Source organism: Mycolicibacterium sp. XJ1819 (assembly GCF_053483675.1).
Window position 1 is genome coordinate 1 of sequence record NZ_JBEFST010000004.1, and the last position, 115,343, is coordinate 115,343.

Here is a 115,343-nt window from a genome sequence, read left to right on the forward strand (position 1 = left end):
GTTGCACGCTCGCCGGCCCGAGCCTGGTCTCAACCCCGATTCGCCCGCATACAGCGACGCTCGGCAGCCGACCGTTCAACCGTGTGAACGCAACTGCTTTTTTTCCACCTTTCCGACAGATGTACGCGGCAGATCGGTCCGATACTCGATAATGGTCGGTACTTTGAATGGAGCCAACCGCTTTCGGCAGAAGTCGGTCAGCGCTTCCCTTGGCAGTTCGGCACCGGGAGTCAAGACCACGAATGCCTTGACTGCCTCGTCCCGAACGGGATCGGGCACACCGATCACGGCCGCCTCGGTAATCGCGGGGTGCGTCATGAGTACGGACTCGACCTCGGTAGCGGAGACATTTTCACCTGCGCGCTTGATCATGTCCTTCACGCGGTCGACGAAATAGAGATAGCCGTCTTCGTCAAACCTTCCGAGGTCGCCGGTATACAACCAACCGTCCTGAATCGCGTCAGCGGTCGCCGCCTCGTCCTTGTAATACTGCTTCATAAGTGTGTACCCGGGGCGGCCGTGCACCGCGATCTCGCCAACCTCGCCAAGCGCGACCGGTCGTCGATCCTTATCCACGAGACGGATCAGACGATCGGCGACCGGACGTCCGATAGACGGCCACCTTTGGTCGCCGAACACCGGAGTAGCCGAGACGACCGTCATCGCTTCAGTTAGGCCGTAGGCATTCATGAACCGAACGTTGAACCGGCTCTCGAACGCGACTTTCTGGTCGTCATTTATGTTGATGGCGTAGGTCACGCGACGAAGTTCATGGTTGCCGTCGTCCGAACGCTCAGGCTGTGCAAGTAACGTCTGTGCGATGGTCGACCCCATGGTTGCCTGCGTGGCACGATGACGTCGAACTTGGGCCATGAACTTTGATGCACTGAATGCCTGGAGGAAGATTGCGGTTGCGCCGAGGGTGAGCGCCGAAAGCATCGTCACCGATTGGGCATTGACGTGAAAGAAGGGCAGACACGTCAATAGTCGGTCGGACGGCTCCAGGCCCTGGATCATCGACTCTCGCTCGCCGGCGTGCAGGCAATTGGCGTGGGTCAGCACCACTGCCTTCGGCTGGGCCGTCGTGCCTGAGGTAAACAACATCTGGATCGGAGCATCAGGCGACTGGCTGATCTCGGGCGGTTGACCGCCCGAGACCGACACCTCGTCAAACCGGGTGGCTGTAGGCAACGGTTGATTCGCACCAATGACTATGACCGATCTGAGCGCAGGCAATTCGGACCGCAGCTCGTCATAGATCGAGAGGTACTCGGCTTCGGTAATGACTACCTCTGCATCCGAATGAGAGGTTACGTGATGCGTTTCCCGAGCTGAGCTCTGCGCAATGGTCAATACCGAAACCGCCCCGAGGCGCGCGACGGCGAACCAACTCATGAGGAGTTCTGGACAATTGCGCATGCGCAATGCGACCTTCGTGTCGGCCTTGACGCCGATTCTGTCCAGTCCAGCTGCTAGGGCCTCCACCGCGTTGAGCCATTCACCATAGGTGAAACTGCGCACCTGGCCTTCCGCATCCTCGAAAACGAGGAACTCCTTATCGGGATGAGCTGTGGCACGTTCTCGCAGTAGATCATTGATGTTGCGCAAGCCAATCAGGTCAACGGCATCCACACTTACCTCTTTTCGCCTTCGCCCTACTTTTACGATTCCTTTGCCCGTGGCTGCCATCGCTGGCTGTATTCGGTCATGGTTTGAGGACGATCTTTCCGAACTGATCGCTCGATGCCATTCCCTCGAAACCCGCGCGTGCCTCGGCAAGCGGGAGCACGCGATCGATCACCGGTCGGACGCCGCTCGTTTCGATGAACTTGAGTAGCCTTGTCAGTTCGTCACGGGTACCGACCATCGAACCCCGCACATTGAACTGCAGGTTAACTAACCGCGTCAGGTTTGTTCCGACATTGAATCCCGTCGTTCCGCCGGCAACAACAAGTGTTCCGCCGGCGCGTAATGACCGCATGGAGTGCTCCCATGTGGCCTCTCCAACTGTCTCCAGCACCACATCCACCCTCTTGGGCAACCGCGCCCCTGGTTCGAATGCCGCGTCCGCGCCCAACTGGATGGCGCGTGCACGCTTGCTTTCGTACCGCGACGTGGTCCACATCCGCAGTCCGGCCGCTTTTCCCAGTGCGATCGCGGCCGTCGCAACCCCCCCTCCAGCGCCCTGAACGAGCACGGTTTGGCCGGGATGTGCTTGCGCCTTGGTGAACAACATTCGGTAGGCGGTTAGCCATGCGGACGGTAAGGTCGCCGCTTCCTCAAAAGACAGTTGTGAAGGCTTGGGTACAAGATTGCGGCGCGGCACTGCAACACGCTGCGCCAGCGTGCCTTGGTGGAGATCAGACAGTAGCGAACCGTCTGGATCCAGGGTCTCGTCACCCCTCCACCCGTCGCTGGTGATCAACGGGTAGATGAGAACCTCGTTGCCGTGCTCGTCGACCCCGGCCGCGTCGGTACCAAGAACCATCGGAAGCTGGTCTGGCCGCAGTGTTCCGCCACGTAGTGCCCATAAATCATGGTGGTTCAGCGCGGCCGCGCGCACCTCGACGGTGACCCAACCCGGGGACCGCACAGGCTCCGGACGCTCTCCGACTTCCAGACCTGAGAGCGGATTGTCGGCCGAAAGTGCATTCGCGTATACGCTGAGCATGACTAACGCCCTACCGGCTGAGTCATGCGAGAATTGCCCTCCGGCACCGATGCCGCTAGTTGTGGTCGGTTCGCGGCCAAAGTCACTTGTCCTTTCCCCACAGATCCCGATTCCCATAGATCCCGGCCCGACCGTGTCGAACGCGTGAGCTGTGTCATCGGGGAGGTGGCCGGTCGGAACTCTGCGATCACAATGTGCCCGCGTTCGGTCCTGTTGTGACACCGCGCGCCAGCATCATCATATTTCTCCCGACGGTGGTAGTGCTAGTTCCACGCTATACTCTCTGGCCAGTATACCGTACCCTGCTCTGTCATCCAATCCGTGGCCCGTTCGGATCTTGCACAGGTCTCGCCCACGTTCCGAGATTCGGGGGAGGGAAACGAGGCGGGTCGGCAAGGAAGTTCGTTGCCGGCAAATAGGCAGCTAACCAACCCCATGAACGGGTAGGTTGAGGGCTTGGTGAAAGCGCTGGGTAGCATGACAATCAGCCAAGTCCGGCAGGCGGGCATGTGGCCCAGGAGCAGACAACCAACGCCGAGTGTGGGTTCAGTACCCGGGCAGCGAGTCGCACATCGCAACGACGTTGGTTGCCGCGTCCCGTCGGTCGTGGCGCTGTCGGAACGTCGGGTACGCGCCCCGCAGACATCTGCGATTGCCGGACATGCCTTCCAATAACCGCTACTATCCTTGGCAGGATAGTATACTTTGGTCTTCCCCCGACAGCCCTGCGGATCGCAAGTACGGCTGCGGTTCGCGCGGACCCGCACACGCCTCGCGACCGCACATCAGGGAACCTTAAAAAGGAGGCAGTAATGGCTAAACGAGTTCCGGTGCCAACAGATGTCGTGTCGATGAACCTTCTAAACAGAGTGGATTACGAAGACTCGTTCGCCAAGGACACGACGGTGATGCAGAGTGCCGAGGATTGGGCTCGGCTCTGCCTGGAGCAAGAGCCACCGGCTTCCCTTAAGGCTGCGCTGCTAATCTTGGCTCCGTTTCGGGCCCGGACCGACAAGCAGGATGGCGCCACGATTGCCGGCATGCGGGTGATCGACAATTCACCGGAGCACATCGTGCTCGGCTTCGGCGCAAAGAGCTGGACACCTCGAATTGTCTTTTCCGCGCAGCACGGCCAACTTTGGATGTCGACGTTGATCGAATTTGGTGGCACTGCGGGGCGCGTCGGTTGGGGTCTCATCTCACCAATGCATCGAAACACCGCGAAATCCCTCGTCGATCACGCGGTGAAAACTGCTGCGAGGAGGCTCGACGGCCCACGCTGACGCCTGCGGTTTCTCGCTGCATCCGCCGCCCGCCGACCGCCGCCCGCCACGCGAAAGTTCGATTCTCCACTATTGACACGGCGTGCGCGCCATCGGTAGACTGGCCCGACAGTACCCGAGGAGGTTTGTGTCTGGTCACTGCTTCGGTCGGTCGATCGACCTAAGGGTTGTCGTAGGGCAAAGGCCGACAGCGGATCTCAGACACCGGACTGGGGCCGCCTACATCCGTTCGGACGCGGTACGACGCCGGTTGATCTTTCGGGACCCTTCGTGGCAGTGCCTTACACAGGACCCACGGTAGATGACTCAAGGTTACATAGCACGTGGGCTTGAGCGACTCATCCTCTCCCGTACTTGGTAGCACTAGCAATAACGAAGATCGAGAACCGAAAAGTTAAGGAGAGACCGATGCCATCCAATGTCGCATCCGGTTCGGAGGACATCCACGATCGCCTGTTGATCGGCGGTGAATGGGTCGCCCCGTCGAGTGCCGAGAAGATCGACGTCATCTCTCCAACTACGGAGCAGCTGATCGCACGAGTCGCCACCGCCCAGAAAGCTGATGTCGATGCCGCAGTTGCTAAGGCACGCAACGCGTTCGACTCCGGACCTTGGCCTACGCTGACCCCGGCGCAGCGTGCCGAGTATCTGGTCCGCTTGCGTAAGGAAATCGAACACCGCATCGACGCGATGGCTGCAGCATTTACCGCTGACGTTGGCGCGCCGGTATCGATCGCTCTATGGGGCCAACAACTCGCATTACCGATACTCGAGGATGTTGCCAACCTTCATGAGCGCGTGGCGTTTGAAGAGGAGCGCGGCTGGGACGGAACGCGGCGCACAAAAGTAGTGCGCGAGCCGATAGGTGTTGTCGCAGCGATTATTCCGTGGAACGGTCCGGTAGCAGGGGCGGTGAACAAGCTCGCGCCAGCGCTTGCAGCGGGTTGCACCGTGGTCCTCAAGCCGGCCGAAGAGGGACTACTCAGCATCATGATCCTTGCAGAGGCGCTGGCCGCCACGGGTTTTCCACCCGGAGTGGTCAGCGTCCTGCCGGCCTCGCGCGAAGTGGGCGAGTATCTCGTCACGCATCCGGGAGTCGATAAAGTCGCCTTCACCGGAAGTACCGACGCCGGCCGACGCATCGGAGCACTATGTGGCGAACTTATACGGCCAGTAACTCTGGAACTCGGCGGCAAGTCAGCGGCGATCGTTGCCGACGACATTCCGCTCGCGGATGTCATTCCAACGCTGATCCAAGCGGGGTTCGGACACAATGGCCAGGTGTGCGCTGCACTGACTCGCGTCCTCGTTCCTCGTCATCGCCAGGATGAAGTCGTCGGGGCATTCGAGCAGGCACGCGCTCAGTTCACCGTAGGTGATCCCGCCGACCCCGCGACAATGTTCGGGCCGGTCGTATCTGAACGTCAGCGAGACCGAATCGAAGAGTACATCCGACTCGGGCAGGAGGAGGGTGCTCGCCTGGTGTTCGGCGGACAGCGACCTGCCGACATCGAGCGTGGCTGGTTCGTTGAACCGACTTTGTTCGCAGACGTCGACAACAGGATGCGCATTGCGCAGGACGAGATTTTCGGCCCGGTTTTAGTGATGATCCCGTTCGACGACATCGATCATGCCGTCGCGATCGCCAACGACTCTCGATACGGCCTTTCCGGTGCGGTCTTCGCTCGCGACGCAGCATTGGCAGAGCACATTGCGCGCGACATTGATACCGGCCAAGTCGGAGTCAACACCTGGGACTTGTGCAACGTTCAGCCATTCGGCGGTTACAAGCAGTCGGGCATAGGGCGTGAGGGCGGCGTCGAGGGGCTGCTGTCGTTTCTCGAGACCAAGGTGCTGCTATTCGCCTGAGTTCAGCGGCGTCTTCGGCAACGGCAAGTCGCAATGATTGGGTATGACCCGATGGCATTGAGCACTCGCGCACGGTCCATTGACGAAACTATTCCAGCAGCGCGCTAAGCTATTCACCATGCCCACGGAAGCGGATCCACTCGATTCCGCGCCTTCGGAATCTTCCGCCGCCCTACGTCAACGGGTGTTGACCACGGCAGCTGAACTGTTCGCGCGAAAGAGCTTTGCGGCGACAACGACCGAAGAGATCGCTGACTCCGTCGACGAACTTCGTGGAACGGTGTACTACCACCTGAAGAACAAGCAGTCAATCCTCGAAGCCATCCAGCAACGCCTCATGGACGAGTTGCTGAATCGACTCGTCGCGCATCAGGAGGAAGAGGGTAGTGCTACGGATCGACTTGCCCGCATGGTAACGACGCTCACCGACCTTTCGCTGAGCCACCCGAACGAGTTCGCTGCATCCCTGGAAGGTCTCAAGTATCTGTCGGGTAGCGCTCGTAAGAGAGCTGAACACCGGTCGAACGCGGTTTGCTTGGTCCTTGTCGATGCCATCGAGGAATCCCTGGCCGAGACCAACAACGAGCGTATCGACAGTGTCGTTGCAGCCACCGCCATCTTTTACACGCTTGCGACCGTCTACCGCTGGTATCGACCGCACGGTCGCCTCAAGCCCAGCAAGATAAGCAGCGAGATCTCGCGGTTGCTCCTAGGCGGTCTGGTCAACCGATAAGCCGTCAAACACCAAATCGACGATCTGCTCTGCGAGCTCATCCTGCGACCACGCCGCGCCCTCATTACGAACCCAGTAGACCATTCCATTGAGCATCCCAAGGATCGTGAATGCGCCGACCCCGGGATCCTGACCTTTATCGAAATCGCCGCCAGCTTGTCCATCCCGGATGATGCCGCTGACCAAAGCGACCCAGTCGCCACTTATCTCAGTGACGTGAGCCAGTTGCGAATCATCGAGGTGCTTCAATTCCTCCAGGAAAACGAGGTACTGAACCTGGAAGGTGAAAACAAGTTCGGCATATCCGATGATTGTCGCGCGCAGACGGGTAGTCGGCGAACCCTCAAGTGCGGCGAGTTCTTCGAAGCGCTTCCGGCTGACGTCGAGAATCGCCTTGCCGACCTCATACAACAGTCCTTGCTTGCTGCCGAAGTAGCTGTAGAGCGTCCGTTTCGTGACGCCGGCCTGTGCGGCGACTTCATCCGCGGTAGCCACCGGCCACCCCTTGCGGCCGAAAAGATCTGTAGCCGCATCCAGCACGGCCTGGCGCCTCTGTTGCGCGGCTTCGGAACGCATCACAGGCATCCTCTCTAAAGTAGCCCGAACAGTCAAAGACGGTACCTAACGAAATTTGCGCCTGCACCCGACACGCACGCACGAAGCGGTCATCCGATGGTGTCGTTGTCCGCCCTGAGGCTACCCTCGAATGACGAAAGTCGTTGCACTAGTGGCTGCTCTAGCGTTTAGGCCCACGCCTTATGTAATGTCGCCACCAGATCGTCGATGATTCCGGAGGCGCTCGGATTGGCAGCAAGCGTCCAGAAGAATCCGTGCAGCATGCCTTCGAACCGCTTCGTGGTGGTGGGAACCCCGGCTTCCTCCAGTCGGACGCCGAAATGTTCGCCCTCGTCGCACAACGGATCGTATTCGGCAGTTGCAATATACGTATTAGGCAAGCCCGCCACGTCGTTGGCCCGCAGCGGGCAAGCGTAGGGATCGTTATCCAGCGGTTGAGCACCCAAGTAATGGGCCCAGAACCAGATCATGTTGGCCTTTGTCAGAATGTATCCCTCGCCTTTATCCCGATAAGACTGTGTCTCGAAGTTGAAATCGAGGATCGGATATATCAGCAACTGCGCCGACAACGCGGGTCCCCCTCGGTCGCGGGCCGCTAACGCGACCGCGGCCGCTAGGTTGCCACCGGCACTATCTCCCGAAACAGCCAGCCGGCCGGGGTCGCCGCCGAACTCCGCCGCGTGCTCGGCCACCCATGCGGTAGCCGCATAGCAGTCGTCAAAGGCCGCCGGGTAGCGATGTTCCGGTGCGAGCCGGTAATCCACCGAGACCACTATTGCGTTAGCGGCTTTCGCGACTACGCGCAGCACGCGGTCCGGCACGTCCAGATCGGCGAGCACCCATCCACCGCCGTGGTAGTACATCAACACTGGGAGAACCTCGCCGCCGCCCGGAATATAAATTCGGATCGGAATTTCGCCCGCCGGGCCTGGGATCGTGCGGTTGATCACTGAGGCCATTTCGACGCGTTCTCCCTGCAGCGCCATTATTCCTTCGCGTCCAGAACTGCGCGCCGCGGGAACTGTCATTTCCTCGTACGACTTCACCCCGGCCTGATGCAATGCATTGAGCATCTGTACCGCTTCCGGGTGTAGTGCCATGATCTCCTCCAATACGACCAATGCGACCCTTTTTTGCGCCTTCGACGCGAACTGACGACCTAACTAGGTTCGGGGCCTACTGCAGAGCAGCTTCCAAATCAAGTTGCCTTGATTCGTGATAGTGGAAAAGTTTGACCTCACCGCCCACCCGATGCATGCCCATAGTTACCCGCATCTGACCCTCTAACGGTTTAGGCGCGTCCTTCACGTGAAACGCAATCGTGATGGTGCCGAACAGCAGCACGCCCCCGTCGAACTCGCACAACGTGTGTCCGAGATCCTGAACTCCAGTGATCTTCTCCACGTGCTCAGGGGCGGTGTTCCAGTAGTTTTCAATCGCCACCCACGACGTGAACGTCTCGGCCCGCTCTTCGGCTTGGTAGATGAGCGACGGATACGCTTGATCCCAGAGCCTTTTCATCGCCTCGCCGTCCACTCGGCGCCACGCCTCAAGCCAGTTGTTGTACAACGCTATTGCATCGTTCGCGACGGATTCGCTCATCCTGAGCGCCTCGCCACAGCCGATACCTCGAAACGCTGATTTTCCAGAATCAAGCGAGGCAGTGGGATCAATTCCGCGGCAGGGGTGGCTTCAGGCAACACCTCAAGCTTGACCCGGATCACCGTTTCGACGTCGCGGTTGAACGCCTCCTGTCCTTCATCACCGGGATCGGCGACGATGTACAGCACGACGTGTGCCAGATCTCGCTCGGTACAACCGGCCACATCAAGGCAGCGTTTGAGATTCTCAAACGACAGTCGGACCTGATCCTCGAACGACTCCTTGAGGAGCTTCATCTCTTTGCCCGTTGCGTACTGGCCAGAGATCCGGACGGTAAAGCCGTCATCGACAATCCATGCGAATCCCGGGAGCTCGTATAGGAACTCAGGGTTATAAAACTTCAGGCTACTCATCGCTTTCCTTGGTCGAGGTGAGTTCTGTTGTCTCGTGCACCAGGCGGCGCGGTCCTAGATCAGGTACTGCGGCACATCCTGAACGTTCAACTCGGTGCGGTACTGGCTGGGCACGATCGCCGACTTCGCCCTGAAGTGGGGAATGACATACTTGCCGATCATTTCGATATTGCGCATGTTCTGCTCGTGGCCGTACCCGTCGATGCGCATCGCGACCTCATCGAAGCCCAGCGCCTGCAAGCGCTCGATCGTCGCGATGAACTTGTCGGGCTTGCCGAGCAACACTGAGGGGGTCTTGTCCATCACGTATTCAAGATCGTCGCGATGTTCGTACACATCCTCGAGCTGAGCAAAAGCGGAATAACTCTCGGATGCTTTCACCAACGGTGCATACATGTGCATTCCGAGTGAGATAAAGCCCTCAGCAATGTGTCTTGCAGTCCGATAGGCGCGTTCCACGTCCGCGTCGCAGTTCGCGGTGGCGACGGCGTAGCCGAGCGAGTTCGTAACAGGGTAGGGAGCGAATGGCTCCGCGTTCTCGATTGCGCCCTTATAGAGTTGAGCGCACTTCTCGATGTACTCCCAACCGCCCCAGCTGTCGTGAGTCATGACCCCTAGCCCGTTGGCGCCGGCGATCTCACACGATTCCAGGCTGGTACCTATCACCATGACCGGAAACATCTCGTCGCGGTACAGCTTGGGCGTCACGGAACGAGGAGGAATGGTGTAATGCTGTCCCTTGAACTCGAACGGATCTTCAGTCAGCGCGCGAATTGTGGCCTCGGTACCTTCACGCCAGAGACTGCGGGTTTCGTTGGGATCGACACCGAAGACGTCGAGCGTGAAGGGACTGTTCGATCGAGCAGTACACAATTCGACCCGGCCGTCCGAGAGGATGTCGAGCGTCGCTAGCCGCTCAGCCACCCGCACCGGGTGGTTGAAGGGAAGCATCACCACTGACAGAAAGCGGAGCTTTATCCGCCTTGTACGTGCCGCCACCGCCGCAAAGAATGTTTCAGGCGCCGAGATGCTGCTAGTTGTCGGCAGGAAGTGCTGCTCGGAGACGCCCCAGAAATCGAATCCCAGCGAATCCGCAAACGCCGCTTCCTCGAGTTGTTCGTGATAACGGTGATAGTGCGTCATGCCATCGGGAGTGTCGGCCTCACTCAGCGTGCCAAATCTCACGATCGCCTCCCATGCGTCTTGTCAAGCTAATTGTATACTGACACGTCGGTATATGACGTTGCGCGCCAGCGTACAAGACGTTTTGAAAGCTGGTCAAGGGCTGCGACCGAAGGTGTCCGCGGAAACCGCGCCGACGGCGCGGCAATGTGCACTCCGCCGAACGACAGCCGGCGCGTACGCTTCAGGTTCACGATGGCCCGCTAGAGGCCTGAGGTGCATGAGACTCTCGGCGCTGCGCAGGACCGCGCGGTCATCCGGCGGGACTGCCCGGCGCCTCCGGTGACTGCACAGAACCCGCCGAGGAACTTCTCCTAGGAAGTGTGGCAGCCGCTTTCGCATGCACCCCAAGCAGAGTCAAGACCAGATCGATATATCGTTCGATAATCTCGATACGGGATAGATGGCCGCCGGGTGAGTACCATTCCCGAACTCCATTAAGCATGTCCAACACGGCCATCGTCGTGACGGCTACGTCGCGGACGTGGAAGTCGCCTGTGCGGCAACCTTCCTCGATCACCTCCCGTACAGCATCATGGTAGGCATACTGCAGCGCGACCCCGTGAGCCTTCTGCTCGCCGCTCAGCGCGTATCTAATCGGGTTGCCTACGAGCAGTTCGGGACGGCGGCCATCACTCATCTCGATGTGAGTGCGGACTGTCCGCCGGATGCGTTCCGTCGGGCTCAACCCGTCGTCTCGAAGTGTCGGTACGGTCGCCGCAATGAAGTCCGACATGAACCTGGCGACGATGGCGTAGAGCACTTCTTGTTTGTTGGTGAAGTGGTGATACATCGTCGACGACGAAATACCCACCGCCTCCGCGATATCCCGGATTGAAGTCGCACCGTAGCCGCGTTCGTAGAACAGTCGACTGGCATGAATGAGAATCTGATCTCGCAGCACCGGCCCTTCGTCAAGTGAGCGCTTCCTCGCCACCTGTCCGCCTTCCTCACACAGAGTTCGATCCGAGTCTAGGTACGCAACAGAGCCGCCTTTGACAGGCCGCGAAGCCGCTCTGGCGATTGACCGTGACTGTGGGCTTGGTTAATGTCTGGTGTCGATCGATCGTTCGACATAAAGGATCCTGATGGTCAACCCGAACGCCGCATCCTCCTTCGAACCTCTGACCCCGACGATGTATTTGGAGCGCGCGGCGAACGCGCATGGCGACCGAGTCGCGGTAATCGAAGGCGATGACCGGTGGACCTACGCGGAATTACACGAGCGTGCCGGTCGGCTCGCCGGAGCACTCGCCGACCTCGCCTCAGGGCATGCGGTGGCCGTCCTTGCTCCTAATACTCACGTACTGCTCGAAGCGCACTACGGGGTTCCGTGGGGTGGGGTCCCACTTGTGGCGATCAACAACCGCCTGTCAGCTCGTGAGATCGCATACATCCTCGATCACAGCGAAGCGACGGTACTGATCCATGATCCCGCCTTTGACGCTGTTATCGAAGCGGCCTTTGCGCAACTGAGCTCGCCCCCACACCGGATACGTGCAGGCGCCGGTGACGGCGGTGCGTACGACCAACTACTCGCGGCCGCCACACCCGTGTACCACCCGACGACCGATGAGCGGTCGCTGCTGTCCATCAACTACACCTCGGGAACGACCGGGCGCCCCAAAGGAGTGATGTACCACCACCGGGGCGCCTACCTGCAGGCGCTTGCGATGGTGGGCCATACCGGCCTGACTCCGGCGTCCGTGTACCTATGGACGTTGCCTATGTTCCATTGCAACGGGTGGTGCTTCACCTGGGCTGTCACCGCCGCCGCTGCAACGCACGTGTGCTTACCGAAGCCAGACCCGACCGAGGTTTGGCGCCTACTGGATGAGGAACGGGTGACTCACCTCGCGGGGGCTCCGGTCGTGCTGTCGATGATTGCCTACGCGCAACAGGCGAGACCTTTAGACGGGCGGCGCGTGAAAATCGCGACGGGAGGTGCGCCACCGAGTCCAGCCATCCTGCGCCGGATGCAGACTCTCGGATTCGACGTAACCCATCTCTACGGTCTTACTGAGACGTACGGGCCGGCGATGATCTGCGATTGGCGACCCGAGTTCGATGCCTTCGATGCAGATCGACAGGCCCGGCTCAAAGCACGCCAAGGTGTCCCCAACATGATCGCCGCCGCGGCCCGAGTGATCGGCCGGGACGGCACCGATGTGCCAGCCGACGGCCACACCACCGGTGAGATCGCACTTCGCGGCAATAACGTCATGTTGGGCTACTTCAAGGATCCCGAGGCGACCGCCAAGGCAGTGCCTGATGGATGGTTCCGAAGCGGAGATGTCGGTGTGCGCCACCCGGACGGCTACATCGAACTGCGGGACCGCTCCAAAGACGTCATCATCTCCGGCGGAGAGAATATTGCCTCGGTCGAAGTCGAGCAGGTGATCATGGATCACCCCGCCGTCCTCGAGGTCGCGGTGGTCGCCGTTCCAGACCCGAAGTGGGGAGAGGTGCCCGCCGCATTCGTGACCTTGCATGAGGGCGCTGAGGTTACCGAGGAGCAGATCATCGAACACACCCAACGGGTCCTCGCCCGATTCAAGGCTCCCAAATCGGTGACTTTCGGCGAGCTCCCAAAGACTTCGACCGGCAAGATTCAGAAGTTTGTCCTGCGAGAAAAGGCGTGGGCTGGACGACCTCGCCGCATCCAATGACGGTTACATCCATACACGGCATCTGTGAGCCGGAGTTCCGTTCTGTCCACGACAAGCTACAACGAAACATAGTTAGCGGCAAGGAATTAGGCGCACGCCTGACCGTCGTCGTCAATGGGCAAACCGTGGTTGACCTGTGGGGCGGTGCCCGAGATCGTGCCGGCACCCAGCCTTGGCAGGCAAACACTGTGGTCAACCTGTGGTCTATCAGCAAGATGGTGACCAACCTGGCTGCATTACTCCTGGTGGACCGGGGCCTGCTGAATCTCGACGAACCGGTCGCCCGCTACTGGCCCGAATTCGCGGCGGGCGGCAAAGGGGGCGTGCTGGTGCGGCACGTGCTGTCGCATAGCTCGGGGGTCGCGGGCTGGGATCCGCCGTTCTCGCGCCAACAGATGTATGACACCGACTACGCGACCGATCGCCTCGCGAGGCAAAGACCCTGGTGGGCGCCCGGAAGTGCATCTGGCTATCACGCTCAATGCCAGGGTCATCTGATCGGTGAACTGATCCGGCGGATTACTGGATCGCGACTCACTGAATTTGTGCACGCTGAGATCGCCGGCCCTCGGGGCGCTGACTTATGCATCGGAGCCCGCGACATCGATCCCGACCGTATCGCCGAACTCGCTGCGCCTCCGCCTACACGCCTGCATCGGCCTCCGGGGTTCGATCCATACGTGATGATCCGAACGTTCTCCAATCCCCATGTCGACGCCCGTGCAGCCGAAACCGCCGACTGGCGTGGTGCCGAACTAGGCGCCCTGAACGCACACGGCAACTCGCGGTCGGTTGCCAACATCCTCTCGGTACTCGCCGAAGGAGGGGATGGCTTGTTATCGACTCGAACAGTCGACCTGGTTTTCACTCCCCAACATCAAGGGATCGACCGCGTTCTCGGCATACCAATTACTTGGGGACTTGGATACGCCCTTTCGAGCCCGGCGATTTCGTCCCTGCCGCCAGGGAAGCGTTGCTTCTGGGGAGGGTGGGGCGGCTCACTGGCGGTCATAGATCCAACGAATGGAGTGACCGCCGTGTACACAATGAACCGTATGGGACCCGAAGTGATCGGCGGGGAAAGGAGCGAGGAATACATGGCAAGTGTGTTCAACGCCGTTCGGTCCCTTCGATACACGGGACGATCCGTCGCTCGTTGAGAAGGCGCCGCATATCATTTGGGCTAGCTGCCGCCCGTTTCGGCCTCGTACTTGCGGGGTCATGTGCTCGATGGCGCTGATCTGCGTCTGAGCCAGGTCGGCGCGCACCTCGGTGGCGCGCGCCGCGGCGTCCAGCGTCGGCTGCGCCTGGCCCTGGAAGTGCGGGATCACCTCGGCGGCAAACAGTTCGGCCGACCGCTTGGTGGCCGCCGGGTTGGCCCATTCGTGGCCCATCTGCAGCATGCAGCCGAACCCACCGGACTGGTCCCACAGCCGCTGCACCTGCGCACGGGCCTGGTCGGGCGTGCCGATCACGCCCGCGCCCGCGCCGTTGATGATGTCGATGACCTCGTCCATGCGCTCGCCCGGCATCTCCATCTGCGGGAAGGCCGCCACCTTCTGGAAATACCGGTACCAGGACTCCAGACCGAACCGCACGTCGGTCCGGGCCTGCTCCTCGGTCTCGGCGATGTGCATGGGACAGACCAAAGACCAGGTGCGGCGGTCCACCGTGGTGCCGAACGCGGCGGCACGTTCCTCGGCGATGCCCCAGTGGTGGGCCAGCGCGTCGAACCCCTCGACGACCAGTGTCGCGCCGATCGACAACAGTCCGATGCCGTGCTTGCCCGCCAGGCGCGCACCGGTCGGCGAGGCCACCGCGGCCACCGCCAGGGGGATGCCGTCCTCGGCGTAGGGCGCCAATTGCAGTCGCGCGTCGTGCAATTCGTGGGTCGGGGTCTTGGCGGTCACGGTCTCGCCGGCGAGTAGCCGCACGACGATGTCGAGGTTGGTCTCGAGCAGTTCGCGGGTGTCGGTGGGCGTCAACCCGATCATCGCCGAGTCCGTCGGCAGCGACCCGGGCCCCATGCCGCCGATGATGCGCCCGTGGGTGAGGTGGTCGAGCAGCATCAACCGGTCGGCGACCCACAGCGGGTTGTGGTAGGCCAGCGAGATCACGCCGGTGCCGAAGCGGATGCGCCTGGCCCGTTGGGCCGCGGCGGCGATGAACACCTCCGGCGAGCCGATGATCTCGCTGCCCGCCGAGTGGTGTTCGCCGATCCACGCTTCGTCGTAACCGAGCGCATCGAGGTGCTCGACGAATTGCAGGTCACGCTGCAGCGCGAGGGTCGGGTTGGTGCCGGCGCGGTGAAACGGCGCGATGAAGTACCCGAACCGCAGCTTGGCCATGCCTGCAAACTACTGCGTCACGTACACCCCGAAGACCCAAACGACGGTCGCCAGCAGCGCACCGGTCAATTCGACGCCGACCGACAGCGCCACGCCCTTGAGCGCATGTGTGGTGGACGTCCACGCCAGCCGCTGGTCGCGACGGTTGGCCAGTTCGGCGAGGTAGACGCCGACCACGAACCCGATCGGCAGCCCGAGCACGGGGATGACGAAGAAGCCGATGACGCCCAGCACCGCGCCGACCACCAGGGTCGGGGTGCGCACGTCGGCCTCGCGCATCCGCCGCATCGGCCATAGGTACTTCACCAGCGTCGCGGCCCCCAGCAGCAACGTCACCACCGCCAGCGTCACCCACGCCGTCGTGTCGCGTTCCACGAACGCCCACACCGCGATCGCGGCGAACACCAGCAGCGTGCCCGGCAGCAGCGGCACCACGATGCCGACGATGCCGACCGCGATGGCCAACGCGACCAGCACGATCCCGCCGGAACTCATGGGTCGAATGTACGCATCACGGGCGCTGTGCTCGCACCCATTGGATGTTGGCGACCCTGTTGGTGCGCACGCCGGAGAACCCCCGCTGTTCGAACAGGTCGCCGAGGTCGTCCTCGCTGAAGAAGTGTGCGCCGCCGCCGGACAACAGCCGCAGCGGCAACGGCGCCGCGCCGACGGTCGGCACCATCACCGCGATCCGCCGGCCCGGCCGCAACACCCGGAACATCTCCGCGACCGCCGACGACGGCTCCGGGATGAGCTGCAGCACGGCCACCGATGTCACCGCGTCGACGGTCTCGTCGCGAAACGGCAGCCGCTGGGCGTCGGCCCGCAGGAATCCGACGGCCGGACCCGCGTGGGCACGCACCGCCCGGGCCAGCATCGGTGCGGAGATGTCGACTCCCAGGGCCACCCCGCCCGGTCCGGCCGCGCGGGCCAGCGCCGCGGTCACGTTGCCGGGGCCGCTGCCGACGTCGAGCGCGACACCGCCCGCGGGGATGTCGAGCCAGTCCAGCGGCAGCCGCCAGGCGCTGACGAATCGGCGGGCGAAGGCCTGCGCGTTGTCGTAGAACATCGACCCGGGTTTCGAGGCCCACACGGCCTGGATGACGCCGGTGTTGCGCGGCGGCGCGGCGTCGGCCGGTGCCTGGCCGCTGAGCAGGTCGAGGTAGCCCTTGCCGACATCGGGGTGCGTCGGCGGATCGATGAACAGGTCGATGGCCCTTTGCAGCGCGGGCGGCAGGTCGGCTGTGTCGGTCACGACTTCACGCTACTCCGCTGGTTTACGCGCCGAGTTTGTCCGCCAAGTCCAGGAAATCTGTTGCTGTGACGTCAAATTCGCCGTCGTCGACAGGAGGTGGCGGTCGGCGCGGGCCACGCTCGAGCGGTCGTTCGACGTATGCGGTCTTGAGGCCGGCGCTGCGTGCGGCCCGCAGATCGCTGGGATGGGCGGCGACGAGCATCACCTCGTCGGGCCGCAGATCGAGCAGATCGGCGCAGCCGAGATAGGCCTCCCGGTCGGGCTTGTAGTGCCCGAACAGCTCCGCGGAGATCACACAGTCCCACGGCAGGCCTGCCCGCTTGGCCATGTTCGTCAGCAGCGAGACGTTTCCGTTCGACAGCGTGGTGATCAGGAAGCGTTGCTTGAGCCGCGTGAGCCCGGAAACCGCATCCGGCCACGGCTCCAGCCGGTGCCACGCCCGGTTGAGGTGGTCGATGTCGTCGGCGCTCACCGAGGCCAACCCCACCCCCTCGAGCAGTTCGACGAGGTTCATCCGATGCAGGTCGTCGAGTCTGGTCCACGGCAGTTCACCGCGCCGCACCCGCTCCATCGCGGGCACGTAGCCGGCGCGCCAACTGTCGGCGACCGCGGCCCAGTCCCGGTGCGCGTCGTGGGCGCGACCGAACGCCGTGAGTTCGGCGATGATGCTGGAGCGCCAGTCGACGACGGTGCCGAAGACGTCGAACGCCAGCGCTCGAGGTGCGCTCACGGCTCGAGGACGACCTTTCCGAGCACCCCGCCGTCGGCCAGGCTCTGCAATGCGTCGACGCCCTTGGCGAGCGGATAGCGCACCGGCGGGGGCGGGCGCAGCCCCGCCTTGACCAACTCGCCGACGCCGAACTCGAACACCGACTGCGACCCCGGCCTGCGGTTGATGTATTCGCCGTAGCCGACCCCGATCACCGCAACGTTGCGCAGCAACAGTCGATTCACCTTGACCGTCGGGATGCCCGCGCCCGCGGCGAAGCCGATCACCAGCAGCCGCCCTTCGAGCGCCAGCGCGCGGATTGCGTCGTCGAACGCCGCACCGCCGATCGGGTCGACCACCAGATCCGCACCGCGGCCGTCGGTGGCCTCCTGCACGGCCTGCAACCACCCGTCAGTCAGCGGCAGCACCACATCGGCGCCCAGTGACTTGACGAAGTCCATCGCATGGGTGCGGTGCACCATCGCGATCACCTTGGCCCCCAACGCCTTGGCGATCTGGATGCTGGCGACCCCGATCCCGCCTGCGGACCCGAGCACCAGCACCGTCTCCCCCGGCCGCAGCGCACCCCGGCGCGCCAGTGCGAAGTACATCGTCTGGTAATTGCCCAGCAGCGCAACGGCTTCGGCGTCGTCGACGTCGTCGGGGGTGGGCCGCACGTTGTCCGGCGTCACCGCCACCCGTTCGGCCCAGCCGCCCATCATGCTCAGCGCCGTCACCCGCTGGCCGACCTTGAACTCCGACTCGTATGGCGCCCAGTGCACCACCCCGGCCACCTCCATGCCGGGGATGAACGGCGGATCCAGCCGCAGCTGGTACTCGCCGCGAAGCAGCAGCAGATCAGGGAAACTCACCCCCGCCGCGCCGACGTCGACGACGATGGCGTCGTCGCCGCCGACATCGGGCACGTCGGTGTAGACCAGCCCCGCAGGTCCCGTGAGCTCCTGCGCGACAAGCGCTTTCATCGCCGGATCAGCCGAGGCTGAAGGTCGCCTGCTTGGCCGCGGACAGGTCGGTGATCTCGCCCCATTTCGCGGCCACCTCGTCGACGCTGGGCACGTCGGAGAACGTCACGCCCTCGTTCTGGAACAGCGCGGTCCGTTGCACCGTGCCGCCGCCGACGATGAAGATGGCCGCGGTCTCGGGCACCTCCTCGGTGCACAGATACGACACCACCGGCGCGACGTACTCGGGCGTCAGCTTCTCCAGGACTTCCTTGGGCAGGATGTCCTCGGTCATCCGGGTGGCGGCGATCGGGGCGACGGCGTTGGTCTTGATGTTGTACTTCGCGCCCTCCTGCGCCAGCGAGTTGATCAGGCCGACCAGGCCCAGTTTGGCGGCGCTGTAGTTGGACTGGCCGAAGTTGCCGAACAGGCCGCTGGTGGAGGTGGCGACGACCACGCGGCCGAAGTTGTTCTCCCGGAAGTGCGGCCATGCGGCGCGGATGACGTTGTAGCCGCCGTAGAGGTGGACCTTGATCACCGCGTCCCAGTTGGCGAACTCCATCTTGTGGAAGGTGCCGTCGCGCAGGATGCCCGCGTTGCTCACCACGCCGTCGATCTTGCCGAACTCGTCGAGTGCGGTCTTGATGATGTTCTCGGCGCCCTCGGTTTCTGCGACGCTGTCGTAGTTGGCGACCGCTCGGCCCCCGGCGTCGCGGATCTCCTTGACCACCTCGTCGGCCATCGCCGAACCTCCGCCGGTGCCGTCACGCGCACCACCGAGGTCGTTGACCACGACGCTGGCGCCCTCCTTGGCGAGCGTCAACGCGTATTCACGGCCGAGTCCGCCTCCGGCGCCGGTGACGACGACAACGCGATCCTGCACTCCTGGCATGAGCTTCCTTTCTCAGTCCTTATTGCCTTCTTGCGATTTCGGCGTGTGCAGTCGCGCTGACCGCGACCGGCTGCACCGAAATCGCCTAAAACAGCCGTCTGGCGAGCTTCCAAGCCTTCTCTGTATACGGGGGATAGATGAAGGCACCGATGTCGGGTCGGGTGGTCTTGGTCATCACCGTCTTGCGATGGCTGAACTCCTCGAACCCGAATTTGCCGTGATAGGCGCCGGTGCCCGACGGTCCCACCCCGCCGAACGGCAGCTTGTTGGTGGCGAAGTGGAACAGCAGGTGGTTGATCACCATGCCGCCCGCGGGCACCTCCTTGATCACCCGTTCGCGGATGCTCTTGGTCTTGGTGAACAGGTAGGCCGCCAGCGGCTTGGGCCGCGAGTTGACGAACGCGATTGCGTCGTCGAGGGATTGGACGGTGACGATCGGCAGGATCGGCCCGAAGATCTCCTCGGTCATCAGCGGCTCGGCCGGATCGGGGTCGACGACGACGGTGGGCTGGATGCTCATCGACGCCGCGTCCGACTCGCCGCCGATGACGACGTCGCCCTTGGTCGCCGCCAGCGAGGAGGTGAGCCGGTCGAAGTGGCGCTCGTTGACGATCCGCTTACCGCTGGGGTCCTCGGACTCGAAGTGGGTGACCGCGTCCTTGATCTTGTCGACGAGCTCGTCGCGGATCTTGGCGTCGGCCAGCACGTAGTCCGGTGCGATGCAGATCTGCCCGGAGTTGATCAGCTTGGTCCAGGCGATCCGCTTGGCCGCCACGTCGATGTCGGCGTCGGCCGAGACGATCACCGGGCTCTTGCCGCCCAGTTCGAGGGTGACCGGCGTCAGGTGCGAGGCCGCGCCCTCGTAGACCTTGCGGCCGATCTCGGTGCCGCCGGTGAACAGCAGATGGTCGAAGCCCTGGGCGATGAGCTCCTGGCTGACCGACCCGTCACCCTCGATGACCGCGATGGCGTCCCGGTCGAGGTACTTGGGCACCAACTCGGCCATCAGCGCCGAGGACGCCGGGGCCACCTCGGAGGGCTTGAGCACGACGGTGTTGCCCGCGGCGATGGCGCCGATCGCGGGCCCGAGGGTCAGCGCGAACGGGAAGTTCCACGCGCCGATGATCAGCACGGTGCCGTACGGCTCGTACTCGACCCAGCCGCGGCCGGGCAGCTGCGAGAGTTCCAGCAGGCGATAGCGGCGGCGCATCCACTTGCGGACGTTCTTGGCGGCGTACTTGGCCTCGCCGGCGACGCTGGCGATGTCGGCCAGCCACGCCTCGAACGGTTTGCGGCCCAGGTCCTGTTCCAGCGCCGCGGCGATGGCCTGCTCGTTCTCGAACACGAGTCGTTCCATCGCCTGCAGTTGCTGTCTGCGCCATTCCAGCGTCTTGGTGCGGCCGGTGGCGAAGGTGTCGCGCAGCCTGCGCACCACTCCGGGGATGTCGGAGGTGGCCTGTGCGGCGGCAACGGATTCTGTGGTCATGGTGGGTGTCCTTCCTGACCCGGCGAATACCCGATCCTAACCAACCGGTTGGGCCGCGGCATACGTCACGCGAGCGGGGTCAGGCCCGCTGCGCGGTGACGAACGAGGAGAACGCGTCGCCGTCGGCGTCCTCGGCCGACAGCACCCAACGGTCCAGCCGGCGCATCGCGTCGGTGGCGGTGACGGACTCCGCGCGCCACCCGTGCCCACTCAGCCACTGCGCGACATCCGCGCGGTCGGGATCGTCGTACATCAGATCCGCGACGTCGGGCGTCTCCTCCATGCCCAGCTGCGCGGCGACGCGCGCGAACTTCTCCCGCGTCTCGGCCCGCCGCTCGTCGCTTCGCGCGCCGACCGCCTCGGCGGCGATCCGACTTCCGGGCGCGCTCAGGGCCGTGACCTGTTCGAACAACCGGTCCTGCGCGTCGGCCGGTAGATACATCAGCAGGCCTTCGGCCAGCCAGGCGGTCGGCAGGTCGGCATCGAACCCCGCCTCGCGCAGCGCCGCCGGCCAGTCCTGGCGCAGATCGACAGGCACCGCGTGGCGGCGTGCCGACGGCAGCGCGCCGTGCTCGGCCATCCGGGCCGCCTTGTACTCCAGCACCTTGGGCTGGTCGATCTCGAAGACCACGGTGCCCGCCGGCCACGGCAGGCGGTACGCCCGCGCGTCCAGGCCGGAGGCCAGGATCACCACCTGGCGGATCCCCGCCTCGACGGCACCGGCGAAGAACTCGTCGAAGAAGTGGGTGCGCACGGCCTGGTAGTTGCCCATGTGCTCGAAGATCGCGGCGGCCTCGGCGTCGAGTTGGTTGACCTTGGCGACGAATTCCTCGTCGAGGATGAAGTCCCACACCCCGGGCCCGACACCCGCGACCAGGTCCTTGGCATGCGGATCGCGGATCAACGGGTCGGCCTTGGCGGTTTCGGCGGCACGCGCCGCGGCGACCATGACCGCGGTGGAACCGACGCTGGTCGCGATGTCCCAGGTGTCGTCATCGGTGCGCAACGAACTCATGGTCGTCAATGCTACCGATTAACTTAGGGAAGCTATGCGACCCCTGGCGTCAGCGACTCAGGTCTGCAAATTCCACAGCTTGTTGGCCATCAGCAGTTCGAACTTGTCGACCACCGCGGCCAGTTCGTCGTGGTCGCCGACGAACCCCGCGTAGAAGCCCATCCCCCACATCACCGCCACCAGCATCTCGATCAGGGAGTTGACGTCGGTGTCGGTGGTGAGCTCGCCGCGTTCGATCGCGTCGTTGACCGCCCAGGAGATGAACTCCCGCGAACTCACCAGCGAGTCGTTGGCCTCACCGACCAGTTCTGGATGACGCTGCGACTCGAGCACCGAGGTCACGAGAAACGCTGCCGCCGAACGGTCTTCGGAGTCGACCTGCATGGCCGCGGACAGAAATGCGGTGATCCGGTTGAGCAAACTGGTCTCGTTCTGCGCACGGGCCATCCCGGCGCTGACGACCTTCGCGTCGGTCTGTTCGACGACTTCCCGCCACAACACCCGCTTGCTGGCGAAGTAGTGATTGATCGCGGGCCGGGTCAGGTCGGCCCGTATCGCGATCGCCTGAAACGTCGCGGCGTCGTATCCGAGTTCGCTGAAGACCTCGCGCGCCGCCTGTACGATGCGCTCCCGCGTCTCGGCGGCCTTCGCTGCAGGAGGACGTCCCGGGCCCCTACTCGCGGTATGTTGCGGCACAGTCAAATTGTGCCACAGCTCACCGGAGGGTCTGCGGCGTATCGATCGGCGGGCGATTCCCTCAGCAAATTCCTCACGGTGACGGGCGAACACTGAGCGTGCGAAACCGGCGAACGAGCGATTATCGTGCGGTCTCATGGCCAGCGTCACGTCCCGTGACTCGTACTTCGCGACGGGTCTGGAAGTCCTTTCCGACCTGGGTTACGGCGGACTGAAGCTGGCCGAGGTCTGCCACCGGCTCGGCGTCACCACGGGGGCGTTCTACCACTACTTTCCCAACTGGTCGGCCTACACCAAGGAGTTGGTGTCGCACTGGATGCAGGAGCAGACGGTGCGGGTGATCGCGACGGTGCGCGCCGAAGCCGATCCGCGCCGGCGCATCGACAGCCTGATCCAGGTCGGGCTGGGCCTGCCGCACAGCGCCGAGGCCGCGATTCGGGTGTGGAGTTCGCTCGACCCGCACGTGCACTCCATCCAGGCCGCGGTCGACCAGCAACGTTTCGACATCATGTACGAGTCGGCGTTCGAGATCCTGCAGAACAGCCGGCAGGCGCACGTCTTCGCCGCGTGGGCCCTGTTCCAGCTCGTCGGTTTCGAGCAGACGGCCCTGCCGTTGGACGCCGCGGCGCTCGAGTGGGTGTTCGGCCGGATGCGCGCCGCCCTCGATTCCGGTGACTTCGCTTCGGTGCCCGACGACCGTCGGCGCTGACGATGCTCCGGTGGTGGCGCCGCGCGGTATATCGACTCCGGCAGCGCGACCCCGAGTTCGACGCGCTTCGGCGCGCGGGGCGGGCGGCCATCGTGGTGCCGATCGCCGCGGCGATCAGCTTCGCGGTCGCCGACGGTTCCCAGACACCGATGTTCACGATCTTCGGTTCGGTGGCTCTGCTCATCGTCGTCGACTTCCCCGGTAACCGACCCGCGCGCGCACTGGCCTACGTCGGCCTCGGCGTCAACGGGGTGGTCCTGATCACGCTGGGCACCGTGGTCGCGCCCTATCTGTGGGTCAGCGTCGCGGTGATGTTCCTGCTCGGGGTGCTGGTGACGTTCAGCGGTGTGCTCAGCGAGATCATCGCCGCGGGCCAGCGCGCGACCCTGCTGACGTTCGTGCTGCCGGTTTGTACACCGGTCGGGCCGATCTCCGAGCGGCTTCTCGGCTGGGCGATCGCGGTGGCGGTGTGTGTGCCAGCGGCGCTGTTCTTGTTCCCGCCCCGCCACCACGACGAGATCCGCCGCCGCGCGGCCGGCGTGTGCCACCGGTTGGCCGACGCCGTCGAGGGCGCGGCCACCGCCAAGGACGTCACCCGCGCGATGAACGAGCTGTGGGAGACGTTCATCGGCGCGGACTATCGGCCCGTCGGGCTCACCGCGGGCAGCCGGGCGTTGGTGCGGGTGGTCGACGACCTGGGCTGGCTGTCCGACCAGATCACCACCGACACCGCCGAGATGCTCGCCGATATGAAGCCGCCCGTGGTGCGGGTGCTGCGCGACTGCGCCGCGGTGCTGCTGACCTCCGACCCCGTCACTCGGGCCGCCCTTGGCGCCGACCTCAACCTGGCGCTGGCCGAACTGCGCGCCGCCGCTCAGGGGCACTACCGCGAGAATCTCGCCGAGATCCTCGGTGAACCCGACGACGCCGCGGCGGTGTCGGTGGGGCGCCGACTCATGCGCCGCCGCACGTTCTCGGCCACCGTCGGGGTGACCGGCCGCATCATCCGCAACGCCGCGGCCGCCGACGCCCGTCCGGTGTGGGCGCGGGTGCTGGGCCGCGGCCTGCCCGAGACCGGCACCGCCGACTGGGTGATGCCGGAGACGACGGCGGTCGCGGCGATCACCAAGGGGTTCGTCGCCGCCAGGGCGGTGGCGTTCCGTAACAGCGTGCGCACCGGCCTGGGGCTGGCCTCGGCCGTCGCGGTCACCCATCTGTTTCCCGTGGAACACGGCTTCTGGGTGGTGCTGGGCGCGATGTCGGTGTTGCGCAGCAGCGCATTGACCACCGGCACCCGGGTGGTGCGCGCCGTCACCGGCACCGTCATCGGCTTCGGCCTGGGTGTCGTCGTGATCGAACTGGTCGGCGTCGAACCGGTGGTCATGTGGATGCTGCTGCCGGTGGTGGCGTTCGGGTCGGCGTTCGTGCCCGAGGTCGCGTCGTTCATCGCCGGGCAGGCGGCGTTCACGATGATGGTGCTCATCGTGTTCAACCTGATCGCGCCGACGGGCTGGAGCGTGGGCCTGGTCCGTGTCGAAGACGTCATCATCGGCGCGCTGGTCGGCGTCATCGTGTCGCTGTTCCTGTGGCCGCGCGGTGCGCGCACCCGGGTGTTCCGGGCCATCGACGAGAGCTACTCGGTGGGCGCGAAGTTTCTCCTGTCGGCGGTGCTGCGGGTGACCCGGGGCGCCTCCGAGCACGCCAACGACCGGGTGATCGCGCTGAGCCATCAGGCGCTTTCGGCCACCCGCACAGTCGATGATGCTGTGCGACAGTATCTTTCGGAGAGCGGCGGGGCCACCGAGCTTCGTGGGCCGATGGTGCGCGCGGCCAACCGTGCCGTCCGGCTGCGCGCGGTGGCGGAATTGATCGCCGATGTGAACCCCCCGCCGCTGGGCGTCTACCCGGCCAGCCGCTCGGTGCTGGAGGCACACGCCGAGACCGTCTGCTCACGGCTGACAGGGCAGGACAGCGGGCGCGCGCCGGTGCCGATCAGCGACGACTTCGTGGTGGCCCTGCGCGCCGAAGCCACCGACGACGACCTGGCGGTGGCCGCCGCCCTGCCGCTGTTGTCGGTCGCGGCCCACCTGGGTCACCTCGAGTTGCTCTATCCGCGGGCCGAGCCGCGACCGGAAGCGGTCGGGCACGCGAACTGACCGCTTCCAGGACACCGCGGCCCGCCCTCTCCGGCCACCGGAAGCCGACGCCGGCTGGCGACAACCGCGCAGCAGGCACAAGGTGTAACGTCCGCCGACAAGCGCTCTACCTGCGGTGAGTCCGCAACCGCGCGAGATTGCGGACCGAGCCCCTTCCACCGCCCTTTAAGATTGGCTGCGTGCAATCAGCCCATCGACTTGAGGTGAGCGTTTGCGCTATCCGAAGCCCGTCAGAGAGTTTGCTGTGGGTTCATCAGCACATTCTCGAAAGGCTCAGAAACCGGGGAGGTGCACAGCGCGTGCACCGCTTCGGTGCGCTGTTGGCGGCGCTGCTCGTGGCGTTGGTCAGCGCTCCTCCCGCATCGGCGATCGAGCCGCCCACGATCGACCCGGTGGCCGTACCGCCCGACGAAACGGGACCCGACCAGCCGATGGAACAGCGTCGGGTGTGCTCGGCGCCGACGGTCTTCCCGGACTCCAATTTCGCCGACAAGCCGTGGGCCAACGACTATCTGCGGCTCGGTGAGGCGCAGAAGTTCGCGACGGGCGCGGGCGTCACCGTCGCCGTGATCGACACCGGAGTCAACGGGTCGCCGCGGGTGCCCGCCGAACCGGGCGGCGACTTCGTCGACCAGGCGGGCAACGGCATGTCGGACTGCGATTCGCACGGCACGCTCACCGCGTCGATCATCGCCGGACGACCGTCGCCGACCGACGGTTTCGTCGGTGTCGCGCCCGATGCCCGCATTCTGTCGCTGCGCCAGACCTCGGAGGCGTTCCAGCCGGTCGGCGCCCGCAACGACCCCAACGATCCCAACACCACCCAGACCGCGGGGTCGCTGCGCAGCCTCGCGCGCGCGGTGGTGCACGCGGCCAACCTCGGCGCGCAGGTGATCAACATCAGCGAAGCAGCGTGCTACAAGGTGACCCGGCCGATCGACGAATCCGGCCTCGGCGCCGCGATCAATTACGCCGTCAACGCCAAGGGCGCGGTGATCATCGTCGCCGCGGGCAACACCGGACAGGACTGCTCGCAGAATCCGCCGCCGGATCCGGCCATGCCCGCAGACCCGCGCGGCTGGAAACAGGTGCAGACCATCGTCAGCCCCGCGTGGTACTCGCCGCTTGCGCTGACCGTGGGCGGCATCGCCCCGAACGGGCAGCCGAGCAACTTCTCGATGTCGGGGCCGTGGGTGGGGGCCGCGGCGCCCGCCGAGCACATGGTCGCGCTCGGATACGACGGCAACCCGGTGAACGCGCTGCAGGGCCAGGACGGTCCGATCCCGATCAGCGGCACCTCCTTCGCCGCCGCCTACGTCTCGGGTCTGGCAGCGCTGCTCAAACAACGCTTCCCCGATCTCACCGCGGCCCAGGTCATCAACCGGATCACCGCCACCGCACGGCATCCCGGCGGCGGCGTGGACAACTACGTCGGCGCGGGCGTCATCGACCCGGTGGCCGCATTGACGTGGGACGTGCCGGAGGGCCCGGAACGGGTGCCCTACAAGGTCAAGGAGATTCCCCCGCCGGCGTACGTCCCGCCACCGGACCGGGGCCCGATCACCGCCGTCGTCGTCACCGGGGTCGTCCTGGCCGCGGCGCTGGGACTCGGCGCGTTGGCGCGTCGCGCCTTGAGGCGCCGATGACGCGGGTCACTAGCCTGTTCGGGCTACGCTTCACGACGGGTCACGCCGTCTGGGCGGCGGCGTTGATTCCGGCGGCCGTTCTCTTCTTCGCAGCGCTGGATCTGCTGTGGCTGGGCATCACACTGGCGGTGCTGATCGCGCTGGGCGCGGTGGTGACCATCCGGGGGCGACGGCTCGCCGGCTGGGTGGCCGCGGTCTTCGCGCTGCGTCGACGTCACCGCAACGTGCCCGGCCAGCCCTCCGAGCCCGCGGTCGGGGCGACCGTGATGCCCGGCGACCACGTGGCGGTGCGCTGGCAGGATGACTATCTGGTCGCGGCCGTCGAGCTGATCCCGCGGCCGTTCACGCCGACGGTGATCGTCAACGGCGAGGCGTACACCGACGACGTGGTGCACACGCACCTGGTCGAGCAGTTGTTGGCCGCGCACTGTCCGGACCTCGAGGCCGACGTCGTCTCGGCGGGTTACCGCGTGGGCAAGACCGCGCCCGCCAGCCTGGTCGGGCTCTACGAGCAGGTCATCGGGCCGTATCCGGCACCCGCGAACCGGCGAACCTGGATTGTGCTGCGGGCCAACCCTGAACACACCCGCAAGTCCTCACAGCGGCGCGAATCCGGTGTGGCCGGGCTCGCGCGGTATCTGGTCTCCTCAGCGACCCGTATCGCAGATCAGTTGGCCAGCAACGGTATCGATGCCCGTCCCAGCCGCAGCTTCGACGACTACGACCGGGCCACCGAGATCAGCTTCGAACGCGAAACGTGGTCATCGATCAAGGGCCGCAGCACCTTCACGTCGGCCTACAGTGCACCCGGCGGGCCTGACGTGTGGTGGTCAGCACGCGCGGACCACACGATCACCCGGGTGCGGTTGCGGCCCGGCGCGGCCCCGACGTCGACGGTGCTGCTGACGACACTGGCGAATCCGACGACCCCGCGGGGCTTTTCGTGTCTGTTCGGCGGGCAGCGCGCAGCGTTGCACGGGATGAGCCCAGTCAACGATCACCATTACGAACTACCGATCGGCTCGGCCGGCGTGCTCGTCGGTGAGACGGCCGACCGCTACCCGGTCTACATGCCCTTCGACGATGTGGATGTGAGCATCAACCTGGGCGACGCGCGGTTGTTCACCCAGTTCGTCGTCCGGTCAGCGGCGGCGGGTGCGGTGGTCACGTTGCTGCCACAGTTCGGCGAGTTCGCGGGTTTCGTCAACGGTCACATCGGTCAGGTGGCCAAGGTCGCATGGCCGAAGGCCACGACGTTTCTGGGTCCGCATCCGGGTATCGGTCGAGTCGTGTTGCGGGAGAACTTCATCGATACGCCGCGACACGCAAGCCTGCCGATCCGGTTGATCAACCCGCGCGAGGAAAGTCGCTACCAGATGGTGCTGGAGGGCTGACCGATGACGACGGCGGCCGTGCGAGCGGAGGTGTGACCATGTCGAACGAGGTGCGCGTCAACCCAGCATCGCTGAGGGCACAGGCGACGGCCATGACGGCCCAACTCTGGATGACACCGTCAGGGCAGGCGCTTCCACCGGACGCCCTGCCGTTGGCGAAGACGGCCGTCACCAAACTCAACGAAAACGCCCGGGTGCTCATCGAATACCAGAAGTGGGCGCAGGCCGAGAACACGCGCATCGCAGAGATGCTCACCAATGCGGCCGCCGCTTACGAGAAGATCGACACGGAGTACAAGGACAAGCTCGACGATCCCGGCCGTCGGTCGGCGATCAACGCGATCCCACTTCCCGCCCCGGCCACCGAGTTGCCGCCGCTTCCCGACTCCCCTTCTGCATCAACGGGGGTGAGCGCAGCCGGATACAGCGACGTCAAGAAGACCGAGACCGATCTCAGCGCCGGCGACCACGGTAGTTCGCTCGATGCGGTTCAGGCCGAGTGGACGACGGCGCAGGGCTTTGTGGAGAGCCATGCGATGCAGAAGGTCGATGTCGACTGGGAAGGCGAGGCGGCCGACTCCGCGTTCGCCAGGATGAACGCGTTCAGCGAATGGCTTCACCAACTGTCGGCCGCTTGGGGCCGGCTGGTCCACTCCGCGGCCAAGCTCAGGGCTTCGCACCTGACCGCCGCCAACACCCACGTTCCCATCTTCACCAGATACGTTGCGCTGGAAGCGCAATTGCCCACCGCGCAGGGCGCGGCGGTGGAAGCCATCGTCAAGGAACTGCAAGAGCTTCAACGCCTCTCTGACGAGGTGCGCGAGGAGTACGCCAAGAACGCGACCGTCGACACCGTCCAGCTCGAGGACCCGCCCGGCGCGCAGCGCGGCGGAGCGGGCGTCTCCGCAGGCGGTTCCACGGGTGGCGGTGGCGGCGACCGGCCCACCGGTGACCCGGAGGCGGTGGCCCAACGGATGAGCGAGTCGCTGGGACAGGCACCACCGACCACCGCCAAGCCGGCAGGTGGCGCACCCAGCGGAGCAGGGGCGCCGGCCGGTGGCGGTTCCCCGTCGGGCGGCGGATCCCCTGGTGGCGGCGCGCCGACGGGTGTGCCGTCGGGGGTGCCCGGTGGCGAAGCGCCCAAACTCCCCACCGATCCGAGTCTGCGACCCGCGGCCGCCGGACGCGGCGGTGGTGGTTCGGGTGCCGGCGGCGGTGGTGGCGGCAAGGGGGCGATGCCGTTGTCCGCGGCGGTCACTGCCGAGACGGTCGCGCCGGCACCGCCGATACCGGTGGCCACCGGGGCAGCGGGCGCCGGAACCTCACCGACCGGGGCGATGATGGGCGGGGCGATGGGCGGCATGCCGATGCACGGCGCCGGCGCCCAGCAGGGCAAGGAGAAGCGCCGCGATCCGCGGCTGGCGCCCGACGAGGACCTCTACACCGAAGACCGGCCGTGGACCGAGGGAGTCATCGGTAACCGTCGACGCCGGGAAGTGCAGGAGGGCAAGCAGGAGGGCCAAGCCAAGTGACCGAGAACATGCACCCCGAAGTGGCCGCGGTTTTGCAACAGGCGCAGCAACTGCAGTCGATGATGGACGAGCAGCTGCACAAGATGGACACCGAAACCTACACCGCCACCGATGAATCCGAGACGGTCGAGGTCACGCTCAATGGCCACCACCATCTCACCGGTGCGTTCATCGAGGATGGCCTTCTTCGGTTGGGCTCCGAAGCCGTGCAGCAGCGACTCAATGAAGCGCTGCAGAACGCGACGGCCGCGGCGACCGCGGCCGTCGCTGAGGATCGGGCGCGCATCGACGCGGCCGTCGCCGAGATCACCGGAGATTCGACGAGTGCGGACACCTGGTGACGGGGCTGCCACTTCGTTTGCCGACGCGGGCGACCGTCTGGGTTTGGCCGGTGAATTGGGCGATCACTTTTCGCTGCTCCCAGTGGGGTTTTCGCGACACTAGGCCGTGAAGCCGCCGTCGACGTTCCAGGTCGCACCGGTCACGAATCCGGCCTCCGGGCCCGCCAAGAAGCTCACGATCGAGGCAACATCGCTGACATGCCCGTAGCGGCCCAGAGCCACCCCCTTCTTCAAGCTCTCGGAAAACTCCTCGCCGTTGTCGGGATTCGCGTCGGTGTCGATCGGACCGGGCTGCACGTTGTTCACGGTGATACCGCGCGAGCCGAGATCGCGGGCCAGGCCCTGGGTGAACGAGGCCACCGCGCCTTTCGTCATGCCGTACACCGAAAACCCGGGCGACGGCATGGAGTCCGCGTTGATGCTGCCGATGTTGATGATCCGAGAGCCCGCGCCTAGATGCGGCACCGCGGCGCGGGTCGCCCAGAACATTCCACCGATGTTGATCGCCACGAGACGATCGAATTCTTCGCCTGGAAACTCGTCGATCGGCGCCGCATAGGCGACAGCGGCATTGTTCACCAACACGTCCAGGCCCCCGAGTTCGGCGACGGTCCGCTCAACCGCGGCGGTCACCTGCCCTGGATCGGCGGCGTCGGCCTGGATCGCGACGGCCCGGCCGCCGTGTTCGGCGACTTCCGCGACGAGCTTCTCGGCCTGAGTCGCCGACGCCGAGTAGGTGAAGGCCACCTCGGCTCCGTCGGCTGCCAGTCGTCGTACCGTCTCGGCGCCGATTCCGCGCGAACCCCCGGTGAGCAGTGCTCGCCGCCCGGTCAAAGTCGCTGTGCTCATGTCATTGCCTTTCCGACGCCTTCTCAGATGATTTCGAACCGCTGTGTTACCTACTACCCTCACGTCAAGACGCTTGGCGGCCCACATATTCCCGTCGGGTCGCGCAGACGTGGTGGATCTGCGATGGCGGTGGGGCATCGCCGTCCAGGCCCGCAGCGGGGCGTGCCGCGCCGATCTGCATGCCGCGGCCGACAGGGCGCTGGCGGGTTGGCCCGGCGCCGACGTCAGCTCGCGAGCAACCCGTCGATCTGGTTGATCGCCTCGGTGGAGCCCTCTTCGACGCCCATCTCGAGCACCTTCTGCAGGCCCTCGGCCGATTCGTAGGTGCTGACGTAGGTGACCCTGGTGGCGCCCTCACCGATCTGCTCGAAGGTGTAGACACTGTGCGCGACCGGCATGTCGCTCGCCGGGTTGAGATCGTCGTCGGCGAACCCGTCCTCGAAACTGAAGCTGCGCGGCTCATCCACCGCGGTGACCTTCCAATAGCCGCCGTACTTCGCGCCGTCGGGTCCGGTCATGTAGTACGTGACGGTGCCGCCCGGGGTCAGCGAATGCTCGACCACCGTTGCCGGATACGTCGGCGGACCCCAGATCTTTTCCAGCTGACGTGGGTCGGCGTAGATCTGCCAGACCCGCTCGACAGGCGCCGCGAATTCCGCGGTGATCGTCAGGGTGCGGTCGTCGATGTTCTTGTCGATGTTTGTGACAGGCATGGTTATTCCTCGTTGAGTAGGTCGTCGATGCGAGCGATGCGGCCACGCCAGACGTCTTCGAGCTCGGTGAGCATCGAGGCGACTGATCGCACCGCCTCCACCTCGCCGCTCGCCAGCTGCTCGCGCCCCTGGCGGCGCTTGGAGATCAGTCCTGCCTTCTCCAGCACGGCGACGTGCTTTTGTACCGCGGCGAAGCTCATCTCGTAATTCGCCGCGAGCGCGGTGACCGAGTGTTCACCGGCCAGCACCCGACGAAGGATGTCCCGCCGCGTCCGGTCAGCCAGGGCGTGGAAGAACGCGTCCGCCCTGTCCTCGTCCCGATCCGTCACCCTCTCCAATATACAACTGATTGGTTGTATGCTGTCAACCCTCGGCTCGCGCGCCGGCCAGGATCTCCGTGGCCATCTCCCGCATCTCGACCTTGCGCACCTTGCCGGTGACCGTCATCGGGAACTCGTCGACGAAATGGACGTACTGGGGGATCTTGTGAGACGAGATCTTTCCGGTCGCGAACTCCTTGAGCTCGGCTGCGGTGAACGGTTTTGCCTCTGCGCGCAGGCGCACCCATGCCATCAGCACCTCGCCGTACTTGTCGTCGGGCACGCCGATGACCTGGGCGTCGAGAATGTCGGGGTGGGTGTACAAGAACTCCTCCACCTCACGGGGGTAGATGTTCTCACCGCCGCGGATCACCATGTCCTTGATGCGGCCGGTGATCTTGACGTAACCGTCGGCGTCCATCACCGCAAGGTCGCCGGTGTGCATCCAGCCGTCGGCGTCGAGAACCTCAGCGGTCTTGTCGGGCTCGTTCCAGTAGCCCAGCATGACGCTGTATCCGCGGGTGCAGAACTCCCCGGGCACGCCGCGGGGCACGACCTCCCCGGAGTCGGGGTCGACGATCTTGATCTCCAGGTGCGGCCCCGCACGACCCACGGTGCCGACCCGCAGGTCGAACGCGTCGTCGGTTCGGGTCTGCGTCGAGACCGGTGACGTCTCGGTCATGCCGTAGCAGATCGAGATCTGCGCCATGTGCATCTTGTCGATGACCTGACGCATGACCTCGGCCGGGCACGGCGAACCGGCCATGATGCCGGTGCGCAGACTGCGTAGGTCGTAGCCGTCGAAATCCGGCAGGTTCAGTTCGGCGATGAACATCGTGGGCACGCCGTAGAGACTGGTGCATTTCTCGGCCTCGACGGCCGCCAACGTCTTCGCCGCGTCGAAGCCGGCGGCGGGGATGACCATCGTCGAACCGTGGGTGGTGGCCGCGAGGTTTCCCATCACCATCCCGAAGCAGTGATAGAACGGCACCGGGATGCAGATCCGGTCGGCGGCAGTGTAATTGCACAGCTCGCCGACCAGGTAGCCGTTGTTGAGGATGTTGCGGTGGGACAGCGTGGCGCCCTTCGGCGCGCCGGTGGTGCCCGAGGTGTACTGGATGTTGATCGGGTCGTCGGCAGACAGCGCCGCGGTTCGCTCGGCCAACGCCTCCAACACCTGCGGTGACGGTTCGGCCGACAAGTCCGCCCAGCCGGGCGAACCGATGATGACGGCGTGGTCGAGTCGAGGACACCCCGCCTTGGCCGCGTCGAGCATGCCCACATAGTCGGCGCCGCGGAACTCCGCTGCGGCGATCACCACCCGGATGTCGGCATGGTTGAGGGTGTATTCGAGTTCGTGCTGTCGGTAGGCCGGGTTGATCGTGACCAGGATGACCCCGCATTCGGCGGCGGCGTATTGCGTGAGAACCCATTCCGCGCAGTTCGGCGCCCAGATGCCGATGCGGTCCCCCGGCGCCAAACCCAACCGCATCAAGCCGACTGCCAGCTCCTGCACCTGGGCGCAGAACTCGCGGTAGGTCCAGCGTCGGCCGGTGGGAACGTCGACCAGGGCCTCACGGTCCGGATGCGCAACGGCCGTCTGGCGCAGGGATTCCGGGATCGTCATCTCCAGCAGCGGTGGGTTGCTCTCGCCGCGCGCATACGACGGCGCCGCGGCGTACCGCTCCCGCAGCCGACCCTTGACCAGCTTGCCGGTCGGCGTGCGCGGGAGGTCGTCGTCGAATTCGTAGCGGCGCGGCACCTTGTAATGCGCGATGCGCTCACGCAGGAAACTATCCAGCGTCGCCGCCAGTTCATCGTTCGTCGCCCGGTCGGCTTTGCTGGCCGGATGCACCACGGCGACAACAGATTCCCCCATCTCGTCGTCGGGCACTCCGATCACGGCCACGTCGAAGACCGCTGGATGCAGCGCCAGCGCGTTCTCGATCTCCTGCGGGTAGATGTTGACCCCACCGGAGATGATGGTGAACGACTTGCGGTCGGTCAGATACAGGTATCCGTCCTCGTCGAGGTAGCCGATGTCGCCGCTGGTGGTCCAGGTCGGGTGGTCGGGGTGGCGGGTCTCGGCGGTGCGGTCGGGATCGTTGTGGTACTCGAACGGCACCACCTCGCGTTCGAAGTAGACCGTGCCGATCTGCCCGGCCGGCACGTTCATCCCGCTGTCGTCGCAGATGTGCACGACGCCCAGCCGGGAGCGGCCGACCGATCCGGGACGCTGCAGCCACTCCTGGCTGTCGATCATGGTGACGCCGTTCATCTCCGTGGAGGAGTAGTACTCCAACAGGATCGGGCCCCACCAGTCGATCATCGCCTGTTTGACGTCGACCGGGCACGGTGCGGCGGCGTGCACCGCGGACCGCAGCGACGACACGTCATAGGATTCGCGCACCGAAGGGTCGAGTTTGAGCATCCGGATGAACATCGTTGGCACCCATTGACTGTGGGTCACCCGGTACCGCTCGATCATCCGCAATGCCTCTTCGGCGTCGAATCTGCGCATCATCACCACGGTGGCGCCGCTGCGGTGGGCCATCGCCATGAACCGCAGCGGGGCGGCGTGGTAGACCGGCGCCGGCGACAGGTAGACCGAATCCGCATCCAATCCGATGGTGGGGCCGAACAGAGCTGTGACCGCGTCGCCGGGTTGGTCCACCTCGCGATCGGGAAGCGGAACCTTGATGCCCTTCGGAAACCCGGTGGTGCCCGAGGAATACAGCATGTCCACCCCGCACGGCTGAGCGGGCAGGGGTTGTGGCGAGGCCGCCGCGATGATCGCCTCGTAGTCGTCGAAACCGTCCACGTCGCCCAGGGCGATTTTGCGCTCGACCCTCGGCGTTTGCGCGACGACGGCACCTGCGATCGCCGCGTAGCGTTGGGCGACCACCAAAGTGGTTGCGCCGCAGTCGTTGACGATGTAGGCGATTTCGTCTGCACTCAGCTGCGAGTTGATGTAGGTGATGTACAGGCCAGACCGGATGGCAGCCCAGTAGATCTCCAACGCGCGGGCCTGATTGTCGCTCAGAATCGCCACATGGTCGCCGGGCCGGACACCCTCGTCGTAGAGGTGCCGGGCGAAGCGCTGCGACCGGCTGTCGAGTTCCCGGTAGGTCAGGGTCTCACCGGTTTCGGCAACGATGACCGCCGGCTTGTCGGGGGTGCTTGCTGCGTGGGTGCCCGGGTACATCGGCGTACTCCTCTGTGCTGCTTACGATTCAGTGGTGGTGATGCCCCATGCCGACGCGAGCCAGATCGCCCGGACGGTGTCGAGCATGGTGCGGGTCTGCGACTCGGCGCACCGGTTCACGCGATCCTGGTAGAACACGTGCATGGTCATTTCCAGGAGCGTGCGGACCAGTGTGGGGACATCGTCGGAAACGGGTCGGGCGTGGCCGTGTTCGCGGTCCTTGATCACCTGGTCGGCCAGGATGCCCGCCAATCGCTCGTTCCAGTTGTCCCAGAGGGTGGCCAACTGTTCGTCGAGCGGGATGGCCTGCACCGACGCGACGAGGACGGCCTCGTGCGCATGCCACTCGGCGACCGCGGCGCCGGCGGTACGGTCGATGAACTCGGCGACCGTCTCGTTGTCGAACCGGACGAAGGCCTTGGCCCGCTCCATGAGGTCAGACCAGACGTCGGAGGTCAGCACGGCCAGTGCGGCGTACTTGGATTCGAAGTAGAAGTAGAACCCGGATCGTCGAACGCCGGCCTCCTCGGCGATCTCGCCGACGGTCAGTTCCCCGATCGGCCGGTGGGCGAGCAGTTTCGTCAGGGCGTCGAGGATCGCCCACTGTTGCCGTTGACCTTTGCTCGGCGCTCGCCGATCCCCGGTCACCGAAGTGCCAGACACCGTGTCAACTCTATCGAGATTCGGCCGGTCGGGTGACCAGACGGCCGCGCACGTCGCCGGTCTCCAAACGCTTCAGCGCGGTCGGCAGATCGTCGAAGGCGAACTCTTCGACGACCGGCTTCAAGCACCCGGCCGCGATCAGGTCCAGTACGGCCCCCAGTTCGTCGAGGCTCGCCCCGAACGAGCCCCGCAACTGGACATTCTTGAGCACCAGTTGCTGGCTGGGAACGGGGATCTCGGGCTCACCGAGTCCGACGACCACGACACGGCCGCCCGGCTTGACCGCGGTCACCGCATCGGCCGTCGTAGTGCCCGCGCCGGCGAAGTCGACCACCGCGTCGATGGGGTCGGAAACATCTGCGACCGCGGTGAAGCAAGCGCGGGCGCCCTGGGCCGCGGCGGCGTCGAAGGTCGCCGGTTCCACGTCGACGCCGTAGACGGTGGCGCCCCGCAGGGCCGCGATGCGTACCGCGTTCAGGCCCAGACCGCCGAGCCCGATGACGGCGACGGTCGAGTCGGGTCCGACCCCGGCTTCGGCGACGACGGCGTGATAGGCGGTGGCCACCGCGTCGGTGGCCACCGCGGCGTCGGTGAACACGACGTCATCGGGGATGCGCACCAGATTGCGGACCGGAGCCACCGCCTTCTCGGCATAGCTGCCGTCGAAGCCCAACCCGATCCCGTCGCTGAACACGTTGTGCTCGCCGACCGGATGGGCGACCTGGGCGACCGCGACACGGTCGCCGACGTCGAACCCCTCGACGCGGGCGCCGAGGGCCGAGATGGTTCCGGCAACCTCGTGGCCGAGGACGATGGGGCGCTTTCCGAGCATGCCGTCGCCCTGGCCGTTGACGATGTGGACGTCGGACAGGCACATGCCGGCCGCTTGCACGTCGATGAGCACTTCGCCCTCGCCGGGCTGTGGAATCGGGAGCTGCACCGCGACCAGGCCGGTGGCGGCCGATTCGTACTGGTATGCCTTCATCACCTGTCTGCCACCTCCGGAATGAGCACCGGTTTGACGACCTCACCTGCCAGGGAACGCTTCTCGGCGGTGTTGATCTCCGACAGCGGGAAGGTCTCGATCATCCGGTCGAACGGGAACCGGCCGGCCCGCCACAGTTCGATGAGGGTCGGGATGAGCGCCTGCGGGTCGGCGTCGCCCTCGAGGATGCCCGTGACGGTGCGCCCGACGGTCAGCGCCATCGGCCCGATCGCCAGATCACCCTGCTGGACACCGACGAGTCCCAGCGTGCCCCGCTGGTCGAGCGCGTCGAGCGTGGCGGCGATGACCGCGGGCAGTCCGGTGGTGTCGAGGCCGTAGCGTACTCCCGCGGGTGCGATCGCGCGGATCTGCTCGGTGAGATCGCCGTCACCGGCCAGGATGGTGTGGGTGGCGCCGAGTTCCTCGGCGAGCGTGAGCCTTTCGGCGTTCACATCGACAGCGATGACGGTGGTCGTGCCGGCCACCTTCGCGGCCATCACACCCGACAGCCCGACGGCGCCGGTGCCCGTGATGACGATGGCATCGCCCGGCCGGACGCGCAGCACCTCGAGCACGGCGCCCGCCCCGGTCTGCACACCGCAGCCCAGCGGGCCGAGCAGTTCCAGCGGCAGGTCCTTGTCGACGACGACGGCGTTGCCCGCGTCGACGACCGTATGCGTCGCAAACGAGGATTGCCCGAACCACCGCCCGGCCACCGGCTTTCCGTCGGTGTCGGTCAGCGGTGCGCCGCCCTCGACACCGGGTCCGGCCAGGTTGCGCTCCAGGAAGGTGTCACAGTAGGCCGGGTGCGCGGCCCGGCAGTTGGCGCAGGCGCCGCAGGAGTCGAAGCTGAGCACGACGTGGTCGCCCACCGCAACGGTGTCGACCGCGGCGCCGACGGCCTCGACGACCCCCGCGCCCTCATGGCCGAGCACGATGGGCGGCGCGCCGAACCCGGCGGCGGCCCTGGGCAGGACGTCGGTGTGGCAGTGTCCGGCGCCGACGATGCGGACCAGGACCTGATGGTCGGCCGGGGCGGCCAGTTCGAGTTCTTCGATGCTCAATTGCGCGTCTTCGCCACGCAGCACGGCGGCGGTGATTCTCATTGCGGCACTCCTTTTTTCACGGCAGGAAGATCGACTTGACCTGCTGGTAGGCGGCGAGGCCCTCGGGTCCGAGTTCACGCCCCAACCCGCTGGCCTTGACGCCCCCGAACGGCGCATGCAGGTCGAGGTTGTAGTTGTTCACCCCGATGCTGCCGGTCTGCACGCGGCGCGCGACGTCGAGACCGCGGTCCTGATCGCTGGTCCACACCGAGCCGCCCAGCCCGAAGTCGGAGTCGTTGGCGATCGCCACCGCCTCGTCGATGTCGGTGCAGGGGATCACCGCGAGCACCGGCCCGAAGATCTCCTCGCGGGCGATGGTGTGGCTGTTGTCCACCTTGTCGAAGATCGTGGGTTCGACGAACCAACCGCCGTCGGTGCCCGCCGGCCGGCCACCGCCCGTGGTGATCCGCCCGCCGTCGGCCACCCCCTTCTCGATGTATCCCTGGACGCGGTGCTGTTGGTTTGCCGTCGCCAGCGGTCCGATCTGAGTGGCCGGGTCCAGTGCGTCGCCGACCACCAGTGCCCGCGCGAAGTCGGTGAGCAGATCCACGGTCTCGGCGTAGCGGGCCCGCGGTGCGAGCACTCGGGTGCCCAGGTAGCAGGTCTGGCCGTTGTTCATCAGCGTTGCGGCGAAGAACTGTTCCAGCAGCGACGGCAGGTCGGCGTCGTCGAGGATGATCGAGGCGGACTTGCCACCGAGTTCGAGGGTGACCGGCCGGATCAGCCGACCGCAGACCTCGCCGATGGCGCGGCCGGCCGCGGTGGAACCGGTGAAGGCGACCTTGTCGACACCGGGGTGCGCGACAAGGTAAGCGCCCACCTCGCGGCCGCCGGGCACGATGTCGATGACTCCGGCGGGGATGCCGGACTCCTCGATCGCCTCGGCCAGCAGGTAGGAATCGAGGATCGTCTCCGGTGAGGGTTTGACCACGACCGTGCAGCCCGCGGCCAGCAGCGGCGCGAGCTTGAAGAAGGTCAGCGTCTGGGGGAAGTTCCACGGCACGATCGCGGCGACCACGCCGATCGGTTCGCGCCGGACCACCGTGGTGCCGCCGGCGAACGCGCCCCGGTCTTCCTCGGCGGGTTGGCCGGCGGCGAGTTCGGCGTAGTAGTTCAACAACATCGCGGGCATGACCGCCTCGGTGGCCTTCGCGATCGAGATCGGCATGCCGTTTTGGACGCTGACCGCGTTCGCGATGGCGTCGCCCCGCGCCGTCAGCGCCGCGGCGAGCGAGGAGATCGCCGACATCCGCTCCTGCGCAGGCCAGCGGGACCACTCGGAGTCGTCGAAGGCTCGCCGGGCGGCACCGACCGCGGCGTCGACGTCGGCCTCAGCGGCCGCCGGTACCGTCGCGATCTGGTTGCCGGTGCTGGCCTCGACGATCTCGATGCTCTCGGCGGTCGCCGGGGCGGCCCACGCTCCGTCGATCCAGAAGCCCTTGGGGTCGGTAAACGTCATCGTCACTCCTACGGGATGTTGCTTGCCAGCTCGGCGTCGACCTGGGTGGTGAAGTCGAGGATGGTGCGCGCCACCAGGTCCGGGTCGTCATACATCGGCACGTGGCCCACCCCGGCCAGGGTGCTGAACTCGGCCTGCGGCACCAGCTTCGGGAACCGGGCCCCGTACGGCTTGAGGGGGATCAGCGTGTCGCGCGCCGACCAGGCGATGTGCACCGGACAGTCGATGCTGCCGAGGTGGCGTTCGCGGGCCAGCACGTCGGCCATGAGTTCGTGGTAGACCTCGCAGCGCAGGTTGTCCCGTACGAATGCGGCGGCGTCCACCACCGACACTCGGTCGCTGTGCGCCATCGCGGCGCTGAGCAGAAGGTGCCGAATGGGCCTGGGGCGCAGCACCATTTCGGCATAGGGCGCCACCGCGGAGAAGATCGGGCGGGCCGTCTTCAGCTTGAGCGCAAGTTGGCGGATGTGCCTGCCGCGCGGCTCCCAGCCCAGCGCCGGAGACAACGCCGTCACCGACAATGCCCGCCCGCGTGACGCCAGCTCCAACGAGAGCCACCCGCCGAGCGAATTGCCGACCAGGTGGGCGCGGCCGATGCCGGCGCGGTCGAGGTCCCGCTCCAGCTGATCGGCCAGGGCCTCGACGGTGACCGCCGTGCCGGCGGGCAGTCTCGGCCCGCGCGCATGACCGGCCAACCGCGCGACGGACACGTCGTGGTGTTCCTCCAGCGCGGGGACTACCGGAACCCAATTGCGCCAGCTGCCGCTGAACCCGTGGATGCACACCAATGGCGTGGCATCCGCTTGTCGGCTGGACACGGGCGACCTCCTCGACTCGACAAAGTTGACATAGCGTCAAGTTCTAATGACACTATGTCATGAAGCGACGGAAATCACCACACCTCCCAGGAGAGATCGTGCACACGAGCAGCACTCATACCGATCGGTCGATGCCAACCGAGGTGCGCATCGTGGTCGTGGGCGCCGGCATGGCGGGTCTGGGAACAGCGCACCGACTGCTGGAGGCCGGCATCGACGACTTCGTCGTCCTGGAACGCGCCGACCGGGTCGGTGGCACGTGGCGTGACAACGACTATCCGGGGTGCGCGGTGGACGTTCCGTCGGCCTTCTACTCGTACTCGTTCGCACCGAAGCACGACTGGAGCCACGCGTTCGCACGGCAGTCCGAGCTGCTGGCCTACCTCGAAGACTTCGCCAGTCGGCCACAGATCGCCGAGCGGCTACACCTCTCCTGCGGGCTGACCTCCGCCGCATGGGACGACGAGCGGCGACGCTGGACCGTGCAGACACCGAAGGGCATGATCTCGGCGCAACTGCTGGTACCGGCGGTCGGCATCCTCAACCGGCCGTCCACACCGGACATCCCCGGCCTGGATTCGTTCGCCGGCAAGGTTTTCCACACCACGGCATGGGATCACGACTATTCGCTGACCGGTAAGCGGGTAGCGGTGATCGGGACGGGATCGACGGCGTCCCAGGTGATCCCGGCCATCGCGCCGGACGTGGGGCAGCTGACGGTCTTCCAGCGCTCGGCCGGGTGGGTGTTGCCGCGCGTCGACTGGAAGGTCCCGCGCATCGAGAAGCTGCTGATGAAGCACGTCCCCGGTCTGCAGAGGTTTCGCCGCTGGCGTCAGCACTGGATGCGCGAGGTGTTTCTGCTGCCCGCACTGCTCAAACCGGGTCGCGACATCGCCGCGATAGAAGCATTGTGCCGCTGGCATCTGCGCCGCCAGGTGCCCGACCCGGCGATTCGGGCCAAACTGACACCGAAGGACGCGTTCGGGTGCAAACGTCCCATCATGTCCAGTGACTATCTGGGCACGTTCATGCGCCAGAACGTCGACCTGGTCACCGAACCCATCACCGAGATTCGGCCGAACGCGGTGGTGACCGCGGACGGGCGCGAGCATGAGATCGATGTTCTGGTGCTGGCCACCGGCTTCAGACCCTACGAGTGGGCCGATGCGGCCCGCGTCGTCGGTCGTGACGGTGTGACCCTCGATCACGACTGGCGTGAACACGGCGCACGCTCCTACCTCGGCGGAGCGGTGCACGGCTTCCCGAACTTGTTCTACGTGGTGGGTCCGAACACCGCGGTGTTCACCTCGATCCTGTTCATGATCGAACGGTTCATCGAGCACTTCGTGACCGTCGTCAAGGAGATGGACCGCCGCGGCCTGGATGTGGTCGAGGCGCGTTCGGACGCGCAGGACGAGTTCGGCGAGGAGATGGACCGTCGACTCGACGGAACGGTGTGGACCAGCGGCTGCACCAGTTGGCTGTTGCACGAGAGCCGGCACAATTCCACGCTGTGGCCCGGTGACACCACCGAGATCGCCAGCCGGCTGCGGCATTTCGACCCGCTGGCCTACGACGTATCGACCGTCGACGGTTCGACGCCGGAGCTTCCGCGCGTGCCCCAGTTCATCTGAGCCATTGTTCAGTTGACAGAGTCACTCTGTCAACTGTAGCTTGCGCGATATGCGGGTACGGCTGCTGGATACCTGGGCCTCGACTCTGCCGAGCGACGACGACCATCCCTACCGGACCGGTCCGTGGCGGCCTCAGGTGAACGAGTGGAGCGCCGAGGACCTCGACGTCGTCGAGGGTGAGGTGCCCGCCGATCTGGACGGGATGTATCTGCGCAACACCGAGAACCCGCTGCATCCGGCGATCACCAACTACCACCCGTTCGACGGCGACGGCATGATCCACATCGTCGAGTTCGGCAACGGGAAAGCCCACTACCGCAACCGGTTCGTGCGCACCGACGGCCTGCTCGCCGAGCAGCAGGCTGAAGGCTCACTGTGGGCGGGGTTCATCGAGATGCCGTCGGACGCCAAACGCACCGACGGCTGGGGCGCGCGCACCCGCATGAAGGATGCGTCGAGCACCGACGTGGTCGTACACCGCGGGATGGCGCTGACCAGCTTCTACATGTGCGGCGACCTCTACCAGGTCGACCCGTACACCGCCGACACCGTCGGCAAGGAGACCTGGCACGGAAGGTTCCCGGATTGGGGAGTCTCGGCGCACCCCAAGGTCGATCAGGTGACCGGTGAACTGCTGTTCTTCAGTTACCGCAAGGACGCGCCCTACTTGCGGTACGGCGTGGTCGACAAGGACGCCAACCTGGTGCACCACACCGACGTTCCCCTGCCCGGGCCGCGGATGCCGCACGATATGGCGTTCACCGAGAACTACGTGATCCTCAACGACTTTCCGCTGTTCTGGGAGCCGTCATTGCTCAAGCGGGACATCCACGCGCCGGTCTTTCATCCCGAGATGCCGTCACGGTTCGCCGTGCTGCCCCGGCGGGGCGATCAGTCGCAGGTGCGGTGGTTCGAGACCGCCCCGACCTACGCCCTGCACTTCGTCAACGCGTTCGAGGACGGCGACGAGATCGTGCTCGACGGGTTCTTCCAGGCGAACCCGACGCCGTCGACCGAAGGCGCCCGTTCGCTGGAGGAAGCGGCCTTCCGCTATCTGGGGCTCGACGGATTCGAGTCCCATCTGCACCGCTGGCGCTTCAACCTCGCCACCGGCGCCGCATCCGAGGAGCGCCTCGGCGAGGACTTCACCGAATTCGGCATGCTCAACGGGGATTTCCAGACTCGGCCGTACCGCTATGTCTACGCCGCCACCGGTAAGCCCGGGTGGTTCCTGTTCAACGGCGTGGTCAAACACGACCTACACACGGGCAGCGAGGAACGCTACGTGTTCGGCGACGGCGTGTTCGGCAGCGAAACGGCGATGGCCCCCCGGCCGGGAGGCGGCGCCGAGGACGACGGATACCTCGTCACCCTCACCACCGACATGACCGATGATGCGTCCTACTGCCTGGTGTTCGATGCCGCACGCATCGGCGACGGCCCGATCTGCAAGCTGCGGCTGCCCGAACGCATCTGCAGCGGAACACACTCCACCTGGGTCTCCGGTGAGGAGCTGCGCCGCTGGCCTCGACCCCGGTGACCGCACCCGGCGACGTCAACGCCATCGGGCGGATGCTCGCGTTGCTCGGCGACGAGTGGACACTGTTGCTGGTACGCGAATCTCTATTGGGTGCACGCCGTTTCACCGACTTCACGGCGCTGCCCATCTCCAATGCCGTGCTCAGCAACCGGCTGCGGTCGATGGTCGACGACGGCCTGTTGGAACGCCGCGTCTACCAGGTCCAGCCACCGCGTGCCGACTACCACCCCACGGAGCCCTGCCGGGCGCTGTGGCCGGTGCTGGTGTCGATATGGCATTGGGAACGGACCTGGGTCGACGACCACACCCAGTCGTTGCCGGCCATGCGCCACCACGGATGCGGTCAGAACTTCTCGCCGATCCTTCGGTGCGGTCACTGCCGGCAACCGGTGGAGTCCGCCGACATCGACGCCTCGTGGGGTCCCAGCGGCGGCTGGCAGCGCTCGGTCCCGCGCGCCGTCACACGCCGCCGCGTGCGCGCCGACGCACCGGCCGACGCGGGCCTGTTCCCCGAAACCATGGCGATCTTCGGCAACCGGTGGGCCTCGGCCGTCGTCGGCGCCGCATTTCTCGGGACCCGCCGGTTCAGCGACTTCCAGAGTCGGCTGTCGGCGCCCGCCGCGGTGGTGACTGACCGATTGCGGGTGTTCTGTGAGATCGGGGTCCTGCAGGCGGCGGCCCATCCCGGGCGCGCGGACTGGTCCGAATACCACCTCACGCCAAAGGGTTCGGCGTTCTTTCCCGTCGTCGCGACCGCGATCGGATGGGCCGAGAGCTACCGTGGTTCACCCGACGGTCCTGCCCTGGTCTTCACCCACACCGCATGTGCGCACCCGTTCGTCCCCGAGCTGGCCTGCGATCAGTGCGAAAAGGCGTTGGCGGGCAGCGCGATCGAGGTCGTCGCCTAGCCGGTGAAACCTTCGCCCGACGTCGAGCGGTCGTGGCTGGTGAAGTTCAGCGGAATCTGCCGTCCCGCGGCGATCTTGTCCAGCATGGCGATCCGCTCGCGGGCGGCCGCACCGGTTCTCTTGCGGTGCTCGCGGATCGGATTGGACCACGGCAGACGGTCGGCCACCCTCGCGATACCGACGTTGATCCTGGTGAGGTTCTCGAAGATCCGTACCCGGCGCTCGAAGTTGTAGCCCAGCGGCTCGAAGAGGCTGCCCGCAACCATCGCCTCGATCTGCTGGTAGCCGAACACCACGCCCGCCGGGACCAGCGCGACGCTCGCGGTGAGCTGGTTGGCGTGCCGGGCCACCAACTTCCTGGCCCAGCCGGGAAGGGTTTCGGTCAGGGTCATCAGGTGCGCGGGTCCGGCGATGGCGTCGACGAGTCGAGCCCGCCACGGGGACGGGTTGCCGCCGCGGGCCAGGACGTAGTTCAACGACTTGATCAACTCCAGACCGTCTTTGGAGTGCAGCCGTTCGGGCGCGCCCCACAAGCGGCCCGAGAACGACGAGTACTCCGCGAGATCCTCGAGCTGCTCGCGGGTCAGCCTGCGACCGAACGCATGGTCGACGAGCCGGCTGAGCAACATCCCGCTGCCGAACCCCAGCAGCGACGTGACCGGAATGGGCTCGCCGAACTTGAGATACACCTCATCGCCCCACTTTCGGCGCAACCCACGAGTGGCCAGCGCGTGCATCAACCGCACCCGCACCACATCCTGGAAGGCCTCCGACTGGCGATCGAAGATGTCGGGCAGCGTGAACTCGGCGAAGACGCGGGCGGTTTCGATGAACCGGCGCGGGCCGTCGTCGGCGAACCGACCGGTGGCGCCGGTGGCGGCGGAGATGTCGCCGGTCATCGCGGTCTCGTAGAACGCCCACCCGCGGATGATCATGGTGGCGGCCATGGTGCTCGACATCGCCAGCATCCTGCCCCGCTCGGCGGCTTCCAGATCGAACTGGCCGGGCAACTGATCCAGATGTTCGAAGAACTCGACGAACTCTCGGGGCGGATCGTCAAGCGTGGCGATCCCGCGGGTCAACGCCTGCTCGAACAGCGCGCGCCCCTTCTCGTGCCCGACCCGTTCGAACGCGTCGACCACGCCGACCATGTATTCGTCGCCTTGCCAGAAATAGTCATCGCGCAGACGCGTGAGCTCGTTGGGTTCGACCTCTTTGTCGATGTCGATCCACCCGCCGAACATGAACTCGCGCATGTGCCGCCACTGGCCGGCGAAGTGATCGCGGCCCGGCGGGGTGGGCCGCAACGGTCGGTCGGGGTGATCTCGCCGATTGAAGTCGACGTCGTCGAGCCGAATCTTTGGACGCTCTTTGGTCACCGTCATCCAGCAACAACCCACTCTCGGAGGTATCGAGGCACTGCCTTCGACGTTAGCTCCCGGGCCACCGAATGTGAACGCCCGCCGTCCTTGACGGCGTCGTCAGCGACTGCGAGCATTGTGATCTTCGTCATAGGACTACTCGGTCCGACCCGGACAGAGGGGCGCAGCACCATGGCCGACAAGAATATGTACACCGACGCACCCACACCCTGCTCGTGGGAGGTTCCCAGCGCGGGCGACGCGCGCTTCAACTGGGAGTACCAGGATGGCCGCGCCCGACTGCTCTCCCTGTATCAGAAGGGAAAGGACAAGCAGTGGGACGCCCAGTCCCGCATCGACTGGGCCAAGGACGTGGATCCGATGAATCCGATCGGCTTGCCCGACGAATTCCATCCACTGTTCGGCAGCCCGATGTGGGAGGCGGCCGACGAGACACGTCGAGCCGAGATGCGCCAGCACTCGCAGGCCTGGCAGTTCTCGCAGTTCCTGCACGGCGAACAGGGCGCGATGATCTGCGCGGCCAAGATCGTCGAGGTGGTCCCGGATGTGGACGCCAAGTTCTACGCGGCCACCCAGACGATGGACGAGGCCCGACACGTCGAGGCGTTCTCGCGATTCCTGCACGAGAAGGTGGGCCTGGTCTACCCGATCAACAAGAACTTGACGGCCCTGCTGGAGGACACGCTGCGCGATTCCCGGTGGGATATGCCGTATCTCGGCATGCAGGTGCTGATCGAAGGGTTGGCGCTGGCCGCCTTCGGTGTGCAGCGGGACCTGGCGCAGCCGGACTCGACGGCCAAGCAGTTGCTGGCGTACGTCATGCAGGACGAAGCCCGACACGTCGCGTTCGGCCGAATCTCGTTGAAGGACTACTACTCTGCGCTGACCGACGCCGAGCGTGACGAGCGGGAGGAGTTCGTCGTCGAGGCCTGCTACCTGATGCGGGACCGCCTTCGCGGCGACGAGGTCTTCGAGACCCTCGGCCTCGACGTCAAGGCATGTACAGAGTGGGTGGAGACGGCACCGATGCTGAACCAGTTCCGCGCGCATCTGTTCAGCCGCATCGTGCCGATCGTCAAGGACATCGGGCTGTGGGGCGACAAGGTCCAGAGGGCGTTCCGGGACATGGGTGTTCTAGAGATGGGCAGCTTCGACATCGAGACCCTGATGAAGGCCGACGAGGATCAGGCCGAGGCGCTGGACAAGGCGCACGCCGAGATGGCGATCCGGGCCGCCGAGGTCGATCAGGTGATCGCCGCCGGCGCGAGCGCTGACTAGGTACAACTAGGCGACCGAGTCGCGCCGGGCTCGGCTCGGCGCCAGAATGCGCTGTAGGAAGGCGATCTGGCCGTTGACCACCCGCTCATGCCAGCCGGCGCCGGGATAGACGTCGAAGTGGTCGCACGGGTAGTGATGCACCGTCGCCCGCATTCGCGTCGCCGCCGACGTGGCCGGCGCGGGAGGTGCGATCCGGTCCAGATCGCCGATCTGCACGAGGGCCGGGCAGGTGACCCGCGTTGCCCTCGTGATGGGTCGGTGTCCGGCCATGTCCAGCACCAGTCGGGCGGCGAACTCGTTGCGCCAGGTGGGCCCGGCGATACCGACCATTCCCTCCACGGCGCCGGCTGCGCTCAGGCCTGCCACCTCGCCGGGCGGAGCCACCACCGGAACGAGCACGGGCGGACGGCCGAGCAACTTCGCCACCACGTCGCGTGCACCGTACGCCATCATCCGCATCACGTAGCGGGGTCCGAGCGTGCGAAGCATGTCGGCCACCACGGCCAGACCGTCGGTCGCGGGTGTCAGCGAGATGACCCCGGCCAGGTCCGGGTCCTCGGCGGCGACCCGGATGACGTGTCCGCCGGACAGGGATACTCCCCAGGCCACGATCCGCGCCGAATCCACACCCTCGAGCCGGCGTGCGTAGTCGATCACCGCATGGTAGTCGGCGACCTGCCCGGTCAGTGAGACCAATTGCCTTGGTTGGCCGCTGGATTCGGCGAAGTGTCTGTAGTCGAAGGTCACCACGTCAGCTCCGGCGCCCGCCAGTGCCTCGGCGAAATCGAACAGCCCGCTGTCCTGGGTCGCGCCCAGGCCGTGCGCCATGACCACGCAGGGACGCCCACCTGGACCGGTCAATGCGTCCGTCGTCGCGACGAAGCGTCTCGCGGCGATGATGTCGCCGCCGACGGGGATCTGAAGTCGGTTGGATGCCATCGATGTCATGGTGCAGTTTCTCCGAATAGCGCTGTGTGCCATACATGGATGACCGCCGCGAGCAGCGGGCGAGCAGCCTCGGGACCGTCGTCGGAACGGACGTGGCGGTCGAGGACCCGTTCGTTCATCGAGATCAGCGTGTGGGCCACGGCACCGGCGTCGGGAATGTCGATGGTGGGCTGGCTGGTGATGAAGTCACTGACGAGTTGCTCGTAGCGTTGCAGCCACTGGTCCCAGATCGCCCGTGCCTCGGGGTCGGTGTCGCGGGCGTCGAGCATCGCGCGGAACAGGGTCCGGTGGGCATGCCACGACTCGAAGGTCCGCGTCATCGCGTCGGTGACGGTGGTTCGCGGGTCACCGCCACCGGCCAGTGCGCCCTCGATGGTGAAGACGTCGTCGTGGAAGATCCGGGTCAGCAGTTCGGTGACGACCTCGTGCTTGCCGGCGAAATAGAAGTAGAACGCCGGGCGCTTCAGCCCCGCCGCCCGCGCCACCTCGGCGACGCTGATCTCGGCCAGCGACTGGGTCTGCAGTAGCTGCTCGAACGCCTCGAGCAGCCGCGACCTGCTTTGGTCGCCGCGCGGTTGGGGCCGGCGGGTGTTGCGTCGTGAGGTCTGGGTCGACTCAGGCGACACCGACCACCTCGCGGGCCCGGCCGGCCAACCGCACCGGTCCGAACTTCTCCACCCGCCGACGTCCGGCCGGCAACTCACGCTTGCGCATGTTGCGTTCGTAATGCCAGTAGTCGACTTGCTGGGTGTGTCGCGGCTTGTCCACGAAGTGGCCGACGTAGGTGCGTTCGTCGGCGGCGATGACCCGCCGCATCTGGGCTTCCGACGGCGGGCGGTAGGTGCCGGCGAGATACGCTGCGGCAAACCGGGCCTGGCACTCCACGAACGGGAACAACGTGGGCACCGCCTGGGCGAATCCGATGAACAGCAGGTCGTCGATGCCCGGTTTGAGGATCCGCTTGTAGAGCGGCAGCCGGTTGTCCGGTGCGTCGATGAAGCTGCGGTCGAAGAACGGGAACGTGATGTTGTATCCCGTCGCGTAGATGATCACGTCGGCTTCCACGGTCGAACCGTCGACGAACGTCACCGAACGTCCGTCGAGGCGTTCGATGTTCGGCTTCGCGATCGCGTCGCCGGAGCCCAGACGCATGAGCAGTTCGGCGGACTGGGTGGGGTGTGCCTCGAGGAACCTGTGGTTGGGTTTGGGCAGACCGTACTTCTGCGGGTCACCGAACATCACCCGGGCGAACGGTTGCATCGCCCGACGCTGCCATGACAGCGGGATCACCGGAAGCGAACGTGCGACCTTGTCGGCCGTCATCCCGAAGATATATTTCGGCACCACCCATGCACCGGAGCGCGTGGACAGGTAAACGGTGTTGCGCCAAGACTTCTGGGAGAGCTCGGAGACGAGGTCGGCCGCCGAGTTGCCGATCCCCACGACGACGATGCGTTTGCCGCGCAGATCCAGTGGTTCGGTGGGGTCGATGTAGGCGTGGGCGTGGATGCTCTCGCCGGTGAACTCACCGGGGAACTCGGGTGTGCGCGGATCCCAGTGGTGCCCGTTGGCGACGACCAGGGCGTCGTAGCGTCGGGTCTGTCCGTCCTCGGTGTCGAGTTCCCAACCGCCGCGGGGCAGGCGCCGGGCGTGCTTGACGCCGTTGCGGAACTGGATCCGGTCCAGGAGGCCGAATGCGTCGGCGTAGTCGTCGAGGTACTCCTTGATCTGGGTGTGGTGCGGAAAGTCGGGAAGGTCGTCGCGCATCGGGAAGTCGCGGAACGACAGGCAGTGCCGCGAGGTGTCGATGTGCAGTGACCGGTAGGCGCTGGAGTGGCCGTTGGGGTTGCGGAACGCCCAGTTGCCGCCGATCCGGTCCGAAGACTCGAAGCAGTCGTACTGGACTCCGGCGTCGGCGAGGTTCTTGCCCGTGGTCAGGCCGCTGATGCCCGCGCCGATGATCGCAACCGAGGGTGATGTCGGGGGTGATGAAACCATGTCCGCCTACCGTTCTGTGAAGTCCGTCACCGGCCACGGTACCCAATTTCTGACAAGTGTCAAAAATTGTGTTCCGATGGCTGTGCATCGGCTCGATCAAGGCGGCGGCGCGTCCAGCGACGTTGTCGGTCGCGGCGTCTAGGATTCCTTCGGCCCCAATCTCATATCGATCTCTCGAAGGACCAGCAGTGAGCTACACCGCCGCCGACATCACCGAGCTCGACGATGTTCAGCACACCCGTCTGCGGCCGGCGGTGAACCTGGGGCTCGATGTGCTCAACACCGCGCTGCGTGAGATCATCGACAACGCCATCGAAGAGGTCGCCGAGCCCCGCCACGGCGGCACATGCGTGACGATCACCCTGCACCCCGACGGATCGGTCAGCGTCGCCGACGACGGCCGCGGCCTGCCCGTGGACTCCGACCCGGTGAACGGGAAGAACGGCATCGTCAAGACGCTGGGCACCGCACGGGCCGGCGGAAAGTTCTCCGCACACACCGATGCGGCCAGCACCGGTGCCGGCCTGAACGGAATCGGCGCCGCGGCAGCGGTTTTCATTTCCGCACGCACCGACGTCACGGTGCACCGCGGCGGCAAGACCTATCTGCAGAGCTTCGGCCGCGGCTACCCCGGGACGTTCGACGGCAAGGAGTTCGACCCCGACGCCCCGTTCACCCGCTCCGACACCCAGAAGCTGCGCGGCAGGGCCAACCGTAAACCGAATCTGCACGGCACCACGGTGCGAATCCTGTTCGACCCGGACGTCGTACCGGATTCCACCGTGGACATCGGCGAGGTGCTGCTGCGCGCGCACGCCGCGGCCCGGATGTCGCCCGGTGTGCATCTGGTCGTCAAGGACGAAGGCTGGCCCGGGGAGGAGATTCCTCCGGCGCTGCTCGAACCGTTCGACGGCCCGTGGGGCACAGACACCCTGCTGGACCTGATGTGCACGGCCGACGGCGCGCCCGCACCAGACATCCGCGCCGCGGTGGAGGGCCACGGCGAGTACACCACCGGTCGGGGTCCGACGCCGTTCCGTTGGTCGCTGACCGCGGGTCCGGCCGAACCGGCGACGGTCGCCGCCTTCTGCAACACGGTGCGCACCCCCGGCGGCGGATCGCACCTGAACGCCGCCATGAAGGGGGTGTCCGAGGCCCTGGCCGACCGGGCGTCGCGGATCCGCGACCTGGGTCTGGCCAAGGGTGAGGAAGGCCCGGAACCGCAGGACTTCGCCGCGGTCACCGCGCTGGCGGTCGACACCCGCGCGCCCGATGTGGCGTGGGATTCACAAGCCAAGACCGCGGTGTCGTCGCGGTCGCTGAACGTGGCGATGGCCGCCGATGTGGCACGCAGCGTCACGATCTGGGCGGCCAACCCCGCCAACGGCGACGCGGTGTCGCTGTGGACCAAGCTGGCGCTGGAGTCCGCCCGGGCACGGCGCAGCGCCGAAGGGGCCAAGGCGCGGTCGCGCGCTGCCTCGAAGGCCAAGGGGCTGGGCACGAACCTGTCGCTGCCACCCAAGCTGCTGCCCAGCCGGGAGACCGGCCGCGGGTCGGGGGCCGAGTTGTTCTTGTGTGAGGGCGATTCGGCGCTCGGCACCATCAAGGCCGCCCGCGACGCCACCTTCCAGGCCGCGTATCCGCTGAAGGGCAAACCGCCCAACGTGTACGGGTTCGCGTTGAGCAAGGCGCGGGCCAAAGAGGAGTTCGATGCAATCGAACGCATCCTCGGTTGCGGCGTGCGGGACGCCTGCGACCCCGAACTGTGCCGCTACGACCGCATCCTGTTCGCCTCTGACGCCGACCCCGACGGCGGCAACATCAACTCCAGCCTGATCTCGATGTTCCTCGACTTCTACCGCCCGCTGGTCGAGGCCGGGATGGTGTACGTGACGCTGCCGCCGCTGTTCGTCGTCAAGGACGGCACCCAGCGCATCTACTGCCAGGACGAGTCCGAACGCGACGCGGCGGTGGCCAAGATGAAGGCCGCCTCGAATCGCAAGGTCGAGGTGCAGCGCAACAAGGGCCTCGGTGAGATGGACGCCGACGACTTCTGGAACACCGTGCTCGATCCGCAGCGGCGCACGGTGATTCGGGTCCACCCCGATGATGGTGAGGCGAAGTTGCACCACACGTTGTTCGGCGGACCTCCCGAGGGCAGGCGGACGTGGATGGCCGAGATCGCGGCCCGCGTCGACACCGCCTCGCTGGATTTGACGTAGGAGTACGACGTGACCGCCGTAATCGAGCAGAACCCCGACCTGGTCCTCGAGCAGAGCGCCGACGACTACTGGAACCGCTACCAGCTGACCTTTGCGCTCTACAGCGTCAGTGACCGCGCCATCCCGTCGGCGTACGACGGCCTCAAGCCGGGTCAGCGCCGCCTGCTCTACCAGATGCACGACTCGAAACTGCTGCCCGGCAACAAACCCCAGAAGTCGTCGAAGGTCTGCTCGGCCGTCACCGGCAACCTGCACCCACACGGCGGAGCGTCGATGTACGGGGCGGCGGCACTGATGGCCGCCGATTTCCAGCGCGTGAAAGTCATTGACGGCCAAGGAGCTTTCCCGCGAATCCAGGGTGACCTTCCGGCCGCCGACCGGTACACCGAGATGCGGTTGTCCGCACCCGGCGCCGCATTGACCGCCGAACTCGACAGCCACGCGGTGCCCATGGTGGCGACCTTCGACGGCGAATGGACCGAACCCACGGTGCTGCCCGCCCAATGGCCGGTGCTGCTGTGCAACGGCGCGGTCGGGATCGCCGAAGGGTGGGCCACCAAGGTACCGGCCCACAATCCGCGCGAGATCATGGCGGCCTGCCGGGCGCTGCTGAAGACCCCGAACATGACCGACGACCGCCTGGTCAAGCTCGTCCCCGGTCCGGACTGGGGCTGCGGTGCGACGGTGGTCGGCCAGGCGGGCCTACGCGAGTACATCACCACCGGCCGCGGTCAGTTCACCGTGCGCGGCACCGTGACCGTCGACGGCAAGAACTGCATCATCACCGAGCTTCCGCCCGGTGTCGCGAGCAACACTGTGCAGGACCGCATTCGGACCCTGGTCGAGTCGGGTGAGCTTGCCGGCGTCGCCGACATGTCGGATCTGACCGACCGCCGCAACGGGCTGCGAATCGTCGTCACCGCCAAACGCGGCCACGACGCGGAGAAGATCCGCGAGCAGCTGTTGGCGCTGACGCCGCTGGAATCGACGTTCGCCGCCAGCCTCGTCGCCCTCGACGAGAACCGGGTGCCGCGCTGGTGGTCGGTGCGCGAGCTGATCAAAGCGTTCCTGTCGCTGCGTGACTCGGTGGTACTGCACCGCAGCGAGTACCGCCTGGAAAAGGTCACCGCCCGCCGCCACCTGGTAGCCGGCCTGATGACCATCCACCTCGACATTGATACTGCCGTCGCGATCATTCGGAGCTCCGAGACCGTTGACGAGGCGCGCCAGGGGCTGCAGGACCGGTTCAAGATCGATGCCGTACAAGCCGACTACGTGCTGGCGCTGCAGCTACGCAGGCTGACCAAACTCGACGTCATCGAGCTGCGGGCCGAGGCCGAGAAACTGGACCAGGAGTTCGCCGAACTCACTGAGCTGGTGTCGAATCCGGATTCGCGCCGGGCGGTGATCGACAAGGAGTTGGTGGAGACCGCGAAGCTGTTCAAGGGCCCCGAGTTCGATCGCCGCACCGTGCTGGACTTCGAGGCCACGCCCGTCACCTCCGGCGCCGCCGACGACGGGCCCCGAGAACGCAAGGTCAACACATCCTGGCGACTCGACGACCGGGGCGTGTTCTCCGACAGCCACGGGGAGTTGCTCACCTCAGGTCTGGGGTGGGCGGTGTGGACCGACGGCCGGGTGAAATTCACCACCGGTGCGGGCCTGCCATACAAGACGCGCGACATCCCGGTCGCGCCCGACATCACCGGGCTGCTGCGCTCGGGCGTACTCCCCGAGGGTTTCCATCTGGCGCTGGTGACCCGCCGGGGCAAGATCCTGCGCCTCGACCCGGCGGCGGTGAACCCGCAGGGCGTCGCCGGCAACGGCGTGGCCGGAGTCAAGCTGGCGGCGGGCGATCCCGCCGACGAGGTGATCGCCGCGCTACCGCTGTCCTGCGGTAACGACGAGGCCATCCTGTCGGTCTCCGAAAAGGGCTGGAAGGTCACGGAAGTGCCGGATATCCCGGTCAAGGGCCGCGGGGGCGCAGGCGTCGGATTCCACCCGTTCGTCAGGGGCGAGCAAGCGCTGCTGTCGGCGACGATCTCCCCGAGCGGATTCATGCGGGGCAAGCGGCGGGTGCCGGCCGAGAAGCGCGCGAAGGCCTCGACCAAGGGGTCGGGCTCGAACGTCACTCCGGCCGGGTAGTGCAACGAAATGATCGCGAACTGACCACCACCGCGCGTCGGCGCGCCTTTCCCGACCGTCACGTTGGTAGCTTCGCGCGGTGCAGGTATCCCGGCGTGATGCGCTGCGCTGCGCCGCCGCGGTGTCCGTACTGGCCGGCCTCGGTGCGGCAGCCGGTAAGCGGGCACCTGAGGCGGAGGCCGCCGCGCCCACGCTGATCGACTACGCCATGCGCCAGATCCCGGCGCACGACATCCGGGCCGCCGGCCATGCCGGTGTGATCAACTACGTGTCCACCTCACGGCCCGGCTCATCGTTCGGCGCCAAACCGATCACGCTGCCCTACGCCCGGTCGCTGGCCGCGGCCGGTTTGGTGATCGTGAGCAACTATCAGTACGGCAAGCCGGGCGGGACGGCGCCGTCGGACTTCACCCGCGGGTACGCCGGCGGCGTCGCCGACGCGCGCACCGGATGGCACCTGCACACCGCCGCAGGAGGCGGCAGGAGCGCACCGATCTTCTTCAGCGTCGACGACGACGTCGACCGCCAGGCCTGGAACAACCTGGTACTGCCCTGGCTACGCGGCATCAACTCGGTGATCGGTGTGCAACGCACCGGGATCTACGGCGGCATCAGGGCGTGCCAGTGGGCTGCCGCCGACGGTGTCATCGGCAGATCCCGCACGCCCGGCCGCGTCTGGGCGTGGCAGACCCGGTCGTGGTCCAACGGTCAGCTTTTTCCGGGTGCAGTCCTCTACCAGCGGATCATCGACACCGCCTCGAATCCGGGACCGGTGGTCGGTGGCATCCGCGTCGACGTCAACGACGTGCTGGCCCAGGATTGCGGGCAGTGGAACTTTCATCCCTGACCGGCGGGGTCAGTGCGGCAGCGTGGTGATGTGCACGTGGTCGAAGTGGCCGTAACCGGAACCCGCCGGCCCGGATGGCGTGTAGTAGGTGCCGCGCCAGATCACATCCTGTAACCGGAACCGGGCCGCGTTGGCCATCGCGAAGGCGAGGATCTCGTTGCCCAGTGCGATGCCCTCGGGGCTGTTGTGGTTGGGGATCATGATGTCGATCGCCAGGCCGCGAGGATGCCACGGCTTGGAGTCCGGCCGCACCCCGTCGATGGTCGAGATCTGGGGGAACCGCGCACTGATGGCCCGAGCGGCCACGATGGTGTTGCGCTGGAGGCCGGCCTCCTTGGCGACGCCGACCGGCAGCGCCTCCGGGATGTCGATCTGCGCGGCGGCCAGCGACGTCTGTGCCACCGCGTTTTCGACGACGGCCTGCTGCTGCGGAGACAGCGCGACGTACTGCGCCTCGGCGGCGGCGATCTGACGCAGCAGTTCCTTCCACTTGGCCTGCAGCTCCGCGCGTAGTCCGGCGGCCTGCTCGGTCGCGGCGCGAGCATCGGCGGCCGACTTCTCAGAGGCCTGGGCTGCGGCGGCCGCGCGGTGCTTGGCGGCCCTGAAGTTCTTCATCTGCTCGGCCGTCGTGGCGCTGACCACCCGCTGCACGGACATCCGGTCGATCAATTGTTGCGGTGAGGCCGCGGTGAGTACCGTCGCCATCTCACCGTCGCGGCCACCCATGTAGGTCATCGCCGCGATCCGGTCCGCCGCCGCTTGATAGGGCGCAAGCTGGGCGTTCGCCGCGGCGAGGGCCTCGAGGTCGGTGCGGTGGCGGTCCTCGGCCGCCCTCTGGGCGGCGGCTCGTTCGTCGACGTCACGTTGGGCGGCCGTGACGGCCTCGCGCGTCTGCAACGCCTGGTTGGACAACTCGTCGAGCTTGGACAGCGCGTCAGCCGCCGGATCGGCGGTCGCATGCACCAGTGAAAGGCCGATCGAAAGAGCCAGCACCAGGACGGCCGCCGCCGCACCGCACGCCGCTCGCCGAAGTGATTGACGCACCCCGGTCATCGAGATTTCCACGATCCTTCGCTGCAATGGCCGAGCGGCCTACTTCCACAACCCCGGACAGGTTACGAATTGGTCTTGACCATGTCTACTCGTCCCTCACAAGTCGCGGCCGGCCGGGGTCTCGTGCGGTCAGTTTGGTGCGTTTCTGGTCGGGTATCGCACTGAGGAAAAGTGTCTGTGGCGGCTTCCGAGGCTCTGTTGCCCCTCCGGATCGAGCCCGGGTGCGGGGAGGTCCGTGTGACTGATCACGAGGCCCAAACGGCCGACGACAGCACGGCGGTGTCAGTGAGCAAACGCTGGGTCATCCTCATCGGCGCGGTGCTGCTGCAGTTGGCACTCGGCGGCGTGTACGCCTGGAGCACTTTCTCGAACGCGATGACCAGTCCGGACGCATTCGGCTGGAGCACCGCCGCGGCCGCCATACCGTTCGAGGCCGCGATCGGCATGATCTTCATCGGTTCGTTCATCGGCGGTCGCATCCAGGACGCACGCGGCCCGCGCATCGTGGCGATGTTGGGCGGCGCGATCTATTCCGTGGGCGTCATCCTCGCTTCCTTCGCCGACAAGGACTCACTGTGGCTGCTGACCCTGGGATACGGCGTCCTGGGCGGGTTCGGCCTGGGCATGGCATACATCGTTCCGATTGCGATGCTGCAGAAGTGGTTTCCCGATCGTCCGGGTCTGATCACCGGCATCGCCGTCGGCGGATTCGGCTTCGGGGCAGTGATCACCAGCCCGGCCGGGCTGGCCCTCATCGAGGCCACCGACAGCGCCATACCCACCAAGGCGTTCCTGTATCTCGGAATCGCCTACCTGGTCGCGGTCCTCATCGGCGGAAGCGTATTCGCCAATCCGCCGCCGGGATATCGTCCGGCGGGCATGCCGGCGGCCGCGGAGAATACGGAGGTCGACGAGGACGATTACACCGTCGGCGAAGCGCTGCGGACCCCGCAGTGGTACATGTTGACGGGCATCCTGTGCCTTGCCGTCCTGGCCGGCATTTCGCTGATCTCGGTAGCGGCGGCGGCAGCGACCGATGTCGCCGGATTCTCGGCGGTCGGCGCGGCCGCACTGGTGGGCGTGATGGGACTGTTCAACGGCGGCGGTCGCATCTTGTGGGCATGGATCTCCGACGTCATCGGCAAGAAGCCCGCTCTGACATGCCTTCTCAGCATCGAGGGTATCTGCCTGTTGCTGCTGCCGTACGCGACGGCGCCGCTGCTGTTCGGCATCCTGGCGCCGGTGATCGTGCTCTGCTACGGCGGCGCGTTCGGCACGATGCCGTCGACGGCGGGCAAGTTCTTCGGAGTCTCGCACGCCGGAGCCATCTACGGTCTGATGCTCGTGGGATGGTCCATCGGCGGTGTCGTCGGCCCGTTGGTCATCAGCGCCCTCGTCGGGGTGCACCAGAACTACGTCATCGGCTTCACCGTGGTCGGGGTAGTCGCGCTTGCGGCGACTGTGCTGACGGCCGTCGCGAAGCCACCGCGCCATTAGTGATCATCACCAGCACCACTGGCACCTGCTGACACGTAGTGGCGAGAAATCGACGCTGCCCCGCACTGCGATGTTTGCGACGAATTCGCCACTGCAACAGCAATTTTCACGACGCGGCCGGCGCAAGGGTATTGGATGTGATGCGCATCACAGTAATGTCGGGCGTATGTCTGCGCCGAATCAGATTCCCTTAGAAGCCGACACGTCCACTTCGACATCGAAATTATTGTCTCGCCGGCTGGTGCTTGGCCGGCTTGCCGTTGCCGGCGCGGGGACGGTGGCGGCACCGTCGTTGCTCAGTGCGTGCAGCGATGCGAGTGACTCCTCGAACACCGCGAATGGCGGGCTGACCACTGACTCGAACACCAAAGGTGCCACCGATGCGACCAAGGCTGCCAACAGGGCGGTCCAGGACGCGCTTCCGTTCAACGATCGGACCGACTTCGATGACACCAGCCGAGGACTGATCGCCCGACCGGACACCCTCACGATCAAGAATGCCGACGGGAATGTCGTCTGGGATCTGGAGGCCTACAAGCAGTACATCGCGGCGGACAAACCCGCACCGGACACCGTCAACCCGAGCTTGTGGCGCAACGCTCAACTCAACATGCAATACGGACTCTACGAGGTGATACCGCGCATTTATCAAGTGCGTGGCTACGACTTGTCGAACATGACGTTCATCCAGGGCGACACCGGATGGATCGTGTTCGACCCACTGATCTCACCGGAGACGGCCAAAGCGGCCTACGACTTCGTCTCCGAGAACCTGGGGCCCAAGCCGATCGTGGCGGTGGTGCACAGCCACTCCCATGTCGACCACTACGGCGGTGTACGCGGCGTCGTCTCGCAGGAGGACGTCGACTCCGGCAGGGTGCGGATCTTCGCGCCGGCCGGTTTCGTCGAACGCGCCGTCAGCGAGAACGTCATCGCGGGCAACGCCATGGGACGGCGCGCCGTATTCATGTACGGAGCCCTGCTCCCCCGCAACGCCGAGGGCGGCGTCAGCGGCGGCCTGGGAATGACCACCTCAACCGGCCTGCCCACCCTGATCATCCCCACCGATGTGGTCACCACAACGGGTCAGAAGTTCACCGTCGACGGGGTGGAGATGGAATTCCAGATGACCCCGGGCACCGAGGCCCCGTCGGAGATGAACACCTTCTTCCCGCAGTTCAAGGCGATGTGGATGGCCGAGAACACCACCAACACCATGCATAACATCCTGACGTTGCGCGGGGCGCAGGTGCGCGATCCTCTCATCTGGGCCAAGTTTCTCGACGACACCATCCGGACCTACGGACCCAACACCGAAGTGAAGTTCCAGAGCCACCACTGGCCGATGTGGGACAACCCACGAATCATCGACTACTGGAAAAAGCAGCGCGACCTCTACAAGTACACCCACGATCAGTCTGTCCGGCTGATGAATCAGGGCTTCATCGGTTCGGAGATCGCCGAGACGATCGAACTGCCGCCCGAACTCGATCAGTTCTGGCCCAATCGCGGCTATTACGGTTCGCTGCGGCACAATTCGCGCGCGGTCTATCAGCGCTACATGGGCTGGTATGACGGCAACCCCTCCGACCTCAACGACCTGTCCCCGCAGGACGCGGCCAAGAGGTACGTCGAATACATGGGTGGTGAGGACGCGGTGCTGGACAAGGCGCAGCGCGATTTCGACAACGGTGATTACCGATGGACGGCCACGGTGCTCAAGCAGGTGGTGTTCGCCAACCCCGACAGCCAGAACGGCAAGAACCTGCTCGCCGACAGCTACGAACAGCTCGGCTACCAGGCGGAGTCCGGACCGTGGCGTTCGATCTACCTGCAAGGCGCCTACGAACTGCGCAACGGCGTCCCCACCGCGGGAGGAACCGAAACCGCCAGCCCCGACACCCTCCGCGCCATGCCACCGGACATGCTGTTCGACTACCTCGCGGTGCGCCTCAACGGTCCCAAAGCCGCCGGCAAGACCATCACGATGAACATCGACTTCACCGACCTGCAACAGCAATACGGGCTCACCGTCGAAAACGGTGTCCTGAACTACGGGCCCGGGCCCATTCCCAACGCCGACGTAGGTCTGCGGCTCACCAAACCCACGCTGGATCAGATACAGCTCGGCAGCACCACAATCGATGAAGCGGTCTCCTCCAACAACCTCACCTTCGAGGGCCAACGCGAATCCTTCAACGAATTCATGGGTCTCCTCGACACCTTTCCCTTCTGGTTCAACATCGTCACCCCCTGAGACCGGCCAGCCTGGATTCAATCCCAAGCTGCTGAAGTGCTTTTCGGCGCAACGAAGGAGTTACATCATGCCCGGTTTAGGTGAACTCGCATTGGGCGCAGCCCCGATCGCCGGCGGTGCATTGTTCGGTTTGGCGGCGGGCACCCTGAAACCCCCAGACGCTCGCGCGGCGATCACCAAGGATCTCGACCTCCTGGACCGGTTACCCGCAGAAGAAGTCCAGCGACGAGACCGGTTGCAGGAGAGCATCGGTCAACGTGTCGACGATCTGCTCACCGCAGCAGAACGAAACAGAAACTTGCGCCGCGCGGCCGCCTCGTATGAAGGCAATTGGCGCGACATCGGCATCTTCGTATGCGCGGCGCTGTTCACCATCGTGTGGTGGTATGTCGACCATGCGCGTGCCAACTGGCTGCCGATGTTCATCGTGATGATCGCGGTCTCTGCCCTCGCCGGTTACTACGCGGCCCGCGGGATTGTCCGAGCTTTTCAGCACCTGAATCGCGACCGGCACGCGAGCTGACGACGAAGACGAACAAGGCGCAGGGCCCTCAGAACCGCACGTGCAGGTTGTTGCTGACGAGTCTGCGCACTCCCCAGAAATAGGTGAGGAGCGGCATCGTGCACCAGAGGACATTGATGAGGACGAACTTCACCCACATCTCGACCGGCGAGGACATGCTCTCCAGATTGTTCGCGATCTCGGTGCCGAAGTAGACGGCAGGCAAGGTCACCTCGACGATCATGCCGGCCATGATCAACGACAATTGGTTGCTGGTGAAACGCCTGCCATTGCGGAAGAACTGGAACAGGGCGTAGGCCTCGAAAATCCCGACGAACAGCGCGATCCATTCCATGCAGACGATCAGGGGGTCGCCGGTCAGGTAGCGCGCATCACCGCCGAGAAGGATGGGCGCCCACATGTAGGTCCACAACGCCCCGTTCTCGACGCCCTCGACGATCTGGTCGAAGAACAGCAGCCACGGAAGTTCCCAGATGAAGCGCGGGATGAGTGCGATGAACACCCACACGATCACCATCGCACCCAGACGGTCGGCGCGCGTCCAATCCCGGCGGTCGCCGACTCGCAGCCAGGGCAGCACAAGCGCCGCCACGAAGCAGCCGACCACGACGATCACCATGATCGTCGAGGCGATGGGCTGAGGGACGCCCGCACGGGTTTCGAGGTACCAGAACACCGGGTGGATCGCGAAGAAGAAGGCAAGCACTCCAAAGAGCGACTTCTGCAGTGAGGAGAACTTTCGTCGTGCGGGAGCCTCGCCCGCACCGTCGTGTCTGATCGTCTCTGTCATGACCGATGGCCTCCGCATCGAGAGCCGCGGATGCGCGCCGCACCCCCGAGCCTTAACTTTATAACGGGTGTGATGTTATAACGGTCGATAGTTTTTCGAGGCTGAAAAGGCGGGTACGAGTACCCCAGTACCGATGAGGTACCACTGCATGAAGCACGCATTGCCGAAGCTGTGAACCGATGACAGCGAAACGATCAGCCGGTTCCACGCCACGACGCAACCTGCACAGAAGGCAGGAACGCGCCGACCGAACGCGCGAACTGGTCATCGAAGAAACCATCAAATGCATCCGCGAAGAAGGTTTCTCCGCGGCCAGCACCCGCCACATCATCGAACGAGCCGGGGTCAGCACCGGTGTCGTTCAATACCACTTCGGCGACCGGGACGGCCTACTCACCGCTGTCATCGACTACGCGATCACCGCCCTGGTCACCTCGGTCAACGATCTCGCCGACAAGGTTCAAGGCGTCGAGGATCCCGAGGACCGCATGCGCGCACTCGCCGATGCCGCCTGGCGGGTCTTCCTCAACCCCGCCAGCCTCACCGCGATGGAAGTGCTGATCGCCACGAGATCACTGCGGTCAAGACTCGGCATGGAACAACTCGTCCGCCTCCAGCCAGGACTCGAACGCATCGCTGCGCTCATCGGCACGCCTTCGCCCGACGCCGCCGCAATCACCGACCTTCTATGGTCAGCACCCCTGGGGCTCATGGTCGGCCAGATGGTCAGCGACGTTCCCCTACCGACCGAACCCCAACGTCACGCGATGGCACAGCTGCTGATCGACCACCTGAACGTCAACAAGACCGGTACCGTCAAGCGAGGCCCAAAGAGTCCCCGCAAACGCTGATCCGGCGAAGTGCAGTGACTGGTAAGCCAATTGGACTTGCACAAGCCGCCACCCACTAGCGGTGCACTCCGGTTTCTCTACCGCGGACGAAGCCGCGCGCGACCGTGCCTGCGGGCGAGCCGCCGGGCCAGCACCCGCTGCCCGGGGCCGGCCAGCTCCCCGATGGCACTGTGCCGACCGGAGACCGCCATCAGCACGGCTTCCGCCGGTCCGGTCAGCTCTGGTCCGCTGCCGTGAGTCCAGTCCAGGTCGGTCGTCGTCAGGCGTAGGCCGCGGGCGAGGTGCCACGCCGGCAGCTCAGGGGTGCGCAGGCTGTCACCCAGCACACAACGCAGGCGTTCGGCCGGGATCTGGCGCGGCAGACCGAGCGGGCGGCGGATGTCTTGATGATGGATGGTGACGTCGAGTAGCGCGAGCCGGCCCCCGAAGATCGCGGCCAGCCCCTGCGGCCGCAGCCGAGCCTGCAGCCGGTCGAGGAGTTGTTCGATACTGAGCGATGCGAGTTCGTCGACCCACACCTGATTGGCATCAACGATCCGGCCGCGGATGAGCCGGCCAAACATGCCGAGCAGACTGACCCCGTCGAAGCTCATCACGTGAGCAACCACGTCGCGCACCCGCCAACGCTCACACAGTGACTGCGCCTCCCACTGCTCGGGCGTCAGAGTCGCCAGCAGATCGGCCAGGTCTGTCCGCTCTGCGGTGGCCATCTCGAGACCGTCCACGGGACCAACTCTTCCTGACGTCTGGCCTGACTGGTCCGGAAAACGCACCCTTCGCCGCCGGAAGTCGACGTTGAGATCGGCCGACGAGGCCGTGTCACGCCTTCGCCATGTTGGCGAACCGCGACAAATGTAGTTGGTGCGCGACGGTAATCGTTCTGGTCGGACCGTTGCGATGCTTGGCGAGGATCAGGTCGGCCTCGCCGCCCCGCGGGTCGTCCCGCTCGAACGCATCGGGCCTGTTCAACAGAATCACAACGTCGCTATCTTGCTCCAAAGATCCGCTTTCACGCAGGTCAGAGAGCTGAGGCTTCTTATCTGTCCTTTGCTCTGGGCCGCGGTTGAGCTGGCTGATCGCCACCACGGGAACCTCGAGTTCCTTGGCGAGCAACTTGATGTTTCGGGAGAAGTCCGACACTTCTTGCTGCCGGGATTCGTACTTCTTGCCCGATGTCATCAGCTGCATGTAGTCGATGACGATCAGCCTCAGCCCGGCCTTCTGCGACAACCGGCGTGCCTTGGCCCGGATCTCCATCATGGTCAGGTTCGGCGAATCGTCGATATACAAAGGCGCTTCACTGATTTCGCTCATCCGCCGCGCCAGCCGCGTCCAGTCGTCGTCGCTCATCCGGCCCGAGCGCATATCGGCCAGCTTGATCTTCGCCTCCGCCGACAGCAGCCGCATGACGATCTCGGACTTACTCATCTCCAGCGAGAAGATCACGCTCGGCATCTGATGCTTGATCGAGCACGACCGCATGAAATCCAAACCCAGCGTGGAGTTGTGGGTCGGCACCATCCCCGGACCGGCCAGGTACAGATGGTCGGCGTTGGCGACCTCGACACAGCGCACCGGCACGCTGTCGACGCGCCGCACCGCCTCGATACTCCACGCCGACGAGCTAGGGCCGCCCGCCATCGCGGGCACCGGGACCCGCGCAGCGCTGATCGCGTCCGCTCCGGGCCGCAGCGCGGTGGTCACCCGCACGCCCCTGGCGGTGGGCCACTGATGGTCAGCATCCGCGACGATCACTGTGCCGTCGGAGAATTCGACCTCATAGCAAGGCCGGCCGAACATCACCTCGGTCGCCGCCACCACCCGCGTCGGCTCCCCGTCCGCCCCGAGCAGCTCGTCACCGACCGCGACGTCGCCCATCGTCGTCCAGCCCGTCGGCGTCGGCAGTGGCGTGTCCAGCGCCAGTGCCTTCCCCACACCCGGCCTGGCCGCGATGATGATCATCTGCCCCGGATGCAGGCCGTTGGTCACCTCGTCGAGTTCGAGGAACCCCGTCGGCACCCCGCGCGCCAACCCGCCCTGCGAGGCGATCGCGTCGATCTCGTCCATCGTCGGCTGCAGCAGGTCTTCGAGCGGCACGAAGTCTTCCGACATCCGGTGGTCGGTGACGTCGTAGATCTCGGCCTGGGCGCGGTCCACGATCTCGGCGACGTCGGATCCCTCGGCGCCCGCGTAGCCGTACTGCACCACCCGCGTGCCGGCCTCCACCAACCGGCGCAGCAGCGCCTTCTCCGCCACGATGCCCGCGTAGTAACCCGCGTTGGCCGCCGTCGGCACCGTCGAGATCAGCGTGTGCAGATAGGGCGCCCCGCCGATGCGACGCAGCAGCCCCCGCCGATCCAGCTCCGCGGCGACCGTCACCGCATCGGCCGGTTCACCGCGGCCGTACAGATCCAGGATCGCGTCGTAAACGTTCTGATGGGCGGGTCGGTAGAAGTCACCCGGGCGCAGCCGCTCCAGGACGTCGGCGATGGCGTCCTTGCTCAACAGCATCCCGCCGAGCACCGCTTGTTCGGCGGCCATGTCTTGCGGCGGTTGCCTGCCGAACTCCTCGCTTGCCGCCGGGACGTCGGTGCCCGAATGGCCGAGGTCGTCGACTACAGCCACGGAGCGCCTCACCCCTCCCCAAAGTTATCGAACGCAAGTTCGATGTTGACTACCGCGACTGTAGGTCACGTCTCCGACAGCGATCGCCGCTGACCGCCGCCGTGGCCTGCCGACGACATACGCTAGGCGTTGCTGAGAGGGAATCAAGCCACCCCTGTTCATGGACCTGTGGATGGAGTGTGGATATCTCTGGACAGCCATGTTGAGTCGTTGGGGAGAACCTGTGTATGAACGACTTCGTCCGACACATTCATGCAGATAGCCGCACCATAAGCCGGTGGTGATGCTGTGGATGGGAATTGCCTCGGCGTGTCGGCCCGGGTTGCCGTCTCGGGCGTGTTGCGTTACGGCCGGGGGCCATAGAGGTTAACAGCTAGTGAGCTTCGCTGTCACAAGATCACCGGGCAAAGTTCGCCGACGCACACAGCAACGACCGGGTGAAGATCGATCATGTCTTCACCCGGTCGAATTGACGATGGCGTTACTGTTCGGCGACGACGTTCAGCGACAACTCGGCGGTCACCTCGGGGTGCAGCCGCACCGTGATCGGGTGGCTGCCGAGTGACTTCACGTGAGACTTGGGCAGCTGGACCGTGCGCTTGTCCAGATTCGGCCCGCCGGCCTTCTTGATCGCCGCGACGACGTCGTTGGGCGTCACCGAACCGAACAGCTTGCCGGTGTCGGCCGCGGCCTTCACGGGCAGCTCGATCTCGCCCAGGGTCTCGATGGCCGTCTTGAGCTCGCCGGCGTGCTCGAGACTCTTGACGCTCTTGAGCTCGCGGGCCCGGCGGATCTCTTCGGCCTGCCGTTCGGCGCCGCGCGAGGCCACCACGGCCAGCCCGCGGGGCAGCAGATAGTTGCGGCCGTAGCCGTCCTTGACCTCGACGATGTCGCCGGAGGTGCCGAGGTGCTCGACCTCGGCGGTCAGAATCAGTTTCATTTCGCGTTCCGTCCTATCGCGTCGACGAACCGAACGGCAGCAGCGCCACCTCGCGCGCGTTCTTGACCGCAACGGCGATGTCGCGTTGGTGCTGCACGCAGTTGCCGGTCACGCGGCGGGCGCGGATCTTGCCGCGCTCGCTGATGTAGGTGCGCAGCAGCGCGGTGTCCTTGTAATCGATGACCTGACCCTTCTTGGCGCAGAACACGCACTTGCGGGTCTTGACCGGCTTCTCGGGCGCCGGACGTCTCTTGTTGGCCTTGGCCATGTGTCTTTCTCTTTCTGGAATCGCTGATCAGTAAGTGTCAGAACGGGGGCTCGTCGTCGCCGCCGCTGAACGAACCCGTCGCGGGGGCGCTGCCCCACGGGTCGTCGGTCTTGGTCTCGGCGCCGCCGGCGTTGCGCGGCGTCCCACTGCTGCCGAAACCGCCGCCACCGCCGCCACTGCGGCTGACCTTGTTCACCTTCGCGGTCGCGTAGCGCAGCGACGGGCCGATCTCGTCGACCTCGAGCTCCACCACGGTGCGCTTCTCGCCCTCACGGGTCTCGAACGAACGCTGCTTGAGCCGGCCCTGCACGACCACCCGGGCACCCCGGGTGAGGCTCTCGGCGACGTTCTCGGCCGCCTCGCGCCAGATGTTGCAGCGCAGGAACAGCGCCTCGCCGTCCTTCCACTCGCCGCTCTGCCGGTCATAGATGCGCGGCGTCGACGCGACGGTGAAGTTGGCGACGGCCGCCCCGGACGGCGTGAACCGCAGTTCCGGGTCGGCGGTCAGATTTCCGACGACAGTGATGATGGTGTCACCAGCCACGAGTTCCTCCTCGGCGGTTTTGTTGGCTCTTCGCGCAGGCGCTCATCGCCGGCTGCCTGTTGCGGCGAGCCTACGCAGGCTCTCCGACGTAACGCAGCGCTTCGACGACTAGTGCTTGGCTTCGACGACTAGTGCTTGTCGGTCCGCATCACCTTGGTCCGCAGCACGGACTCGTTGAGGTTGAGCTGACGGTCCAGCTCGGTGACCGTGTTGGGCTCGGCCTTCACGTCGACGATGGCGTAGATGCCCTCGGCGTGCTTGGCGATCTCGTAGGCCAGCCGGCGCCGGCCCCAGATGTCGACCTTGTCCACGGTGCCGCCGTCCTTGCGGACGACGTTGAGGAAGGCCTCCAGCGACGGAGCCACCGTGCGCTCGTCGAGAGTGGGGTCGAGGATGACCATGATTTCGTATGGACGCATGAGAACCACACCACCTCCTACGGTCTGGTACGGCCACGGACGATCCGTGGCAGGAGGGTTACCTGCGTCGGCAACCGGCCCAGGCTACAGGAAAGTGCGCTGAACTGCGAAATCGTGCTGAGGCAGGTCCACGGATTTGGTGTATGACGTCGATGATTCTTTTGTAGTGGGCCGACGGCCGGATGACAGGCACAGCAACACGGGTTTCAGCACGTGGCCGTGCAGCCGGCTGCTCTTGTCCCTCGCCTCGTCGTAGGCAGCGCGAAGGCCGGGCGAAGCCAGGGTCTGCCTGCCTCATGATCGGCGAGCCATCGCCGAAGGGTCAAGCGGGCAGCGTCGGCGCTATTGGCCGCGCAGGCCGCGAACGAAATCGGCGATCGCCGCTCCGATCTCGTCGGGACTGTCCTCCTGAAGGTAGTGCCCGCCGACGACGGTGACTTCGGTCTGATTCGGCCAGCTCCGGATGAACTCGCGGACACGACCGCGCACGATGGCGCCAGGTTCGGCGTTCAGGAACAGCTTGGGCACATCGCTTTCAGACAGCCAGTTGGCGTATTCGGTCACGATCGCCACGACGTCCGCGGGTTCCCCGTCGATCGGAACGTTGCGCGGCCATGACAATGTGGGCCGCCGGTCCTCGCCGCGATTGCGGAACGGCTCGCGGTAGTGAGCCATCTCCTCTTCGCGGAGGGTGCGCTGGACTCCCCGCGGAAGCAAGGCTTCCACGAACATGTTTTGCTCCAGAACCATTCGCTCGCCCTCGGGTGAACGGAAACCCTGAAACACCGACTTGATCGGGTCGGTCCAGTCCGCCCACGTCAACGGCGTCACCATGGATTCCATGTGCGCGATGCCTTGCACCCGGTCGCGGTGTTGATTGGCCCAGTCAAAGCCAAGCACCGAGCCCCAGTCGTGTAGCACCAACACCACGTGGTCACCGAGTTCGAGCGCTTCCCACAGGGCGAACAGGTAGTCCCGGTGCTCGGTGTAGTGATAACGGCCAGGGCCGGACGGCGTCAGCTTGTCCGAGCCGCCCATCCCGATCAGGTCGCACGCGACCAGCCGGCCCAAACCCTCGAGATGCGGTAACACGTTGCGCCACAAATACGATGACGTCGGATTACCGTGCTGAAACACGATCGCATCGCCTTCGCCCTCGTCGATGTAGGCCATTCGTTTGTCCCTGACATCACAAACCCGCAGTTCTGCATAAGGTTTCGTTCCCGGCACAGCGTTCATCTCCATTCCAACTAGGGTTCGACCGGCGTGGCATCTACCACCAGGTCCGCGGTCTCCCGCGCGACTCGCAACAGCCGCGCGGGGAATGCCTTGTGGGCGACGACGCGGGCACGCGACATGCCGCCCACACAGATACGCCTTGGCTCCCAGGCGCATTAGCTCTGGCAATTCCGCGCTTCCCGGTCGTCATTCGATGCGCCCTCACGACCGCCCTCATCGGCTCTTCTGTGGAAGCAGCAGGTCTTGCCAAGTCACCGGTCCGCCGCCGGTCCGAGCGAGGTTGGATTGCGTGTAGTACTTTCCATCAGGCCCAGCGTAGGTACCTGTATTCGCGTCGTACTCTGCGATCGCGATCGGCGGTGCAAGTGCCGTGGGCACCTGAGCCGGAATGCTAGACAGCGGCGGGTCGCCTGCTCTGGGTTGCGGCACAGGTTGTCCCGACAACGTTGCGTTCGGATCACCTTTCCAGTTGAAGCCATCATTGAGCGGCACGTATTCCTCGTTGCTCTCGCACATCTCGACGGTCGGAGCGCGTTTGCCGGGCCGTTCTGCGCAGGGCAGGTTCCGCGCACCGCGTACGTTGAACATCGAGTCCTGAGGGACCCGGCAATAGAGATAGCCGGCGGGGCGATCCGGGTAGTCGACCTCGCTGGGCGGCCGCATCTGTCGGGCCGGCAGGTATCCGGTCGTGCATGGTGGTGGAAGGTTGAGATTCAAGTTGAACGATAGATATAACCCTCTGTAATCCTGCTTCGTGTCACGGTTGGCCAGCCCCGCACCCTGTAGCGCTTCGATTCCGGCTGGTAACAACACCAAGAGCTGCTCGAGGTGCGGCTGATAGACCAGCGCCACATCGGTGATGCTGACGAGATTGGTCAAGAGAATCGGCAGGCTCGGTCGCAGGCGGTCAAAGAGCTGTCGAGCTTCGTCAAGTGCAGGCGGGCCCTCGTCAAGGAGGATACTGATCGAATTATCTTGTGCCTCCAGTTGTTCGGTGATGTTCGCCATGTTCGACGCCCACACTTGAATCGAATCCGACGTGTCAATCTGACTATCGAGAATTGGTTTGGAGTGATCGATCACAGCCGTCAGCGCGTCTAGATTGTTGCGGGCATCGCTCGCCAGGGCGGTGCTGAATCTCACGATCCGCGACAGCTCTGCGCCTAGGCCCCCGACAGCGGTGAACGACTCGTCGATAACCGTCTTCAGGTTGCCGTGGGGAATTGCTTGCAGCCCCGTATTCGCCGCACGGAGCAGCGTGTTGATGTCGGGTGGCACCGACGCCCGGTCGAGCGGGATCACGTCGCCGTTCCTCAGATGGGGTCCGCCACCGCCGCGCGGCACAAGGTCCACGAATTGTTCCCCTGCTGCGGTTTGGCTGTGCACGATGGCATCGAGATCGGCAGGAATCTTCATGTCAGACCGCAGCGACATAACTGCGTCAACCCCGGCGGCGTTCAATCGCACGGCTTCAACTCGGCCCACTTCGGTGCCGCGGTACGTGACGTTGCTATTCGTGTACAGCCCGGCTGCCGTCGGCAGGTTCAACGTGACGTGATACCGCCCGATGCCGAACAACGTGCTCGGCAGCCTGAGGTACATGAAGGTCATCACCCCGCAGGCCGACACGGTGATCACCATGAAGAAAGCCAGTTGGATCCGAACCCGTTTGCTGAGATTCATGTCAATGGCCCTGATCCCAGCGGTACGGAACAGTGAGCGGGTTGGCTGTGGTGTACGGGCTGGGCAGCTGCCCTATGGTGCGCCCCCACTGTATTTCAAGTTCGGTCAAGTCGCCTTCCCAGCGTGTACCGGTAAACAGTGCGGAGTCCATCCGGCTCAACGTCAGATCTGCGACCACGGTGATATTCGCGTAGTCGCCCCGCATCCACTTCGTCAGCGTTTCCTTGGGGAATGGAAACGTAGTGAACAAGCTCAACGACCGCGTCAGAGCCGGGCCCCCATTCGCCAGTGACTCCAGCACCGGCCCCATGTCTTTCAGCTCCTGAACGATGGCTTCTTCGGTCTGATGGATGGTGTCGGTAGCCAGGGCGTTGAACGTTCCAAGTTCCTCGACAGCCTCGATGAGCTCTTCCCGTTCGCTGTTCAACACCGCCAATGCCTCCGGGATGGTGTCGAGGGCCTTGTCGACCACCGGTCTCTGCGCGCTGAGCTGGGTCACAAGTCGATTGAGAGCGTCAGTGGCCGCGATGATGTCGCCCGTTTGATCGTTGACTCGGCCGGTGAACGTCTCCAACTGCGACATCAGACTTCGCAGGTCATCTTCTCGTCCGCCGAACGCGGTGCTGAGCGCCCTGGTGATGTCCTGGACTTGGCCGAGCCCCCCGCCGTTCAGCAACAGCGCGGCCGCCGCGAGGGTTTGCTCGGTTGAGGGATAGGCCCCGCCGGACGCTAGCGGGATGAAGGCTCCGTCGCGCAGCTTGCCTTGCGGAGCCTCATCGATGGGCGGAGCCAGTTCCAGATGCAGAGAGCCGAGCAAGCTGGTCTGGCCGACCGTAATGGTCGAATTTGCCGGGAGATTCACGTCGCCGTTCAGCCTGATGGTGACCAGCGCGTGCCATCCCTGCCGCTGGATCTTCGCGACCGTACCGACATCGACGTCCCCTACGCGGACCCGAGAATTCTGTTGGAGGTTGTTTACATCCGGCAACTGGGCCTGGATGGTGAATGCACCCGAACCTCTACCCTCCGTTCCGGGCAGCGGCACGGAGTTCAGCCCCTGCCACCCACACCCAGGCAGCGAAGTGGCGATCAGCACTAGGACCGCGGCCGCGGCGATCCTCGCGGAAGGCATCACCGTACTCCGCCTGGTGGTGCCATCATGCCCGGCAGTCCGGCAGCCGGGTCTGTCCGATATCTCGTCGAGCCCGCCTCGGACAGCGGATCGGTGGGCGCCGACACTTCGGCAAGACGTGGCGGGGAGCTGCCGATCGGGTCGAGCCTAGCCGAATTACTTTGCGGCGGAACATAGTCGGGTCGCAACCAGTCTTCGCTGTATGTGATCTCGTTTGGTCGGGCCGCCGCACCCACGAATGGGTTGACTCCGAACGGCAGGAAGTTGTATTGGCGGTTTTTTACGATTGGTGCCAGATACTGCACGCACAACTTCGCTGACTGTTCCGCGCCAAGGCGCGATGCAGCTTGTACAGCCCCGCATAGAAAGGTGATCGGGTCGCTGAAGTTGTTGGCAGCCAGTACCCCGCTGAGCGTGCCCTGCGCCGGCTGATACATATTGACCACATTGGCCAGACTCGTCGGTGCGACGTGGAGCAGCTGTTTGACGTCACCGATGCTGTCGCTCAAGGCCAGGGACACTGACGCGAGCTTCTCCGAAGCTGTCCCGATACTGTCGCGGTTCTCAGCGACAAAGGACTTCACCTCACCCACAACGGATGTCAGCTCCTCAAACGCTTCGGCAACTTCACCGGGATCGTTGGCCATGAGGTGAGTTACGGACGCCAGATTCTCGTTCAATCGGCGCATCACGTCAGTGCTGTCCCGCAGTGCTGACACCAGCGTCGAGAGGTGCTTGACGCTCGTGAAGGTGTCGTCGCTGTGCTCGCCGAGCGCTGAAAGCGCCTGCGACAACTTACCGATGCTGTCGCGAATTGCCGGCCCCTGACCGCGGAGGTTGTCGGCCGCGGTGTTGACGAATGCACCCAGGGTGCTCACACCGCCCGGCTCGGTCGGTTCCAGCGCTTGGCTCAGCCGCTCGAATTGGAGTCGGAAGTCATCCCATTCCACCGGTACCGCAGTCCGCTCCAACGGAATCACCGCATTGGTTGCGAGCGTCGGGCCGCCGCGGTACGGAGGTGTCAACTGGACGGCTCGCGCGGTCACCAGTGTTGGTGACAGGATCACCGCCTTCACGTCAGCGGGCACGTCATACCCGTCGTGAACCCAGAACGTCACCTTCACCTGTGTCGGTTCCGGTTCGATCGAGGTGATCTTGCCGACATTCACCCCACGAATTCGAACATCGTCTCCGACGAAAAGACCTTTGGTGTTCTGGAAGAACGCGACGATGTTGGTTCGGCCCATCTGTCGTGTTTTGTCAATTCCGATGTAGGCCCCTGACAACAGAGCAGAGCAGGCCAGAACTGCGGCCAGGCCGACACGGATCCGCGACTTCATTGTTGACTGTTTCCTGCGGTATCCGACCCGACCGTGATCGCTGACATTTCGGTCGGCACCCGACCGGCACCCGGCTGTTCGTCGGGTGCTGCCTGATGAGGCGCCGGCGACACGGCCGGTGGTCCGGGTGGTGGGCCGCCAGGCGCGGGCGGTGGCAGCGGTTCACGGTACGGGTAGCGTGGATCACCCACGTTGCCGGTGATCGCCTCGGGGAGGGTCATATTCGGTTCGCCACCTTGTCCGGTGCGTGGATACGGTACCGGCATCGCGGGCGTACCGGGTTGGCCGGTTTGCGGATCATGGCGTTCGGACGGCGCGAGCACGTGAGGATCCAAACCGAGGTCCGAGAACGCCGCATCCACGAACGGCTGCACGAACTGGCCGGGAAGCAGGTTCGCGAGGTAGGCCTTGAAAAAGGGCCCCGACGACACTGATTCCCCGAGGGCCATGACATAGTCGCCGAGGCCCTTGATCGACTTTTGTACCTGCGCCTTGCGGTTGTCGATGATCGCCAACACCCCGTTCAGTTTTTCCAAGGCTGGTTTCAACGTGTGACGGTTCGTTGCGATGAGCTCCCGGATTTGTCGTGCCATTTCAGCGATGTTTCCTGAGAGCTGGTCCAACCCCTTGCTCTGAGTACGAAGCTCTGCGAGCAGTGCGCTGCTGTCGTGAATGAGCCGCACGACGTGGTCGGACCGTTCAGCCAATACTCCGGTCGCCTTGCGTGCGTTGGTGAGCAATTCCCGCAGTTGCGCATCGCGCGCGTTCAGCGTCTCCGAAAACCGTGCCACGCCCTCAACCGCCATCTTCAGCTGGGGCGGCGTGTCGGCCAGCGTCTCGCTCAGGGTCTTCAACGCGGTCGACAACTGGTCGGTGTCGAGGCCGCTGATTGTCGCCGTGAGATCGCCGACCGCATCCGGCAATTGGTACGGCGATGTGGTCCGCTCAATCGGAATTCTTTCAGCCAGGCGTCCGTCGCCGCGCGGTGTAACGGCCAACACCTTGTTTCCGAGAAGGCCAATTGTCTTGATGTCCGCCTCCGTGCCCACGCCGAGGCGGATATCGTCGGCAACAGTGAATTCGACGAGCACACCCTCGGGTTGGAGGCTGATGTGTCCCACCTGACCTGCCCGAAACCCCAAAACCTGGACCGGGGCACCGGTGGTCAGCCCCCCGAGATCGTCAAAGATCGCTGAATAGGATCTGCTCGAAGATGTGAAAGGAAGCTTGCTGTAGTTGAAAGCCCCCACCGTTACTGCGATCAGCATCGTCACTCCGATCACTCCGATCATCGCGCGATTGTGTTCTCGTAGAGGCTTCATCGTGGGGCGCACCTGCCCGTATCTTGGCCCGCCACCTTGACGTAAACAGGCTGGCCGCCTTTGCCATTCAGCTTCAGCACCAGATCGCACAGATAGAAGTTGAAGAAGTCGCCGCTCATCGCTTGCCTGCCCAGCACCCGATACGCATCTGGCAGTGTGTTTAGTAGATCATCGAAATATTCATGGTCTACGAGGACAGCGCCGGCCGCACGGTCCGTCTCACGGACGGTCTTGTTCAGTGGCTCCCGCGCATGGCTGAGAAGGTCGGCGAGCGTGCGGGCGCCCTCGCCGGCCTTCGCCAGGCCGGCGCTGATGGTCTTCTTTCGGCCCTGTAGCCCGTGGATCAGATCGGAGAGTGACTCGACCGCCTCACCGAACTTCGCGCTGTGACCACCCAACGACGCCAGCACCGTGTTGAGGTTGACTACAACCTGCCCGATCAGTTCGTCTCGGTCGGCGAGAGTGTTTGTCAGCGTAGCTGTTTGCTCCAGTATCGACCCGATCGTGGGGCCCTGGCCCTGAAAGGCCGCGATAAGCTGACTGGACAATGCATTGACGTGCGCGGGGTCCAGCGCGTGAAAGAGTGGCCGGAAGCCGCCGATCAGTGCATCCAGGTCCAAAGCCGGTGCGGTCCGATCGAGTGGGATCGTGTCTCCGGGAGCCAGTTTGGTGGTTGCACCGGTGCCCTCTTCCAGAGCCAAGTACCGCCCCCCGATGAGATTGTCGTAGCGAATGACCGCCCGGCTTCCTTCTGTCAGCACCACAGAGCTGTCAGCGCTAAATTTGACCAGCGCGGTGGAGTCGTCGCGGATCTTGACTTGCTTGACCTTGCCCACTTCGACACCGGCGATACGAACGAAGTTGCCGTTCTCAAGGCCGGTGACTGAGGTGAAGATTGCGTCATAGGTCTCCTCTTCCTGAAAGCGCAACTGTGCGAATATCGCGATCAATCCGAATGCACCGAGCGCACACACGACGACGAAGATCGTCAGGCGTACTACAAGTCCTGACAGACGGTGTCTCAACTGAACTCACCTTTTCGTCATGCTGGTTCTAGGATTAATTCACTTCAAGGTCATGGCGGCGGTGTTACTGAAGATGCAGGCTCCGACGGTGAAACCGGCGCCTCCGGGGAGGGGGTGCCGGGCGGTGACGCTTCCGGGTTGATCGCAGCGCCGTGAGCGTCGTGATGCGGCGCGCCGTACAGAGGTGCTCCCGGGAAGGTGATCGGCCCCGGGGCAGGACCCCCTGGGTACCGGATGCTCGGCGGTTCAGGCACCGCACGTGTGACCGGAAAGTAGTTCGCCCAACCGGGGAATCCGATTCCAGGATTCGGACGGATGTCCAGACCCGTGCCGAAGCCCGTGTTGGCCACCAGGTAGCGCACGGGCCAGTTGTCCGCGACGTCGGGTAGCGAACCGCAGCCGGGCTGGCCTCCCGGTCCCCCCTTCGCGGCGTTGATGGGCAAGTCGTCCGGGTACCGGTACGGATCGTCGCCCAGCAGCAATGCCGCATCCATAACGGCTGACTTACCGTTGCCACCGATGTAGTCCATGGCGCCTTTGTCGAGGGCAGTCTTGGCGCCGAGGATCATGCATGTCAGTCCCGGGTTGTATTTCATCAGAAGGTTCGTCGTCGGCTCCAACTGGTTGACTGTCTTCACGAGGTTGTCTTTATTCGGGCTCAACAGGTTTGTCCCGCTACTGGAGAATCCGGCCAGACCGATCAACAAGGAGTCGAGCTGCTTGGCTTGGTTCGTTATGGTCGTGCTCGTCGTGCTGGCCGCCTTCAATGTGTCGAGGACATCCTGTGCGGCGGCGGCGTAGGTGTCACTGACTCCCGCCAGTGAGCGCCAAGTCTCACGCATGGTGTCGGTGCGCGAATTGAGCTCCAGAAGGATTTCATTGGCGGCCGTCGTCGCTCTCCCCATGCGATCGCCTTGGTCTCGAACTCCTTCGGCCAGCGCCGAGAGCACTGCATTGAGTTTGGCCGGCTCGATCTGTTTGATGAGGTCGACCAGATTCTGGAAAACGGTGTTGACCTCAACGGCGACATTCTGTGACCTCAACACCGCCCCGGCCGACAACCGCTCGGGGCTGGGCTGGCGAGGATAGACCAACTCCACGAATTTCGTTCCGAACAAGGACGTCGCGTCGATGCGTGCCTCGACATTGGCGGGAATGTGCTTGATTTGCTTGGGATCGATGTCCAACCGAAGACCTACCTGGCCGGAACCACCGGATATGCCGGCGACGCGTCCAACCTCCACTCCACGCATCTTCACTTTTGCGTACGGCTCCATGACAAGACCCGAGCGCTCTGCGGCGAGAGTCACCGGAACGCTGGGCGTGAAGGACTGGTTGAACGCGGCGACACAGATCGCAGCTGCGCCCGACAACGCCGCAACCAACATGGCGGCGAACCACTCGGATGCGATTCGGGGTGTCCTTCGCCAAGTTGTCATCACGCTATCCGGAGAAGTTGAATTGCCCGGTCTGGCCATAGATCGCCAGAGAGACGAAAAGGATCAGCAGAGCGGTAGCGACCAACGAGGTTCGCGTGGCGCGTCCTACCGCCTCACCCACACCAGCCGGGCCGCCCGTCGCGGTGTATCCGTAGTACGTGTGTATCAGCATGATGGTCGCCGCCGCGACGGTAGTGACGGTAAAGGAGCGGATCACGTCTGCGGGAACGAGGAAGGTGTTGAAGTAGTGGTTGTAGACACCGCCCGACTGGCCGTATATTGCAGTCGTGCCGAAACGCGCCGCGAAATAGGCCAGGATCAGCGCCACGCTGTAGAGCGGCAGGACGACGACAACTCCGGCCACAAGTCGAGTTGACGCCAAGTACGCGATCGATCGGACACCCATGACCTCTAGCGCGTCGATTTCCTCATTCACCCGCATGGCCCCGAGTTGGGCGGTGGCACCCGCACCAATAGTGGCAGCCAGGGCGATCGCAGCTGTGGTCGGCGTGATGAGGCGTGTGTTGAGAAATGCCGATGCAAAACCAACGAGAGCATCCACGCCGACTTGGGAGAACTGGTTATATCCCTGCGCTGCGATGAGACCGCCCGTTGACATTGTCAGGAAGGCGACGACGGCGACTGTGCCTCCGATTGCGGCAAGTGCGCCGGTGCCCAGGCTCATTGCAGCGATCTGCCGTAACAGTTCCGCCTTGTAGTAGACGCAGGCATCGAAGAGCGAAACGATTGTCGTGCCATAGAATCTTGTCTGTTCGCCGATTTGGCGCCAACTTGACCAGGCGCGCCGCCGGATGGCCGAGACGCGTGGGAAGTGCTGCGTCACACCGCTTGTTGCGGTCATTTGGTGATCTCGAATCCGATTGCGGTAGCCACCAGGTTGATGACGAACAGCAAGACGAACGAGAACACCACCGTTTCATTCACTGCGTTTCCCACCCCTGCGGGCCCACCTTTGACTGTCGTGCCTTGGTAGCAGGCGACCAAGCCGGCGGTCAGTCCGAAAAGTGTGGCTTTCACCATGGAAACCAGAACATCGCTGAGTCCGGTGATGAACGTCATGCCGGCCACGAACGCGCCGGGCGTCACATGCTGGAAGAACACCGAGAAGAAGAAGCCACCTGCTAACCCAGTCAGCGTCACCGACGACGACAGCAGCAGTGCCACAACGGTAGCGGCAAGGACCCGAGGTACCAACAGCGCCCGGACCGGGTCGATCCCCATTACCTTGAGGGCGTCGAGTTCTTCGCGGATCGTGCGCGCTCCGAGGTCCGCGCACATGGCCGCTGCGCCCGCGCCGGCGACAACGAGAACGGTCACAAACGGCCCGATCTGGTTGACTGCGCCGACCGCGGCCCCGCTGCCGGAGAAATCAGCGGCGCCGAACTCGACCAGCAGGACATTGAACGTGAAGACCGTCAGGACCACGTAGGGGATTGACAACAACAGTGTCGGCACCAGCGACACTCTCGCCACGAACCAGGTCTGTTCGAGGAACTCTCGCCATGCGAACGGCCACTTGAATGTGGCGACCAATACGTCCAGGGCGAAAACGAAGAACCCCCCGACGTTGTGCAGCGGCTTCAACGCCACGCCGCCCGACAACAATCCCCTGCCCACGATGGTGGCGGCCACAGTGCGGTTCACCATCTGTCCCCCCCCACGTGGAGTACCGGGCGTTGGTTGCGCCGCGATGACGTCACCAACTCTCGCAACGCAACTCATTGCACGCCGCCTCCGGTCAGGCCATGACCGGCACCTGGGGCCAGAACGCCCGTCGGCAGTTCCATTGATTCGAGATCGTCAGTCACGACGCGGCACCTGTTCGGTGGGCTGCGGAACGGCGGGCACGGCCTGCTCGGGGCCCATGGCTGAATAGCCGCCATCGACCGCCCAATCAGCGCCGGTCACGGCTGATGCGCGAGGCGAGAGCAGATATGCGACGACCGAACCGACCTCCTCTGGGTCGCAGGTTCGGCGCGTGAGGTGAAGCGGAGCCGCGAGGTTGTCGATCATGGTGCGATCGCCGCCGCTGCGTTGGTCCATGATCTTCGACCAGGTCCACCCTGGACTGACCGAGTTTATGCGGATGCCGTCGCGGGCTAGGTCCATAGCCATGGACCGCGTAAGCTGCACCAGCGCCGCCTTGCTGGCCGGGTAGACCCAGCGTCCAGTCTGCGCCACCTTGGACGACACTGAAGTGAAGTTGACGACGGCCCCACCGGTCTTTCGCAGATAGGGGCGAGCTTGCTGAGTCACCATCGCTGTGCTGACCAGATTGACGTTGAGAGCTTCCAACCATTGAGCACGTGTGCTGTCCACACCGTCGTCGACATAGCTGCACGCCAGATTCACCAGCCCGTAGAGACCGCGGCCGTCGGCATCGATGGCTGCGATCGTTTCCGCCACGTCGACGTCATTGGTGATATCGGTTCTGTAGAACCGGACGTTGTTTTGGAGTTCATCGACGATTGTCTTCGCGCCCGCGTCGTCGATGTCCACGATCGCGATCGTCGCTCCGGCCGCCTGCAGCACCCGGAGGACTCCGTGGCCCAAAAGAGTGGAACCACCGGTGACCATGACCGTGCGGCCATCGAATTCGCCTGTGCCTGTTTTCATCTCGTTGCCCACCGATTCCATTTCCTACAACACAGCTCGTATCGAGGTGCGCTCGCGCGCATGTACCAAGGGCTACGGCTCAACACACGTACTCCTTACCGGACCGGAAAGTGTTGGTGGACAAAGTCAACGGTTTTCGCCGCGTCGGCGCTATCCGTTCGACGCCACAACTATCCGGTCCGCGGCGTTTCACCGAGCCGAGTCCGGACTCTGCCGGGACGCTCCGCCGTTCTTAAGATAGGTTCGGCCGCGCGAGGATCGGGCGATCGCGGGACCAGCGGGTTGAGTTCAATTCAAGCGCGGGTCAGGTCGCCTCAGTCAAGATCGCGTGATCGGATTGTCCAGCCGCCCGATTCCTCCGATTTCGACGGATAGCGTTCCCTGGATGCGGCTCATGTCCACATGGCGGACCGTTGGGAATCGCTCAGGGGCCGCGACCTTCACCGCGGTACCGAAGTGCACCACGTCGCCGGCCTCAAGCGTCATATACCTCGTCAGGTGTGCCAACACCGTTTCGACAGAGAAGGTGAGGCGACTGGTGGAGTCGACCAGTACCGCTTCACCGTCGAGCAGACATGTGACCTCCAGGCAATTCGGATCGCCGACCGCATCGGTTGTGACGAGCCATGGTCCCATCGGCGCAAACGAGTCGCACCCCTTGGACCGAGCGTGATAGGTCAGATACACCGATCGGTCCTCGGCTGCGCGCACGTGGCGCCAGTCCAGCTCGACGGGGCCGATAGCGCCCGCGGCCGGCATGAGTTCCATGCTGTCGCGATCCTTCAACGACGGTGACGTGATGTCATTGATGATCGTGAACCCGAGGACCGCCTCGAGCGCTCTTTCCGAAGAGAGGTTGCGGCTGCGTCGGCCGATCACGGCAGCCAACTCGGGCTCCGGGTGCGTTAGCCCGAAATCGGTTGGGACGACGACCGGTTCACAATGGCCCACCAATGCCGACGGCGGCTTAAGGAAGTAGGCCGGCTCCGTCGGTTCGCGGTAGGCATACTGCGCAATCGACTTGTTGTTGACCGCCACACCAACGATCTTGGATGGGGTTGGCGAGGGCGGTAGCCACTGCACGTCGGCGGGATCGATTGCTGCTGTCTCGATGGTGCCGTCGGCAAGTCTTTTTCTGAGCGCGTTCAGCAGTTCATCGCCCTCGGCGAGAACCGCGTTCATGTCCAATTGGTCGCGGCTCACAAGCTGGCTCGCGTCGATTAGCACGCCGTTGACACCTTCGATCACCAGCAGGCGACGACCGGCGACACTGACATTGGCGAGTTTCATACCAGCTCCTAGAAGATGCCGTCGACGGCGACGTGTGCCATGTGTGAGCCGAGCGCTTGTGCGGCAACGTCGTAGTCGGAATAGGCGTGTGCAGCACCGGCATGGATATCTCGCCAGAACCGCTGCATGGGATTTTCGTCCCGGACAGCTCCGCCGCCAGATGCTTCGAACAATCGGTCGGCGGTACGAACGCAGACCTTCGTCACATACGACTGGTTCGTACGCCAATCCACCAACTCGTCCACCGTTGCCAGACGTCCGGAATTCGCCAACGCATTCAGGTCATTCCAGTCCTGGCGAAGCATGCGATAAGCCGATCGCAACTCATGCTCGGCTTCCGCCAAGCGCATGAGTGCCGGGGCAGACTCAGCAACCTTTGCTCCGGTATATGCCCGTACCCGAGATGCCAACCGATCCTTGTACAGGTCACGTATCGCTTCAGCCGCTCCAAGAGCGATCGCGCTGAACCCGACCGCGAAAACTGGGGCGAAAGGTAGGCGGTAGACGGGGGCGGTGTGACTGCCGAAGCCGCGTGCCGTTCCGTGGTTCAAGGCGTTGAAGGACTCAATTCGATAGTTGGGAACAAACGCGTCTTCGACTATGAGGTCATGGCTTCCTGTGCCTTTCAGTCCCATGGAATGCCAGGTGTCCTGGATTTTGTAATCACTCCTCGGCACAACTGCGAGGTGTGGTTCCGGGACGCCGTCGGCGCCGGGCAGCAGCAGCCCGAGCATCGCCCACTGGGCATACTCACACCCGCTCGACCAGCCATAGCGCCCCCTGAGGCGGATGCCGCCGGCGACCGGCTCGCTCTTGCCGATAGGTGCCACCGACGAGCAGACCAATGTGTCGGGACCGCCCCCCCATATCTCCTCCTGAAGCTGCGGACTGTAACTGGCGATCGTGTGAGCGTGCACGGTAAGCAGTTGCATCGCCCAGGCTGTCGACGTACACGCGCCGGAGAGCAAGCGCGTTGCTTCGGCGACATCTGCCGGATTCCTCTCGCCGCCACCGAACTGCGCTGGAACCAGTGCAGTCAGGAACCCGACACGGCGGAGATCTTCGACGCTTTCGGCCGGGACACGCCGAAGACGTTCGGCGTCGACGGCGCGCGATCCGATCGACGGCAGTATGGGTCGGACCAGATCAGCGAGTGATTCGGTCTGCGCAACGACGTCTGTGGGCATCTTTAGCACTCCTCTTTGGATGAGAACCGCCACGAACGGCGGTGGATCGTCACGTTTCGGAGAATCAGCCGGCGGCAACCAACGCCACCCCGCATACACCGAGAAAGACAAATGTCGAGAACACCGTGACATTGAGGTCGATCAGTCGCTCACGCCCCATCACCCTCACGGGCACAGGGGGATAGCCGTTGTCGTCGTACAATCGTCCGCCGTACAAACGCATTGACGCCGCTGCGACAAAGAAGCCGCCGTATACGCAAAGCGCCAGCAGTGCAGCAAGATACGCCCGCAGCGCGGATTCTGCGCCTGGTAGCCAGAGCAAGCCGAGGGCGACCAGTCCTATACCGATATAGCTCGCTACCTGCCATACGACGTGGTATCGCGCGTGCGGCGTCCACTCCGGATTCGTCGCGTGAGTCTTGTTGAAGTCCGCGTAGGCCGGCACGGCGCTGAAGCCGAGAATCACGACCGTCAGTACGATCCTGGCTGCATCGAACATGTCAGTTGGTCCTCGCTCCGAAGTTCGGAATGGAGCCGAATAGTGGGGTTACCACCCGGCTTTCATAGCGCCATACGCCCTCGGGGCTCCGCCAATAGGTGTCGGAGTAGTCGGCGACCAGGACCGGCTTCAGCGGGTGTGGGGGCCGGCCATCCGCAGCATGCAAGGTGAGCACGCAAACGCCGCGCGCACGGTCGTCGTCGACGTGTTCGAAATGCAGATTTGAGAACAAGTGTCGCGATGTGCGTGGACCGGCAGCTCTGCGGCGTGCGTAGAAGGCCTCGATCTCATCCCGACCCTGAAGGTCGAACTCTTCTCCCTCTACCATGTATCGCCCCTGGGGTGTGAACAAGTCGGCGACTCCGTGACCCGATTTATGGTCGATAAGCCACGCGAATTCGACTACCAGTGCATCTATCTGCGCGCGGATTTCGAAGGCATTGCGATGGGTGTCGGCGACGCTCATCGATCGCCCCGGGCGTCATCGGCGAGCAAAGCGCCTCCGCTGCAGTGAACTGTGGGGACGCCATGTGCACGCCAGCACGGTGCGCAGCCGAGTGATGGTGACATTGTCATCGTTGGACCTCCCAACTGAAGGTGAACGGTTCGAGTGCGCATTCGACCGCATCCCAATCCACAACTTCCTGGCCTTGCGCACTCAACACCACATGGATGTTTCCGTCGGCGAGGCTGCTCGTTACCGCGACATTCTGGGTTCCGAATGTCGACAGGGCCTCACGTACCGCGACGCAGGTTTCGTTCTGCCGCAACGGCACTTTGGTCGGCTTTCCCACAGCCGTCACGGGTAGCTCGTCGACTTGGGTGACGTTTTTGGGTATCGCCGCAGGCTCGGGGACACGTGCTGCGGCCCAAGCGATCATGTCGTCCTCAGTTGCGGACAACGCCTTTTCAATGGTGACATATGCGACTGGAACTTCACCTGAGACGGGATGCGGACGCCCCACTGCTGCAGCACCTGTAACCGCGGGGTGCGTGAGAAGCGCATCTTCGATCGTCGCGGGATCGATGTTGTGCCCGCCCCGGATGATTACGTCCTTCGCACGGCCTCTCAGCTGTACGTAGCCGTACTCGTCGACGCGGGCGAGGTCGCCACTGTCCAACCACCCATCGACAACCTTCCCGAGAGTGTCGAGGACCGGACGGCCGTTGGCATTGCCGACGACGTAACCCGGGAAGACGGTCGGGCCGCTGATCGCAAGGGTTCCGAGCGCATTAGGTGGCAGGTCTTTCCACTCGCCGGTGTCAGCGTCTATCTCAATGGCTTTCACTTTTTGGTAAGGCAGCCGCTGTCCAACCCATCCGGGGCGAGGGTCGCTGACAAAGTTTCTGGTTGTCGCACACGTTGCTTCGGTGAGGCCGTATCCCTCGCACAACGGCACACCCGTCCGGTCCTGGAACGCGTCCCGGACAGCCGCCGGCAGCGGGCTCGCGCCGACAAGGCCGAATCGCAGGCTGCTGATGTCGGCGTCCACTCTGACCCGGCTCAGTGCGGCATATGTCGTTGGTACTCCGGAAAGGACCGCAACGTCATACCGCTCGACGATTCCCCAGAGGCGCTCATACACGTGCGGCTCTCGATAGCCGAGCGGTCCTGCCCACACGACATGCTGGCCCCGCAGCATCGGCGCCAGCACCGTGACGATGAGGGCGTTCACGTGGAACAGGGGCAGGGCTGCAAAGAATACGGCGTCGTCCGGCACGGCATCGTTCAGTGCCATCATCCAGGCGTCGGCGATCTCGTTCGCATGCAGGTGTGCGGCCAGCTTCGGCACTCCGGTTGTGCCGCCCGTGTGAAAGAACGCAGCGAGATCGTTGGTGTCTGGAGGTTCAGCATCAAGCGTGTCGCCGCTGACGCCCGATATCGAATGGCTGAGGTACTCCACCGTCACACCGGCGAGCAGTCCGAGTTTCGGCGGCTTGCCCGTGGCTCCGGTAGGCCGTAGTGCCCACACCGCCTTTGCCCCGATCTCTACTGCGACCGCCCGTGCCTTGTCCCACAATTGAGGGTCGATTTCCGGCCCAGCCGCGATCAAGTACCGGACGGCGCCGCGTCGCAGAAGGTGGGTCAAGTGCTCTGGGGCGAGACTGGGATTTACGGGAACCGCGATGCCGGCCGCTTGTGCGGCAAGTAGTGCGGTGATCAGTTCGGCGTTGTTGGGCGACATCAGCCCCACCGATGAGTCGCGTCCAACTCCGGACGCAGTCAGTAGATTCGCGACGCGCCGAACATCTGCCAACAGCGTGGAAAATGTTCGCGTCTGGGCGTTGTCGACGTCGTTGACGCTCGGCAGCACGGTGACCGCTTCACGGTCGGCCCACACGTTCGCTGCTCTTTCAAGGGCTGCATACGAACTGGCCGGCAGACCGCGCTTCTCCAGTGGTACCGTTTCGACTGCTTCGAGATCTGCGCGGCTCGCGAACCGTGGCCACAGCAGCGACTGTTCACGGGCGCCGGCCCGGTCCCACACCACTCCTGGTTCCACGACCATCTCCTCTGTGGTTGTCGATGTGAATTGCTGGCAGAGCGCGTGTTACGGCCCGATCAACCGACCTAGGAGGGCACCGGAGCCAGGTTCGCGGCGTTGATTTGCATCCACGATCGGAGCGTGAGCGGCGGCCGCTGCAATAGCCAGCCCAGGGTGCCCGAGGTACGCGCAGCGAACTCCCTGTGCTGCTCGAACTCGTAGAATTTGAGGAAGTACTCTTCACCGCCGCGCCACAACTGGTTGTAACGCGCGCCCATCAGCTTCCGCCAGGTTTCGACACTGTCGTCATATCCGATTTGGCGTTCTAGCACGTCACTCAACATTCTGGCGACCTCGTCGAACTCCAGCACATCGTGGCCGTTGTCGACGTCGTACTGGTGACCGATGTGTCGGTCATCGCGGCTGAGAATGATCCGGGCCGCGGCTTCCCCAACATCAGCGGGATCGACCCAGGCAGCTCGCCGGTTGTAGGGCATGGACAGCAGATCGTGTTCACGGATGGGATTGCCCCACCTCAACAGGTCATCCGTGAGATACGCGACCATGTTGAGATGAACCACGGGTAACCCGCTGTCGTTCAGGATCGATCGAGCGACGAAATGCTGGGTTGCCGGACCGCCCACGTCACGCATGTCGTGCGGAACATCCGAAGGCTTGACGTTCGGAAGAACGCCTTGAATCCTGACGATCACGCGGATGTCGCCCGCCGCCCGTGCGCTTGCCACAAGGTTTTCCATGGCTTGCTTCTCGTCGAGAAAGTCCGGCGTGACGACGAATACCGCAGAGACTCCGTCGAGTGCTGCCTTCATGTCGTCGACGTCGAGGTAGTCCGCAGAGATGATTTCTGCGTTAGGGAACTCCTGAGCAAGGTTCATTTGATTCTTGCTGTTTCGCGTCGCGAGCCGGAGGCGTGTGTCTGGGTCGTGGTAGGAAATCCAGCGCGCCACCGGTAGTCCGAGGTGCCCGGCCGCGCCGAAAATGAGGACCCTGTCAGAAGTCATCTACCATTCCTCTCAACGTCGTGAGCAGTGCTGTCGTCGACCGTAATTGGGGGTTATCGGCCGCACTATCCGAGCAGCGCTACGACTGTCCCTCGGACGCCATCGTTTTGGCCGCGTGAACGGCTCGGTGCCTTTGCCTGGATTCGGCCGCTCGATTATCGACCGCGAAGCTGCCGGCGCCACCTGGCGAATGAGCGTGGTGACGACACCGCCAGCACCGCCACCGGCTCACCCGCCCTCCGGTACACCGCGACGAAGGGGCCGCTTGCGGGTTCGCCCTCCACGATCTCGATTGCGCAGTCAGGTGCCTGTCGGCCTGCGAACTGGATTCGCTGCTGGTACAGATCCGACCACACGTAGGGCACCGGATCGAACGTGTCGACGGACGTTCCGCCGCTGAGCAACACCTGTATCGCTACGGCGGGCCGGGTAGCTGCGGCGGTCCAATGTTCCTCGCGGGTGAGCTGTCCTGTCGTGAAATCCCGTACAGCTGCACAGTCGCCCACCGCGACGACGCCGGGAACTGACGTAGCCCCTCGTCGGTCGGTGACAACTCCATTGGCGAGCTCGACACCACTGCCGCTCAACCACCGGATATTGGGCGCCGAACCGATGCTGACCAAGACAACATCGCTTTGAACGGTTCGACCGTCATGTAGCTCCACGCCCACGACTCGCCCGGCGCGGGTGCGAAAGCCGGCCACTGTCGCACCGGTGATCAGCTCCGCACCACCGCGGACGTGCATGTTCGCCAATATCCGGCCGACGCGTGCACCCAGCACCCGCTGCAACGGGACTTCGGCCGCCTCGATGAGGGTCACTGCCGCGCCCAATCCGGCGGCAGTGGACGCCACTTCACTGCCGAGAAACCCCGCCCCGATGATCGCCACGCGGGCCCCCTTAACCAGTTCATCTCGGAGTGCACGCGCATCGTCGAGGCTTCGAAGGACGTGTAGGCCCGCTGCTTTTCGCATACCGGGAAGCGAGATCGCCGATGCCCCGGTGGCGATCACCACCGCATCCGCAACGAGTTCTTCGCCGCAGGCCAAGGTGATCGATCGGCTCCCACAATCCAAAGCGACTGCGGCGGACCCGAGCCGCCAATCGATTCCGAGCGCGGAGTCGTCGGCGGTCTCAAGCGCGAGGCGCTCGTCGGAACCCGCCAGAAACTCCTTGGACAGCGGCGGCCGGTCATACGGGCGATGGACCTCGTCGCCGACGACGCTGATCCGTCCACCGAAACCCTGCTCGCGCAGGGCGCGTACGGATGCCAGGCCGGCTAGCGAGGCCCCGACGATCACCACTGACTGCATCAGGTTGACCGAATGCGTCGCCGACGGCTCTCAGAGGCCGACGATGATGTCGTCGCCATCGACGCGAATATTGAAGGACCGCACCGGCTCGTCTGCCGGTCCTCTCCGTACCTCACCAGTGGCGAGGTCGAAGAGCGCCTGGTGGAGTGGGCATTCAATGCATCCGTCTTCGATGAAGCCGTCAGAGAGCTTGGCGTTGCCGTGCGTACATCTGTCAGCTAGCGCGAAGATGCGGCCGTCATCGTTGAATAGCGCGATCTCGATACCCTCAACCACGATGCCGATCGGTTCATCACCGGCGACGTCGTCTAGACATGCTGCACGAACCCAGCGCAGGGTGTCAGTGGGCTCGGTGCTCATACCGGGATGACCAGCAGCGTCTTGACGCGAGCGTTCTCGAAGATCGCGCGCTTGGTCGCGTAGCGCCAACCTTCGGAGGTACGCACGACCTCGTCCTCGTATGAGCCCACTTGAAATACCTCAGCGTCCAGGGCCGACAAGGTGCGGATGACCAAGTAGTTCGACCGCGTTGAAACGCGTTCGGCCGAGCGCGACATGATTTCGAAGCCGGACACGAAGTGCCGATATGTCTGGGCCTCGAAAATGTTGGCCTTCCGCAGTGAAACGATGCGGTCACGCATCATCGCCTTGCCGAAGCAATGCATGACCCCGGCAGGTCTGCCGGCGCGTACGTTCTCTCGTGGCAGTATCTCGTAGGTGGCGTCGTCGGTGAAGAAATCTGGCCAGGCTTCAAGCCGGTCTTCGTCGATGGCGCGGATATAACGATTCTCGAGATCCTGCAGTTCGTAACGAAGGGTGATGTCGTCCATCTCAAAGCCCCATCAGTTTCTGGTAGCCGACCCAGAATCGGCGAATTGCGTCCTCCGATATCGGATGTTGGTTCCGGTGTTCCTCGTCAGCCTCCAGCGCCATCAGGGCTATCGCTTCGCCGGTCGGACCGACGGTAGTGGCGCGCTGAACGAGTTCGATCGCCTCGCCGTCCTCCATTGAGATCAGGCCCGCGGGTCCAACTAGGTTGAACTGCGCGATGCGGTGTTGTCGCATATCGGGGGTGTCGTCGGCGTAGCCGAAGAAGTTGAAGATCAGCTCGAACTCGTCGACCCCTTTGGGCAGCACATTCCGTACGGCGAGCACGTTTTGGATCTGCATCACTACGAGCTGCGGGAAGACGCACTGCAGGTGGTTGGTGATGATCTCGTCGAATTCCTGCCAGTTCTCCACCACGTCGGGGTTCTCCAGCCGCAGACCCTCCTTGAACGAGGCCACGTTCGCGTAGGCCGCGCCTTTGGTCGGATCGTCGGTGTAGAAGAGATCGCCGCAGTTGTGGACCTCATACGTGTCGCCCACCACAATCTTGACCCGTTGCCCGCTGCGCACCAGGTTGAAGGTGCTGTGAAAGGCATGCAGCAGTGACGCGTGATAGCCGTCGCGGACGTTCTCCAGATAGAGCTTCCAATTCCCACGTATGCGCTGGCGCGTACACCCGAGATACTCGATCGGCTTATGGAATATCCGGTCCAGCCCCGGCGTCTGGTTGCCGAGATATTCGAGTAACTCTGGGGTTGCTTCATCGAATGTCCCGAAGACAAGGCCGCGGTAGCTTTCAACCCTCAGCTTCTGCAGGCCGTTCTGCTTGGGATCAAACGACTTCGGCATCCCTGTCCCGTTTGCGCCGCGGCGAAACGGCACTCCTTCCAGGTCGCCAGCCGCGTTGTAGCTCCACTGGTGATAGACGCACGCGTGACTGCGCGTGTTGCCGCTCTGCTCACGGCACACGATTGCGCCGCGATGGGCGCACCGATTGACCCAAGCCGCCAGCCGGCCCTCACCGTCACGGGTTACCACCACCGGCGTATCGCCTACGAAGGTGCTCTTGAAGTCGAACGGGTTGGGAAGCTCAGCTTCCAAGGCAAGGTAGTTCCAGATCGGCCCGCGAAACAGGCGCTCCTGCTCGCGGTCATAGACCGCCTGAGATGTGTAGATCTCGTACGGAATTCGGGAACCGTCAGAAGCTGGGAATACCGGCATTTCAGACGCGGCATCGACCGTTTCGGTTGTTTCAGTCATGGCGATCTCCTGAGTTACAAAGCGGTGCAAGCAATCTTATTGCGGCGAGCAACACGATCTCCATCGGTTAGCTGGTTCAGGCAGTCGGGGCGGGCGCCATGGTCGCCCAGTTCGAGATGAACTCGTTGGACGGCAACGTCTTATCGAGTAGCTTCCGACTCTGCTCGATCCCGGCAACGGGCAAACCGGATGGGTCGAGCAGTCCGATTTGAGCGAGGACGCTGGCCTGATCCCAGTAGATATGCTCGTTGTAAAGCTTGTCGCCGCGGAACGTCACTACGGCCACCATCGGAATCTCGACGTATCGACCGGTGGGGGCGACACCGGGCAGCATCCAATCGATCTCGCGGTCGTGGGTGAAGCAGAGCACCTGCTCCTCGACTATGCGATCGGCACCGACCGTCCGAGAGATGGGGATGGCCCGCATGTCCGACGGGTTGGCGTGCACGAAATGATTTGCGTAGAACCTCGAGAGGTTTTTCCTCCCCACACCGCCGGTAAGCGTCGGAACGTGGTTGACGTAGGGTTCCTGGACCATCGTCGCCATAGTGGCCGGAACATCACGTGTCACGAACTCGTGATAGATGTGCTGATCCCAAAGCGCAGACAAATCGTGGCGGGGCCCGATCGATTGCCGTAGCAACTCGAGGCTGCGTGAATACGCCATTGCGGTGCTCACCGGATCGAAGCTGTCACGGCCATGAGTGGCGAACGCGTGGTCGACTTCCGGATACTCGAAGACCCGAACCCGGTCATCTCCGATGAAAGCGTTGCGAATGGCCCGGCGTGCCGGCTCTGGGCAGAACGCGTCCAGTTCGGCGAGATGAAACACCATCGGTACCTGCAACGTCGCGGCTCGATCGAGATACTCGTGAACACCGACCCCGTAATAGCTGACCGCACAATCGATTTTCAGCTGCAGCGCCGAAAGGTAGGCCAGCAGCCCCCCCATGCAGTAGCCGAGGACACCCACGCCCCCCGCGTGATTGGGTGAGGCGCGCAACGTCGATACGGCGTCGCCGATATCTTCGACCGCATGGGCGAAGTCCAGCTCACCGGCCAGCTGCAACCCCCTGGCCACCCCCGCCTCGTCGTATCCCAGCTCGACGCGGCGCTCGGAACGCCAGAACAGGTCCGGCACGATGACGACATAGCCTTCCTGGGCGAAGCGATCAGCCATGTCGCGCATGTAGTCGTTGACCCCGAAAATCTCCTGCAGGAGCACCAGGCCGGGTCCGGATCCTTGTTCGGGTTCGGCTAGGTACGCATCGAAGGTGTCGCCCGACTTGGTCTTAACAACAATGTATTTGGCCATGGATCACTCCTTCTGGTTCGCTGGTGATCACGGTGTCCGAAGCGGCGTGCGCGTGACCGTGGCGTTCGTGCTCGAGCGCGGGTTCTCATGGGCTGCGAACGGCTGTGCTGAAGAGTCAACGCGTTCCTCGCTGACGTTGCTATCCGGCCGGCGGCGCGGTTATCCGGGCAGCGTCAGCTGTCGGCTCGGCGGCCGGTAGCGCAGGCATCGATCGAACGATGTCAGCGTGTCGGCCGCCTACGACTATCCAATCGACGCCACCGTTGTCCATTGAGCGCCGGGCGGGTCATGCCGAATGCCGCGGATAGTCCGAAGATCGCTCTGACCAGCGCATGCGTTGCCGATTGCCGCGTTCGAGCGCAGCGTCCGCACAATTACATTCGATTTACATCGAACCGACGGAGCCCTATACTTCGCTCCACACCGCAGGCGGTTGATTAGGTAACCATCAACAAATGCTCATCGCCGCGCTCTATGGAGGTTCACGGCAATGAAGGATGGCCCACTGCTCGAATTGGGCCGGGTCCGCGACCGCGATCAGATCCGGGCCGCAGTCGCTGACATTTTTTGTCCGCACGGCCTCGATGTCCGCAAAGGGTCTGGGCTCGATGCGTCAGTTCGCGCTCAGGCGGTCGGGAGCATAAAGCTCGTCTGGGTGAACTATGGCGCACCCGTCCGGATTGATGTCCCACCACCGCCCGAGCCATTCCATTTGGTGCAGATTCCACTGCAAGGGTATCTGTCGGTCACCTCCGGTGACGAGGAAGTCGTGTCGGATTCGGCTCTCGCCTCCGTGCCGGATCCGCGACTGCCCTGCACCATGCGATGGGAGGCCCATTGCTCCGAAGTCATCCTCCGTATCGATGATGACGTGCTGCACCAACACCTCGAGTCGCTGCTGGGACACCCGGTGAAGGCGCCCCTTCACTTTTCTCTGGGAATGCCGCTCGACTCTGGCCCCGGAAGCAGTTGGCGCGCAGCCATCGACATGTTGATCACCGAGCTTGGTCGCGACGGCGGTCTGCTGAAGTTCCCGCTGGTCTCGTCGCAGCTGGAGTCGCTCATCCTTACTGGTCTCCTGACCGCGCAACCGCACAACTACACCGCGGCGCTTCTCCTGGACACCGGTCCGGCGCCGCCGCGGGCGATCAGGCGAGCGTTGGACTACATCGAAGCCGAGTCCGATCGTGCGATCACGACGGCGCGTCTTGCGGCACATGTGGGAATCAGCGCACGTGCGCTGCAACGGGGTTTCCAGGAGCACGTCGGTTGCTCACCCATGGATTACCTGCGCGATGTTCGTCTCAAGAGAGCGAGAGATCTTCTGAGCGAAGCCGACGCGTCGGCGGAGGTTACTGTAACGGAAGTCGCGCTGGAATGTGGATTCATGCACCTGGGACGATTCTCGGTTGAGTATCGACGCCGGTTCGGGGAGTCGCCGTCCGAGACGCTTCGCCGTTGAATAGGCGTAGGAATGGGCTTCGAAACAAGCTGGGCCTCACCAGTTGTCGGCGCGATCGCGGTTCACGTCACTATGTCGCTGAGGCTCCGGAATCCGCCCGAGTGGAAAATTAGTGGTTCGCCGCCGCGCGCTGCGTATCGCTCGATCTGACCGATCAACATGATGTGATCGCCAACATCGACCGTGCGCATGTTTCGACACTCGAAGTGGGCGATCACACCGGCAAGTACCGGAAGATCTGCGATGCCATCGTTGAAATCGACTTCGGCGAACTTGTCCGGTGAAGGAGTGGAGAACTGACGTGCAATGTGCGCGTGCGCGGCATCCAGAACATGCACAGCGAAATGGGATGCTGCGGTAAACGCCGGCGCGCTTGGCGCCTCGCGTCGGACGCACCACGACACCAGCGGAGGCTCTAGCGAGACCGCGGAAAATGAGTTCACTGTCATGCCGACGGGGCGGCCGTCTCCACTGCGGGCAGTCACGACGTTGACGCCCGTGGCGAACTGGCCCAGTGCTCGTCGAAGATCACGCAAGTCGAGCTCACATTCACGCACTGATTCACTTGCATGCACGGTAGGCGCTTCCTTCAGTCGGCGGAGGATACGGCGCTGATATGCCCTGTGTACTGATCATCAGGATGATCGCGTGAGGCTTGCCATGTACGCGTCGGCCTGTGAGGGATCCATGTACCAGGAGAAGAAATCTTCCGGATCGACAATGGCATTGGCGAAGCGCCGTCCGATTTCGGGATGCTCCATGGCGGCGACGTGTAACTGAATGGCGTGTGGGGCAGGCGGTTCGAGCATTGTGTTGGTCCATCGCGTCGAGTACTTCGCGAAGTCCCAGTAGCGCTCGAACGTACGCTGCTTGAACTCTCGGTCGAACGGCAGCCCTTCATGCGCACAGATGGCATCCAGATAGACACCGGCGCACCTGCTCGCGTTGTTGGAGCCCTGCCCGGTCAGCGGGTCGTTCAGCACAACGACATCCCCCATACCGAGTACTTCTGCCCCCGAAGGCAAGACAGCTACGGGGTGTCGGACTGTCGGTGGGAAGCGTCCCGACAGGATTCCCAGCTCGTCGGTGAGGCTGATGTCATCACACCGCTCGGCCTCCCAGGGGAAGAACTCCTTGAGGATACTTTTCGATATCTCCAGGTGCTGTTCAGGCGTGCTCGCCTCGCACCAGCGGTCCATCGGGCCGCCGATGATCCCCTCGAAAACCATGATCTCGCACGGTCCACTCAACGTCAGCGCAGGGAAGCAGAAGAACTCGCCTATCCCGGGGACAACGCTGTAGCAGATCGCGGAATATTCCGGCCGCGGCACCATGCCGTCCACATACGTAAGAGCAAGGGCGCGCTGCGGTTCTCTATATGTTGACCGCACATCGTCACGCTCGAACAGCCTGGCGATGTCGCCTTTTCCGGCCGCCACAATCACCAATTCTGAATCTCTCGTGTAATTCTCGAGGTCATCGATGCCCGCCTCACGGACGACGAACTCGCCACCTCGTCGAATGAATTCTGCGATCAAGCGCGGCATCTTGACACGCTGATCGACTGATTGACCGACGGCGTGAAGGCGGGAGGACCACCGAACAGCCGATCCGTCGGGACTGCCCGGAGGGCCGGCAATTGTCATCGAGACACCCTCGATAGGCGGGACCTCAGCGTCCCAAAGGTTCAGTCCCAGCCCTCTCTCCAGATTCAACGCGGGGGCACCCATCGCTTGACTCGACGCAACTCTGCCACCGGCGATATCCTCCGGTGTTCGGTCACTGACGATGCGGACCTGATAGCCGTGTGCCAGCAAGCCGATGGCCAACTGCAGCCCTGACTGGCCGGCACCGACGATCGTGATGCTCCTGTTCGCCATGTTCCCTCCGTCGTGATAATCGCAAGTGCGTCAAATAGGCCCGTTTGTGGATGACGAGGGTGATGCTAAGCGCGCATGAGCAATCGCTACTATCCGTTCAACGTCGCCGCTATCCGTCTACGACCCGCGAGTTCGGTGGCTCGCCACAATGGGCATCCACAATGGGTATCCACACCGATGTGATGCGCGAAGGCCGGGTAGCGACCGCCGTTCCGATTGCGACACTACGGATTCAGCTGCCAACGAAGCCGAGAACTACGGCATCTGTCGGCTTCCGAACCGCTTCGGTGTCAGCGACCGCCGTCTTGAGCGACACTCACCTTCAACCGCTCGCGGTCCGGCCGCAGCCAGTCCGGCAGCCACCGCGGCGGATCGTCGGGCGCGCGGTCGAACACCCCGCCGGCCGGGTCGTCGACCTCGCCGCGGGAGCGCACGATGTCCTGTTCGGGCCGATAGATCTGACGGATCACCAGTGCACACAACCCGATCACCGCGATGTCGCGCAGCAGCACCATCGCCGTGAACGGCTGCTCGGGCAGCCCGCGGTTCTGCTCTCCGTAGAGGTAGAGCATCCGCGGAATCCACACCAGGGCATCGATGGTCATCCAGGCCAGCAGGATCCGCCGGTGCGGCAGCGCCAGCACCGCCAGCGGCACCAGCCACAGCGAGAATTGCGGGCTCCACACCTTGTTCGTCAACAAAAACGCCGCCACCACAAGGAACACCAGCTGTGCCACCCGCGGTCGCTGCTTGGCCGTCAAGGCGATGTAAGCGATTGCGATACAACACGATAGTAACAACATCGCGGTCACCGTGTTGAGCACCGTCGGCGGTTGCCAGAACCCCAGATCGGTGTCGAATCCCTGCCAGCCGGTGAACGACTTCACCACGTTGTACAGCGAATCCATATCGTCACCGCGGCGGGTGTTGAGCCGGAAGAACTCCGACCAGCCCCGCGGAAACAGCACCATGATCGGCAGGTTGACCACCAGCCAGGCCGCCACCGCGGCCACCGCGGTCTTGGTGACCTCGCGAAGCTTGCCGGTGCGCAGCGCCAGCACCGCCAGTGGGCCCAGCAGCAGCAGCGGATACAGCTTGGCCGCAACTCCGATGCCGATCAGTGCGCCGGCCAGTACCGGCCGTCGCCGCGCCCACGCCAGCATCGCGCCGGCCGCGAAAGCCGTTGCCAGCGCGTCGAAGTTGGTGAAGATCTGGAAGATCACGATCGGCGAGGCCGCCACCAGCGCGGCATCCCAGACGCGTCGCGGCCCGGCCAGTCGGGAGGTGGCCCACACCGTGGCCAGCCACGCCAGCGCCAGGCCGAATGCCGCGATGTTGAAGAACATCACCACCTCGGCGATGATCGGCATCGACACCAGTTTGGTCAGTGCGGTGTAGGTCTTGGCCAACGCCATCGACACGTACTGGTAGATCCCGGTCAACACCGGATATTCCATGTAGCGCACCGCGATGTTGCCGTCGTACTGGATGCGCGCCGCGCCGGAGGAGTCGGTCTCGAGCCAACTGGACTTGTACGGGAACTTGCCGAGGTTGAGCAGTTCTGCGGTGTAGAGCGGAACCGTGTCGGAGTAGCACAACTGGTAGTAGGCGCGCTGGTTCTCCCAGTTCCCCACCCGCTGGTCGGCCGGGCCGGTGCCGGTGGTCTGCAGGCACGCGGCCTTCGTCGAATAACCCAGCGCCAAAAACACCAGCGCGATGATCAGCATCACCCGCAGCGGCGTGAGGAACCGTTGCCGTCCGATCAGCGCGTGCCTACCGACCGGGCCGCCGACCACCTCCGACAGGGCCGCCCCGATGGTGTCCGTGCGGCTGGGACAGTCGCGGTCGTCGAGGCTTCGCAGGTCTTCTACGAGAGGGGCCGGCGATTCGACTTCTTCTTGGCCCTGGCTCACGGAGGCGGAAGCGGCCCCGGCGGAACACCCGGCGCGACGGGCGGCGGGCCGGGTCCGACGGGCGCGGGTTGGTCGACGGGCGCGGGCGGCCCCGGCGGCGGCGGGGCGACGGGCACCGTGGTCGGCGGTCCCCACGGAATCGTGATGCCCGGCGCCACTTCCAGAGTCGGCTGGATCACGGTCTCCGACGGCGGTGCGATCGTCGTCGGCGCATCCGAGGGCGGGGTCGACGGCGGCGGTGGCGCCTGCGGCACGCCCGCGTAACCACCGATCGACTCCGGCTTGGGGAACGACTCCTTGTCGGTGCCTTCCAACGCCCCGTCCATCGTGGCTTTCCAGATGTCGGAGGGCAGGCCCGATCCGTACACCGGCGAACCCCACTTGTTCTCAAGCGGTTTGGTGCCTTCGGTGGTGCCCACCCAGACCGCCGTCGACAACGACGGCGTCACGCCGACCATCCATGCGTCCCGGTTGTCGCCGGTGTCGCCGAGTTGGTTGGTGCCGGTCTTGGCCGCCGACGGCCGGCCGCCCGCCAGCGCGTGGCCGTTGGAGTACGCGGCGATCGGCTGCATCGCGGAGATGACGTTGTCGGCCACCTTCTTGTCGATGCGCTGCTCGCCCTCGGAGTCCTGCTGCGAGGCGTCGAAGAGCACATCGCCCTCGGCGTTGACCACCTTCTGCACGAAGTGCGGTTTGTGGTACACCCCCGACGCGGCCAGCGTGGCGTAGGCGGAGGCCATGTCGATCACCCGGGTTTGGTACTGGCCCAACACGACTCCGTTGTTGGGCGGTCCGCCCTCGCCGTCCTCGGACAGGGTGTGCTCGACGCCGGGGAAGCTCTCGGCGATGCCCGCGCGGTGGGCGGCGTCGGCGACGTCCTGCGGTCCGTTCTTCAGCTTGAGCATCAACCGGTAGTAGCTGGTGTTCAACGATCGCTTGAGCGCCTCGGCGATGTTGCAGGTGCCGCAGCTGCCGCCCTCGACGTTGCTGATCTCGATGCCGTTCACCGTCAGCGGCGAACTGTCGATCTGATAGCCCAGCCCCATGCCCTGCTCCAGCGCGGCCACCAACGCGAACACCTTGAACGCCGACCCCGTCGGCAGCCCGGCCTGGGCGAAGTCGAATCCGGCGGCGTCGGTGCCGCCGTAATAGGCCTTCACGCCGCCGTTGCGCGGATCGATCGACACGATCGCGGTGCGCATGTCCGGGTCCTGTCCGTCGAGGTAGTCCTCGGCGGCCTCCTCGGCGGCTTGCTGAGCCTTCGGGTCGATGGTCGTGGTGATCTGCAGGCCCTCGGTGTTCAACGTCTGCTCGTTGATGTCGAACAGGTCGAGCAGTTCCTTTTGCACCTGGCGTTCGATGAGCCCGTTGGGTCCGGTGGTCTGGTTCTGCGAGCGCGCCAACTCCGGCGGCACCGTGGCCGGGAAGACCTGCTCGGCGCGTTCGGCCGGCGTAAGCGCACCGATCTCGACCATGCCGTCGAGCACCCAGTTCCACCGCGCCGCGGCGCCCTGCGGGTCGACGGCGGGGTCCAGCGACGAGGGCCGCTGGATGAGCGCGGCCAGCAGCGCACCCTCGGAGACGGTGAGTTGTTCGACGGGCTTGTCGAAGTAGGCGCGCGCCGCGGCGGCCACACCGTAGGAGCCGCGGCCGAAGTAGATGATGTTCAGATACGACTGCAGTACCTGGTCTTTGGACCATTCGCCGGACATCTTCGTCGAGATGACGAGCTCCTTGGCCTTGCGGACCAGCCCGCCGATGCCCATCCGCTCCGAGCCGACCAACGCGTTCTTCACGTACTGCTGGGTGATCGTCGAACCGCCCTGCAGGTTCTCCCCGGACAGGTTGTTCTTGATCGCGCGCGCGAACCCGGTCAACGAGAACCCCGGGTTGGAGTAGAAGTCGCGGTCCTCGGCGGCCATCACCGCGTCGCGGACACGCACCGGAATCTGGTCGATGTTCACGTCGACGCGATTGCCTTCGGGCGGAACGATTCTTGCCAGTTCGCTGCCGTCGCTGGCCAGGATCGTCGACACCTGGTTGGTGCGGATGTCACCCGGCTTGGGCACCTCGACGATCAGGTAGGCCATCGCGAAGGTGACGACCGGCAGCACGATCATCACCGCGACCGCCGCCAACAACCCGCGACGCACCCACTTCCAGTTGATGTTCTTGTGCAGGCTGGGCCGCGGCCCGGCAGGACCTGACTGTGGACCGGACCGGGGGCCGGACGGCGGTCCCGATGGCGGTCCGCCGCCGGGTGGTCGCCGCGGCGGCGGGGGAGGCGGCGGAGGTTTGGAGGCCGGTGCACCGTCCAGCGCGGCCTTGACGACGTCGATGGGGTCGCGCAGGTGCGGCGGTCGGTTGTCGCGCACCGGCGGCAGCACCGAGGTGTGCCGATCGTCAGGCGGCACCGGGTTTGCGTGCCGGGGCGGGCCCGACGGTGGGGACGGCCGGCCCCCGGTCCGGTCCGCTCCGGCGGCGCCGGTCTGCCTGGGTCGGGGCGTGCCCGCGCCATCAGCCCCTTGTCCGGAACGGACGTCTTTGGCTGACGGTTCTTGGCGCCCTTCGCTATTCACTGGCCGTGCGCGCACGGCCGCGCGTCGTCTGGGTGCGTCTGGGTCCGCGGCCTCCCTTGGGCGGCGGAACGGCTCCTAGCACGTATGACTTGACCAGGTGATTCCAGCTGCAGGTGCGGCATACCTCCACCACGTGAACGGAGAACTCGTCGTATCGGGACGCCAGCATCACCAACTCCTCGGCAGAGCGCGCCGATCCGGATACGGCGCCCAAGTGGTCACCGAATACCCACGAAACCAAGGTGAGCTGTTCCTTGCGGCATATCGGGCACATCACCGAGCTGGGCTTCCCGTGGAACTTGGCGGCGCGCAGCAGGTAGGGGTTGGCATCGCAGACCTCCGAGACGCCGGTGCGCCCCGAATAGACCTCTGCCAGCAGGGACCGCCGCCGAAGCGCGTAGTCCACCACCTGTCGCTGCAATCGCACGAAGACCAGAGTACGTCGGCCGCGGGACCGCCGAGGCGCGACGGCACCGCACGTCGTCCCGGCGGGTCCGGCCCTGACGGTTGACCTGGCGGCTGACCTGCGCGGCTGGCCGCCCAACTTTTACGATCTTCGTCGTGGCAGCGACACGACCGGCGCGGCAGTCAGCAGGGACGCGGGCGCGGGACAGCGATCGCGACGACACCTGCCGGATCCTCGACAGTGCGCTGGCCGACGGACAGCTGTCGATGGAGGAGCACCGCACGCGGGTCGCCGCGGCCACCCGCGCCGCGACGCTGGGTGATCTGCAGGCGCTGGTCTCGGACCTGCAGACCGCCGATTCGCCGGTGCAATTGCCCGATCTGCGAGAGGACCGCAAACGCAGGCTGCCCGCGGTGCCCGTCGGCTGGGGACTGAAGTTGGCGACCGCGGCGGTGCTGGTGGTGCTCGGCATCGCGATCGGCTGGGGACTGTACGGCAACACGACCTCGCCGCTGAACTTCACCACGGATCCCGGGGCCAAGGCCGACGGCATCCCGGCCCGGGTGCTGACCGCGCCCCAACAGCTGCTGTCCCTCGGCGGCTTCAACGGGCTCTTCGAGCAGATGCGCAAGAAGTTCGGCGACACCGTCGGCTACGAACTGGAGATCCGCGAGGACTGGGCCACGCTGTACCGGGCCGATCCGCACGACAACCGCCGCAAGATCGAATACGACTACCGCGGCGGGTGGGGCGATCCGGACTCCTCGCCCGACACGCTGAGTTCCGGTGACCGCCTCCTCGACCTCGCGGTATTCGATTTCGACGCCGTCATCGGCGTGCTGCGCGGCGCCCCCGAGACGCTGAACGTGCCCCGAGAGGACGTCACGAACACCTGGCTGGAGATCACCCCGTCGGGAGATCCGGCGACGCCGTCCGCCGTCAACATCACCATCCGCGTGAGCAGCGATTTCGGCAGCGGTTACCTGGTGCTGGCCCCGGACGGCACCCCCAAAGAGGTCTACGCGAACACCCGCTGACCGACCGCGGGAGGGCCTGGAATGGTTACCCGATGTTGGCCGCGAATATATCGGCGCGATACTATTGCGCGAGGTGTCGGATCGCCGTAGCGACGAACAGGGATTTTGGAGGAGGTGCCCACGATGCTGGAACTGGCCATCCTGGGACTTCTGCATGAATCCCCGATGCACGGCTACGAACTGCGCAAACGCTTGACCGGATTGCTGGGCGCCTTCCGGGCGTTCTCGTACGGCTCGCTGTACCCCGCGCTGCGGCGGATGCAGGCAGACGGGCTCATCGCCGAGGACCCCGCCCCGGACGGCACCCCCAAGATGCGTCGCGCGCGGCGCGTGTACCGGCTCACCGATGCCGGTAAGCACCGGTTCACCGAGTTGGTCGCCGATACCGGCCCCCAGAACTACTCCGACGACGGCTTCGGAGTTCATCTCGCCTTCTTCAACCGCACCCCGGCCGAGGCTCGGATGCGGATCTTGGAGGGGCGCCGTCGTCAAGTAGAGGAACGCCGCGAAGGCCTGCGTGAAGCAGTGGCGCGGGCGAGCAACTCCATCGACCGGTACACCCGGCAGCTGCATCAACTCGGGCTGGAGTCCAGCGAGCGCGAGGTCAAGTGGCTCAACGAGTTGATTGCGGCAGAACGCATGGCACAGGGCCATGCCGAGCAGCAGTAGATCTGACTGATTAGCAGGGAGAGGAAGAAGTCGTCTCATGACTGAGCACATCGGAGCCGGCGCGCCGGCGACAACGAACTCGGAGGTGCGGGTCGCGATCGTCGGCGTGGGCAACTGCGCGTCTTCGCTTGTCCAGGGCGTGCAGTATTACCGCGACGCCGATGAGCGGGCGACCGTACCCGGCCTGATGCATGTGCGCCTCGGCCCGTACCACGTGCGCGACGTCAAGTTCGTCGCCGCGTTCGACGTCGACGCCAAGAAGGTCGGCTTCGACCTGTCGGAGGCGATCTTCGCGTCGGAGAACAACACCATCAAGATCGCCGACGTGCCGCCGACCGACGTGGTGGTGCAGCGCGGCCCGACCCTGGACGGCATCGGCAAGTACTACGCCGACACCATCGAGGTGTCCGACGTCGACGCGGTCGACGTGGTCAAGGTACTGCGCGAGAACAAGGTCGACGTGCTGGTGTCCTACCTGCCGGTCGGCTCCGACGAGGCCGACAAGTTCTACGCCCAGTGCGCGATCGACGCCGGCGTGGCGTTCGTCAACGCGCTGCCGGTGTTCATCGCCAGCGACCCGGTGTGGGCCAAGAAGTTCGAGGACGCCGGTGTGCCGATCGTCGGCGACGACATCAAGAGCCAGATCGGTGCGACGATCACCCACCGCGTGATGGCCAAGCTCTTCGAGGACCGCGGCGTGCAGCTCGACCGCACCATGCAGCTCAACGTGGGCGGCAACATGGACTTCCTCAACATGCTGGAGCGCTCGCGGCTGGAGTCCAAGAAGATCTCCAAGACCCAGGCCGTCACCAGCAACCTGCAGCGCGAGTTCAACACCAAGGATGTGCACATCGGCCCGTCCGACCACGTCGGCTGGCTCGACGACCGCAAGTGGGCCTACGTGCGGCTGGAAGGCCGCGCCTTCGGCGACGCGCCGCTGAACCTGGAGTACAAGCTCGAGGTGTGGGACTCGCCGAACTCGGCGGGCGTGATCATCGACGCGGTGCGTGCGGCCAAGATCGCCAAGGACCGCGGTATCGGCGGGCCGGTCGAGGCCGCGTCGGCGTATCTGATGAAGAGCCCGCCCAAGCAGTTGCCCGACGACGTCGCGCGCGCGCAACTGGAAAGCTTCATCGAGGGCTGACCCGCTTTCGCCGTTTTCCGCCCAGACGGACGTTTGGGCGGATTCGTGCGAGTGCGGACCACCATTACGTCGAATTCGGCGACGCGGTTAGATGAATTCGTGACCGAGATATCCCTCGACGACGAACTGGCCGCACTGGACGAATTCACGTTCCTCAAGGAGAACGCCAAACAAGCCGGGGTGACCGGAGCGCTGCCGCCCGTCGAACGCATCGACTCGGGACCGATCAGCGCGCTGAGGTTCGGCGACGCCCCACCGCGGGTGGTGTTCCTCCACGGGGGCGGACAAAACGCGCACACCTGGGACACCGTCGTGCTCGGCCTCGGCGAACCGGCGCTGGCCGTCGACCTGCCGGGGCACGGCCGGTCGGCGTGGCGCGAGGACGGCGACTACGGGCCGAAGCTCAACGCCTCCCTCGTCGAACCCGTGCTGCGGTCCCTGGCGCCCGACGCCGACCTGGTCGTCGGGATGTCCCTGGGCGGGCTGACGGCGCTGCGACTTGCGGTGGCCGCCCCCGATCTGGTGCGCAGGCTGGTGATGGTCGACGTCACCCCGTCGGCCCCCGAACGGCACACCGAGATGACCGACGACCAGAAGGGCACCGTCGCCCTCGTCCAGGGCGACCGGATTTTCCCCAGCTTTTCGGCGATGCTCGAGGTGACCGTCGCGGCCGCACCCCACCGCGACCGGGAGTCGTTGCGGCGCGGTGTATTCCACAACGCCAAGCGGCTCGATGACGGCACCTGGACGTGGCGCTACGACACGATGCGCAAGGGTGAGGGCTTCGACAACCTCTGGGACGACGTGCCCAAGCTGACCACGCCGACGACGCTGATCCGCGGCGCCAACTCGTTTTTCGTCAACGACGACGACGCCGCCGAGTTCGCCCGCCGCGCCCCCGGCTTCCAGCGGGTGCACATGGTCGAGAACGCCGGCCATTCGGTGCAAAGCGATCAACCGCTGGAACTGGTGAAGCTGCTGCGCGGCGTGCTCGGGTAGCTGCGCCTGCCCGCGACCGACCGCGTTTGCACGCAAATCGGCGGGTTTTTCCGTACATTCGCGGTCGCAGGCCGCCGAATATTGACGGCCGTGAGACACTGGCGCCGCCATGCCGAAAAAGTATGGGGTGAAGGAAAAAGACCTCGTGGTGTCCCACGTCGTCAGTTTGGTGTTGACCGGCAAACTGCGCTCCGGTGATCGGATCGACCGCAACGAGATCGCGCACCAACTCGGGGTCAGCCGGGTGCCGATCCAAGAGGCCGTGGTGCAACTCGAACACGACGGCTTCCTGTCCACCCAGTACCACCGCGGCGCCTACGTCGAACGCTACGACGAGTCCGTCGTGCGCGAGCACCACGAAATCTACGGTGTGCTCAACGGTATCGCGTCCGCGCGCGCGGCCGCCGATCCCGACGCCAAGATCCTCCACCAACTCGACGGGCACATCGATTCGATGCGCACCAATCGCGAATCGCGCGGTTTCCACGATGCGGCGTGGCGCCTGCGCTGTGCCGTCAACGAGCAGTACGCCGGGCCGCGGCTACTGGCGCTGCTGCAGGCCTCGCAAACCTTCATCCCCCGCTCGTTCTGGGCGTCCTATCTCGACAACCACGACGAACTGCTGCCGCTCTACGAAGCCGAGGTCGAAGCGATCCGGCATGCAGACCCCGACGGCGCGCGCACCGCGTGCATGGCCCAGTCGCAGGTGATGGCCGGGGTGATGCTGACGGAACTGGTGCGGCGCGGGGTGTTCCAGCCGTCGCCGGTTGCGTTCGAAGTGCGCTGAAGTCGATTCGGTCGACCTCGCGGCGGCTACTTTGCAGAGATGACCGCCGTGAAGACCCTCGTCGTCGGGCTGGTCGCGATGCTGGGCTGCAGTCTGGGCCTGGCCGCGCCGGCGCGCGCCAACGTCGACCAGTGCGCACCGCCGGGCATCGAGGGTGCCAGCGCGCTGCCCACCAACCTGGCCGCCGCCGCCAAGGGGCCCGAGGAGGACCGCTACACCACTGCGACCGTCAAACCCCTGGACAGCATCGACGTCGACGCGCTGGGCCTGGGGGTGCCCGGCACCTTGACCGTCGGCACGCTGTCCGACGCCCCGCCGAGCATCTGCATCAACTCCGAGGGTCAGTTCACCGGCTTCGACAACGAACTGCTGCGCGCGATCGCCGACCGCCTCGGTCTGCAGATCAACTTCGTCGGCACCGAGTTCTCCGGCCTGCTGGCCCAGGTGGCCTCGCGGCGCTTCGACGTCGGCTCGTCGTCGATCACCACCACCGAGGCCCGGCGGCGCACCGTCGGTTTCACCAACGGCTACGACTTCGGCTACTTCTCGCTGGTGGTGCCGTCCGGATCGCCGATCCGCGGCTTCGCCCAACTCGGCCAGGGGCAGCGCATCGGCGTCGTGCAGGGCACCGTGCAGGAAGCCTACGTCGTCGACACGCTGCGGCTGCAGCCCGTCATCTATCCCGACTACAACACCGTCTACGCCAGCCTCAAGACCAGGCAGATCGATGCATGGGTGGCCCCCTCGCAGCAGGCCGAGGGCACCGTGCGGCCCGGCGATCCCGCCGAGATCATCGAAAACACCTTCAGCTTGGACAATTTCGTCGCCTGGGCGGTCGCCAGGGAGAACCAGCCGCTGATCGATGCGCTGAACTCCGGGCTCGACGCGATCATCGCCGACGGCACCTGGTCGCGGCTGTACACCGACTGGGTGCCGCGCGCGTTGCCGCCCGGCTGGAAACCCGGATCCAAGTCCGCGCCGATGCCCGAGCTGCCCGACTTCGACGCGGTCGCGGCGGCCAACCAGGAGCAGGCGGGCGAACCCGGTGTGGTGGCGCAGAAGTCGACGCTGAGCCAGCTCAAGGAGTCGTTCCTGAACTGGGACTTGTACCGACAGGCGGTGCCCGACCTGTTCAAGACCGGTCTGCCCAACACGTTGATCCTGACCGTGTGCGCCGCGATCATCGGGTTGGCGCTGGGCATGGTGCTGGCGGTCGCCGGGATCTCGCGGTCCCGGCTGTTGCGCTGGCCGGCACGGGTCTACACCGACATCCTGCGGGGCTTGCCGGAAGTGGTGATCATCCTTCTCATCGGACTGGGTCTGGGACCGCTGGTGGGCGGACTGACCGGAAACAACCCGTTTCCGCTCGGGATCGCCGCGCTGGGGCTGATGGCCGCGGCCTACGTCGGCGAGATCTTCCGGTCCGGTATTCAAAGTGTGGACCCCGGGCAGCTGGAAGCATCACGGGCGCTGGGCTTCTCGTACCCCACCTCGATGCGGCTGGTGGTGGTGCCCCAAGGCATCCGGCGGGTGTTGCCCGCGTTGATGAATCAGTTCATCTCGCTGCTCAAGGCGTCGTCGCTGGTGTACTTCCTGGGGCTGGTGGCCAACCAGCGGGAGTTGTTCCAGGTCGGCCGCGACCTCAATGCGCAGACCGGCAGCCTGTCGCCGCTGGTGGCCGCGGGGTTGTTCTATCTGGCGTTGACCGTGCCGCTGACCCATCTGGTGAACTACATCGACAACCGGTTGCGGCGTGGCCGGCCGCCTGCCGAAGAGGACCCGCTCGAGCTGTCCCAGGAGATGATCTGATGGGCACACAGGGTCCCGGTTTCGAGCCGGTGTCGTTGGCCGCCAACGATATTCACTTGTCGTTCGGACCGAATCCGGTGCTGCGCGGCGTACACATCGACGTGCCCGCGGGCACCACCGCTGCAGTGATCGGGCCGTCGGGATCGGGAAAATCGACGCTGCTGCGGACGTTGAACCGGCTCTACGAGCCCGACCGCGGCGACATTCTGCTCGACGGTCGTTCGGTGCTGGCCGATGACCCCAACCAGTTGCGTCAGCGCATCGGGATGGTCTTCCAGCACTTCAACCTGTTCCCGCACCGCACCGCGCTGGACAACGTGACGATGGCCCCGCGCAAGCTCAAGCGCCTCAGCGCCGAGGAGGCGCGCGAACTCGGTTTGGCGCAGTTGGAGCGGGTGGGCCTGCGTCACAAGGCCGATGCGCGGCCCGCGACGCTGTCCGGCGGCCAGCAGCAGCGGGTGGCGATCGCGCGGGCGCTGGCGATGGCGCCGCAGGTGATGTTCTTCGACGAGGCCACCTCGGCGCTGGATCCCGAACTGGTGAAGGGCATCCTGGCGTTGATCGCCGAACTCGGCGACGACGGGATGACGATGGTGGTGGTGACGCACGAAATGGGGTTCGCCCGGTCGACGTCGGACGCAGTGGTGTTCATGGACCACGGTCAGGTGGTCGAGTCCGGCCCGCCCGACCGGGTCTTCGAAGGCGCCGAGACCGACCGCCTGCGGCGCTTCCTTTCGCAAGTACTTTGAGATTTACGCCGCCGTCACGGCAACGTGGCAGAGGGCGACAGGTTAGACTGGCTGAATTATGGTCGAGGCCGAACCGCAGGTCACAGAGCTGGCCGGCGAACTGCAGCGGGTGCTGTCCCGGCTGTTCTCGGTGCTTCGCCGCAGCGACATCCCGCGCGAGTCCACCGCCGGCGACCTGACTTTGGCCCAACTGTCGATCCTGCTGACGCTGCTCGAGCAGGGCCCGATGCGGATGACCGAACTGGCGGCCCACGAGCGGGTGCGCACCCCGACCACCACCGTGGCGATCCGCCGGTTGGAGAAGCTCGGCCTGGTCAAGCGCTCGCGCGACCCGTCGGACCTGCGGGCGGTGCTCGTCGAGATCACCCCGGAAGGCCTCTCCCAGCATCAGGAGGCGCTGGCCACCCGCCGCGCACATTTGGCGGCGCTGCTGAGCAAGCTCGGTCCGCAGGACCTCGAGATGCTGACCAAGGCGCTGGGGCCGCTCGAGCGGCTCGCGGAATAGCCCGAGAAGCTATCCCAGCCAGTCCAATACCGCCGCGGCGGTCCACGACTGCTGCATGCTGCCGAGCGGTTCGCCGGTGAACGGTTCGTAGTACTCGGCAAACGTGCCGTCGCTGGCCTGCCGCAGACCCTCCTGGCGCAGGAGCCGCGCCCGCTCCGCCCACCCGCGCCGCGCGAAACACCAGGAGAACAGCCACGTCAACACCGGCCACACCGGGCCGCGCCAGTACTCCCGCGGTCGGAAGTCCCGCGAGACCGGCGACGTCGACGGGATCAGCCCGTACTTGAGGTCAGGATGCCCGCAGAACCGCGGACCCTCCAACAGCTTCACCAGCGCCCGCTCCCGGTCGTGCGGCAGCCCCCCGCACAGCAGCGGCGCAAACTGGGCGGCGGTCTCAGTGGCCACCCACCGCTGCGCACGCACGTCGTAATCCCTTGCCGCGCCGCTCCTTTCGTCAGCGGTGTCGACGACACCGGCGCGGAAACGCTCGGCCCAGATGTAGAGGTCCTTGACGTCGGCGTTCGGCCGCTTGTAATCCTCGCCGATCTCGGCGAGCACCTGGCAGGCCACCGAGAAGATCGCCGAGACGAACACGTCCTCGACGGCGAAGCTCATCACCTCGGGCAGGCGGTCGTCGTCGTAGCGGGCGGCCTTCATCTCCTCCAGCAGCCACAGATACCTGTCGTACTCGCCGTCGGTGGGCCGCTGGCTGGAGTCGGTGATGATGACGTTGTCCTCGCGTCGGTACTCCGGCACGTTGCCGGGCACCACGTTGGCGTAGGCGCTGTCCCACCGCGGCGAGTTGTCCATCCCGGACTCCCAGCCGTGATAGAGCGTGACCCGGCCGCGGCCGTGCTGATCGCGCGCCTCGGCCAGCCAGCGGTGCCAGCGCACCAGGTCATCCCAACGGCGGTCCAAAAACGCCTCGGCCACCGCACGGGTGGTCCGGCCGCGGGTGCGGGCATGGTCGAGGATGCGCTGGACCGCGATCGCGTGCACCGGCGGCTGGGTGATCCCCGAGGTGAGCCGCAGCCGCGGCGCGTTGGCCGCCAGCGTCGAGGTCGCCCAGCGCGCCGGGCCCGGGAAGTAGCCGTCCACGCCGTTGGCGAACACGATGTGCGGGATCATCCCGTTGGTCCACTGCGCCGACAGCAGCGTGTCGAGTTCGACGACCGCGCGCTCCACGCTCAGCGGCGCCAGCCCGATCGCCACGAATGCGGCGTCCCAGCTCCACATGTGCGGGTACAGCAGCGGCGCCGCCGTCGTCATCACCCCCAGGTCATTGCCGCGCAGGAGGTAGGCGGCGCGCGCCGCGAGCTGGGTCGGAGCAAAGCTGTGGTCGGGTGGCATCCCGTCCATGATGCGCCGGGTCGCCGTTGCGCGCAGGTCGTTAAGGTGGCCCAATGGCCGAAGTCGCGATGATCACCGGCGCGGCCGGCGGGCTGGGTTCGGCCATCGCCGCTGCGCTGGCGCCCACCCACACACTGTTTCTCGCCGGTCGGCCGTCGTCGCGGCTCGACGCCGTGGCCTCCTCGTTCGGGGCGACCACGTGGCCGATCGACCTGACCGACACCGCGGCGATCCCGGCGGTCGTGGAGCCGATCGCCGAGTTGGACGTGCTGATCCACAACGCGGGCGTGGCCTACCCGGGCCGGGTCGCGGAGTCGACCGTCGACGAATGGCGCGAGACCATGGAGGTCAACGTCATCGGCGCGGCGGCGCTGACGCTGGCGCTGCTGCCCGCGTTGCGGGCCGCGCGAGGGCATGTGGTGTTCGTCAACTCCGGTTCGGGCATCAACGCCTCGCCCGGGTTGGCGTCCTACACCGCCAGCAAGTTCGCGCTGCGCGGGTTCGCCGACTCGTTGCGCAACGACGAGCCGTCGCTGCGGGTGACGTCGGTGCATCCCGGCCGGATCGCGACCGCCATGCAGCAGGGCCTGGTCGCCTACGAGGGCGGCCAGTACGACCCGTCACGGTTCTTGAGCCCGCAGACCGTCGCGCAGGTGATCGCCGACGCCGTCCACGCCCCGCCCGACGCCCACGTGCACGAGGTCATCGTCCGCCCCCGCTAAGTGGTGATTTCGGCGTGCACAGTCGCGCCAGGCGCAACCCGTCACGCCGAAATCGCATGGCGGATAACGGCGATCACCCGCTGCGGGTACTCGACGAGATCCAGCCAGGTGAACCGCAGCACCTGCCAGCCGCGCAGAACGATCTCGTTCTGCCGCTTGCGATCGCCCTGAAAGTCCTCCTGGCTGCTGTGAAACGCCCACCCGTCGGTTTCGACGGCGACCTTGGGCCCGGGAAATCCGACGTCGACCTTGTACCCGCCCACCGGGTAGTTGGTCTTCCACCCGGTGATGCCGGCTTCTCTCAACAGCTTGACGAGAAGCCGTTCCGCGGCCGAGCGGGCGCCGTCGGAGGCGGCCTGCAAGTGCATTCGCGCGGCCGGCGACCCGTATCGCCCCTTGTTACGCAGGTGCGCGCGCCACAGTTCGCGCAGTTCGGCGTCGCGCTGAAGCGCTCGGTCCATGATCTTCGGGCCACCCCCTCGCCGCACAGCCGCTTCGATGACCGTCAGCGCAGGCGCGGTCATTCGCAGCCCCTCGCACACCGCGATGTCCTCCGCCGCCAGGTCCCGCCGACGCACTCTGGTGCCGGGATGGGTTCGGCCATTGCTGTTGCGCGGGACGGTGACCTCCACGACCTTCGGCGCGAACTGAGTGAGCCCCTGCCACCAGGCCGCCGCCAGTCCACTCCCCGCAGCAAGGTCACCATGGCCCCAGACGGCCGCTCGGACCCGGGCGCGGTCGGTAAAGATTCGGTCGTTGACGAAATAGACGCCACGAGCGCACCGCCGCCAATGGCCCGCGCTCACCCGTCGGTTGACGGCATGCTTGCTCAGGCCGCATAGGCGTGCCTGTTCGAGGGCGAGCACGCCGTCATTTCTGCACAGATAATCGGCCAGCATGTAGATGAGACGGCGGCACCGCTCTCCGCGGTTCCCCAGTGTGGGGTTTCGGCGTGCACAGTCGCGCCAGGCGCGACCCGCCACGCCGAAATCGCTACACGACCAGGTTCACCAGGCGGCCGGGGACGACGATGACCTTCTTCGGCGTGGCCCCGTCGAGAAAGGCCTGCACCTTGTCGTCAGCCAAGGCCGCGGCCTCCAGCGCTTCGCGGTCGGCGTCGGGAGCGACGGTGATGTGGCCGCGCACCCTGCCGTTGACCTGGACCGGCAACTCGACGGTGTCCTCGACCAGGTACTGCGGGTCGGCCACCGGGAACGGCCCGTGCGCCAGAGAGGTGTCGTGGCCCAACCGCTTCCACAACTCCTCGGCCAGATGCGGCGCCAGCGGTGCAACCATCAACACCACCGGTTCCAGCGCCGCCCGCGCGGTCACCCCCTGCTTGGTCAGGTGGTTGGTGTACTCGATGAGCTTGGCCGCCGCGGTGTTGTTGCGCAGGCTGGTGTAATCGTCGGTGACCCCGGCGATCGTGCGATGCAGCAACCGCAGCGTCTCGGTGTCGAGGTCCCCGCCCTCGGTGACCCGCCCGGCGCCGGTCTGCTCGTCGACGACCAGCCGCCACAGTCGCTGCAGAAACCGGTGTGCGCCAACAACATCCTTCGTCGACCATGGCCGTGACGCCTCCAGCGGGCCCATCGACATCTCGTAGACCCGCAGCGTGTCGGCGCCGTAGTCGTCGCAGATCTCGTCGGGCGACACCGAGTTCTTCAGGCTCTTGCCGATCTTGCCGAACTCCTGGAACACCTCGATTTCGCCGTCGGGCCCGGTCCAGTAGAACGTGCCGTCCCGTTCGACGACCTCGGCCGCGGGCACATAGGCGCCGCGTGAGTCGGTGTAGGCATACGCCTGGATGTACCCCTGGTTCACCAATCGGCGGTAGGGCTCGCGCGAACTGACGTGCCCGAGGTCGTAGAGCACCTTGTGCCAGAAGCGCGCATAGAGCAGATGCAGCACCGCATGTTCCACGCCGCCGACGTACAGGTCGACGCCACCGGGGTCGTCGGGCCCATGCTCGGCCGGCCGCGGACCCATCCAGTAGGCTTCGTTTTCCTTGGCGCACAGTTGCTCTGCGTTGTACGGGTCGGTGTAGCGAAGCTCGTACCAGGAGCTGCCCGCCCACTGCGGCATCACGTTGGTGTCGCGGGTGTAGGCCTTGAGCCCATCACCCAGATCCAGCTCGACGTTCACCCAGTCGGTGGCCTTGCCCAGCGGCGGCGACGGTTCGCTGTCGGCGTCGTCGGGGTCGAAGGTCACCGGCGAGTAGTCCGGCACGTCGGGCAGTTCGACGGGCAGCTCCGACTCCGGCAGCGGATGGGCGCGACCGTCGGCGTCGTAGACGATCGGGAACGGCTCACCCCAGTACCGCTGCCGGGCGAACAGCCAGTCGCGCAGCTTGTACTCGACGCGGGCCTGCCCGCGGCCATCCCGCTCCAGCCGCTCGGTGATGGCCTCCTTGGCCTCGGCCACGCTCAGTCCGTCGAGGTAGTCGGAGTTCACCAGCGTGCCGTCACCGACGTACGCCTCCTGCGAAACATCGCCGCCGGCAATCACTTCCACGATCGGCAGGCCGAACTCGGTGGCGAACTCCCAGTCTCGGAGATCGTGCCCGGGCACCGCCATGATCGCGCCGGTGCCGTAGCCCAGCAGGACGTAGTCGGCGATGAACACCGGGATCTGTTGGCCGTTGGCCGGGTTGGTCGCATAGGCGCCGAGGAACACGCCGGTCTTGGACTTGTTCTCCTGACGTTCCAGATCCGACTTGGCCGCGATCGACGCGCGGTAGGACGCCACCGCCTCGGCGGGCGTGGCCGCACCGAACGTCCAGCGGGCGTCGACGTCGGCGGGCCACTGGTCGGCGACCAGCTTGTCGACCAATTCGTGTTCGGGCGCCAGCACCATGTAGGTCGCGCCGAACAGCGTGTCGGGCCGGGTGGTGAACACCTCGATGTCGGCCGCGTGCGTGCCGAACAGCACCGCCGCCCCGGTGGACCGGCCGATCCAGTTGCGCTGCATGGACTTGACCTTTTCCGGCCAGTCCAGCACCTCCAGGTCCTCGAGCAGCCGCTCGGAGTAGGCGGTGATGCGCATCATCCACTGCCGCAACCGTTTCCGAAACACCGGGAAGTTGCCGCGTTCGCTGCGGCCCTCGGCGGTGACCTCCTCGTTGGCCAGCACCGTGCCCAGCCCCGGACACCAGTTGACCAGCGAGTCGGCCCGGTAGACCAGCCGGTGACCGTCGATGACGTCGGCGCGTTCACCCGCCGTCAGCTGCGCCCAGTCCCGACCGTCGTCGAGAGTTCTTGCACCGGAATCGAATTCGGCGGTCAGCTCCGCGATGGGCCTGGCCTTGTTGGCATCGGGATCGAACCATGCGTTGTAGATCTGCAGGAAGATCCACTGCGTCCACTTGTAGTAGTCCACGTCGGTGGTGGAGAAGCTGCGCCGCGCGTCGTGGCCGAAGCCCAACCGGCCCAGCTGCCTGCGGAAGTTGACGATGTTGGCCTCGGTGCGGATGCGGGGGTGCGTTCCGGTCTGGATCGCGTACTGCTCGGCGGGCAGACCGAACGCGTCGAAGCCCAACGCGTGCAGCACATTGCGGCCCTGCATCCGGTAGTAGCGCGCGTAGACGTCGGTGGCGATGTAGCCGAGCGGATGCCCGACGTGCAGACCCTCACCCGACGGGTACGGAAACATGTCCTGGACGAACATCTTGTCCTCGGGCACCGGCGATCCGTCCTGCGGCGCCAACGAGCCCACCGGGTTCGGCACGTGGAACGTCCCGGTGTCCGCCCACACCTTCTGCCAGGCACGCTCGATGTGCCCGGCCAGCTCCGCGGTGTAGCGGTGCGTGGGGGCTTCGTCGGCGCTGGGCGCGGCGGTCGGCGAATCTGTCACGTCAACAGGGTATAAGCACGGCGGTGCGGGTCCTTCGCGAGCGGGTGCGCACCATCGTCGGCCACGGGTTGGTATCGGTTGCGTCGCGGGGAAGTCATCTCTTGATTCCAGGTCGATTCCGGCCCTGGTGATCGCGGTCGCCGGGTCGATACAGTCGGCGCCTACCCAAGCCGTCATCGCGGGCATACCGAGCCCGTACCGCTGGAAAAGGAAGCCCGTTCATGACCGAGATCACCCGCCGCTGGCGGGTTCTGGCAGGAGGAGTGGCCGCCGGCGTGGCCGGTGTCCTCGGATTCGCGGGTGCCACCGCCTCCGCCGAGCCCGTGTACCCGCAACCGCCCCAGCCCGCGCCCGTCACGGTCGCCAGCCAGCCACTGGGTCAGCAGACGAGCCCTGCCAGCTCGGCGTCACCGGGCTTGCTCACCGCGCCGTCGGTGCCCGTACAACCGGTCGCGCCGATCACCCCGGCCTCGTCGGGCACGCTGACCGACTTCTTCAACGAGCATGGAGTGACGCTCGAACCGCAGGTCAGCCGCGATTTCACAGCGCTCAACATCGTGCTGCCGATGCCGCGAGGCTGGGAGCAGGTGCCCGACCCCAACGTCACCGACGCGTTCGCGGTGATCGCCGACCGCGTCGGCGGCAACGGCCTGTACTCGTCGAACGCGCAGGTGGTGGTCTACAAGCTGGTCGGCGAGTTCGACCCGAAGGAAGCCATCAGCCACGGTTTCGTCGACAGCCTGCAGCTTCCGGCCTGGCGCACCACCGATGCGTCGATGGCCGAGTTCGGCGGCATGCCCTCGGCGCTGATCGAAGGCACCTACCGGGAGAACGCGATGACGCTGAACACCTCGCGCCGCCACGTCATCGCCACCGCGGGCCCCGACAAATACCTGGTGTCACTCGCCGTGACCACCACCGTCGACCAGGTGGTGCCCGCCGCGGAGGCCACCGACGCGATCGTGCAGGGCTTCCGGGTGAGCGTCCCGGCCCCACAGGCCGCCACCGCGGCCCCGGCCGCGGCTCCCGCGCCGGCCGCAGCTGTGCCACCCGCACCTGCGCTGACCGCGCTGCCGTCGGCGGTGGGGCTGGCCGGATAAGGCTCGTCCCCCGGGCGAAGCCTGGCGCCCGGGGGACGCCACACCGGGCGCAATCGGGCGTTTCGTAGGGTGGGGCCATGCTGATCGCCGCGATGCTGTGTCTGAGCGCGGCCGTCGCCACCGCGACCGTCGGGCTCTGGCTGCTCCGTCGACCCACCCTCGGCGACCCCGTCCGTCAGGTGCTGCGCACCGTGGCCCCCACCCAGCTGGCGGCCGCGGCCATGCTGGCCGCCGGTGGCGCCGTCGCGTTGTCGGCTCGTCCCGACACGGCGCTGGTGGTCATGATCGTGTGTGTGCTCGGCGGCGTGGGCACCGTGGCCGCCGGGTGCTGGCAGAGCGCCAAGGCGGCGGCCAGCAGCGCGGCCAACGCCGAAGGCGCAGACGCCTGCGGCGGTACGTGCGCCACCTGCACGCTGTCGTGTAGCTAAAAGGTTGTCGCAGAACGTCTCTCAGTTGCGGCTGACGTCGATCGGGTGCGACGCGAGTAGCGACAACGGCAGCGGCTGACGCCGCAGCACCCGCGCCCACAGATCGGTGCGCGACTCCACGAGCACATCGGAGGGCAGCGCCGACGACACGATCCAGTCGTCGCGTTCGATCTCTCCTTCGAGCTGACCCGTGGTCCAACCCGAATAGCCCGCGAAGATCCGCACCCCCTCGACCGCAGGCGCGACGTTGTCCGGGTCGGCGTCCAGGTCGACCATCGCGATCCGGCCCTGCACATGGCGCAGCCCGGGCATGGTGTTGAGATCCATGCCGACGCGCAACGTGGCCAGACACAGCGCGGCGTCGCGTTTGACCGGCCCGCCGATGAACATCGTCTTGGGCTTGGCGGCCAGCTTCGCCCACTGCGGCAACACGTTGTACACGGCGGTCTCACTGGGCCGGTTGAGCACCACGCCCAGCGTCCCGCCGTCGTTGTGCTCGACGATGTAGATCACGCTTCGCCGAAACGTCGGCTCCAGCAGGTCGGTGTTGGCGAGCAGCAACGTCCCCGCCCGTACCCGTGGCGTGGCGGGCGCGATGAAATCTTCCGGGTCCTCTGACTGCGCCACCTCCCCATAATGACACCAGCAATGGCCCCCGGTGGCGAACAGCCGCGGCCCGCCGCGGTTTTTGAATTCGCGGCCCGCCGCGGGCTTTGTACTGTGGTGCCCGGGGTTGCCCATCCTGTACCGCCGCCCGAATACGACCAACAGGACGTGATTTCCGTGGCCGACGCGCGCGCGCCCGTCGCCCTGTGGCGTTCGGTGCGCAGCCTGCCGCAGTTCCAGCGGCTGCTGGAGCTGCGCCTGGTGAGCCAGTTCGGCGACGGGCTGTTCGCGGCCGGGCTGGCCGGGGCGATCCTGTTCAACCCCCAACGCGCCGCGCAGCCCTGGGCGGTCGCGGGCGCGTTCGCCGTGTTGTTTCTGCCCTACTCGCTGCTCGGCCCGTTCGCCGGCGCGCTGCTGGACCGGTGGGACCGCCGCTTGGTGCTCGTCGGCGCGAACGCCGGCCGGCTGCTGTTGGTGTTCGCGGTGGCCGCGCTGCTGGAGGCCGGGGCGGGCGATCTGCCGATCCTGATCGCCGCGCTGATCGTCAACGGGTGCACACGGTTCGTCTCCTCGGGGCTGTCGGCCGCGCTGCCGCACGTCGTGCCGCGCGAGCAGGTGGTGACGATGAACTCCGTCGCCACGGCCACCGGTGCGGCCGCCGCCTTCCTGGGTGCCAACTTCATGCTGGTGCCGCGCTGGCTGCTCGGCGCCGACGACGAGGGCGCCGCCGCGATCATGCTGTTCGTCGCCGTGCCGGTCGCGCTGGCTCTGTGGCTGGCATGGCGGTTCGCGCCACACGCGCTGGGACCCGACGACTCCGCGCGGGCGGTGCACGGGTCGGTGTTCTACGCGGTGGCGACGGGGTGGGCGCACGGGTTGCGCACGGTGGCGGCGGTGCCGACGGTGGCGGCCACCCTGGCCGGGCTGGCCGCCCATCGCATGGTGTTCGGCGTCAACAGCCTGCTGGTGTTGGTGATGGTGCGCCACAGTGACACCCAGCAGGTCGCGGGCCTCGGTACGGCGGTGCTGTTCGTCGCCGCCACCGGCACCGGGTCGTTTCTGGCCGCCGTGGTGATGCCCGCGGCCGCGCGGCGTTGGGGCCGCTACGCCACCGCCAACGGTGCGCTGGCGCTGGCCGCGCTGATCCAGCTCGCCGGCTCCGGACTGCAGTTGCCGACGATGGTGGCCTGCGGCTTCCTGCTCGGGATGGCCGGGCAGGTGGTCAAGCTGTGCGCCGACAGCGCCATGCAACTCGATGTCGACGACGCGCTGCGCGGCCATGTGTTCACCGTGCAGGACTCGCTGTTCTGGGTGTCGTTCATCCTCGCTATCGCGTTGGCGGCCAGCGTGATTCCCTCCGACGGGTACCAGCCTGCGCTGGCGCTCGCGGGGGTCGGGGTGTA

102 protein-coding genes and 2 pseudogenes (1 of these 104 running past the window's edge) are annotated in these 115,343 nt (G+C 65.2%); 35 read left to right on the plus strand and 69 right to left on the minus strand.

All coding sequences use genetic code 11. The features are described 5' to 3' along the window. Positions 1–75: 75 nt before the first annotated feature. Both ABQE89_RS05250 and ABQE89_RS05255 read right to left on the minus strand, forming a co-directional pair. Positions 76–1,632 (minus strand): AMP-binding protein, encoded by a 1,557-nt coding sequence (locus tag ABQE89_RS05250; protein WP_448414844.1) that lies wholly within the window; start codon positions 1,630–1,632, stop codon positions 76–78. Between the two features lie 73 nt (positions 1,633–1,705). Then, positions 1,706–2,671, minus strand: coding sequence for a zinc-binding dehydrogenase (locus ABQE89_RS05255; protein WP_448414846.1), 966 nt, complete (start codon positions 2,669–2,671; stop codon positions 1,706–1,708). An 812-nt stretch (positions 2,672–3,483) separates the two neighbouring features. Here ABQE89_RS05255 and ABQE89_RS05260 point away from each other — a divergent pair. The 3 genes from ABQE89_RS05260 (at position 3,484) to ABQE89_RS05270 (ending at position 6,556) form a co-directional block, all read left to right on the plus strand. Then, entirely contained in the window at positions 3,484–3,954 is a 471-nt protein-coding gene (locus ABQE89_RS05260) for a DUF2867 domain-containing protein (protein WP_448414848.1), read from the plus strand. A 408-nt stretch (positions 3,955–4,362) separates the two neighbouring features. Beyond that, positions 4,363–5,823, plus strand: coding sequence for an aldehyde dehydrogenase (locus tag ABQE89_RS05265; RefSeq protein WP_448414849.1), 1,461 nt, complete (start codon positions 4,363–4,365; stop codon positions 5,821–5,823). Between the two features lie 118 nt (positions 5,824–5,941). Further along, positions 5,942–6,556, plus strand: a complete 615-nt coding sequence (locus tag ABQE89_RS05270; protein ID WP_448414851.1) for a TetR/AcrR family transcriptional regulator — start codon at positions 5,942–5,944, stop codon at positions 6,554–6,556. On the opposite strand, the gene ABQE89_RS05275 is transcribed toward ABQE89_RS05270, so the two are convergent. From ABQE89_RS05275 to ABQE89_RS05300, 6 genes are all read right to left on the minus strand, one after another. Further along, positions 6,533–7,132: a TetR/AcrR family transcriptional regulator gene (locus ABQE89_RS05275; RefSeq protein WP_448414853.1), complete on the minus strand. Its 600-nt coding sequence runs from the start codon at positions 7,130–7,132 to the stop codon at positions 6,533–6,535. The genes ABQE89_RS05270 and ABQE89_RS05275 overlap by 24 nt on opposite strands. Before the next feature lie 167 nt (positions 7,133–7,299). Beyond that, entirely contained in the window at positions 7,300–8,232 is a 933-nt protein-coding gene (locus ABQE89_RS05280) for a LipP1 family hormone-sensitive lipase (protein ID WP_448414854.1), read from the minus strand. A gap of 76 nt (positions 8,233–8,308) precedes the next feature. Then, positions 8,309–8,734: a nuclear transport factor 2 family protein gene (locus ABQE89_RS05285; RefSeq protein WP_448414856.1), complete on the minus strand. Its 426-nt coding sequence runs from the start codon at positions 8,732–8,734 to the stop codon at positions 8,309–8,311. Then, on the minus strand, positions 8,731–9,147 hold the full coding sequence (locus ABQE89_RS05290; RefSeq protein ID WP_448414858.1) for a Rid family hydrolase: 417 nt from the start codon (positions 9,145–9,147) through the stop codon (positions 8,731–8,733). Before ABQE89_RS05290 ends, ABQE89_RS05285 begins: the two co-directional genes overlap by 4 nt. Before the next feature lie 54 nt (positions 9,148–9,201). Continuing rightward, positions 9,202–10,332: an LLM class flavin-dependent oxidoreductase gene (locus ABQE89_RS05295; protein WP_448414860.1), complete on the minus strand. Its 1,131-nt coding sequence runs from the start codon at positions 10,330–10,332 to the stop codon at positions 9,202–9,204. A gap of 250 nt (positions 10,333–10,582) precedes the next feature. Continuing rightward, positions 10,583–11,266 carry a TetR/AcrR family transcriptional regulator gene (locus ABQE89_RS05300; RefSeq protein ID WP_448414862.1) on the minus strand — a complete coding sequence of 228 codons (684 nt, stop codon included), beginning with the start codon at positions 11,264–11,266 and terminating at the stop codon, positions 10,583–10,585. Between the two features lie 151 nt (positions 11,267–11,417). On the opposite strand from ABQE89_RS05300, the gene ABQE89_RS05305 reads away from it, so the two are divergent. Beyond that, positions 11,418–12,998, plus strand: a complete 1,581-nt coding sequence (locus tag ABQE89_RS05305) for an AMP-binding protein (protein ID WP_448414864.1) — start codon at positions 11,418–11,420, stop codon at positions 12,996–12,998. After that, positions 12,995–14,158 carry a serine hydrolase domain-containing protein gene (locus tag ABQE89_RS05310; RefSeq protein ID WP_448415264.1) on the plus strand — a complete coding sequence of 388 codons (1,164 nt, stop codon included), beginning with the start codon at positions 12,995–12,997 and terminating at the stop codon, positions 14,156–14,158. The genes ABQE89_RS05305 and ABQE89_RS05310 overlap by 4 nt, the downstream gene beginning before the upstream one ends. 23 nt (positions 14,159–14,181) lie before the next feature. On the opposite strand, the pseudogene ABQE89_RS05315 reads toward ABQE89_RS05310, so the two are convergent. The 9 genes and pseudogenes from ABQE89_RS05315 to ABQE89_RS05355 all read right to left on the minus strand — a co-directional run bounded on the left by ABQE89_RS05315 (position 14,182) and on the right by ABQE89_RS05355 (position 22,361). Further along, positions 14,182–15,346 (minus strand): annotated as a pseudogene (locus ABQE89_RS05315) (LLM class flavin-dependent oxidoreductase). Between the two features lie 9 nt (positions 15,347–15,355). Beyond that, the gene (locus ABQE89_RS05320) at positions 15,356–15,841 is read right to left on the minus strand and encodes a DUF456 domain-containing protein (protein WP_448414866.1); all 486 of its coding nucleotides are present in this window, start codon (positions 15,839–15,841) and stop codon (positions 15,356–15,358) included. A gap of 16 nt (positions 15,842–15,857) precedes the next feature. Continuing rightward, complete coding sequence (locus tag ABQE89_RS05325; RefSeq protein ID WP_448414868.1) at positions 15,858–16,601, minus strand: methyltransferase domain-containing protein; 744 nt, start codon at positions 16,599–16,601, stop codon at positions 15,858–15,860. Positions 16,602–16,623: 22 nt separating this feature from the next. Next, complete coding sequence (locus ABQE89_RS05330; protein ID WP_448414870.1) at positions 16,624–17,331, minus strand: haloacid dehalogenase type II; 708 nt, start codon at positions 17,329–17,331, stop codon at positions 16,624–16,626. Further along, complete coding sequence (locus ABQE89_RS05335; RefSeq protein WP_448414872.1) at positions 17,328–18,293, minus strand: NADPH:quinone oxidoreductase family protein; 966 nt, start codon at positions 18,291–18,293, stop codon at positions 17,328–17,330. Before ABQE89_RS05335 ends, ABQE89_RS05330 begins: the two co-directional genes overlap by 4 nt. 7 nt (positions 18,294–18,300) lie before the next feature. Then, entirely contained in the window at positions 18,301–19,164 is an 864-nt protein-coding gene (locus tag ABQE89_RS05340; protein WP_448414874.1) for an SDR family NAD(P)-dependent oxidoreductase, read from the minus strand. Between the two features lie 85 nt (positions 19,165–19,249). Next, complete coding sequence (locus ABQE89_RS05345; protein ID WP_448414876.1) at positions 19,250–20,650, minus strand: aldehyde dehydrogenase family protein; 1,401 nt, start codon at positions 20,648–20,650, stop codon at positions 19,250–19,252. Between the two features lie 79 nt (positions 20,651–20,729). Next, complete coding sequence (locus ABQE89_RS05350) at positions 20,730–21,665, minus strand: class I SAM-dependent methyltransferase (protein ID WP_448414878.1); 936 nt, start codon at positions 21,663–21,665, stop codon at positions 20,730–20,732. A gap of 57 nt (positions 21,666–21,722) precedes the next feature. Continuing rightward, positions 21,723–22,361 carry a TetR/AcrR family transcriptional regulator gene (locus tag ABQE89_RS05355; protein ID WP_448414880.1) on the minus strand — a complete coding sequence of 213 codons (639 nt, stop codon included), beginning with the start codon at positions 22,359–22,361 and terminating at the stop codon, positions 21,723–21,725. Positions 22,362–22,497: 136 nt separating this feature from the next. Here ABQE89_RS05355 and ABQE89_RS05360 point away from each other — a divergent pair, with 136 nt between their 5' ends. The 6 genes from ABQE89_RS05360 to ABQE89_RS05385 all read left to right on the plus strand — a co-directional run bounded on the left by ABQE89_RS05360 (position 22,498) and on the right by ABQE89_RS05385 (position 30,139). Next, the gene (locus tag ABQE89_RS05360; protein WP_448414882.1) at positions 22,498–23,070 is read left to right on the plus strand and encodes a TetR/AcrR family transcriptional regulator; all 573 of its coding nucleotides are present in this window, start codon (positions 22,498–22,500) and stop codon (positions 23,068–23,070) included. A gap of 2 nt (positions 23,071–23,072) precedes the next feature. Continuing rightward, positions 23,073–25,226: an FUSC family protein gene (locus ABQE89_RS05365; protein WP_448414884.1), complete on the plus strand. Its 2,154-nt coding sequence runs from the start codon at positions 23,073–23,075 to the stop codon at positions 25,224–25,226. Positions 25,227–25,525: 299 nt separating this feature from the next. Continuing rightward, a complete protein-coding gene (gene mycP / locus ABQE89_RS05370) occupies positions 25,526–26,872 on the plus strand; it encodes a type VII secretion-associated serine protease mycosin (RefSeq protein ID WP_448414886.1) in 1,347 nt (448 codons plus the stop codon). Continuing rightward, on the plus strand, positions 26,869–28,266 hold the full coding sequence (gene eccE, locus ABQE89_RS05375) for a type VII secretion protein EccE (protein WP_448414888.1): 1,398 nt from the start codon (positions 26,869–26,871) through the stop codon (positions 28,264–28,266). The genes mycP and eccE overlap by 4 nt, the downstream gene beginning before the upstream one ends. A gap of 38 nt (positions 28,267–28,304) precedes the next feature. Further along, complete coding sequence (locus tag ABQE89_RS05380) at positions 28,305–29,798, plus strand: PPE domain-containing protein (protein WP_448414890.1); 1,494 nt, start codon at positions 28,305–28,307, stop codon at positions 29,796–29,798. After that, positions 29,795–30,139 (plus strand): YbaB/EbfC family nucleoid-associated protein, encoded by a 345-nt coding sequence (locus ABQE89_RS05385; protein WP_448414892.1) that lies wholly within the window; start codon positions 29,795–29,797, stop codon positions 30,137–30,139. The genes ABQE89_RS05380 and ABQE89_RS05385 overlap by 4 nt, the downstream gene beginning before the upstream one ends. 99 nt (positions 30,140–30,238) lie before the next feature. On the opposite strand, the gene ABQE89_RS05390 is transcribed toward ABQE89_RS05385, so the two are convergent. From ABQE89_RS05390 to ABQE89_RS05435, 10 genes and pseudogenes are all read right to left on the minus strand, one after another. Next, positions 30,239–30,988 (minus strand): 3-oxoacyl-ACP reductase family protein, encoded by a 750-nt coding sequence (locus ABQE89_RS05390; protein ID WP_448414894.1) that lies wholly within the window; start codon positions 30,986–30,988, stop codon positions 30,239–30,241. Positions 30,989–31,212: 224 nt separating this feature from the next. After that, positions 31,213–31,701 (minus strand): SRPBCC family protein, encoded by a 489-nt coding sequence (locus tag ABQE89_RS05395; RefSeq protein ID WP_448414896.1) that lies wholly within the window; start codon positions 31,699–31,701, stop codon positions 31,213–31,215. 2 nt (positions 31,702–31,703) lie between these two features. Then, positions 31,704–32,030, minus strand: coding sequence for an ArsR/SmtB family transcription factor (locus tag ABQE89_RS05400; protein ID WP_448414898.1), 327 nt, complete (start codon positions 32,028–32,030; stop codon positions 31,704–31,706). A gap of 34 nt (positions 32,031–32,064) precedes the next feature. After that, entirely contained in the window at positions 32,065–34,191 is a 2,127-nt protein-coding gene (locus tag ABQE89_RS05405; protein ID WP_448415266.1) for an AMP-binding protein, read from the minus strand. Further along, positions 34,168–35,226: pseudogene (locus tag ABQE89_RS05410) on the minus strand (AMP-binding protein); the annotation flags it as partial. The pseudogene ABQE89_RS05410 and the gene ABQE89_RS05405, both read right to left, overlap by 24 nt. Before the next feature lie 21 nt (positions 35,227–35,247). Further along, a complete protein-coding gene (locus ABQE89_RS05415) occupies positions 35,248–35,889 on the minus strand; it encodes a TetR/AcrR family transcriptional regulator (protein WP_448414900.1) in 642 nt (213 codons plus the stop codon). A gap of 10 nt (positions 35,890–35,899) precedes the next feature. After that, positions 35,900–36,874, minus strand: a complete 975-nt coding sequence (locus tag ABQE89_RS05420; RefSeq protein ID WP_448414902.1) for a zinc-binding dehydrogenase — start codon at positions 36,872–36,874, stop codon at positions 35,900–35,902. Then, on the minus strand, positions 36,874–37,980 hold the full coding sequence (locus ABQE89_RS05425) for an NAD(P)-dependent alcohol dehydrogenase (protein WP_448414904.1): 1,107 nt from the start codon (positions 37,978–37,980) through the stop codon (positions 36,874–36,876). Before ABQE89_RS05425 ends, ABQE89_RS05420 begins: the two co-directional genes overlap by 1 nt. Positions 37,981–37,996: 16 nt before the next feature. After that, positions 37,997–39,439: an aldehyde dehydrogenase gene (locus ABQE89_RS05430; protein ID WP_448414906.1), complete on the minus strand. Its 1,443-nt coding sequence runs from the start codon at positions 39,437–39,439 to the stop codon at positions 37,997–37,999. 8 nt (positions 39,440–39,447) lie between these two features. Further along, positions 39,448–40,257: an alpha/beta fold hydrolase gene (locus ABQE89_RS05435; RefSeq protein ID WP_448414908.1), complete on the minus strand. Its 810-nt coding sequence runs from the start codon at positions 40,255–40,257 to the stop codon at positions 39,448–39,450. A 131-nt stretch (positions 40,258–40,388) separates the two neighbouring features. Here ABQE89_RS05435 and ABQE89_RS05440 point away from each other — a divergent pair, with 131 nt between their 5' ends. The 3 genes from ABQE89_RS05440 to ABQE89_RS05450 are packed head-to-tail and all read left to right on the plus strand — an operon-like array spanning position 40,389 to position 44,339. Further along, positions 40,389–41,891, plus strand: coding sequence for a flavin-containing monooxygenase (locus ABQE89_RS05440; RefSeq protein WP_448414909.1), 1,503 nt, complete (start codon positions 40,389–40,391; stop codon positions 41,889–41,891). 49 nt (positions 41,892–41,940) lie between these two features. Beyond that, positions 41,941–43,431, plus strand: coding sequence for a carotenoid oxygenase family protein (locus tag ABQE89_RS05445; RefSeq protein WP_448414911.1), 1,491 nt, complete (start codon positions 41,941–41,943; stop codon positions 43,429–43,431). Between the two features lie 32 nt (positions 43,432–43,463). After that, positions 43,464–44,339 carry a winged helix-turn-helix transcriptional regulator gene (locus ABQE89_RS05450; protein ID WP_448415268.1) on the plus strand — a complete coding sequence of 292 codons (876 nt, stop codon included), beginning with the start codon at positions 43,464–43,466 and terminating at the stop codon, positions 44,337–44,339. Here ABQE89_RS05450 and ABQE89_RS05455 read toward each other — a convergent pair. After that, on the minus strand, positions 44,336–45,724 hold the full coding sequence (locus ABQE89_RS05455) for an oxygenase MpaB family protein (RefSeq protein WP_448414913.1): 1,389 nt from the start codon (positions 45,722–45,724) through the stop codon (positions 44,336–44,338). The genes ABQE89_RS05450 and ABQE89_RS05455 overlap by 4 nt on opposite strands. A 168-nt stretch (positions 45,725–45,892) precedes the next feature. Between ABQE89_RS05455 and ABQE89_RS05460 the strand changes: the two genes are divergently transcribed. Beyond that, on the plus strand, positions 45,893–46,999 hold the full coding sequence (locus ABQE89_RS05460) for a ferritin-like domain-containing protein (protein ID WP_448414915.1): 1,107 nt from the start codon (positions 45,893–45,895) through the stop codon (positions 46,997–46,999). A gap of 6 nt (positions 47,000–47,005) precedes the next feature. On the opposite strand, the gene ABQE89_RS05465 is transcribed toward ABQE89_RS05460, so the two are convergent. Genes ABQE89_RS05465 through ABQE89_RS05475 form a run of 3 tightly spaced genes read right to left on the minus strand, consistent with a single transcriptional unit; the run spans position 47,006 to position 49,945 of the window. After that, entirely contained in the window at positions 47,006–47,938 is a 933-nt protein-coding gene (locus ABQE89_RS05465; RefSeq protein ID WP_448414917.1) for an alpha/beta hydrolase, read from the minus strand. Positions 47,939–47,943: 5 nt separating this feature from the next. Further along, positions 47,944–48,573 carry a TetR/AcrR family transcriptional regulator gene (locus ABQE89_RS05470; RefSeq protein WP_448414919.1) on the minus strand — a complete coding sequence of 210 codons (630 nt, stop codon included), beginning with the start codon at positions 48,571–48,573 and terminating at the stop codon, positions 47,944–47,946. Continuing rightward, positions 48,563–49,945 carry a flavin-containing monooxygenase gene (locus tag ABQE89_RS05475; protein WP_448414921.1) on the minus strand — a complete coding sequence of 461 codons (1,383 nt, stop codon included), beginning with the start codon at positions 49,943–49,945 and terminating at the stop codon, positions 48,563–48,565. The genes ABQE89_RS05470 and ABQE89_RS05475 overlap by 11 nt, the downstream gene beginning before the upstream one ends. 188 nt (positions 49,946–50,133) lie before the next feature. Here ABQE89_RS05475 and ABQE89_RS05480 point away from each other — a divergent pair, with 188 nt between their 5' ends. The 3 genes from ABQE89_RS05480 to ABQE89_RS05490 all read left to right on the plus strand — a co-directional run bounded on the left by ABQE89_RS05480 (position 50,134) and on the right by ABQE89_RS05490 (position 55,159). Beyond that, positions 50,134–52,167: a toprim domain-containing protein gene (locus ABQE89_RS05480; protein ID WP_448414923.1), complete on the plus strand. Its 2,034-nt coding sequence runs from the start codon at positions 50,134–50,136 to the stop codon at positions 52,165–52,167. A 9-nt stretch (positions 52,168–52,176) separates the two neighbouring features. Then, entirely contained in the window at positions 52,177–54,312 is a 2,136-nt protein-coding gene (locus ABQE89_RS05485) for a DNA gyrase subunit A (protein ID WP_448414925.1), read from the plus strand. Positions 54,313–54,391: 79 nt separating this feature from the next. Then, positions 54,392–55,159 (plus strand): DUF1906 domain-containing protein, encoded by a 768-nt coding sequence (locus ABQE89_RS05490; protein ID WP_448414926.1) that lies wholly within the window; start codon positions 54,392–54,394, stop codon positions 55,157–55,159. Positions 55,160–55,168: 9 nt separating this feature from the next. Here ABQE89_RS05490 and ABQE89_RS05495 read toward each other — a convergent pair whose 3' ends face one another. Further along, positions 55,169–56,212 (minus strand): coiled-coil domain-containing protein, encoded by a 1,044-nt coding sequence (locus tag ABQE89_RS05495; RefSeq protein WP_448415270.1) that lies wholly within the window; start codon positions 56,210–56,212, stop codon positions 55,169–55,171. A 237-nt stretch (positions 56,213–56,449) separates the two neighbouring features. Between ABQE89_RS05495 and ABQE89_RS05500 the strand changes: the two genes are divergently transcribed. The 3 genes from ABQE89_RS05500 (at position 56,450) to ABQE89_RS05510 (ending at position 60,489) form a co-directional block, all read left to right on the plus strand. Further along, positions 56,450–57,709 (plus strand): L-lactate MFS transporter, encoded by a 1,260-nt coding sequence (locus ABQE89_RS05500; protein ID WP_448414928.1) that lies wholly within the window; start codon positions 56,450–56,452, stop codon positions 57,707–57,709. 241 nt (positions 57,710–57,950) lie between these two features. Next, complete coding sequence (locus ABQE89_RS05505; RefSeq protein ID WP_448414930.1) at positions 57,951–59,966, plus strand: alkyl/aryl-sulfatase; 2,016 nt, start codon at positions 57,951–57,953, stop codon at positions 59,964–59,966. A 67-nt stretch (positions 59,967–60,033) separates the two neighbouring features. After that, positions 60,034–60,489: a hypothetical protein gene (locus ABQE89_RS05510; protein ID WP_448414932.1), complete on the plus strand. Its 456-nt coding sequence runs from the start codon at positions 60,034–60,036 to the stop codon at positions 60,487–60,489. Between the two features lie 28 nt (positions 60,490–60,517). On the opposite strand, the gene ABQE89_RS05515 is transcribed toward ABQE89_RS05510, so the two are convergent. After that, entirely contained in the window at positions 60,518–61,279 is a 762-nt protein-coding gene (locus ABQE89_RS05515; protein WP_448414934.1) for a hypothetical protein, read from the minus strand. Positions 61,280–61,458: 179 nt separating this feature from the next. On the opposite strand from ABQE89_RS05515, the gene ABQE89_RS05520 reads away from it, so the two are divergent. After that, positions 61,459–62,130: a TetR/AcrR family transcriptional regulator gene (locus ABQE89_RS05520; RefSeq protein ID WP_448414936.1), complete on the plus strand. Its 672-nt coding sequence runs from the start codon at positions 61,459–61,461 to the stop codon at positions 62,128–62,130. A 77-nt stretch (positions 62,131–62,207) separates the two neighbouring features. On the opposite strand, the gene ABQE89_RS05525 is transcribed toward ABQE89_RS05520, so the two are convergent. The 27 genes from ABQE89_RS05525 to ABQE89_RS05655 all read right to left on the minus strand — a co-directional run bounded on the left by ABQE89_RS05525 (position 62,208) and on the right by ABQE89_RS05655 (position 89,943). Beyond that, positions 62,208–62,855 (minus strand): maleylpyruvate isomerase family mycothiol-dependent enzyme, encoded by a 648-nt coding sequence (locus ABQE89_RS05525; protein ID WP_448414938.1) that lies wholly within the window; start codon positions 62,853–62,855, stop codon positions 62,208–62,210. Positions 62,856–62,949: 94 nt separating this feature from the next. Next, positions 62,950–64,755, minus strand: a complete 1,806-nt coding sequence (dnaB, locus tag ABQE89_RS05530) for a replicative DNA helicase (protein ID WP_448414940.1) — start codon at positions 64,753–64,755, stop codon at positions 62,950–62,952. A 481-nt stretch (positions 64,756–65,236) separates the two neighbouring features. Next, positions 65,237–65,695, minus strand: a complete 459-nt coding sequence (gene rplI, locus ABQE89_RS05535) for a 50S ribosomal protein L9 (protein WP_448414942.1) — start codon at positions 65,693–65,695, stop codon at positions 65,237–65,239. Between the two features lie 13 nt (positions 65,696–65,708). After that, positions 65,709–65,963, minus strand: a complete 255-nt coding sequence (gene rpsR / locus ABQE89_RS05540) for a 30S ribosomal protein S18 (protein ID WP_448414944.1) — start codon at positions 65,961–65,963, stop codon at positions 65,709–65,711. A gap of 37 nt (positions 65,964–66,000) precedes the next feature. Beyond that, positions 66,001–66,507: a single-stranded DNA-binding protein gene (locus tag ABQE89_RS05545; RefSeq protein WP_448414945.1), complete on the minus strand. Its 507-nt coding sequence runs from the start codon at positions 66,505–66,507 to the stop codon at positions 66,001–66,003. A gap of 128 nt (positions 66,508–66,635) precedes the next feature. Further along, entirely contained in the window at positions 66,636–66,926 is a 291-nt protein-coding gene (gene rpsF, locus ABQE89_RS05550) for a 30S ribosomal protein S6 (protein ID WP_448414947.1), read from the minus strand. Between the two features lie 342 nt (positions 66,927–67,268). Continuing rightward, positions 67,269–68,165, minus strand: a complete 897-nt coding sequence (locus ABQE89_RS05555) for a haloalkane dehalogenase (protein WP_448415272.1) — start codon at positions 68,163–68,165, stop codon at positions 67,269–67,271. Between the two features lie 213 nt (positions 68,166–68,378). Further along, the gene (locus ABQE89_RS05560) at positions 68,379–69,848 is read right to left on the minus strand and encodes an MCE family protein (RefSeq protein ID WP_448414949.1); all 1,470 of its coding nucleotides are present in this window, start codon (positions 69,846–69,848) and stop codon (positions 68,379–68,381) included. Position 69,849: 1 nt separating this feature from the next. Then, entirely contained in the window at positions 69,850–70,980 is a 1,131-nt protein-coding gene (locus ABQE89_RS05565) for an MCE family protein (protein WP_448414951.1), read from the minus strand. Beyond that, the gene (locus tag ABQE89_RS05570) at positions 70,980–72,320 is read right to left on the minus strand and encodes an MCE family protein (protein WP_448414953.1); all 1,341 of its coding nucleotides are present in this window, start codon (positions 72,318–72,320) and stop codon (positions 70,980–70,982) included. Before ABQE89_RS05570 ends, ABQE89_RS05565 begins: the two co-directional genes overlap by 1 nt. Continuing rightward, positions 72,317–73,642, minus strand: coding sequence for an MCE family protein (locus ABQE89_RS05575; protein ID WP_448414955.1), 1,326 nt, complete (start codon positions 73,640–73,642; stop codon positions 72,317–72,319). Before ABQE89_RS05575 ends, ABQE89_RS05570 begins: the two co-directional genes overlap by 4 nt. Continuing rightward, positions 73,639–74,667 carry an MCE family protein gene (locus ABQE89_RS05580; protein ID WP_448414957.1) on the minus strand — a complete coding sequence of 343 codons (1,029 nt, stop codon included), beginning with the start codon at positions 74,665–74,667 and terminating at the stop codon, positions 73,639–73,641. Before ABQE89_RS05580 ends, ABQE89_RS05575 begins: the two co-directional genes overlap by 4 nt. Positions 74,668–74,717: 50 nt before the next feature. Further along, entirely contained in the window at positions 74,718–76,106 is a 1,389-nt protein-coding gene (locus ABQE89_RS05585; protein WP_448414959.1) for an MCE family protein, read from the minus strand. A gap of 4 nt (positions 76,107–76,110) precedes the next feature. Further along, the gene (locus ABQE89_RS05590; RefSeq protein WP_448414961.1) at positions 76,111–76,968 is read right to left on the minus strand and encodes an ABC transporter permease; all 858 of its coding nucleotides are present in this window, start codon (positions 76,966–76,968) and stop codon (positions 76,111–76,113) included. Then, positions 76,965–77,774 carry an MlaE family ABC transporter permease gene (locus ABQE89_RS05595; RefSeq protein ID WP_046752323.1) on the minus strand — a complete coding sequence of 270 codons (810 nt, stop codon included), beginning with the start codon at positions 77,772–77,774 and terminating at the stop codon, positions 76,965–76,967. Before ABQE89_RS05595 ends, ABQE89_RS05590 begins: the two co-directional genes overlap by 4 nt. 153 nt (positions 77,775–77,927) lie before the next feature. Beyond that, entirely contained in the window at positions 77,928–78,764 is an 837-nt protein-coding gene (locus tag ABQE89_RS05600; RefSeq protein WP_448414963.1) for an SDR family oxidoreductase, read from the minus strand. A gap of 297 nt (positions 78,765–79,061) precedes the next feature. Then, positions 79,062–80,033: a fumarylacetoacetate hydrolase family protein gene (locus ABQE89_RS05605; protein WP_448414965.1), complete on the minus strand. Its 972-nt coding sequence runs from the start codon at positions 80,031–80,033 to the stop codon at positions 79,062–79,064. 8 nt (positions 80,034–80,041) lie between these two features. Continuing rightward, entirely contained in the window at positions 80,042–81,220 is a 1,179-nt protein-coding gene (locus tag ABQE89_RS05610) for a flavin-dependent monooxygenase (RefSeq protein ID WP_448414967.1), read from the minus strand. A gap of 64 nt (positions 81,221–81,284) precedes the next feature. Beyond that, positions 81,285–81,719 carry a DUF6640 family protein gene (locus ABQE89_RS05615; protein WP_448414969.1) on the minus strand — a complete coding sequence of 145 codons (435 nt, stop codon included), beginning with the start codon at positions 81,717–81,719 and terminating at the stop codon, positions 81,285–81,287. 1 nt (position 81,720) lies between these two features. After that, positions 81,721–82,185: a nuclear transport factor 2 family protein gene (locus ABQE89_RS05620; RefSeq protein WP_448414971.1), complete on the minus strand. Its 465-nt coding sequence runs from the start codon at positions 82,183–82,185 to the stop codon at positions 81,721–81,723. 106 nt (positions 82,186–82,291) lie between these two features. After that, on the minus strand, positions 82,292–84,223 hold the full coding sequence (locus ABQE89_RS05625; protein ID WP_448414972.1) for an acyl-CoA synthetase: 1,932 nt from the start codon (positions 84,221–84,223) through the stop codon (positions 82,292–82,294). A 68-nt stretch (positions 84,224–84,291) separates the two neighbouring features. Then, the gene (locus ABQE89_RS05630; protein WP_448414974.1) at positions 84,292–85,227 is read right to left on the minus strand and encodes an NmrA family NAD(P)-binding protein; all 936 of its coding nucleotides are present in this window, start codon (positions 85,225–85,227) and stop codon (positions 84,292–84,294) included. A gap of 155 nt (positions 85,228–85,382) precedes the next feature. Next, complete coding sequence (locus ABQE89_RS05635) at positions 85,383–86,540, minus strand: NAD(P)/FAD-dependent oxidoreductase (protein WP_448414975.1); 1,158 nt, start codon at positions 86,538–86,540, stop codon at positions 85,383–85,385. Positions 86,541–86,570: 30 nt separating this feature from the next. Then, on the minus strand, positions 86,571–86,900 hold the full coding sequence (locus tag ABQE89_RS05640) for a non-heme iron oxygenase ferredoxin subunit (RefSeq protein ID WP_448414977.1): 330 nt from the start codon (positions 86,898–86,900) through the stop codon (positions 86,571–86,573). After that, positions 86,897–87,370 carry an anthranilate 1,2-dioxygenase small subunit AndAd gene (gene andAd / locus ABQE89_RS05645; protein WP_448414979.1) on the minus strand — a complete coding sequence of 158 codons (474 nt, stop codon included), beginning with the start codon at positions 87,368–87,370 and terminating at the stop codon, positions 86,897–86,899. Before andAd ends, ABQE89_RS05640 begins: the two co-directional genes overlap by 4 nt. A 1-nt stretch (position 87,371) precedes the next feature. Continuing rightward, the gene (locus tag ABQE89_RS05650) at positions 87,372–88,628 is read right to left on the minus strand and encodes a Rieske 2Fe-2S domain-containing protein (protein WP_448414981.1); all 1,257 of its coding nucleotides are present in this window, start codon (positions 88,626–88,628) and stop codon (positions 87,372–87,374) included. A 76-nt stretch (positions 88,629–88,704) separates the two neighbouring features. Further along, a complete protein-coding gene (locus ABQE89_RS05655; protein WP_448414983.1) occupies positions 88,705–89,943 on the minus strand; it encodes a dienelactone hydrolase family protein in 1,239 nt (412 codons plus the stop codon). Positions 89,944–90,433: 490 nt separating this feature from the next. Between ABQE89_RS05655 and ABQE89_RS05660 the strand changes: the two genes are divergently transcribed. Continuing rightward, positions 90,434–91,405 carry an AraC family transcriptional regulator gene (locus tag ABQE89_RS05660; protein WP_448414985.1) on the plus strand — a complete coding sequence of 324 codons (972 nt, stop codon included), beginning with the start codon at positions 90,434–90,436 and terminating at the stop codon, positions 91,403–91,405. A 62-nt stretch (positions 91,406–91,467) separates the two neighbouring features. Here the strand turns inward: ABQE89_RS05660 and ABQE89_RS05665 are convergent, their stop codons facing one another. From ABQE89_RS05665 to ABQE89_RS05685, 5 genes are all read right to left on the minus strand, one after another. Next, on the minus strand, positions 91,468–91,980 hold the full coding sequence (locus ABQE89_RS05665) for a flavin reductase family protein (protein WP_448414987.1): 513 nt from the start codon (positions 91,978–91,980) through the stop codon (positions 91,468–91,470). Positions 91,981–92,040: 60 nt separating this feature from the next. Further along, a complete protein-coding gene (locus tag ABQE89_RS05670; protein ID WP_448414989.1) occupies positions 92,041–93,285 on the minus strand; it encodes a styrene monooxygenase/indole monooxygenase family protein in 1,245 nt (414 codons plus the stop codon). Between the two features lie 290 nt (positions 93,286–93,575). Beyond that, complete coding sequence (locus ABQE89_RS05675; protein WP_448414991.1) at positions 93,576–95,198, minus strand: glycosyltransferase family 87 protein; 1,623 nt, start codon at positions 95,196–95,198, stop codon at positions 93,576–93,578. Further along, positions 95,195–97,612 (minus strand): transglycosylase domain-containing protein, encoded by a 2,418-nt coding sequence (locus ABQE89_RS05680; protein ID WP_448414993.1) that lies wholly within the window; start codon positions 97,610–97,612, stop codon positions 95,195–95,197. Before ABQE89_RS05680 ends, ABQE89_RS05675 begins: the two co-directional genes overlap by 4 nt. A gap of 157 nt (positions 97,613–97,769) precedes the next feature. Further along, on the minus strand, positions 97,770–98,204 hold the full coding sequence (locus ABQE89_RS05685) for a DUF5318 domain-containing protein (protein WP_448414995.1): 435 nt from the start codon (positions 98,202–98,204) through the stop codon (positions 97,770–97,772). 134 nt (positions 98,205–98,338) lie between these two features. On the opposite strand from ABQE89_RS05685, the gene ABQE89_RS05690 reads away from it, so the two are divergent. The 8 genes from ABQE89_RS05690 (at position 98,339) to ABQE89_RS05725 (ending at position 105,882) form a co-directional block, all read left to right on the plus strand. Then, entirely contained in the window at positions 98,339–99,220 is an 882-nt protein-coding gene (locus ABQE89_RS05690; protein ID WP_448414997.1) for a DUF1707 SHOCT-like domain-containing protein, read from the plus strand. Positions 99,221–99,343: 123 nt separating this feature from the next. Beyond that, positions 99,344–99,889 (plus strand): PadR family transcriptional regulator, encoded by a 546-nt coding sequence (locus ABQE89_RS05695; protein ID WP_448414999.1) that lies wholly within the window; start codon positions 99,344–99,346, stop codon positions 99,887–99,889. 37 nt (positions 99,890–99,926) lie between these two features. Beyond that, a complete protein-coding gene (locus ABQE89_RS05700; RefSeq protein ID WP_448415001.1) occupies positions 99,927–101,033 on the plus strand; it encodes an inositol-3-phosphate synthase in 1,107 nt (368 codons plus the stop codon). 99 nt (positions 101,034–101,132) lie between these two features. Then, positions 101,133–102,032 carry an Rv0045c family esterase gene (locus tag ABQE89_RS05705; RefSeq protein WP_448415003.1) on the plus strand — a complete coding sequence of 300 codons (900 nt, stop codon included), beginning with the start codon at positions 101,133–101,135 and terminating at the stop codon, positions 102,030–102,032. Between the two features lie 109 nt (positions 102,033–102,141). Next, complete coding sequence (locus ABQE89_RS05710; protein ID WP_448415005.1) at positions 102,142–102,819, plus strand: GntR family transcriptional regulator; 678 nt, start codon at positions 102,142–102,144, stop codon at positions 102,817–102,819. A gap of 39 nt (positions 102,820–102,858) precedes the next feature. Next, positions 102,859–104,628, plus strand: a complete 1,770-nt coding sequence (locus ABQE89_RS05715; RefSeq protein ID WP_448415007.1) for an ABC transporter substrate-binding protein/permease — start codon at positions 102,859–102,861, stop codon at positions 104,626–104,628. Further along, complete coding sequence (locus ABQE89_RS05720; protein WP_448415009.1) at positions 104,628–105,377, plus strand: amino acid ABC transporter ATP-binding protein; 750 nt, start codon at positions 104,628–104,630, stop codon at positions 105,375–105,377. The genes ABQE89_RS05715 and ABQE89_RS05720 overlap by 1 nt, the downstream gene beginning before the upstream one ends. Positions 105,378–105,435: 58 nt before the next feature. Beyond that, on the plus strand, positions 105,436–105,882 hold the full coding sequence (locus ABQE89_RS05725) for a MarR family winged helix-turn-helix transcriptional regulator (protein WP_448415011.1): 447 nt from the start codon (positions 105,436–105,438) through the stop codon (positions 105,880–105,882). A gap of 9 nt (positions 105,883–105,891) precedes the next feature. Here ABQE89_RS05725 and ggh read toward each other — a convergent pair whose 3' ends face one another. Further along, on the minus strand, positions 105,892–107,232 hold the full coding sequence (ggh, locus tag ABQE89_RS05730; RefSeq protein WP_448415013.1) for a glucosylglycerate hydrolase: 1,341 nt from the start codon (positions 107,230–107,232) through the stop codon (positions 105,892–105,894). Positions 107,233–107,300: 68 nt separating this feature from the next. Between ggh and ABQE89_RS05735 the strand changes: the two genes are divergently transcribed. Beyond that, the gene (locus ABQE89_RS05735; RefSeq protein WP_448415274.1) at positions 107,301–107,954 is read left to right on the plus strand and encodes an SDR family oxidoreductase; all 654 of its coding nucleotides are present in this window, start codon (positions 107,301–107,303) and stop codon (positions 107,952–107,954) included. 41 nt (positions 107,955–107,995) lie between these two features. On the opposite strand, the gene ABQE89_RS05740 is transcribed toward ABQE89_RS05735, so the two are convergent. Continuing rightward, on the minus strand, positions 107,996–108,853 hold the full coding sequence (locus ABQE89_RS05740) for a PDDEXK-like endonuclease domain-containing protein (protein ID WP_448415015.1): 858 nt from the start codon (positions 108,851–108,853) through the stop codon (positions 107,996–107,998). A 94-nt stretch (positions 108,854–108,947) separates the two neighbouring features. Further along, positions 108,948–111,806: a leucine--tRNA ligase gene (leuS, locus tag ABQE89_RS05745; RefSeq protein WP_448415017.1), complete on the minus strand. Its 2,859-nt coding sequence runs from the start codon at positions 111,804–111,806 to the stop codon at positions 108,948–108,950. 221 nt (positions 111,807–112,027) lie between these two features. Here leuS and ABQE89_RS05750 point away from each other — a divergent pair, with 221 nt between their 5' ends. Further along, the gene (locus tag ABQE89_RS05750) at positions 112,028–112,906 is read left to right on the plus strand and encodes an LpqN/LpqT family lipoprotein (RefSeq protein ID WP_448415019.1); all 879 of its coding nucleotides are present in this window, start codon (positions 112,028–112,030) and stop codon (positions 112,904–112,906) included. 77 nt (positions 112,907–112,983) lie between these two features. Continuing rightward, positions 112,984–113,334, plus strand: coding sequence for a hypothetical protein (locus ABQE89_RS05755; RefSeq protein WP_448415021.1), 351 nt, complete (start codon positions 112,984–112,986; stop codon positions 113,332–113,334). Between the two features lie 21 nt (positions 113,335–113,355). Here the strand turns inward: ABQE89_RS05755 and ABQE89_RS05760 are convergent, their stop codons facing one another. Continuing rightward, the gene (locus tag ABQE89_RS05760; protein ID WP_448415023.1) at positions 113,356–113,961 is read right to left on the minus strand and encodes a YqgE/AlgH family protein; all 606 of its coding nucleotides are present in this window, start codon (positions 113,959–113,961) and stop codon (positions 113,356–113,358) included. Between the two features lie 156 nt (positions 113,962–114,117). Here ABQE89_RS05760 and ABQE89_RS05765 point away from each other — a divergent pair, with 156 nt between their 5' ends. Then, on the plus strand, positions 114,118–115,343 hold the 5' portion of the coding sequence (locus tag ABQE89_RS05765; protein WP_448415025.1) for an MFS transporter. The gene runs 58 nt beyond the window's last position; only the first 1,226 of its 1,284 coding nucleotides appear in the window; its start codon is at positions 114,118–114,120; its stop codon lies off the right edge, out of view.

Bases quoted from the DNA above. Each gene is read 5' to 3' on its own strand.
- ABQE89_RS05255 (WP_448414846.1), bottom strand. From the start codon at position 2,671: ATGCTCAGCGTATACGCGAATGCACTTTCGGCCGACAATCCGCTCTCA.
- ABQE89_RS05260 (WP_448414848.1), top strand. From the start codon at position 3,484: ATGGCTAAACGAGTTCCGGTGCCAACAGATGTCGTGTCGATGAACCTT.
- ABQE89_RS05265 (WP_448414849.1), top strand. From the start codon at position 4,363: ATGCCATCCAATGTCGCATCCGGTTCGGAGGACATCCACGATCGCCTG.
- ABQE89_RS05270 (WP_448414851.1), top strand. From the start codon at position 5,942: ATGCCCACGGAAGCGGATCCACTCGATTCCGCGCCTTCGGAATCTTCC.
- ABQE89_RS05275 (WP_448414853.1), bottom strand. From the start codon at position 7,132: ATGCGTTCCGAAGCCGCGCAACAGAGGCGCCAGGCCGTGCTGGATGCG.
- ABQE89_RS05280 (WP_448414854.1), bottom strand. From the start codon at position 8,232: ATGGCACTACACCCGGAAGCGGTACAGATGCTCAATGCATTGCATCAG.
- ABQE89_RS05285 (WP_448414856.1), bottom strand. From the start codon at position 8,734: ATGAGCGAATCCGTCGCGAACGATGCAATAGCGTTGTACAACAACTGG.
- ABQE89_RS05290 (WP_448414858.1), bottom strand. From the start codon at position 9,147: ATGAGTAGCCTGAAGTTTTATAACCCTGAGTTCCTATACGAGCTCCCG.
- ABQE89_RS05305 (WP_448414864.1), top strand. From the start codon at position 11,418: ATGGTCAACCCGAACGCCGCATCCTCCTTCGAACCTCTGACCCCGACG.
- ABQE89_RS05310 (WP_448415264.1), top strand. From the start codon at position 12,995: ATGACGGTTACATCCATACACGGCATCTGTGAGCCGGAGTTCCGTTCT.
- ABQE89_RS05320 (WP_448414866.1), bottom strand. From the start codon at position 15,841: ATGAGTTCCGGCGGGATCGTGCTGGTCGCGTTGGCCATCGCGGTCGGC.
- ABQE89_RS05335 (WP_448414872.1), bottom strand. From the start codon at position 18,293: ATGAAAGCGCTTGTCGCGCAGGAGCTCACGGGACCTGCGGGGCTGGTC.
- ABQE89_RS05340 (WP_448414874.1), bottom strand. From the start codon at position 19,164: ATGCCAGGAGTGCAGGATCGCGTTGTCGTCGTCACCGGCGCCGGAGGC.
- ABQE89_RS05345 (WP_448414876.1), bottom strand. From the start codon at position 20,650: ATGACCACAGAATCCGTTGCCGCCGCACAGGCCACCTCCGACATCCCC.
- ABQE89_RS05350 (WP_448414878.1), bottom strand. From the start codon at position 21,665: ATGAGTTCGTTGCGCACCGATGACGACACCTGGGACATCGCGACCAGC.
- ABQE89_RS05360 (WP_448414882.1), top strand. From the start codon at position 22,498: ATGGCCAGCGTCACGTCCCGTGACTCGTACTTCGCGACGGGTCTGGAA.
- ABQE89_RS05365 (WP_448414884.1), top strand. From the start codon at position 23,073: ATGCTCCGGTGGTGGCGCCGCGCGGTATATCGACTCCGGCAGCGCGAC.
- eccE (WP_448414888.1), top strand. From the start codon at position 26,869: ATGACGCGGGTCACTAGCCTGTTCGGGCTACGCTTCACGACGGGTCAC.
- ABQE89_RS05380 (WP_448414890.1), top strand. From the start codon at position 28,305: ATGTCGAACGAGGTGCGCGTCAACCCAGCATCGCTGAGGGCACAGGCG.
- ABQE89_RS05390 (WP_448414894.1), bottom strand. From the start codon at position 30,988: ATGAGCACAGCGACTTTGACCGGGCGGCGAGCACTGCTCACCGGGGGT.
- ABQE89_RS05395 (WP_448414896.1), bottom strand. From the start codon at position 31,701: ATGCCTGTCACAAACATCGACAAGAACATCGACGACCGCACCCTGACG.
- ABQE89_RS05420 (WP_448414902.1), bottom strand. From the start codon at position 36,874: ATGAAGGCATACCAGTACGAATCGGCCGCCACCGGCCTGGTCGCGGTG.
- ABQE89_RS05425 (WP_448414904.1), bottom strand. From the start codon at position 37,980: ATGAGAATCACCGCCGCCGTGCTGCGTGGCGAAGACGCGCAATTGAGC.
- ABQE89_RS05430 (WP_448414906.1), bottom strand. From the start codon at position 39,439: ATGACGTTTACCGACCCCAAGGGCTTCTGGATCGACGGAGCGTGGGCC.
- ABQE89_RS05440 (WP_448414909.1), top strand. From the start codon at position 40,389: ATGCCAACCGAGGTGCGCATCGTGGTCGTGGGCGCCGGCATGGCGGGT.
- ABQE89_RS05445 (WP_448414911.1), top strand. From the start codon at position 41,941: ATGCGGGTACGGCTGCTGGATACCTGGGCCTCGACTCTGCCGAGCGAC.
- ABQE89_RS05450 (WP_448415268.1), top strand. From the start codon at position 43,464: ATGCTCGCGTTGCTCGGCGACGAGTGGACACTGTTGCTGGTACGCGAA.
- ABQE89_RS05455 (WP_448414913.1), bottom strand. From the start codon at position 45,724: ATGACGGTGACCAAAGAGCGTCCAAAGATTCGGCTCGACGACGTCGAC.
- ABQE89_RS05460 (WP_448414915.1), top strand. From the start codon at position 45,893: ATGGCCGACAAGAATATGTACACCGACGCACCCACACCCTGCTCGTGG.
- ABQE89_RS05465 (WP_448414917.1), bottom strand. From the start codon at position 47,938: ATGGCATCCAACCGACTTCAGATCCCCGTCGGCGGCGACATCATCGCC.
- ABQE89_RS05475 (WP_448414921.1), bottom strand. From the start codon at position 49,945: ATGGTTTCATCACCCCCGACATCACCCTCGGTTGCGATCATCGGCGCG.
- ABQE89_RS05495 (WP_448415270.1), bottom strand. From the start codon at position 56,212: ATGACCGGGGTGCGTCAATCACTTCGGCGAGCGGCGTGCGGTGCGGCG.
- ABQE89_RS05510 (WP_448414932.1), top strand. From the start codon at position 60,034: ATGCCCGGTTTAGGTGAACTCGCATTGGGCGCAGCCCCGATCGCCGGC.
- ABQE89_RS05515 (WP_448414934.1), bottom strand. From the start codon at position 61,279: ATGACAGAGACGATCAGACACGACGGTGCGGGCGAGGCTCCCGCACGA.
- ABQE89_RS05520 (WP_448414936.1), top strand. From the start codon at position 61,459: ATGACAGCGAAACGATCAGCCGGTTCCACGCCACGACGCAACCTGCAC.
- rplI (WP_448414942.1), bottom strand. From the start codon at position 65,695: ATGAAACTGATTCTGACCGCCGAGGTCGAGCACCTCGGCACCTCCGGC.
- rpsR (WP_448414944.1), bottom strand. From the start codon at position 65,963: ATGGCCAAGGCCAACAAGAGACGTCCGGCGCCCGAGAAGCCGGTCAAG.
- rpsF (WP_448414947.1), bottom strand. From the start codon at position 66,926: ATGCGTCCATACGAAATCATGGTCATCCTCGACCCCACTCTCGACGAG.
- ABQE89_RS05555 (WP_448415272.1), bottom strand. From the start codon at position 68,165: ATGAACGCTGTGCCGGGAACGAAACCTTATGCAGAACTGCGGGTTTGT.
- ABQE89_RS05560 (WP_448414949.1), bottom strand. From the start codon at position 69,848: ATGAATCTCAGCAAACGGGTTCGGATCCAACTGGCTTTCTTCATGGTG.
- ABQE89_RS05565 (WP_448414951.1), bottom strand. From the start codon at position 70,980: ATGCCTTCCGCGAGGATCGCCGCGGCCGCGGTCCTAGTGCTGATCGCC.
- ABQE89_RS05570 (WP_448414953.1), bottom strand. From the start codon at position 72,320: ATGAAGTCGCGGATCCGTGTCGGCCTGGCCGCAGTTCTGGCCTGCTCT.
- ABQE89_RS05575 (WP_448414955.1), bottom strand. From the start codon at position 73,642: ATGAAGCCTCTACGAGAACACAATCGCGCGATGATCGGAGTGATCGGA.
- ABQE89_RS05585 (WP_448414959.1), bottom strand. From the start codon at position 76,106: ATGACAACTTGGCGAAGGACACCCCGAATCGCATCCGAGTGGTTCGCC.
- ABQE89_RS05590 (WP_448414961.1), bottom strand. From the start codon at position 76,968: ATGACCGCAACAAGCGGTGTGACGCAGCACTTCCCACGCGTCTCGGCC.
- ABQE89_RS05595 (WP_046752323.1), bottom strand. From the start codon at position 77,774: ATGGTGAACCGCACTGTGGCCGCCACCATCGTGGGCAGGGGATTGTTG.
- ABQE89_RS05600 (WP_448414963.1), bottom strand. From the start codon at position 78,764: ATGGAATCGGTGGGCAACGAGATGAAAACAGGCACAGGCGAATTCGAT.
- ABQE89_RS05605 (WP_448414965.1), bottom strand. From the start codon at position 80,033: ATGAAACTCGCCAATGTCAGTGTCGCCGGTCGTCGCCTGCTGGTGATC.
- ABQE89_RS05610 (WP_448414967.1), bottom strand. From the start codon at position 81,220: ATGCCCACAGACGTCGTTGCGCAGACCGAATCACTCGCTGATCTGGTC.
- ABQE89_RS05615 (WP_448414969.1), bottom strand. From the start codon at position 81,719: ATGTTCGATGCAGCCAGGATCGTACTGACGGTCGTGATTCTCGGCTTC.
- ABQE89_RS05620 (WP_448414971.1), bottom strand. From the start codon at position 82,185: ATGAGCGTCGCCGACACCCATCGCAATGCCTTCGAAATCCGCGCGCAG.
- ABQE89_RS05630 (WP_448414974.1), bottom strand. From the start codon at position 85,227: ATGACTTCTGACAGGGTCCTCATTTTCGGCGCGGCCGGGCACCTCGGA.
- ABQE89_RS05635 (WP_448414975.1), bottom strand. From the start codon at position 86,540: ATGCAGTCAGTGGTGATCGTCGGGGCCTCGCTAGCCGGCCTGGCATCC.
- ABQE89_RS05640 (WP_448414977.1), bottom strand. From the start codon at position 86,900: ATGAGCACCGAGCCCACTGACACCCTGCGCTGGGTTCGTGCAGCATGT.
- andAd (WP_448414979.1), bottom strand. From the start codon at position 87,370: ATGGACGACATCACCCTTCGTTACGAACTGCAGGATCTCGAGAATCGT.
- ABQE89_RS05650 (WP_448414981.1), bottom strand. From the start codon at position 88,628: ATGACTGAAACAACCGAAACGGTCGATGCCGCGTCTGAAATGCCGGTA.
- ABQE89_RS05655 (WP_448414983.1), bottom strand. From the start codon at position 89,943: ATGGCCAAATACATTGTTGTTAAGACCAAGTCGGGCGACACCTTCGAT.
- ABQE89_RS05660 (WP_448414985.1), top strand. From the start codon at position 90,434: ATGAAGGATGGCCCACTGCTCGAATTGGGCCGGGTCCGCGACCGCGAT.
- ABQE89_RS05670 (WP_448414989.1), bottom strand. From the start codon at position 93,285: ATGGCGAACAGGAGCATCACGATCGTCGGTGCCGGCCAGTCAGGGCTG.
- ABQE89_RS05695 (WP_448414999.1), top strand. From the start codon at position 99,344: ATGCTGGAACTGGCCATCCTGGGACTTCTGCATGAATCCCCGATGCAC.
- ABQE89_RS05700 (WP_448415001.1), top strand. From the start codon at position 99,927: ATGACTGAGCACATCGGAGCCGGCGCGCCGGCGACAACGAACTCGGAG.
- ABQE89_RS05710 (WP_448415005.1), top strand. From the start codon at position 102,142: ATGCCGAAAAAGTATGGGGTGAAGGAAAAAGACCTCGTGGTGTCCCAC.
- ABQE89_RS05715 (WP_448415007.1), top strand. From the start codon at position 102,859: ATGACCGCCGTGAAGACCCTCGTCGTCGGGCTGGTCGCGATGCTGGGC.
- ABQE89_RS05720 (WP_448415009.1), top strand. From the start codon at position 104,628: ATGGGCACACAGGGTCCCGGTTTCGAGCCGGTGTCGTTGGCCGCCAAC.
- ABQE89_RS05725 (WP_448415011.1), top strand. From the start codon at position 105,436: ATGGTCGAGGCCGAACCGCAGGTCACAGAGCTGGCCGGCGAACTGCAG.
- ggh (WP_448415013.1), bottom strand. From the start codon at position 107,232: ATGCCACCCGACCACAGCTTTGCTCCGACCCAGCTCGCGGCGCGCGCC.
- ABQE89_RS05735 (WP_448415274.1), top strand. From the start codon at position 107,301: ATGATCACCGGCGCGGCCGGCGGGCTGGGTTCGGCCATCGCCGCTGCG.
- ABQE89_RS05740 (WP_448415015.1), bottom strand. From the start codon at position 108,853: ATGCTGGCCGATTATCTGTGCAGAAATGACGGCGTGCTCGCCCTCGAA.
- ABQE89_RS05750 (WP_448415019.1), top strand. From the start codon at position 112,028: ATGACCGAGATCACCCGCCGCTGGCGGGTTCTGGCAGGAGGAGTGGCC.
- ABQE89_RS05755 (WP_448415021.1), top strand. From the start codon at position 112,984: ATGCTGATCGCCGCGATGCTGTGTCTGAGCGCGGCCGTCGCCACCGCG.